Annotated in this window: 87 protein-coding genes and 3 pseudogenes (1 of these 90 running past the window's edge); 27 read left to right on the forward strand and 63 right to left on the reverse strand. The window is 66.3% G+C overall.

What is annotated here, in order from left to right; genetic code table 11:
* Positions 1-53: 53 nt before the first annotated feature.
* Positions 54-2,264, forward strand: a complete 2,211-nt coding sequence (locus IPP28_01135) for a tetratricopeptide repeat protein (protein ID MBL0039658.1) — start codon at positions 54-56, stop codon at positions 2,262-2,264.
* A 6-nt stretch (positions 2,265-2,270) separates the two neighbouring features.
* Here IPP28_01135 and IPP28_01140 read toward each other — a convergent pair whose 3' ends face one another.
* Together IPP28_01140 and IPP28_01145 are read right to left on the reverse strand one after the other, a co-directional pair.
* Positions 2,271-2,936, reverse strand: a complete 666-nt coding sequence (locus tag IPP28_01140; GenBank protein MBL0039659.1) for a ribulose-phosphate 3-epimerase — start codon at positions 2,934-2,936, stop codon at positions 2,271-2,273.
* A gap of 11 nt (positions 2,937-2,947) precedes the next feature.
* Positions 2,948-3,676, reverse strand: coding sequence for a TerB family tellurite resistance protein (locus IPP28_01145; GenBank protein MBL0039660.1), 729 nt, complete (start codon positions 3,674-3,676; stop codon positions 2,948-2,950).
* 87 nt (positions 3,677-3,763) lie between these two features.
* On the opposite strand from IPP28_01145, the gene IPP28_01150 reads away from it, so the two are divergent.
* Positions 3,764-4,687, forward strand: coding sequence for a phosphoribosylaminoimidazolesuccinocarboxamide synthase (locus tag IPP28_01150; GenBank protein ID MBL0039661.1), 924 nt, complete (start codon positions 3,764-3,766; stop codon positions 4,685-4,687).
* Positions 4,687-5,592, forward strand: coding sequence for a DMT family transporter (locus tag IPP28_01155; protein MBL0039662.1), 906 nt, complete (start codon positions 4,687-4,689; stop codon positions 5,590-5,592). Before IPP28_01150 ends, IPP28_01155 begins: the two co-directional genes overlap by 1 nt.
* A 59-nt stretch (positions 5,593-5,651) precedes the next feature.
* Here IPP28_01155 and IPP28_01160 read toward each other — a convergent pair whose 3' ends face one another.
* The 5 genes from IPP28_01160 to IPP28_01180 all read right to left on the reverse strand — a co-directional run bounded on the left by IPP28_01160 (position 5,652) and on the right by IPP28_01180 (position 14,846).
* Complete coding sequence (locus IPP28_01160; GenBank protein ID MBL0039663.1) at positions 5,652-8,144, reverse strand: MMPL family transporter; 2,493 nt, start codon at positions 8,142-8,144, stop codon at positions 5,652-5,654.
* Positions 8,145-8,163: 19 nt separating this feature from the next.
* Entirely contained in the window at positions 8,164-9,297 is a 1,134-nt protein-coding gene (locus tag IPP28_01165) for a hypothetical protein (protein MBL0039664.1), read from the reverse strand.
* Positions 9,298-9,394: 97 nt separating this feature from the next.
* Entirely contained in the window at positions 9,395-10,756 is a 1,362-nt protein-coding gene (locus tag IPP28_01170; protein ID MBL0039665.1) for a DUF1329 domain-containing protein, read from the reverse strand.
* A gap of 13 nt (positions 10,757-10,769) precedes the next feature.
* Positions 10,770-12,626, reverse strand: coding sequence for a DUF1302 domain-containing protein (locus IPP28_01175; GenBank protein ID MBL0039666.1), 1,857 nt, complete (start codon positions 12,624-12,626; stop codon positions 10,770-10,772).
* 27 nt (positions 12,627-12,653) lie between these two features.
* Positions 12,654-14,846 (reverse strand): lipase, encoded by a 2,193-nt coding sequence (locus IPP28_01180; protein ID MBL0039667.1) that lies wholly within the window; start codon positions 14,844-14,846, stop codon positions 12,654-12,656.
* Positions 14,847-14,979: 133 nt separating this feature from the next.
* On the opposite strand from IPP28_01180, the gene IPP28_01185 reads away from it, so the two are divergent.
* A complete protein-coding gene (locus tag IPP28_01185; GenBank protein ID MBL0039668.1) occupies positions 14,980-15,960 on the forward strand; it encodes a glycosyltransferase family 2 protein in 981 nt (326 codons plus the stop codon).
* Here the strand turns inward: IPP28_01185 and IPP28_01190 are convergent, their stop codons facing one another.
* Genes IPP28_01190 through IPP28_01200 form a run of 3 tightly spaced genes read right to left on the reverse strand, consistent with a single transcriptional unit; the run spans position 15,961 to position 18,741 of the window.
* Positions 15,961-16,821, reverse strand: coding sequence for a hypothetical protein (locus IPP28_01190; GenBank protein ID MBL0039669.1), 861 nt, complete (start codon positions 16,819-16,821; stop codon positions 15,961-15,963).
* The gene (locus IPP28_01195) at positions 16,821-17,780 is read right to left on the reverse strand and encodes a response regulator (protein ID MBL0039670.1); all 960 of its coding nucleotides are present in this window, start codon (positions 17,778-17,780) and stop codon (positions 16,821-16,823) included. Before IPP28_01195 ends, IPP28_01190 begins: the two co-directional genes overlap by 1 nt.
* 1 nt (position 17,781) lies before the next feature.
* Positions 17,782-18,741 (reverse strand): hypothetical protein, encoded by a 960-nt coding sequence (locus IPP28_01200; protein MBL0039671.1) that lies wholly within the window; start codon positions 18,739-18,741, stop codon positions 17,782-17,784.
* A gap of 120 nt (positions 18,742-18,861) precedes the next feature.
* On the opposite strand from IPP28_01200, the gene IPP28_01205 reads away from it, so the two are divergent.
* Positions 18,862-20,265 carry an SLC13/DASS family transporter gene (locus IPP28_01205; protein MBL0039672.1) on the forward strand — a complete coding sequence of 468 codons (1,404 nt, stop codon included), beginning with the start codon at positions 18,862-18,864 and terminating at the stop codon, positions 20,263-20,265.
* A gap of 3 nt (positions 20,266-20,268) precedes the next feature.
* On the opposite strand, the gene IPP28_01210 is transcribed toward IPP28_01205, so the two are convergent.
* From IPP28_01210 to IPP28_01220, 3 genes are all read right to left on the reverse strand, one after another.
* The gene (locus tag IPP28_01210; protein ID MBL0039673.1) at positions 20,269-21,219 is read right to left on the reverse strand and encodes a sodium:calcium antiporter; all 951 of its coding nucleotides are present in this window, start codon (positions 21,217-21,219) and stop codon (positions 20,269-20,271) included.
* Positions 21,220-21,333: 114 nt separating this feature from the next.
* The gene (locus IPP28_01215; GenBank protein ID MBL0039674.1) at positions 21,334-23,064 is read right to left on the reverse strand and encodes a hypothetical protein; all 1,731 of its coding nucleotides are present in this window, start codon (positions 23,062-23,064) and stop codon (positions 21,334-21,336) included.
* A gap of 73 nt (positions 23,065-23,137) precedes the next feature.
* A complete protein-coding gene (locus IPP28_01220; protein MBL0039675.1) occupies positions 23,138-25,747 on the reverse strand; it encodes a TonB-dependent receptor in 2,610 nt (869 codons plus the stop codon).
* A gap of 417 nt (positions 25,748-26,164) precedes the next feature.
* On the opposite strand from IPP28_01220, the gene IPP28_01225 reads away from it, so the two are divergent.
* Entirely contained in the window at positions 26,165-27,922 is a 1,758-nt protein-coding gene (locus IPP28_01225; protein MBL0039676.1) for an arginine--tRNA ligase, read from the forward strand.
* Positions 27,922-28,500, forward strand: coding sequence for an SPOR domain-containing protein (locus IPP28_01230; protein ID MBL0039677.1), 579 nt, complete (start codon positions 27,922-27,924; stop codon positions 28,498-28,500). Before IPP28_01225 ends, IPP28_01230 begins: the two co-directional genes overlap by 1 nt.
* 46 nt (positions 28,501-28,546) lie before the next feature.
* On the opposite strand, the gene IPP28_01235 is transcribed toward IPP28_01230, so the two are convergent.
* The 5 genes and pseudogenes from IPP28_01235 to IPP28_01255 form a co-directional block, all read right to left on the reverse strand.
* Complete coding sequence (locus IPP28_01235; GenBank protein ID MBL0039678.1) at positions 28,547-28,954, reverse strand: energy transducer TonB; 408 nt, start codon at positions 28,952-28,954, stop codon at positions 28,547-28,549.
* Positions 28,955-29,060: 106 nt separating this feature from the next.
* Positions 29,061-30,407, reverse strand: a complete 1,347-nt coding sequence (locus tag IPP28_01240) for a PQQ-dependent sugar dehydrogenase (protein ID MBL0039679.1) — start codon at positions 30,405-30,407, stop codon at positions 29,061-29,063.
* Between the two features lie 112 nt (positions 30,408-30,519).
* A pseudogene (locus tag IPP28_01245) lies at positions 30,520-31,383 on the reverse strand (NAD(P)-dependent oxidoreductase).
* A gap of 2 nt (positions 31,384-31,385) precedes the next feature.
* Positions 31,386-33,272, reverse strand: a complete 1,887-nt coding sequence (gene speA, locus IPP28_01250; protein MBL0039680.1) for a biosynthetic arginine decarboxylase — start codon at positions 33,270-33,272, stop codon at positions 31,386-31,388.
* 109 nt (positions 33,273-33,381) lie between these two features.
* The gene (locus IPP28_01255; GenBank protein MBL0039681.1) at positions 33,382-34,197 is read right to left on the reverse strand and encodes a hypothetical protein; all 816 of its coding nucleotides are present in this window, start codon (positions 34,195-34,197) and stop codon (positions 33,382-33,384) included.
* A 184-nt stretch (positions 34,198-34,381) separates the two neighbouring features.
* On the opposite strand from IPP28_01255, the gene speE reads away from it, so the two are divergent.
* Positions 34,382-35,236 carry a polyamine aminopropyltransferase gene (speE, locus tag IPP28_01260; GenBank protein ID MBL0039682.1) on the forward strand — a complete coding sequence of 285 codons (855 nt, stop codon included), beginning with the start codon at positions 34,382-34,384 and terminating at the stop codon, positions 35,234-35,236.
* A gap of 17 nt (positions 35,237-35,253) precedes the next feature.
* Here the strand turns inward: speE and IPP28_01265 are convergent, their stop codons facing one another.
* Both IPP28_01265 and IPP28_01270 read right to left on the reverse strand, forming a co-directional pair.
* Positions 35,254-36,594, reverse strand: a complete 1,341-nt coding sequence (locus IPP28_01265; GenBank protein ID MBL0039683.1) for a hypothetical protein — start codon at positions 36,592-36,594, stop codon at positions 35,254-35,256.
* A complete protein-coding gene (locus IPP28_01270) occupies positions 36,591-36,929 on the reverse strand; it encodes a P-II family nitrogen regulator (GenBank protein ID MBL0039684.1) in 339 nt (112 codons plus the stop codon). Before IPP28_01270 ends, IPP28_01265 begins: the two co-directional genes overlap by 4 nt.
* 166 nt (positions 36,930-37,095) lie before the next feature.
* Here IPP28_01270 and IPP28_01275 point away from each other — a divergent pair, with 166 nt between their 5' ends.
* Together IPP28_01275 and IPP28_01280 are read left to right on the forward strand one after the other, a co-directional pair.
* Positions 37,096-37,347 carry an accessory factor UbiK family protein gene (locus tag IPP28_01275; GenBank protein ID MBL0039685.1) on the forward strand — a complete coding sequence of 84 codons (252 nt, stop codon included), beginning with the start codon at positions 37,096-37,098 and terminating at the stop codon, positions 37,345-37,347.
* 186 nt (positions 37,348-37,533) lie between these two features.
* Positions 37,534-39,047, forward strand: a pseudogene (locus IPP28_01280) (YifB family Mg chelatase-like AAA ATPase).
* Positions 39,048-39,074: 27 nt separating this feature from the next.
* On the opposite strand, the gene IPP28_01285 reads toward IPP28_01280, so the two are convergent.
* Positions 39,075-39,572 carry an acyl-CoA thioesterase gene (locus IPP28_01285; GenBank protein ID MBL0039686.1) on the reverse strand — a complete coding sequence of 166 codons (498 nt, stop codon included), beginning with the start codon at positions 39,570-39,572 and terminating at the stop codon, positions 39,075-39,077.
* Positions 39,573-39,648: 76 nt separating this feature from the next.
* Here IPP28_01285 and IPP28_01290 point away from each other — a divergent pair, with 76 nt between their 5' ends.
* Together IPP28_01290 and IPP28_01295 are read left to right on the forward strand one after the other, a co-directional pair.
* On the forward strand, positions 39,649-40,059 hold the full coding sequence (locus IPP28_01290; GenBank protein ID MBL0039687.1) for a GFA family protein: 411 nt from the start codon (positions 39,649-39,651) through the stop codon (positions 40,057-40,059).
* Entirely contained in the window at positions 40,056-40,826 is a 771-nt protein-coding gene (locus IPP28_01295; protein MBL0039688.1) for a DNRLRE domain-containing protein, read from the forward strand. Before IPP28_01290 ends, IPP28_01295 begins: the two co-directional genes overlap by 4 nt.
* 4 nt (positions 40,827-40,830) lie before the next feature.
* Here IPP28_01295 and IPP28_01300 read toward each other — a convergent pair whose 3' ends face one another.
* The 8 genes from IPP28_01300 to IPP28_01335 form a co-directional block, all read right to left on the reverse strand.
* Positions 40,831-42,453: a hypothetical protein gene (locus IPP28_01300; GenBank protein ID MBL0039689.1), complete on the reverse strand. Its 1,623-nt coding sequence runs from the start codon at positions 42,451-42,453 to the stop codon at positions 40,831-40,833.
* Between the two features lie 15 nt (positions 42,454-42,468).
* On the reverse strand, positions 42,469-42,747 hold the full coding sequence (locus tag IPP28_01305; protein ID MBL0039690.1) for a hypothetical protein: 279 nt from the start codon (positions 42,745-42,747) through the stop codon (positions 42,469-42,471).
* A 1-nt stretch (position 42,748) separates the two neighbouring features.
* A complete protein-coding gene (locus IPP28_01310) occupies positions 42,749-44,470 on the reverse strand; it encodes a tail fiber domain-containing protein (protein ID MBL0039691.1) in 1,722 nt (573 codons plus the stop codon).
* Between the two features lie 111 nt (positions 44,471-44,581).
* Positions 44,582-46,345: an acyl-CoA dehydrogenase family protein gene (locus tag IPP28_01315; GenBank protein ID MBL0039692.1), complete on the reverse strand. Its 1,764-nt coding sequence runs from the start codon at positions 46,343-46,345 to the stop codon at positions 44,582-44,584.
* 57 nt (positions 46,346-46,402) lie between these two features.
* Positions 46,403-47,995 carry a DUF1501 domain-containing protein gene (locus IPP28_01320; protein MBL0039693.1) on the reverse strand — a complete coding sequence of 531 codons (1,593 nt, stop codon included), beginning with the start codon at positions 47,993-47,995 and terminating at the stop codon, positions 46,403-46,405.
* A 7-nt stretch (positions 47,996-48,002) separates the two neighbouring features.
* On the reverse strand, positions 48,003-49,889 hold the full coding sequence (locus tag IPP28_01325) for a DUF1800 domain-containing protein (protein MBL0039694.1): 1,887 nt from the start codon (positions 49,887-49,889) through the stop codon (positions 48,003-48,005).
* 133 nt (positions 49,890-50,022) lie between these two features.
* A complete protein-coding gene (aceA, locus tag IPP28_01330; GenBank protein ID MBL0039695.1) occupies positions 50,023-51,318 on the reverse strand; it encodes an isocitrate lyase in 1,296 nt (431 codons plus the stop codon).
* Between the two features lie 120 nt (positions 51,319-51,438).
* A complete protein-coding gene (locus tag IPP28_01335; GenBank protein MBL0039696.1) occupies positions 51,439-53,028 on the reverse strand; it encodes a malate synthase A in 1,590 nt (529 codons plus the stop codon).
* 190 nt (positions 53,029-53,218) lie between these two features.
* On the opposite strand from IPP28_01335, the gene IPP28_01340 reads away from it, so the two are divergent.
* Positions 53,219-54,208 (forward strand): LysR family transcriptional regulator, encoded by a 990-nt coding sequence (locus IPP28_01340; GenBank protein MBL0039697.1) that lies wholly within the window; start codon positions 53,219-53,221, stop codon positions 54,206-54,208.
* A gap of 166 nt (positions 54,209-54,374) precedes the next feature.
* Here the strand turns inward: IPP28_01340 and bcp are convergent.
* The 3 genes and pseudogenes from bcp to arfB form a co-directional block, all read right to left on the reverse strand.
* A pseudogene (gene bcp, locus IPP28_01345) lies at positions 54,375-54,833 on the reverse strand (thioredoxin-dependent thiol peroxidase).
* 54 nt (positions 54,834-54,887) lie between these two features.
* Positions 54,888-55,481 (reverse strand): 1-acyl-sn-glycerol-3-phosphate acyltransferase, encoded by a 594-nt coding sequence (locus IPP28_01350; GenBank protein ID MBL0039698.1) that lies wholly within the window; start codon positions 55,479-55,481, stop codon positions 54,888-54,890.
* Positions 55,478-55,903 (reverse strand): aminoacyl-tRNA hydrolase, encoded by a 426-nt coding sequence (arfB, locus tag IPP28_01355; GenBank protein ID MBL0039699.1) that lies wholly within the window; start codon positions 55,901-55,903, stop codon positions 55,478-55,480. Before arfB ends, IPP28_01350 begins: the two co-directional genes overlap by 4 nt.
* Positions 55,904-56,003: 100 nt before the next feature.
* Between arfB and IPP28_01360 the strand changes: the two genes are divergently transcribed.
* On the forward strand, positions 56,004-56,789 hold the full coding sequence (locus IPP28_01360; GenBank protein ID MBL0039700.1) for a hypothetical protein: 786 nt from the start codon (positions 56,004-56,006) through the stop codon (positions 56,787-56,789).
* Positions 56,790-56,862: 73 nt separating this feature from the next.
* On the opposite strand, the gene tatC is transcribed toward IPP28_01360, so the two are convergent.
* The 5 genes from tatC to IPP28_01385 form a co-directional block, all read right to left on the reverse strand.
* A complete protein-coding gene (gene tatC, locus IPP28_01365; protein MBL0039701.1) occupies positions 56,863-57,612 on the reverse strand; it encodes a twin-arginine translocase subunit TatC in 750 nt (249 codons plus the stop codon).
* Positions 57,609-57,887, reverse strand: coding sequence for a twin-arginine translocase subunit TatB (gene tatB / locus IPP28_01370; protein ID MBL0039702.1), 279 nt, complete (start codon positions 57,885-57,887; stop codon positions 57,609-57,611). Before tatB ends, tatC begins: the two co-directional genes overlap by 4 nt.
* 11 nt (positions 57,888-57,898) lie before the next feature.
* Positions 57,899-58,114, reverse strand: coding sequence for a Sec-independent protein translocase subunit TatA (gene tatA, locus IPP28_01375; GenBank protein ID MBL0039703.1), 216 nt, complete (start codon positions 58,112-58,114; stop codon positions 57,899-57,901).
* 45 nt (positions 58,115-58,159) lie between these two features.
* On the reverse strand, positions 58,160-58,837 hold the full coding sequence (locus IPP28_01380) for a lipid-binding SYLF domain-containing protein (protein MBL0039704.1): 678 nt from the start codon (positions 58,835-58,837) through the stop codon (positions 58,160-58,162).
* Between the two features lie 86 nt (positions 58,838-58,923).
* The gene (locus IPP28_01385) at positions 58,924-59,823 is read right to left on the reverse strand and encodes a hypothetical protein (GenBank protein ID MBL0039705.1); all 900 of its coding nucleotides are present in this window, start codon (positions 59,821-59,823) and stop codon (positions 58,924-58,926) included.
* 191 nt (positions 59,824-60,014) lie between these two features.
* On the opposite strand from IPP28_01385, the gene hemH reads away from it, so the two are divergent.
* Together hemH and IPP28_01395 are read left to right on the forward strand one after the other, a co-directional pair.
* The gene (gene hemH / locus IPP28_01390; protein MBL0039706.1) at positions 60,015-61,118 is read left to right on the forward strand and encodes a ferrochelatase; all 1,104 of its coding nucleotides are present in this window, start codon (positions 60,015-60,017) and stop codon (positions 61,116-61,118) included.
* Between the two features lie 18 nt (positions 61,119-61,136).
* Complete coding sequence (locus tag IPP28_01395) at positions 61,137-61,964, forward strand: alpha/beta hydrolase (GenBank protein MBL0039707.1); 828 nt, start codon at positions 61,137-61,139, stop codon at positions 61,962-61,964.
* A 3-nt stretch (positions 61,965-61,967) separates the two neighbouring features.
* Here IPP28_01395 and IPP28_01400 read toward each other — a convergent pair whose 3' ends face one another.
* From IPP28_01400 to ttcA, 5 genes are all read right to left on the reverse strand, one after another.
* Positions 61,968-63,020 (reverse strand): DUF2167 domain-containing protein, encoded by a 1,053-nt coding sequence (locus tag IPP28_01400; GenBank protein MBL0039708.1) that lies wholly within the window; start codon positions 63,018-63,020, stop codon positions 61,968-61,970.
* A 9-nt stretch (positions 63,021-63,029) separates the two neighbouring features.
* Entirely contained in the window at positions 63,030-63,575 is a 546-nt protein-coding gene (locus tag IPP28_01405) for a hypothetical protein (protein MBL0039709.1), read from the reverse strand.
* A 76-nt stretch (positions 63,576-63,651) separates the two neighbouring features.
* Complete coding sequence (locus IPP28_01410; protein MBL0039710.1) at positions 63,652-64,419, reverse strand: M48 family metallopeptidase; 768 nt, start codon at positions 64,417-64,419, stop codon at positions 63,652-63,654.
* 30 nt (positions 64,420-64,449) lie between these two features.
* Entirely contained in the window at positions 64,450-65,364 is a 915-nt protein-coding gene (locus IPP28_01415) for a recombination-associated protein RdgC (GenBank protein ID MBL0039711.1), read from the reverse strand.
* Positions 65,365-65,432: 68 nt separating this feature from the next.
* Positions 65,433-66,338 (reverse strand): tRNA 2-thiocytidine(32) synthetase TtcA, encoded by a 906-nt coding sequence (gene ttcA / locus IPP28_01420; GenBank protein MBL0039712.1) that lies wholly within the window; start codon positions 66,336-66,338, stop codon positions 65,433-65,435.
* Between the two features lie 97 nt (positions 66,339-66,435).
* On the opposite strand from ttcA, the gene IPP28_01425 reads away from it, so the two are divergent.
* Positions 66,436-66,645, forward strand: a complete 210-nt coding sequence (locus IPP28_01425) for a DUF465 domain-containing protein (protein MBL0039713.1) — start codon at positions 66,436-66,438, stop codon at positions 66,643-66,645.
* 22 nt (positions 66,646-66,667) lie between these two features.
* On the opposite strand, the gene IPP28_01430 is transcribed toward IPP28_01425, so the two are convergent.
* The 6 genes from IPP28_01430 to IPP28_01455 form a co-directional block, all read right to left on the reverse strand.
* Positions 66,668-68,095 (reverse strand): hypothetical protein, encoded by a 1,428-nt coding sequence (locus tag IPP28_01430; protein ID MBL0039714.1) that lies wholly within the window; start codon positions 68,093-68,095, stop codon positions 66,668-66,670.
* A gap of 70 nt (positions 68,096-68,165) precedes the next feature.
* Positions 68,166-68,735, reverse strand: a complete 570-nt coding sequence (locus IPP28_01435) for a hypothetical protein (protein ID MBL0039715.1) — start codon at positions 68,733-68,735, stop codon at positions 68,166-68,168.
* A gap of 101 nt (positions 68,736-68,836) precedes the next feature.
* Entirely contained in the window at positions 68,837-71,512 is a 2,676-nt protein-coding gene (locus IPP28_01440; protein MBL0039716.1) for a serine/threonine protein kinase, read from the reverse strand.
* Entirely contained in the window at positions 71,509-72,030 is a 522-nt protein-coding gene (locus IPP28_01445) for an RNA polymerase subunit sigma-24 (protein MBL0039717.1), read from the reverse strand. The genes IPP28_01440 and IPP28_01445 overlap by 4 nt, the downstream gene beginning before the upstream one ends.
* Before the next feature lie 9 nt (positions 72,031-72,039).
* Entirely contained in the window at positions 72,040-74,550 is a 2,511-nt protein-coding gene (gene plsB / locus IPP28_01450; GenBank protein MBL0039718.1) for a glycerol-3-phosphate 1-O-acyltransferase PlsB, read from the reverse strand.
* Between the two features lie 31 nt (positions 74,551-74,581).
* Positions 74,582-75,505, reverse strand: a complete 924-nt coding sequence (locus IPP28_01455) for a hypothetical protein (GenBank protein ID MBL0039719.1) — start codon at positions 75,503-75,505, stop codon at positions 74,582-74,584.
* Positions 75,506-75,544: 39 nt separating this feature from the next.
* On the opposite strand from IPP28_01455, the gene IPP28_01460 reads away from it, so the two are divergent.
* On the forward strand, positions 75,545-75,700 hold the full coding sequence (locus IPP28_01460; GenBank protein MBL0039720.1) for a hypothetical protein: 156 nt from the start codon (positions 75,545-75,547) through the stop codon (positions 75,698-75,700).
* A 54-nt stretch (positions 75,701-75,754) separates the two neighbouring features.
* Here the strand turns inward: IPP28_01460 and IPP28_01465 are convergent, their stop codons facing one another.
* On the reverse strand, positions 75,755-76,759 hold the full coding sequence (locus tag IPP28_01465) for an acid phosphatase (protein MBL0039721.1): 1,005 nt from the start codon (positions 76,757-76,759) through the stop codon (positions 75,755-75,757).
* 59 nt (positions 76,760-76,818) lie between these two features.
* Positions 76,819-78,804, reverse strand: a complete 1,986-nt coding sequence (locus IPP28_01470; GenBank protein ID MBL0039722.1) for a UvrD-helicase domain-containing protein — start codon at positions 78,802-78,804, stop codon at positions 76,819-76,821.
* A gap of 87 nt (positions 78,805-78,891) precedes the next feature.
* On the opposite strand from IPP28_01470, the gene IPP28_01475 reads away from it, so the two are divergent.
* Positions 78,892-79,518, forward strand: coding sequence for a thymidine kinase (locus IPP28_01475; GenBank protein ID MBL0039723.1), 627 nt, complete (start codon positions 78,892-78,894; stop codon positions 79,516-79,518).
* Between the two features lie 52 nt (positions 79,519-79,570).
* On the opposite strand, the gene rpoH is transcribed toward IPP28_01475, so the two are convergent.
* Positions 79,571-80,431, reverse strand: coding sequence for an RNA polymerase sigma factor RpoH (gene rpoH, locus IPP28_01480; protein ID MBL0039724.1), 861 nt, complete (start codon positions 80,429-80,431; stop codon positions 79,571-79,573).
* Between the two features lie 359 nt (positions 80,432-80,790).
* On the opposite strand from rpoH, the gene IPP28_01485 reads away from it, so the two are divergent.
* Positions 80,791-83,751: a diguanylate cyclase gene (locus tag IPP28_01485; protein ID MBL0039725.1), complete on the forward strand. Its 2,961-nt coding sequence runs from the start codon at positions 80,791-80,793 to the stop codon at positions 83,749-83,751.
* Between the two features lie 37 nt (positions 83,752-83,788).
* Here the strand turns inward: IPP28_01485 and IPP28_01490 are convergent, their stop codons facing one another.
* Genes IPP28_01490 through IPP28_01505 form a run of 4 tightly spaced genes read right to left on the reverse strand, consistent with a single transcriptional unit; the run spans position 83,789 to position 98,593 of the window.
* Entirely contained in the window at positions 83,789-84,445 is a 657-nt protein-coding gene (locus tag IPP28_01490; protein ID MBL0039726.1) for a hypothetical protein, read from the reverse strand.
* 11 nt (positions 84,446-84,456) lie between these two features.
* Positions 84,457-90,822: a beta keto-acyl synthase gene (locus IPP28_01495; GenBank protein ID MBL0039727.1), complete on the reverse strand. Its 6,366-nt coding sequence runs from the start codon at positions 90,820-90,822 to the stop codon at positions 84,457-84,459.
* 2 nt (positions 90,823-90,824) lie between these two features.
* Positions 90,825-96,944 (reverse strand): SDR family oxidoreductase, encoded by a 6,120-nt coding sequence (locus IPP28_01500; GenBank protein MBL0039728.1) that lies wholly within the window; start codon positions 96,942-96,944, stop codon positions 90,825-90,827.
* Between the two features lie 17 nt (positions 96,945-96,961).
* On the reverse strand, positions 96,962-98,593 hold the full coding sequence (locus IPP28_01505; GenBank protein ID MBL0039729.1) for a PfaD family polyunsaturated fatty acid/polyketide biosynthesis protein: 1,632 nt from the start codon (positions 98,591-98,593) through the stop codon (positions 96,962-96,964).
* On the opposite strand from IPP28_01505, the gene IPP28_01510 reads away from it, so the two are divergent.
* Positions 98,502-99,260, forward strand: a complete 759-nt coding sequence (locus IPP28_01510; GenBank protein ID MBL0039730.1) for a TetR family transcriptional regulator — start codon at positions 98,502-98,504, stop codon at positions 99,258-99,260. The genes IPP28_01505 and IPP28_01510 overlap by 92 nt on opposite strands.
* A gap of 33 nt (positions 99,261-99,293) precedes the next feature.
* Here IPP28_01510 and IPP28_01515 read toward each other — a convergent pair whose 3' ends face one another.
* Positions 99,294-100,301 (reverse strand): TerC family protein, encoded by a 1,008-nt coding sequence (locus IPP28_01515; GenBank protein MBL0039731.1) that lies wholly within the window; start codon positions 100,299-100,301, stop codon positions 99,294-99,296.
* A gap of 348 nt (positions 100,302-100,649) precedes the next feature.
* On the opposite strand from IPP28_01515, the gene IPP28_01520 reads away from it, so the two are divergent.
* Positions 100,650-101,078 (forward strand): hypothetical protein, encoded by a 429-nt coding sequence (locus tag IPP28_01520; protein ID MBL0039732.1) that lies wholly within the window; start codon positions 100,650-100,652, stop codon positions 101,076-101,078.
* Between the two features lie 6 nt (positions 101,079-101,084).
* On the opposite strand, the gene ung is transcribed toward IPP28_01520, so the two are convergent.
* The 7 genes from ung to IPP28_01555 all read right to left on the reverse strand — a co-directional run bounded on the left by ung (position 101,085) and on the right by IPP28_01555 (position 109,621).
* The gene (gene ung, locus IPP28_01525; GenBank protein MBL0039733.1) at positions 101,085-101,792 is read right to left on the reverse strand and encodes a uracil-DNA glycosylase; all 708 of its coding nucleotides are present in this window, start codon (positions 101,790-101,792) and stop codon (positions 101,085-101,087) included.
* Positions 101,789-102,637, reverse strand: a complete 849-nt coding sequence (locus tag IPP28_01530) for a response regulator (protein MBL0039734.1) — start codon at positions 102,635-102,637, stop codon at positions 101,789-101,791. Before IPP28_01530 ends, ung begins: the two co-directional genes overlap by 4 nt.
* Positions 102,638-102,643: 6 nt before the next feature.
* Positions 102,644-103,645 (reverse strand): ABC transporter permease, encoded by a 1,002-nt coding sequence (locus tag IPP28_01535; protein MBL0039735.1) that lies wholly within the window; start codon positions 103,643-103,645, stop codon positions 102,644-102,646.
* The gene (gene ftsE, locus IPP28_01540) at positions 103,642-104,319 is read right to left on the reverse strand and encodes a cell division ATP-binding protein FtsE (GenBank protein ID MBL0039736.1); all 678 of its coding nucleotides are present in this window, start codon (positions 104,317-104,319) and stop codon (positions 103,642-103,644) included. The genes IPP28_01535 and ftsE overlap by 4 nt, the downstream gene beginning before the upstream one ends.
* A complete protein-coding gene (gene gspF / locus IPP28_01545; GenBank protein MBL0039737.1) occupies positions 104,316-105,527 on the reverse strand; it encodes a type II secretion system inner membrane protein GspF in 1,212 nt (403 codons plus the stop codon). The genes ftsE and gspF overlap by 4 nt, the downstream gene beginning before the upstream one ends.
* A 307-nt stretch (positions 105,528-105,834) precedes the next feature.
* Positions 105,835-108,591: a DNA polymerase I gene (polA, locus tag IPP28_01550; protein ID MBL0039738.1), complete on the reverse strand. Its 2,757-nt coding sequence runs from the start codon at positions 108,589-108,591 to the stop codon at positions 105,835-105,837.
* A gap of 22 nt (positions 108,592-108,613) precedes the next feature.
* Entirely contained in the window at positions 108,614-109,621 is a 1,008-nt protein-coding gene (locus tag IPP28_01555) for a diguanylate cyclase (GenBank protein MBL0039739.1), read from the reverse strand.
* 108 nt (positions 109,622-109,729) lie between these two features.
* Between IPP28_01555 and IPP28_01560 the strand changes: the two genes are divergently transcribed.
* The 5 genes in view from IPP28_01560 to IPP28_01580 are tightly spaced (at most 22 nt apart) and all read left to right on the forward strand, a layout consistent with a single transcriptional unit that may run on beyond the window.
* Positions 109,730-113,608, forward strand: a complete 3,879-nt coding sequence (locus tag IPP28_01560; protein ID MBL0039740.1) for a response regulator — start codon at positions 109,730-109,732, stop codon at positions 113,606-113,608.
* A gap of 22 nt (positions 113,609-113,630) precedes the next feature.
* Entirely contained in the window at positions 113,631-113,984 is a 354-nt protein-coding gene (locus IPP28_01565) for a DUF2782 domain-containing protein (protein MBL0039741.1), read from the forward strand.
* A gap of 1 nt (position 113,985) precedes the next feature.
* On the forward strand, positions 113,986-114,429 hold the full coding sequence (locus IPP28_01570) for a GNAT family N-acetyltransferase (protein MBL0039742.1): 444 nt from the start codon (positions 113,986-113,988) through the stop codon (positions 114,427-114,429).
* A 4-nt stretch (positions 114,430-114,433) separates the two neighbouring features.
* A complete protein-coding gene (locus tag IPP28_01575; protein ID MBL0039743.1) occupies positions 114,434-114,976 on the forward strand; it encodes a TRAP transporter small permease subunit in 543 nt (180 codons plus the stop codon).
* Positions 114,977-114,993: 17 nt separating this feature from the next.
* On the forward strand, positions 114,994-115,343 hold the 5' end (the start) of the coding sequence (locus tag IPP28_01580) for a TRAP transporter large permease subunit (GenBank protein MBL0039744.1). The gene runs 1,009 nt beyond the window's last position; the window shows 350 of its 1,359 coding nt (coding positions 1-350); the start codon lies at positions 114,994-114,996; its stop codon lies beyond the right edge, outside the window.

Genomic DNA, 115,343 nt, shown 5'->3' on the forward strand with positions numbered 1-115,343 from the left:
CTGTTACGCTCGCGCGTCCGCGCATCCTGCCGATTCCGAATCGAGTGAGCACCGTGTCGCCCGTCGCATCCGAACAGACCCAGGGCCAACTGGCCATTCCGCTGGCGCAATGGCTGCGCCAACCCGCGCTCGACCTTCGTGCGCGCCTGCGCCTGTTCCTCGCGATCGCCTTGATCGTCGACCGCGCCCATCGCGATCTGGTCGTGTTCGGACACTTGAGCAGCGCGACCATCCTGATCGATGTCGACGGCACGCCGATCCTGCGCGGCGAAGTCGCCGATGCCGTGGCCGCACCCTCGCACCATGCCGCGCCGGAACAATGGTTCGGCGCACCGCCGCGCCCGGCCACCGATCAATACGCACTGGGCCTGATCCTGCACGAACTGCTGACCGGTCGACTGCCGTCGGCGCGGGTCGAAGGACAGTCGGCCCGGGTCGCGGCCGCGGTCACCAGCGAACCGGCGCCGTTGGCCAGCCAGTCGATCAGCCCGGTGAATCCGTGGCCGATCCGCGCCAGCGAGGTGCAGGGCGATCTCGACGCGATCATCGCGCGTGCACTGCAGCGCGAGCCGATGGCCCGCTACGCCTCGGTCGCGGAGTTGATGGCGGATGTCCAGCGCCACCTCGACGGCCGGCCGGTTCTGGCCATCGACGACGCGCCGCACACACGCGGCATGCGGCCGCTGGCGCTGCACCAGCGGCGGTGGTTCGCGAGCCTCGGCGCGCTGGTCGTGGTGCTGGCCGGCGCACTGGTCTTTGCCGTCCTCGAATTGCGCGCGGCCCGACAGGTCAGCGCAGACGCCGAAGCGGCGCGGGCGCGTGTGCAAGCGGTCGACGACACCCTGGTCCTGCTGCTGACGACACCGCGCGACACCACCCGCGGCGCCGATCTGCGCGTGACCGAACTGCTCGACGACACGGCGCGCCAGATCGCCGCCGACGAGACCTTGAGCGGCGATGCCCGCATCGCGCTGCACACCCTGCTGGCGCGCGCGTATGCGTCGTTCGGGCGCGATGAACTCGCGCTCGCCCAAACCGAACTCGGTCTCGCGCAAGTGCGGACCGAAGCACAGGCCACGGCCGGACTGCGCCTGCCCTTGCTGCAAGTGCAGGCGCAAGTCACCGCGTTGCGTTGTCAGCCGGCAGCGGCCGAGCGCGCGATTCACGCCTTGCAGGACGAAGGCGATCGGCTGGGCTCGGCCGCAGCACAGGCGGAAGCCGCCGTCGCCATGGCTCGGCTCGCCGACTGCCGCGACGATTTCCAGGCGCAGGATGACGCGTCGGCGACGGCGATGCGCCTGACCCTGGATCACCCTGAAGCCTTCGACACGCATGCCGCGGCGGTCGAACTGCGTGCCCGCGCGGCGTTCGGTCGGGGCGATCTGGCCGCGGCCGAAAAGATCCTGCGCGATGCACTCGCGCGCTGGCCCGACAAGCAACCTGCACTCGCGGCACGCTGGGCCGTGCTGCGCCATCTGCTGCTGCAGTTGACGGCGGCCCGTGGCGATCTCGCCGGCGCCGAAACCATCGCCCGCGACAATCTCGCGCGGTACCAGCAACGGCATGGCGATACCGCGCACCCCTCATCGATCGCCGCACGCAGTGCGCTCGCGTCGATCCTGTTCGATCGTGGCGAGCTTCAAACGTCGCTCTCCGAAAACGATCGGGCGCTGGCCGATGCCGTCGTCTGGTATGGCGCCGATGCCGAAGCGAGCCTGCTGATCGCCGCGAACCGCGCGAACGTGCTGAAAGGACTCGGACGCTACGACGAGGCCGAGCAGGAATACCGCCGCGTCATCGCCGCGTTCGAACATCTCAAGGACACCCCGGGCAGCACCGAGACGCGATTGATCCACAGTTTCAACCTGCTCGAACTGCTGAACGAGCGTCAGCGTTTCAGCGAAGCGGCGACCTTGGGCGAATCCCTGCTCGCAGAAGCCGAGACCGCGCTCGGACACGATCACATCGTCACCCTGGAGACCCGCGATGCCCTTGGCGTCACGGCGCTCGGTCGCGGCGATGCCAACGCCGCCGAAGCCCTGCATCGCGCCGCCTTCGCCGCCAAGCAGAAAGTGCTCGGCGACGACTCGCCCTACACCGCCACCGCCCGCTACCGCCGCGCGCTCGCGCTCATGAAGCTCGGCCGCAGCGAAGAAGCCCGCGTCGAACTCGACGCCGCCCTCACCACCCGCCGCACCGCACTCGGCCCCGACCACCCGGACACGAAAGCGGCGGAGCGTGCGTTGCGCGATCTCCGCGACTGAGCCGGATCACCCGATCGCCGCGCGCATGGCCGCGATCGTGGTGGCGTAATCGGAAGCGTTGAAGATGGCGGAGCCGGCGACGAAGGTGTCGGCGCCGGCGCGGGCGATGTCGGCGATGTTGTCGGCTTTCACGCCGCCATCGACTTCAAGGCGGATGGTGCGGCCGCTGCGGTCGATGCGTTCGCGCACGGCACGCAGTTTGTCGAGCGCACCGGGGAGGAAACTCTGGCCGCCGAAACCGGGATTGACCGACATGATCAGCACCAGATCGAGCTGGTCGAGGGTGTGGTCGAGGTGATGCAGGGGCGTGGCCGGATTGAACACGAGGCCGGCCTGGCAGCCGTGCGACTTGATCAGCTGGATCGTGCGGTCGACATGCTCGCTCGCTTCCGGATGGAAGCTGATCAGGGTCGCGCCGGCCTGGGCGAACTCCGGCACGATGCGGTCGACCGGCTTGACCATCAGGTGCACGTCGATCGGTGCTTTCACGCCGTGCTTGCGCAGCGCCTCGCAAACCAGCGGGCCGATGGTCAGGTTCGGCACGTAGTGGTTGTCCATCACGTCGAAATGCACCCAGTCGGCGCCGGCCGCGAGCACGGCGTCGACCTCGTCGCCGAGGCGCGCGAAGTTCGCGGACAGGATGGAGGGGGCGATGACGGCGGGCTGGCGCATGACGGTCCTTTTCAGTGCAGGCCGCGCGCGCGCTGGATGCGCTCGTAGGCGGCGTTGAGCGTGCTGGTCTTGTCGCTGGCGGCACGGCGCGCGGCGGCGCTGGCATCGGGCGGCAGACGATCGGGATGATGGCGCGCAACCAGGGCGCGGTAAGCCGCCTTGACGGCATCGTCGCTGGCGTCGGGCGTGATCTGCAGTTCCGCATAGTCGGCCGCGAGCCGTGTCTCGCGTGCGCCGGCACGAAAACTGTCCCAGGTCGGACGTGCGACATTCAGACGTTCGGCGATCGCATCGAGCAGCGTCTGCGACGAGGCATGAGCGTCGACGGCGGCGATGTCGGCCAGCAGCTTCAGCACCATCAGGCGCAGCTCCGGCTGGTCGTGCGTGTAGCTGCGCAGACTGTCGCAAGCTGATTCGTAGCGCCAGGCATCGGCGCGACCGCGGTCGAAGGCCGCGATCGAACGTTTGCGCATCGGCGCATCGAGATCGAGGCGTTCCATCCATGTGGTCGCGGTGGCGATCTCGGCTTCCGAGACGCGGCCGTCGGCCTTGGCCAGCCCGCCGGCGAGCTCAAACAGTGGCTCGGTGAATGCGGCTTTGGGGGCGTCGCGCAACTGCGGGAACAGGCGCTCGAGGAACAGGGCGCCCAGGACCCCGCCGATCACCGGACCCCAGGGCGTGCGCGCGCGGGTGATGATGGTGCCGACCACGGCGCCGACGAAAGCCGGTTTCCAGTTCATGGCGCGGGCGGCGACTCAGCCGGAGGGGATGGCGGCGCAAGGGCAATGCAGTTCATTCGCGCATGATAGCAATCGCGCCGATCTAGAATGCCGGCCTCGCTTCGGAGCCGCGCCGTGTCCTACCGCTCGATGTCGCTGACCCAGATCCCCGGCCTGACCCTGCTTCATCGCGGCAAGGTGCGTGATGTCTACGCACTACCCGGCAATGAACTGCTGATCGTGGCCAGCGACCGCCTCTCCGCCTTCGACGTGATCTTGCCCGACCCGATTCCGGGCAAGGGTGAAATCCTCACGCAACTATCTAATTTCTGGTTCGCGAAGACCGCGGACTGGATGCCGAACCACTTGTCCACGCGCAGTCTGCCGGAGGTGCTGCCTCGCGGTACGCCCGTCGTCGAGTATGAACGCCGCAGCGTCGTCGCGAAGCGCTTGAAGCCGGTGCCGGTCGAAGCCATTGCGCGCGGTTACATCATCGGCTCGGGCTGGAAGGATTATCAGGCCACGGGCCGGATCAGCGGTGTCGAGTTGCCGCCGGGCCTGCAATTGGCCGAACAGCTCCGCGAGCCGATCTTCACGCCCTCGACCAAGGCGGCGGTCGGCGACCACGACGAGAACATCGGTTTCGACGCGCTGGTCGCGAAGGTCGGCGGCGCCATCGCCGAACAGGTGCGGGCGCTGACACTCAAGCTCTACAGCTACGCCGCCGACTACGCGCGCGGGCACGGCATCATCATCGCCGACACCAAGTTCGAGTTCGGCATCGACGAGCAGGGCACGTTGCGGGTCATGGACGAGATCCTGACACCGGACTCGTCGCGCTTCTGGGACGCCTCCGAGTATCGCCCGGGCATCAGCCCGCCCAGCTTCGACAAGCAATTCGTGCGCGACTATCTGGAAACCCTGCACTGGAACAAGAAGGCGCCCGGGCCCATGCTCCCGAAGCGGGTGATCGAAGGCACGCGTGAACGCTATGCCGAGGCACTGAAGCGGTTGTCCGGCATCGCGCTTTGATGCGGACGCCTGCGTTCACGGCACGCGACATCGGCCTGATCGCGATCATCTGCCTCGCCTGGGGCTGCAACTTCCTGACCTCGGCCGCGGCATTGCGTGAATTGCCGCCGTTATTGTTCACGGCCCTGCGCATGGGCGTGCTGGGCCTGGTGCTGCTGCCGTTCATGCGCCGTCCGCCACGCGCGCAGTGGCCGTTGCTGATTGCAGTCGTGGTCTGCAATGTCGTGCTGCATTTCGGCCTGAGTTTCTGGTCGCTCAAGCTGGCCGGAGATCTCGCCTCGCCGGCAATCGTGATGCAGAGCTACGTGCCGATGGCCGTGCTGCTGGCATGGTGGCTGCGCGGAGAGCGCTTCGCCTGGCGCACGGGGCTCGCCATCCTCGTCAGTTTCGCCGGCATCCTGGTGCTCGGTTTCGACCCGATCGTGCTCGACAACCCGCAGTCGCTGAGCCTGATGCTGGTCTCGGCGTTGTTCCTCGCGATCGGGACGGTGCTCATGCGCGGCCTCGCCGGCATCGACGCGTTCTCCATGCAGGCATGGTCGGCCTGGATCGGCCTCGGCCCCTTGCTGGCGTGGAGCGCATGGGTCGAGCCCGATGCGTTCGTGGCCGTCGCACAGGCCGGCTGGATCGCTTGGGGTGGTGTGCTGTGGGCCGCATTGGTCGCCTCCCTGCTCGGGCACACGCTGTTCTTCATGCTGGTGCAGAAACATCCGGTTGCGCAGATCGCGCCCTACCTGCTGATGGCACCGATCGTCGCGATCCTGCTCGGCGTCTTCGTCTGGGGCGACCACCCCGGGCCGCGACTCTGGTTCGGCGGTGCGATGGTGCTGGGCGGCGTGCTCGCGATCGCGCTGCGCACGCTCGCAAAACAGCGCGTCGTGTCGGTGGAGCCGAGCGAGATCTGAAGCGCGCAAAACAAACGGCCCGCCGAAGCGGGCCGTTCCTCGTTCATCGCGATGAGCGATCAGTGCGCTTCGCGCGGGCGCAGCAGCCAGCGGCAAAGTGCGGGCAGAAAGATCATCGCGGCGATCATGTTGACGATGAACATGAAGGTCAGCATCACGCCCATGTCGGCCTGGAACTTCAGGTCGGACCAGATCCACGTCGCCACGCCCGCGGCCAGGGTCAGCGCGGTATAGAAGATCGCGATGCCGGTGGTCTTGAGCGCACCGAAATAGGCTTCGGTGAGCGTGCGTCCGGAATGCATCGACTCGGCCATGCGCGCGTAGATGTAGATGGCGTAGTCGACACCGATGCCGACGCCGAGCGCGACCACGGTCAGCGTATTCACCTTCATGCCGATGCCGAGTTCCACCATCAGCGTGTGCCCGAGCTCGGTCACCAGCACCAGCGGCAGGGTGATGCACAAGGCTGCCAGCGGCGAGCGGAAGCTCAGCAGGCACATCACGAACACCGCCGCGTACAGCAGGTACAGCATCATGTGCTCGACTTCGCGCACCTTGTCGTTGATCGCTGCCATCACGCCGACGTTGCCGGTCGCCAGTCGCAGGTTGGCCTGGTCGGTCCGGTATTCCTCGCCGTTCGCGGCGGCCGCTTCGACCGCCTTGTCGCGATTGACGCGGAAGTTCACGTCATAACTCTTGTTCTCGGTGCGGAAGGCCTCGACCGCCTTGACGACACGGTCGATGGTGGTGGCGCGATGGTCGGTAGTGAAGATCTGCACCGGCATGGCCTTGCATTCCGGGCTGTCGATCAGGCCGGAGTCCGACTCGATCGCCTGCAGGCTCTGCCGCAGCAGGTTGGAATCGCGCGGAATCACGCGCCAGCGCACGTTGCCTTCGTTGTAGCCGGCATAGATCACCTTGGCGATGTTCGGCAGCGTGATGACCTGCTGCACGCCTTCGACATTGCTCATGTGCCAGGCGAAGCGATCGATCAGCGCCATCGCCTTCGGACTTTCGGTGCACGCGAACGGACCACCCTCGGCGATCACGTTGATCATGTCGACGCCGAGCGCGAACTTCTGCGTGATGAGTTTCGCATCGGTGTTGTAGCGGGCCTCCGGCCGCAACTCGGCCACGCCTTCCTGGGCGTCGCCGACCATGACCTTGTCGCCCTGTGCTTCGGCGAAGAACCAGATCGTCGCTCCGATCAGGATGACGACCAGGGCCGGCATCGGCTTGCTGAGCTTCGCCATCACCCGCCACATCGCGTCGAACTTGGTCAGCTGGCGCAGGCGGTACTCACGCTTCTTGTGCAGGTTGCTGAGGTTCGTGTAGCTGAGCAGGACGGGCAGCAGGATCAGGTCGGTCAGGATGGTCAGGGCCACGCCGATGGTCGCCGTGATCGCCAGCTCGCGCACCATGCGGATGTCGATCAGCATGATCGTCGCGAAGCCGATGCAGCCGGCGAGCAGCGCGACCGCCCCCGGGACCAGCAGCATGCGGAAGGACCGGCGTGCCGCTTCCAGCGCCGGCACGGCCTGCGCTTCGCGCTGCCGCAGCTCTTCGATCGTGCCTTCTTCGAGCCCGCCGTAGAAGATCTCGCCACGGAACCGGTTGATCATCTGCTCGCCGTGGCTGACCGCGATCGCGAAGATCAGGAACGGCGTCAGCATGTTCATCGGATCAATGCCGTAGCCCAGCAGCCGCAATGCGCCCAGCATCCAGACGACTGAAATCAGCGCCGCCAGCACGGTGAGCGAAGCCAGCTTGCCGGACATCGAATACAGGAACAGCAGCAACCAGGTGAAGCCGATGGTGAGCAGGAAGAAGTTGATCACCGAGCGCGCGCCGTCGGCGATATCGCCGACCATCTTCGCGAACCCGATCACGTGGATGCTGAGCCCGTCCTTCTCGTATTTCTGCCGGATGGCTTCGAACTGCCCGGCGATCTTCTGGTAGTCGAGCTTGGTGTGGGCGGCACCGCCCTCGGGCACGAGGTCAGCCCAGACCATGGCGCCGGAGAAATCCTTGGCGACGAGACGGCCGACCACGCCGGCCTTGACGATGTTCGACCGGATCGTGGCGAAATCTTCGGGCGTCGGTTCGAAGCCTTCGCTGTTCGGCGTGAACGACGACGGGATGACGTTGCCGCCGGCGAAGCCATCCTCGACGACTTCGACGAAACGCACGTTCGGCGTGAAGATCGAACGCACGCGGGCGTCGTCGACCTCGTCGAGCGAGATCACGTCGTTCGTGACCATTTCCATGGTCTGCATGAACTTCTTGTTGAACATGTTGCCGTTCTTGTCCATCACCGCCACGAGCACGCGGTTGGCACCGCCGAACTCCTGCTCGTAGTCGAGGAACGTCTTCATGAATTCGTGGTCGAGCGGGATCTGCTTCTTGAACCCGGCGTCGACGCGCAACTGTGCCGCGAAGAACAGCATCACCGCGGTCACCAGCGCGAACAGCGCCAGTACCAGCATGCGATTGCCGAAGACGATGTTTTCGAGTGCCCGGCCGAAGGCGCCTTGATTGCTGCTACCGATCATTGCGTTTCTCCGTCACGGCTCAGGGTTGATAGAAGCTGACGCCGGTTTCGCCGACGACCGTGTATTCGCCGGGTCCGAGGACCAGCACCGACGACAGCACGACACCGGCCGGATGCGTGGTGGCCAGGAAAGCATCGCTGTCGCTGCTGCGCGAGAGCACGATGCCGTTGCCGCCGACCAGCACGGTCGAGCCATCGGCACCCATCGCGCCACCCATCAGACTGAGTTCGGTGCCCGTCTCGCGCTTGGTCCAGGTGCTGCCGAGATCGTTCGATTCGTAGACATTGCCGCGCAGGCCGAAGCAAAGGACATGATCGCCGCTGCCGCCGATCACGCCGAACATCGAACCCTCGTAGGGCAACTGGATGCGCTGCCAGGAGCTGCCGCCATCAGTCGAGCGGAACGCGGCGCCGCGCTCCGCGACGATGAACAAATTGCCATTGCCGGTTCGCGCAATGCCGTTGAGATGCGGATCAGTCTCTTCATCGAGATCCAGATCGGCCGCGTTGAAATTCCAGCTCTCGTCGTCGAGCGAGGGCGCGACGGCATCCTGAGCAAGTTCTTCTTCGGTCGGCGCGGCAGCCGTGCCGCGGTTCAGGATGTCGACGTAATTCCAAGACTCGCCGCCATCGTCGGTGCGCAGCAGGGTGGCGTAGGCGCCCACCGCAAAACCATGGTCGACATCGGTGAACAGCACATCCAGCAAGGGCGCGCCGTTGCGCGGATCCGGGTTGTCACGGTCGAACAGCACCACGCGCTTGCGAGCCCAGGTCAGGCCGCCATCGTCCGAGCGCAACACGATGCCATCGTGGCCGACCGCGTAGACGCGCTGTTCGATCGCGGTCACGGCCGTGAGATTGGAGCGGGTCGGCACGTGCTCGATCTGACGCCAGCCGTCGCGGCGCGTTTCACTCACGAGAATGTGGCCGCGTTCACCGACGGCCACGGCACGGTCGCCGGCATCGACGATGTCGAGAATCAGCGACGACGCCACCTTGGGCAACACTTCCGCTTCAAGCACCGACGGGTCGTCGGCCGTCGGCATGCCCGGCGTCATAGCCGCCGGCTCGTCCTGAGCCTGCACACCCAAGCCGCACGCCAGTGCCAGCAAACCCGCGGCGATTCCGCCGATGCGCAATGTGGTCTGTTTCATCGATGAACCCTTGACTGCCTGTCCAAGCCCTTAAAACAAAAGGCCGACCGCCCCGATGATCGGAACGGCCGGCCCGAGCGAGCGCCGTACGGCCCCTTCAGCGAATGCCGCGCTGACGCAACGACTGCGGCGAGAAATTCTCCGGCGCTGTGCGGAAGCCGAAATCGATCGTGGTCTTTTCCTCGTTATCGAGCAGTCCCGAGATATAGCGACCCGATTGCAGGTCGTGGTGCGTCTCGATCGTCGCCCAATAGGTCGGCACTTCGTAGTAGTTGATCGATGGTGCTTCCGAGTAGCGCCACAAGCCGCCACGACCATCGTAATGGTCGATCGCGACGATCTGGTAGCTGTCCTCGTCGAGGTAATAGGTGCGGCGGCTGTTGATGTGGCGCATGCCCTTCTTCAGCGTCGCATCGACCACCCACACGCGATGCAGTTCATAGCGCAGCAAATCCGGATTCAGGTGGCCGGGGCGCACCAGATCCTTCAGCTTCACCGCATTGCTGTGCGCCTTGTAGGCGTTGTAAGGAACGAACATCTCCTTCTTGCCCACCAGCTTCCAGTCGAAGCGGTCCATGGCGCCGTTGAACATGTCGGTCATGTCATTGGTGCGCAGGCCGTCGGTCGCGGTGCCCGGATTGTCATAGGCCACGTTGGGTGCACGACGCACGCGACGCTGTCCCGGGTTGTAGATCCACGCCTGTCGCGGCTGGGCGCTGGCGTTCAGGGTTTCGTGCACGAGCAGCACGTTGCCCGCCAAGCGCGCCGGGGACACCACTTCCTGGAAGAAGTAGAGCAGGATGTTGTTGATGTTTTCGGTGGTCGCACCCTTGCGGTAGTACAGACCCAGGAACTCTTCCTCGATGCGGATCGGCGTGTAGGCGCCGGTCGCGGTCGGCGCGACCTGATTGGCGTAACGCTTGCCGCCGGTGCTCTTGTACTTGAGCTTGTGGTTCCACATCGGCTCGAAGCCGTTCTGCGGCACCGGGAACGGGAAACCGAGCGATGCACCCTGCACACCCTCGCCATTCGCGACCAGCTTCGCCGCCGTCGCGTTCGCGCGGGTGGCGTTGTACACCTCCTGCGAGAACGACGCCGAACGCCGCGTCGGATAGACATTCATCTTGAACGTCTTGTACTTGGCGAACATCGCCATCTGACCCGGCGTGAGCTTGGCCGCGTAGTCCTTCGCGTTCTGCGGGGTGATCGCGAACAACGGCTTGTCGGCCGCGAACGGATCGGGGTGGAACATGCCGGCACGATAACCTGCCGGTGGGCGGGTGATGCCGCCGGTCCACGCAGGAATGGTGCCGTCCTTGTTGCCAGCGGTTTCTGCACCGACCGGGGTCAAGTCCTTGCCGAGGCGAGCCGCCTGATCGGCGGTGACGCCGGCCTGTACCGCGCTGGCCATGGCGAGGGCCGAAGCCGCCGCCAGGATGCCGTTTCGAATCTGTCGCATGGATCTCCCTCCGTCAGAACGAATACTTGACCGTGAACGAGACAAAGTCGCGGTCGTGGATCAGGTTCAGGTGACCGGCGCCGCGGAACTCGGTGTAGCTGAGGTCTGCCGCCCACTGATTCAGGTAGGTCGCTTCAACGCCCACGGTGAGCGACTTGCGGCCTTCCAGGAAGTTGCCGCCCGGACCCGGGGTGATGCCGTTGACGTCATGGTTGAACGCGAGACGCGGCGACATGTTGAACGGAGAACCGAACACGTTGTTGTAGTCGGCTCGGGCCGCAAGGCGATAGCCCCACGAGAAACGCGTCGGGAAGCCGTCGCACTGCGAGACCGGATTGACCAATGCGCCGCCGGTCAGCAGGTCGCCGCCGCAGCCGGTATCGGTGCCGTCACCCTGGTAACGCAACAGGTCCGGCGACGGCAGATCCCAGACTTCGGTGCCGCCGAATTCGGCGACCGTCGCGATCTGCTGCGCGCCCAGCCAGTTGCCCGGACCGAAGGCCTTGGTCAGCGTGAATTGCAGCTGGCTGACTTCATGGCGTTCCCAGCCGCGCACATAGTCGCCCGGACCATATTCGCCAAGCTGGCTGATGAAGCGGTTGCCCGGTGCCGGGATGAAGGGATTCAGCGGGCTCAGCGCCGAGAACAGCAACTCGACGTCGTCGAACTGCAACGGCATGTTGTCGCGATAGGACAACTCGCCCTGCAACGCGATGCCGGTATCGCCGAGCGTGGTATTGAAGCTCATGCCGTACATCCGGATGTCTTCCGGGTATTCGACGATGTTGCGACCGGAATTCGGCAAGGTGCTGGTCACCGCGTAGCCAGAGAGCAGCGGCAGGCGGCTGTGATAGTTCAGGAAGAAGAAGCCGAACTCGGTGTCGTTCAGGGTCGGCGAGAAGTAGCGCAACGCCGCACCGTACTGGCCGTTGTCATCGGCATAATCGTCCGGCAACCGCGGGATCGCCTGCAGGCAGGACGCACGCTCGAGGGCATCGGACGAGAACCGCAGCACGTTGCCGCAGTTCGCGAAATTCGCCGGCTCGTTGGCGCGGCCGAAGCCGAGCATCACGAAGTCTGCGCCGAGGGTGGCGAAGTCATTGGTGCTGAAGTAGGTGCCCATCGGGTCCGGCTCGGTCTGCTCGAACTCGAGCAGGTACAGGGCTTCGACCGACAGATTCTCATTGACCGCAAACGAAGCCTGGATCATGTCGACGGGCAGGAACGCCTCCTTCAATTCGGCACCGGCGACGCGCAACTTGGACACGTCGATCGGGTTCACGACATTGATGCCGTTCTGGATGAAGGTGCTTTCGCCCCAACTCACCGCCTGGCGACCCACTCGAACCGATGTCTCGTGGCCACCGAGATCCATGTTGTGGAAGACGAAGGCATCCAGCAGGGTCAGGCGCGTGCCGACTTTTTCCCGGGCTTCTTCGGTCAGATCGGCGCGGTCGGCGTTTTCCCAATCGTAGAAGTAGCTGGCGCGCGCGAATGCACCCGAGTTCTCCTTGTAATTCAGGGAGAACTCGCTGGTGATCTTGAACGCGTTCGAGAACAGGTCGCCGTCGTCGTAATTGAGGTTACCGTCGTCGCCGTTCACCGAGAAACGGCCGGGTGCGTTGATCTGGTCGGTGATCGGTGTGGCCGCCACGAACGGGTTGATGTTGGCAAGGCCGACCAATTCCTGGTCGCGCTGCTGCAGACGCATCGAAGCGCCGTAGGAAAGCGTGGTGTCGATCGTGCCGTTCCAGTCGCCATGACTGAATTCGATGGCGTGGGCCGGGGCCGCGAATGCGCTGGCGAGCGCCAGCGAGATCGCGGTTCCCAGCGTGCGACGGCGCGCGTGCTTGGCATTGAGGTAGGTCATGGAAGTTCTCTCCGCTTCTGCGTCGTCTTACTGGGTACGGATCACGGACGTGTTCGTGACCTGCACGGCTTGGCCGTCGCTCACGATCATGCTCGCCATCTGTGTCTGCATTTCGACCGTCGCTGCGCCCGATGCGGCCGGGCTGAGCAACGAACCGTGGTCACCGGCGGTGAAGCGCACGGCACCGCGAATGGCCGCAGCCTGCGAAGTGGCCGTCAGCGTGCTCAGGTTGAGCGCGCGGATCAGCGGTTCGGTGCCGGACAAGGGCGCGCCGGTGACCGAGTTCGGAATCACCTGATCGGACAGGACCGCGCCACCACCGACGACTTCGTGCAACAGGATCTTGTCGCCCGAAGCGATCGATCGTGCCGCGAAGTTCAGCGGATCCGCCGAATCGATGGCCTGCTGCGCCGCGCCGAGGAACTGGTCGAAGCTGGGCGTGCCGGCAGTGACGCCGGAAGCCGCCAGGCCGGCGCGGATGCGCGGACCGAAGGTGGCCGAACCGTTCAGCATCTGCGCGATGCCGCCGCCCGGTACCGAGAGCACGGCGGTCGAGACCGTCGGCTCCAGCGCGACGAAGTTGAGGCCGACGATCGAACCCAGCGACTGACCGACGAAGAAGATGCGCGACCCGTCGAAGTCCGGCGTCGCGTCGCCGTCCACCGACATGGTCGGCACGGTCTTGGCGAGCGTGAACAGGTCGGCCACGGCCTGGCGCAGGTTGTCGCGCGAGGTGAGCAGGCTGGTCAGATTGATCGTGTAAGTACCCGATCCGTCGACCACACCGTCCGGGCCTGCGGCGCCGGTGGTGTTGTTGCTGAAGTCGAGGTCGAAGGTACGCTCGTTCGCGATCGCGCCGAACGGCGTGTTCTCGATGTAGAACCCGCTGATGCCCGGATCGATCGACCGGATGCCGTGCAGCGGCTGGTCAATCGCGACGACGGCGAAACCCTGCGCCGCCATCGTGGCGGAAATCGCCAACGCGTCGGCACGATTGCGGGTGATGCCATGCTGGAAGATCACCACCGGCCAACCCGCAGCCGGCTTGGTGCGGCCGGAAGCCGCATTCGGCACCGTCGCGAGTACCGGGATCACCTGCGTCGACTTCGCGACCGGGATTGGATTGGCATAGGTCAGGTTGGTCGAGGTCGGATCGAGGCCGAGCGTATTGAACGGCGCCGTGTAGGCACCGGCACCGGCTTTCCAGTTGCCGGTCAGCGGACCGGTCGGGTTCTGCGCGGTCGGGGCGTCGAGGTAGTACTTCACCGGCATGACACCGATGATGATGTCGGCGACCGGCGGCAAGCCAGCCGCAGCCGTCGTCAGCCCGCTCGGTGCGAGCGTGGCCTGGCTGGCCGTGGTGATCGAGCGCACCGCACTCAACACCGGGGTGATGCTCTGCGTCGTCGCGGTCCAGGTCAGCACGATCTCGCTGCGCGGAATGCCTTGCGAGGCCGCTGCGGCTTCATGCGAATTGGTGATCAGGCGCAACGGTTCCAGCGAGCAGGCACTCGCCACCGGCAGCAGCGGATCGGTCGACTGCGCTGTCGTGGCGCAGGTCGGCCGGCCAGTCTGGCTGACCGGGGTGATCAACGGGCTGGTGCGCTGGGTCAGGAAGTAGGTCTGGTCCGGGGTCGCGTCGTTGCCGGCCGCGTCCTTCACGTCGTCGGTGACCACGGCCATGTAGGAGCTGAGCTCCTCCAGCGCCTTGGTCGGGACGATCGCGATGGTCTTGCCGGTGGCGTCCGAGGGCGCCTGCACCACGGCGAATTCGGTCGCGGCCAGTTCGCGCTGCACGCTCAGGACTTGCCGCGTGGTCGGATTGATCGTGACCTTGAAGACGCGGATCGACTGGCCCGCGACCAGCGTGTTGGCACGCGGCGCGACCGACAGGTTGAAGCGCCAAGGCGCCACCGTGGACCAGCCATCCAGCGCATTGATCGCGCGCACCGGACCATTCGCCGAATTGTTCGGATCGGCCGGGACCGGCAGCGACGCATTCAGCGTCAGGTCGGTCGTGCCCGAGAACGCCAGATCGGTCGGAAACGGCACCGCGCCCGTGGTCGGGTTGAATACGGCGGTGATCACACCGGTTACGAGCGAACCATCGTCGTTGCGCGACACGGGGGCATCCACCGCGCGCGGGCTGTTGCTGCTGCTGCTGCACGCCGCGAGCAGCGCGGACGACAAGGCAGTCGCCAAAATGAGTCGGGCCTGCATGCTTGTTTCCTTCGTCAGGGTCATCGGGAGCGCTTCAAACGCGCGTAGGTATCATAGGTAGAGGCTTCAACCGATTGCAACGCAATTCTCACAATCTTCTTCTGCTGCACTGCAGCACACGAGGCGCTTCTCCTTGAGCACTGAATCCGCACCATCGCGCGACGCGACGCAACGTCTCTGCATCCTCGTTCCGGTGTTCAACGAAGCGCCCGTACTGCGGTTGCTGATGCCCCGTCTCGATGCTGCCCTGGCGACGATCGACGCCGCGGTGAGCGTGCTGTTCATCGACGACGGCAGCACTGATGCAACGCCGCACGAACTCGCCGCCATCGCAAACAATGATGCTCGGGTCAGTGTGCTGCGCTTGACGCGCAACTTCGGCAAGGAGGCGGCGATGACGGCCGGCCTCGACCATGCGAACGCCGATGCGGTGGTGATCCTTGACGCCGATCTGCAGGACCCGCCGGAGGTCATTCGCGAGTTCTGGGCACGATTCGAACAAGGCGCCGACGTCGTCTACGGCGTGCGCATCTCGCGCGCTGGCGAGTCGTGGCTGAAGCGATTCACCGCAGCCACCTTCTATCGCCTGATCGATCGCCTGAGCGACACGCCGATCCCGCGCGACACCGGCGACTTCCGCCTGCTGTCACGGCGCGCCGTCGATGCCCTGAAGCAGGTGCGCGAACGCCATCGCTTCATGAAGGGCCTGTTCGGCTGGGTCGGCTTCACCCAAGTACCGGTGCATTATCACCGCGAACCGCGCGCCGCCGGCACGAGCAAGTTCAATTTCTGGAAGCTGTGGAACTTCGCACTCGAAGGCATCACCTCGTTCTCGACGGTACCGCTGCGCATCGCGACCTGGATCGGACTGCTGACGGCACTGGTCGCCTTCGTCTATGGCGCGGTGATCATCGCCAAGACCCTGATCTACGGTGAACCGGTGCGCGGCTATCCGAGCCTGATGTCGGTGGTGCTGTTTCTCGGCGGCGTGCAACTGGTCGCGCTCGGCATCATCGGTGAATACCTCGGCCGCATGTACGAGGAAAGCAAGCGGCGACCGCTGTACCTGATCGGCGATTCGATCCGCATCGCGACGGTTTCGCGATCCGACTAGCTACTGCGACGCAATCCAGTCCTCGCGCGTCGGCTCGAAGCCACGTGGCACGAGGCCGCAGGCCTGCCACAGCTGGTCCTGTCCGGCGCACTGGTCGGCCACCGAGCGCGCCAGCACTGCGGCCGCCGGGATGCCCGCGGTTGCACCGAGACGCCCCAGCATCGCCAAGACGCTTTTCGGCATCGGCATGCGAAGGACGCGCGCGTCGCAACTGTGCGCCACGCGCACCAGCATTCGTGCGAGCGACAGACATTCTCCGCCACCTGCCGCTGCCACTGTTTGCCCGAGTCCGGAGCGCGGCAACACCGCGATGCACAGTGCGGCGAGGTCATCCGCATGGACGGGCTGGCGCAGGCCCGATGCACCGGACGGAATCACGACGAAACCTCGCTGCGCGGCGTGGCGAGCAAACGGCGTCAGGCTGTGATCCAGCCCCGCGCCCCAGATCAGCGTCGGACGCAGAATCGTGCAGTCGATCGCATGCTCGTGCGCGAACTCGAGCAGGCGCCGCTCGCTGTCCAGCAGCCGCGCCGCGATCTCGCGCTCGGCGGCCAATGGCGATTGCTGCTTGTGCACCACGCTCATCGAGCTCAACGCAACGATGCGCTTCAGCGCGCCGGGGCCGGAACGTGCCAGCCAGTCGACGCAGGCATCGAGCGGCCCGGCACTGATCAGGTGCTCGCAGCCGGGCGCCTCATTGCTGCGCCAAAGATCAAACGTGTGCCAACACAGCCGCTCCGGCGACGACCACGCCGGCACCGATCGCGCACAGGCAACGACATCGCGACCCAGTCGCTGCAGCAGGAAGTATCCGACTTGTCCGCTGGCGCCGAGCAGCCACGGCGCCGAAACGCCCGCCATCAACTGTTGAAGCGCACGAGCTGGACGATGCGCGAGGGCAGATTGCGGATACGTGCCATCAGCGAATCCTGCACCTGCGGGCCGGTCTGCGGCACTGCTGCCGCTGCACTCAGCGCGAAACGCTGGATCGCGCGCGGGTTGCGCTTGAGTTTCCAATAACGGCTGATCGCGGCATCGACGCTCAACCGACACGAGCCCATGCGCACCGGCTTGATCAGCATGCGATAGACCTGACCCTCGTTGATCAGCTCCATCGCGAGTTGCGCGTTCGCGCGTTCGGTGATGACCACGGTCGCGATGTGCGGATGGTGCACCTTCAGGGCCTTGAGCAGCCCGGTCAGGTCACCCGCACTGGTCTCGGTTTCCGAGATCACGACACCGGTTTCATGCTGTTCGAGGATCTGCAGCGCGCGCTCGGCGTTGTTCGCGAAACGCACCTGGTAATGGGACTGCAGGATTTCGCGCAGGCGCTGCTGGGTGACCGGGTCGTCCTCGAGCACGAGCACGCCGACCTGTCCGCGCGCTTCCGCCGCTTCCTGCTCGCTGATCGCATCGACCGTAACCACGGGCGCTTCGCGCGCGATGCGCGCCGCCTCGAACACCAGGATGCGCAGGTCGGCATTGTCCCAGGGCTTGTTGACGTAGCGGAACACCTCGCCTTCGTTGACCGAACCGAGCACGGCCTTGAGGTCGGCATAGCCGGTCAGCAGGATGCGCATCGTCCGCGGCGCCGCCGACTTCAGCTCGCGCAACACGTCGACGCCCTCCATCTGCGGCATGCGCTGGTCGCAGATCACCACGTCCGGATCGAATGCCGCGACCATCGCGACGGCCTGGCGCGGGTCGTTGCACAACTCGACCTGGCAGTCGCGAAACAGTGCCTTGAGCGCACGCGTAATCCGCGCCTCGTCGTCGATGCAGAGCAGGCGCAGGGGTTTGTCGACGAAGATGTCGTCCATGTCATGCCGCCTTGGCCACCGGCTTTTGCGCCAGCGGCAGTTCGACGAAGAAAGTGGTGCCCTTGCCGACCTGGGACTTCACGCGGATCGCGCCACCGTGACCCTGGATGATCTTGTGCACGATCGACAGCCCCAGCCCGGTCCCTTCGCCCACCGGCTTGGTGGTGAAGAACGGATCGAAAATCTTCGGCAACACGTCGTCGGGAATGCCGGTCCCGGTATCTTCGAAACTGACCTCGACGAAGCTCGGCTTGGCGATCGAACGGATCGTCAGCGTGCCGGAGTCGCCCATCGCCTGCGCGGCATTGGTGATCATGTTCAGGAACACCTGATTGATCTGCGAGGGCATGCACTTCACCTTCGGCACGTCGCCGAGTTCCTCGACCACGGTGATGCGGTCGCGCAACTGGTGCCCGGCGATGGTCAGCGCACTGCGCACGCTGTCGTTGAGATCGATGGTGTCCATGCCGTCGCGATCGACGCGCGCGAACCCCTTGAGATTCAGCACCAGTCCACTCATCTGCTTCAGGCCGGTAGCGGAATCCTCGAGCAATTCGCGCGCCTCGTTCAGCGTCGTCGCCTTGGCCAGTTCGATGCGGGCCTTCTGGATCGCCGCCTTGGCGCGGTCGACCATCGACGCATCGAGTGACAGCATCAGGTCGACGCCGGTCATGACCTTGGTCACTGCCGCCTCGTATTCGCTGAGCAGGTCACTGACCACTTCGACATTGCTCTTGACGAAGCCGAGCGGCGTGTTGATCTCGTGCGCGACGCCGGCCACCATCTGCCCGAGCGACGCGAGCTTGGTCGTGTGGATGACTTGTGCCTGCGAAGCCTCGCGCTTCTTGGCCTCGTCCTCGCTGTTCGACATGCTGCCGCGCAATTTGCGCTCACGCAGGAAAAAGAACACGGCTGCCGCGAGAGCGAGCACGGTGGTGATTGCGAGTATTGCCGTCATCATGTCGCAGTGCGTCCCTCGCCGCCGGCCTGCGGCCTGAGGCAGTATAGCGATCGAAATCATTGTCGCCAGCGAGCTTGGCGGCCCTTGTCTCCGCATTCCTTGATCCAGTTGGCCGAATCGATGAACGAAGAAACTGCTGCGACCCCGGCGTCATTGCGCCGCTTGATGCTCTGGCTGGGACCGGCCGCAGGTGCAGCATTGGCCCTGTGGCTGCGTTCGCATGGCGACACCACGGCGCTGGCGGTCACGCTTGGCTGCCTGGTCTGGGTGGCGTTGTGGTGGCTGTTCGAACCGGTGCCGGCCGCCTTCACCGCATTGATTCCGATGAGTGTGCTGCCGATGGCCGGCGTGATCACGCCGAAGCAGGTGGCCGAAGCCTTCGGCAATGAATTGATCCTGCTGCTGATGGGCGGTTTCATGATGGCGGCGGCGCTCGAGCGCAATCATGCGCATCGGCGCCTCGCACTCGGCATGGTTCGTCTGTTCGGCGGTCACAGCGGCCGGCACCTGCTGTGGGGATTCGTGTTCGCGACCGGGCTGGTCAGCATGTGGATCAGCAATACCGCCGCGACGCTGATGATGTTGCCGGTGGCGATGGCCGTGCTTGAGGATTACCGCGACGAGCGCCTGCGCGTGCCGCTGATCCTCGGCATCGCCTATGCCGCCAGTGTCGGCGGCTGGGGCACGCCCATCGGCACGCCGCCGAACCTGGTGTTCATGCAGGTCTACGAGCAGACCACCGGCAGCCGCATGGGCTTCCTCGAATGGATGCGCTTCGGCGTCCCGATCGTGTTGTTGTTCCTGCCACTGCTGGCGCTGTGGCTGGGTCGCCATCTCGGTGGCTCACCGGCGGCGGAAGTGCCGCAGCTCGGACCCTGGCATCGCTCCGAACGTCGCGTGCTGATGGTGTTCGCGCTGATCGTCTTCGCCTGGATTTTTCGCAGCGAACCGTTCGGCGGCTGGACCGGCTACTTCGCGCTGCCCGGCGTCAACGACGCCAGCATCGCCTTGTTCGGCGTGTTCTTGATGGGCGTGATTCCGGACGGTCGCGGCAGCACCTTGCTCGACTGGCCGACTGCGGAGCGCGTGCCCTGGGCGGCACTGGTGCTGTTCGCGGGAGGCATCGCGCTGGCGACAGCGTTCCAGACCAGCGGCCTCGGCGACCGCATTGCCGGCCTGCTTGCGGCGTTGCGCGACTGGCCGGCCTGGCTGTTGATCGTCGGCGTGTGCCTCGGCGTCACCTTGCTGTCGGAGATCGCCAGCAATACCGCGACCGCGGTTCTGCTGATGCCGATCCTTGCCGCCACGGCCACCGCCAGCGGACTCGACCCGGCACTGCTGATGGTGCCGGCGGTGCTGGCCGCGAGCTGCGGCTTCATGCTGCCGGTCGCCACGGCGCCCAATCTGGTCGCGTACGGCACCGGCATGGTGCCGTTGCGGCGGATGATGCGCGAAGGCCTCGTGCTCGACTTGATCGGGGTCGCCGTGTTGTCCGGCGTCTGCATCGTGTTCTTCTGGCGCTGAGGCTCAAAAACGCGGCAGCAGCAACCAGAGCATCCAGCCGATGTAGGCCAGCACCAGCACCAGGCCTTCGCGCCGCGAGACCACGGCATCGCCCCGGATCATCGGGAAGAAGGCGATCGCGAACGCGAGCAGGGCGGGAATCTCGACATGCAGCAGCGACGTCGTCAACGCGATCGGACGACCCAGCGCGATCAGGCCGATGACCAGCAGCAGGTTGACCACGCTCGACGCCACCGCCGAGCCGACCACGACATTGCCATGTCCGCGTGCCGCGGCGACGACCGACGTGGCCAGTTCCGGCAAGGCTGCGCCGAGCGCCAGCACGCTCAGTCCGACCCAGAGTTCATTCATGCGGAAATGTGCGGCGATGTCGACCGCCGCGCCGACGCCGCGCCAGGCGCCGTAGCCGAGCAAGCCGAGTCCGATCACGATGCGCACGAGATTGCGCACGGCTTCGGTCTGGGTGTTCGCGGCGTAAGCCAGTTCCTTGCGCACCGCCTCCGGTTCCTGCACCGAGGCGCGCTTGACCAGCCAGCCGAACGCCGCAGCGGTGAGCAGCAACAGGCTGCCGTCGACCTGGCCCAGGGTGCCGTCCTGACCCATCAGCAGCAGGGCCGCAGTTGCGGCGATCAGGACCGGCAAGGCCACGCCCAACAGGCGAAAGCCGGTCGCGAGCGGCTTGACCAGGGCCGACACCCCGATGATCAGGCCGAGATTCGCGATGCAACTGCCGATCACGGTGCCCACCGCGAGCGCGTCGTGACCGCGCACGATGGCGGCCGTCGCAATCGCCAGTTCCGGCACCGAAGCACCCACCGCGACCACCGCCAACCCGGCGGAAAATCCGCCGACACCGCGACCTTGGGCCAGCCCGGACGCGCCTTTGATAAAGGCGTCGGCGCCGAACATCACCAGCACCAGGCCGAGCACCAGCAAACCGTATGTTTCGAGCATCGTCTCGACCGCAGAACGACAAGGCCGTGCAGGATAGCCGCGGCAGCACGCTCGCGGCAAAAACACGGGGCCGGTTGCCCGGCCCCGTGCGTCACGTCCCTGTCGACGCCCCGATCATTCGAGGGTGCCGTCCATCGTCCAGCCGCGCGCCCAGTCCGTCATCGGTCCGGCAAAGGCACCCTTGAAGCTGGTGCGATCGAAGAAGCTGTCATTCGGCACGGCGACGCCGGTGCCGAGCAGGATCGACGATGCCGACGGGAACCGGCCGCTCAGACCAAGTGCAGCGGCGCTGCCGTCGCTGTTCGCCGCCTGGCCGCGATACCAGGCGCTGACCAGGAAAGGTTCGCTGCCCGAATCTTCGAAGTTGCTCGTGCAACCCAGTGCGGCACCGCTCATCGTCAACACGCCGGTCGCGGTCGGAGTGGGCGCCGTGCCGCTGGCCGTGAAGGTCGCGTTGTCGTTGAAGTTCAGGCATTCCTGGCCGAAACCGGTGGCGACGATGTTGTAGAAATTGCCGCCGGAGCCGCGACGGATACGCACACCCTCGTTGCCGGATGCGACGCCGATCAGGGTCACGTTCGCGACTTTCGGTTGCGTGCGCGGCAGCAAGTCGAACGCATTCGGCTTGTTGTCGGACTCGACGCCGTTCGAATCGCTGGACGCGGTCGCAGTCTGCTTGCAGTAGGCGTACTGGATCTTGCCGGTATAGCCCTCGGCGAAATCGAGGCAATCGTCCTCGACGGCGGTGCCGACGACATGGGTCAAATTCACCGCGCCGCCGAACATCTCGAAGCCATCGTCCTTGCCGGCGTGCACGTGAACATGGTCGATGACCGTGCCACGACCGACCGCGAGCAGGGTCAGCGCATTCAGTTCCTCGTTCTCGCGGATGACCTGACCGGCGTAGCGGATTTGCACGTAGCGCAGCGCACCCGAGGAATCATTGTCGTCATTGCCGCCGAACGTGATGTTCGAATCGGCCTCGAACGCGCAGGGCGTGGCACCGGTGCAGCTGTTGTTGACGGCGTTGCCGGCGAGCACGAGCCCGGCCCAGGAACCCGGCACGTCGGTCGGTCCGGTGAAGATGATCGGCGCCGTGGCCGTGCCTTCGGCGTAGAGCTTCGAACCCGGCTGCACCACGAGATAGTCGATACCCTGGCCAATGCCCTGGATCGTCGTGCCCGGTTCGATCGTCAGCGTGCCCGGGTTGGCGTTGCGACCGCCACCCACGGCGGTCTTGCCGTTGATCAGGTAGGTCGCGTTGTTCGGCAGATGCATGTTGCCGGTGATGGTCGCCGGCAGGATGCAGGCACGCGGCAGGTTCTGCAGTTGCGTGGTGCCGTTCGGACAGGTGGTGAATTCGCTCTGGTAAGCGCAGGACGACGGGGCGCCGCCGGCACGCTCGAGGTCCATGTTGACGTTCTGCAGATTGCTGCCGACACCGGCGGTGAAGTCGAGCTTGACGTGATTGCAGCTGAGGAACTCGACATCGACCTTGCCCACGATGGTGCCGGTCGGTGCGGTGAAGGTGTTGCCGAAGCTGCCGCCACTGAAGCGGTAGACATCGACGCCGGTCTTCTTCACCTCGCGCTGGCTGAACGGCACATTCGCCAGCACCCATGAGGCATTGCCGTTGGCATCGTAGGTATAGAACACGATGCCCATGACGCCGCCGGTCGGCGTGGTCTGGAACCAGTCGAAGTTCACGCCGCGACCGGATTGCGCGGCATTGAAGTAGGTGCCTTCGAACTGTTCATCGACAACAAGTGCGGCATTCGCGCTGGACGCGATCAAGGCAGTGGCGATGGCGAACGCGAGGGCGCGTGCAGAAGTGGCGAGACGCATGGAGTGCTCCGTGGAAGGGTGGGCGCACCTTAGGCAGCCGCGATGGCGGCGCTGTTGCACTCAGGCTGCAGACTTATGACTGTGGACGCCATTCCAGCGTCAGGCCGAGCTCGCGCCCGCGCCGGAATTCGCGGGTGATCTCGTCGCCCTGGGTGAATTCGACCTTCGGATCGAGCAGGTTGCGCAGTCGCAGCTTGAGCGTCCATTCCGGGTCGAACTGCTTGCGCAGGTTCAGGTCGAGGGAATGGAAGTCCTGCTCGTAGATGTCCGGCGCGCCGAACACGCCGACCTGCGAGATGCGTCGGCCGAACACGTTGTACAGCAGGGTCGCTTCGAGACTGTTGTCGGGCTTGCGGTAGCCGAGCTGCAGGTTCGCGACGAAGGGCGACTGACCCTGCATCGGGCGCTGGTCATTGGTCTGGATATCGTTGATGCCACCGAGGTCGATCTCGGAATCGATCCAGGCGTAATTGGCCGCCGTGTAGAAGTTCGTCCAACGCTCGCCGACGAATTCGAGGCCGCGGAAATAGTCGAGCTCGATGCCGCGATTGCTCGCCGAATCGGCATTGGCCAGCGACAGCAGGTTGCCGGTGCCGGGCACCTGGATCTTCTCGATCGGGTCGCTGAAATCCTTGAGGAACAGCGCCGCCGAGAACGATTCGCTGTAGGAGAAGTAATACTCCCAGCGCAGGTCGAGGTTGCGGATCGACGTCGGCTTGAGGTCCGGGTTGCCGATCGTTTCCAGATCCAGCAGCGGGTCGGTGTAGGGCGCTGGCGACAGTTCGCGAAAATCCGGGCGCGACAGCGTCTCGCTGTAGCCGAGTCGCCATTGCGCGGCATCGGAATACAGCCAGGTGAAGGCCGCGCTCGGCAGCAAGTCGCGGGTCGAGATGCTGGACACGATCGGTGTGGCCGACAGGTTGCCCAGCGCATACGTGCTGACCGACTGGTCGTTGGCCTCGTGGCGCAGGCCGAGCGTGAATCGGTAGGCGCTCTTCCAGTTCAGGTCGGCGGCGACAAACAGCGCGTCGAGATCCTGCTCGGCATCGTAATTGTCGGTGCCGCGGGTGATCTCGCGCAGCTGGAAGCCATCGGCACCGATCGTGCCCGGCGTGAACACCTGGTCCGGCGTGGCGCCCGAGATCACGACCGGATCGTTCGCGAGCGCGCCGACGCCGCCGAACTCGAACCGGCGGATCTCCGAATCGCGTTCGCGGCGCAACAGCGCGCCACCGGCGCTGAGGTCGAGATAGGTCTCGTCGGTCAACATCAGCGGCAGCTTGAACGCGAAGCTGAAGTCCCGGCTGTCGTCGGTCAGGTCCGAGAACACGGTCGAATTGCTGTCCGAGCGCCGCGAGAACTGGAATTGCTGGCTGCTGTTGTTGCGGTCATAGCGATAGCTGCGCGTGTTCGGCGATTCGCGCGAGGCCCGGGCCAGCGTGGACTGCCAGTTGAGGCTCAGATCGCGCGCGCCGGGGAAGCGGTGCTCGCCCGCGAACTGCGTCGCCAGCAATTCGTTCTCGATCCATTCCAGGTTGTAGAAGCGCGACACGTCTTCCGGGTCTTCGCTGTAACCCTCCGAGATCTTCGCCTCGTCCTCGCTCGAGCGCAGCAGCATCGTGGTGTTCTTCAGGCGATGGTTCTCGCTGACGTCGGCGCCCAGGGACAGGAAGCTCGACAACTCGGTGTTTTCGCTGGAGCGCGCGACATCGAGACCGCTCGACTGCACCAGCGCGCCATCGCCGAGCACGGCGAAACTGTTGCGAGCCTCATCGACATGGTCGAGCGTGTTCGCGTAGCGCACGGCGCCGAGCACGCCGACCGGGATGTCGCCGAATTTGAAACTGTTGCCGATTGCGCCGCTGAAGCCGCTGTTCGGCTTCAGGTCGCGCGTGCCAACGGCGTAGCCTTGACCGGCCAGCGCTTCGCCGAATCCTTCGAGTTGGGTCGCGGTGAAGCCGTTCGGATTCGTCGGCGAGGCCGGACGCAGGATCGTGCCGTCCGCGATCGCCGTGGCCAATGCATCCGGCATCGCGCGTGCGCCATCGTCGAAGCCGGTCCAGTCGCCGGCACCGCCGTCGTAGCCCAACCCGTCCGCGAAGCTCGCGCCGCTGTCATAACCCAGACCCAGGCCCAGCTTGGCGACAAAGCCGGTCGGCACGCCGCGCGTGCGCAGTTGCACGCTGCCGCCACCGAATTCGCCGGGCATGTCGGCGCTGTAGGACTTCTGGATGACCACGCCTTCCAGCAACTCGGTCGGAAAAAGGTCGAGCGGCACGACACGGCGCGTCGGGTCCGGGCTCGGAATCTGCGCGCCGTTCAACAGCACGCTCGAGTAGCGGTCGCCCAGCCCGCGTACGAACACGTACTTGCCGTCGACCACCGACAGGCCGGTGACGCGCTTCAGGGTGCTTGCCGCATCGGCATCACCGGTGCGCGCGATCTGCTCGGCGCTTACTGCTTCGGTGACGGCGGCCGTGGCGCGACGTTCGTCGGTGTAAAGCTCCTGACCGCCCTCGGTGTAGCTGCCTTCGACTTCGACCCCGGACAATTCGGTGGTTTCGTCGCCGTCGGGCACCGGCTCGGTCGGGGTGTCCTGGGCTTGCAGGGGTGATGCCAGTGCAGTGGCGATCAACAGCGGCAACAAGGCGACCCGGGGTCGCAGCATCGGTTCGGATTTCATCGGGGAGCTTCCGCAAACAGGGAGGGGCGCGCGGGTCCGTTGCGCATGGCGGCGCAAACTAGGTCAGCGCGGTGACCACCCCGTGACGCAAAAGCTGCAGCGATGTTGCAGCGCCACTTACCCACAGATCGCCCGGCCGCGGCGGGTTTACCGGACGAAGTTCATGACGGATTGATAACAATGTTGCATATTGTTGTTTTGTAAACATATTTGTATGAATTCACGGATCCGCTTGCGCCGCGGCTGCGGAGCTGCTCCCGCCCGCGCAGCGATGGCCGCCGGGTTTGACCCACAGAGTTATCCACAGGGCCGAAGGACGCCTGAACCGTGCCCGCGCGCCGCCCGGGATCACGCCTGTCTGCAATCTGGCGTGGCGACTACACTACGCGGCCTTTTTCACTGATCCCGGGCTCTTCCGTGAAACACATCCTGACCGGCCTCGTGCATGGCGCACTGGACCAATTGCGCGCCGATGGCCGCATCGTGCTCGACGCCCTGCCCGAGATCACCTTCGAGCGCACCCGCGCCAAGGAATTCGGCGATTTCGCCTGCAACATCGCGATGCAGCTGGCCAAGCCGCTGGGCCGCAAGCCGCGCGAGATCGCCGAATGGATCGTCGCCACCCTGCCCGCGCATCCTTCGCTGGCGAAAGTCGACATCGCCGGTCCGGGGTTCCTGAATTTCTTCGTGACCAGCGCCACGCTGCAGCAGGTGGTCGCGCGCGTGCTCGACGACGAGCGCTACGGTTTCGCGCCGAAGCACTCGCGCGAATCGGTGCAGGTCGAGTTCGTCTCGGCGAATCCGAACGGTCCGCTGCATGTCGGCCACGGCCGCGGCGCGGCCTACGGCTCGACGCTCGCGAACTTGCTGGAAGCTGGCGGTTACCAGGTCAGCCGCGAGTACTACGTCAACGATGCCGGGCGGCAGATGGACATCCTCGCCATCTCGGTCTGGCTGCGTTATCTCGAACTCGGCGGCGAGACCATCCGCTTCCCGGACAACGGCTACAAGGGCGACTACGTGCGCGGCATCGCCCGCGACCTGCGCCTGGCCGCGGGCAGCGAACTGCACCACCCGATCGCGACCGTGTTCGCCGACATCCCGGCCGACGAAGGCCAGGGCGGCGACAAGGAGCAGCACGTCGATGCGCTGATCGTGCGTGCGCGGCAACTGCTCGGCGACGCGAACTATCGCCGCCTGTTCGAAGCGGGCCTGAAGGCCTGCCTCGACGACATCAAGCAGGACCTCGGCGAGTTCCGCGTCGTCTACGACCAGTGGTTCTCGGAGCGTTCGCTCACGACGAGCGGCGCCGTGCAGCGCGCCATCGACGTGCTCACCGAGAAAGGCCACATGTACGAGAAGGACGGCGCGCTGTGGTTCCGCGCCACCACCTTCGGTGACGAGAAGGATCGTGTCGTGCGCCGCGACAACGGCGCGACCACGTATTTCGCTTCCGACATCGCCTACCTGCTGAACAAGTTCGATCGCGGCTACGACCGCGCGATCTACGTGTTCGGCGCCGACCACCATGGCTACGTCGCGCGCTTGAAGGCGGCGGCGCAGGGGCTCGGCGTGGACCCGGATCGTCTGGAGATCAAGCTGGTCCAGTTCGCGATCCTGTTCGAGGGTGGCGAAAAGGTGCAGATGTCGACGCGTGCCGGCCAGTTCGTCACGCTGCGCGACCTGCGTCGTGAAGTCGGCGTCGATGCCGCGCGTTTCTTCTACGTGATGCGCAGCCACGACCAGCACCTCGACTTCGACCTCGATCTGGCGCGCTCGCAGTCGGTCGACAATCCGGTCTATTACCTGCAGTACACGCATGCGCGCCTCTGCGGCCTGTTCCGCCAGGCCGTAGAGAAATCGTTGCCTTACGACGAAGCCACGGCGCGAGCCTCGCTGGAACTGCTGAGCGAGCCGCAAGCCCAGGCCCTGCTCGAACAGCTCGACCGCTTCCCGGAGGACCTGCGCGGCGCGGTCGAGATCCGCTCGCCGCATCTCGTGGTCGCGGCACTGCGTGAACTCGCGGCGCGTTACAACGCCTTCTACAACGGCCATCACTTCCTGGTCGATGACGCCGCGCAGCGCTGCGCCCGTCTCGCGCTGGCCGCATGCGTGCGCCGCGTGCTCGCGAACGGGCTCGGCATCCTCGGCGTGTCCGCACCGGAGACGATGTGATGGCGAAGCGCGGTTCGCAAGCGACGATGCGTTCGGGCGGTGGTGGCAGCAAGCAGATCCCGTGGTGGATCTGGTTCCTTGGCGGCCTGTTTTGCGGTCTCGGACTGTCGGCGCTGGTGCTGATGAAGCAATGGGCGCCGCAGTTGCGCGATGGTGTCGCAGCAGCCCCGGCACCGGCCGCCCCGACCGACGCACCCGCGCCGGCAGAGGACAAGCCGAAGTACGACTTCTACAGCGTGCTGCCGGAGATGGAAGTGGTGGTGCCGGATGCCGAAGTGAAGTCGGCCGCGAATGCCCCGGCCGCGACGCCCGCGACGCCGAATGCCGGCGGTGCGCAACGCTACATGCTGCAGGCGGGCTCGTTCCGGACCAGCACCGATGCCGATGCGCTCAAGGCCAAGCTGACCCTGATGGGCGTCGGCGCCACGGTCTCGGTGCAAGCCGTGAATGTCAATGGCACCGAATACTTCCGCGTCCGCCTCGGTCCGTTCGCGGACCTGCGCGGCGTCGATGGCGCCAAGCGCACGCTGGAATCGAACGGCATCAGCGCGATCGCGTTGCGCGAGAACGCGCCTTGATTTGATGTGGGAGCTGGTCGCGAGAGTCGCGAGCCGGGGCTCGCTCCTACAGTTGGGCGATGGTTTCGGTCAACGAGTAGGTGACGCTGACCACGGCGACGCCGGCGGAAACGGGCGTGTCGCCGTGCATCGGACAGAAGCGCACCGACTTCGATTTGGCACCGGCGGTCGCGGCGCGGTCCAGCACGCTGGAGCCGCTGCCTTTGACCAGCGCGACGCGTTGCGCCGAGCCCTGATCATCCAGCACCAGCTTCAGGGTCACCGTGCCGTGTTCGCGATTGCGCCGCGCCTGCGCCGGATAGCGCCAAGGGTGCTGCGGATCGACCCGCGACTTGGTCGCGAGCGTGATGCCGGGCTGCGGCGAGTCCGGGCAAGGCACCACGGTGGTCAGGGTTTCAGCGCTGGCTGCGCCGACCAGCAACAGTGCGGTCAGGCCCGCGACGACATGCTTCATCTTCGATCTCCCGGGCCGGACTGCGGCCTGCGGGATCGAAACTAAGCGCGTTCTCCCACAGCGGCAAGACCACTGTCATACGGGTGTCACAGAACTGTGGGCCGGACTATTCGAAGCTGTCTTGGAAGACCGTGTCGGCCCCGGCTGCGCTGCTGAAGCGAAACGTGCCGCTGGACTGCGTCGCGAGATAGAGATTGCCCGCGAGATCTTCACCGAAGCTGATCGGGTTGCCCGCCGCGAGCACCGGCGCCGTCGGTCCCGTCGCCCAGCGTACGGCACTGAAGCCGGATGGTGCGGCTCCATCGGGCTTGCCGAAAAAGATTTCCCTGGAGCAATAGTCGGCGTAGACGATCATGCCGCGAAACTCGATGATCGGGCCGCGATAACGGTATCCGCCGGTAATCGAGCACTTGCCGGACGCGGGCGCGACCGAACCATGGCTGTAGTCGAGAATCGGCAGCACACCGAAGGCGCACGATCCCACGCTGCCGCCGGGAAAACTCTGGCGTCCCTCACAACTGCTCCAGCCCAGATTCTGCGGACCCGCTCCGGCTGCAATCAGATCGACCTCTTCCCAGCTGTTCTGGCCGACGTCACCGACGAGCATGTCGCCAGTCTGACGATCGAAACTGAAACGGAACGGATTGCGCATCCCGGTGTGATAGATCTCGTCGCAGGTGCTGGATGTGCCAACGTGCGGATTGTCGGCGGGAATCCGGTACTGGGCAGTCTGTCCGGTCGTCGTGCCGCACATTTCGGCACTGGCATTCGCTGTGGTGCCGTCGACATCGATGCGCAGGATCTTTCCAAGCAAGGCGTAGTTCGGCGGCGTACCCGGTGCACAGTTCGCCGGGGTGAAGTCCGCAGGCTTGCGCCACAGGCATTGCGCGAAACCGTGCGGATTGTTCTGGGGCCCGCCATCTCCCATGGAAATGTAGAGATATCCGTCCGGGCCGAACTGCAATGCGCCGCCGTTGTGATTCGCGGCCATGTCCCCGATCGTGACCAGCACGCGGCGCGTCAGTGGATCGACGACGTTGGTCGTCGGCGGCGACGCGGTGTATTCCACGGTGAGTTGATCGGCCGAACTGCCGATGTTGCTGCCGCCCGCGGCGCGCGTGTGCTGCACGTAGAAGCGGCCATTGCTGGCAAAGTCCGGATGCAGCGCGATGCCCAGAAGCCCCTGTTCGCTGGCCGTGCTTACCGGGACCGAGAGCAGCGGCGTCGCGTCCACGGTGTCGGTACCGCTGCGGTAGATGTAGATGTTGCCCGTGCGCGAGACCACGAACAGTCGTCCGGTGCCGTCGTTCGGTTGGGCGAATGCGATGGGTTGCGCGACGCCCGGCAGGTTGAGTTGCGTCAAGGCGAGATCGGCCGGCACCGTCTGCGCATTCGCGACAAACGATCCGGTCAGTGCAGCAAGAATCAGGACGATGCGTGCACACGACGACATGGTGTTGCTCCAACTCCGAACCGCAGCGATCTGCCGCAGTAATGACGCAAGTCTAACGAATCTCACAAATTGCAACGTGCGCCGAGTCGCATCACGTCCCTGGACTGCCGCGTCAGCCGCGCCGTTTCAGGCGGATCAGGCCCGAGGTGTCGTCGTCGCCGCGGCCTTCGCTCATCAAGCTGGCGTAGTTCGCCAGCGACAGGTCGACGATGTCGTGGTTCACGCCGGCGGCGATGGCGAGTTCGCGCACGATCTTCAGGTCCTTGTGCAGCAACTGCAGCTTGAAGCCGACCGCAAATTCGTCGCGCAACATGGTCGCGCCGCGCTTGTCCATGAACCAGTTCGCGGCCGCACCAGCGCCGAGCGTCGGCAACAGCTTGTCGGCATCGAGGCCGAGCGCTTCGCCGAGTGCCAGGCCTTCGCAGACGGCTTGCGCGATGCCGGCGACCAGCACCTGGTTCACGGCCTTGGTGTTCTGTCCTTGGCCGACTTCACCCATCAAGGTGATCTTCACCGCGAACGCGTCGATTGCCGGCCGCACGCGCTCCAGCGTCGCCGCATCGCCGCCCGCCATCACGCTGAGCTTGCCGTTCTTCGCGCCTTCGACACCACCCGACACCGGCGCATCGATGAAGTCGGCGCCGACTGCACGCAGGATTCCGGCCACCTGGCGGGCGCTGGTGGACGCAATCGTCGACGTGTCGACCAGCACGAAGCCCGGCTTCGCACGCATCGCCAACGCTTCGGCGAGTGCAAGCACATCGCTGTCCGCGGTGACGCAGCTGACGACGACATCGCAGTGCGCAGCAAGCTCGCCGGCATCAGCGAACGCGCGTACGCCCGCATGCTCGGCGGCGAAGCGCGCCGCTTTCTCGTGGGTACGGTTCGACACGGCAACGAGCAGGCCGAGCCGATGCAGATGCCCGGCCATGGATCCACCCATCGCACCCAGACCGACGAATCCAATCCGAAGCGTGCTCATGCGTGCGGCGTCTCTTCCAGATAAGTGTAGGCGGTGAGCCCGGCTTCGAGATCGGCCGCGATGCGGCGCGCGAATTCACTGTCGATGTTCGCCTGCGCGACCTTGGCCGCGAACGCCGCACGCAGGTCGTCGGCGTCGAAACCGACATAGCCGAGCACGCGGTCGCAACTGTCGCCGCGACGTGCATTCGACAGCGTGAAGCCGGCGCCATCGACGCGCACATCGACGGTGTCGGTGTCGCCGAACAGGTTGTGGATGTCGCCGAGCGTCTCCTGATACGCGCCGACCAGAAAGAAGCCGAGGCGATAGCTCTCTCCCGCGCGCAGCGGATGCAGCGGCAGGCTGGCATCGACACCTTCGGAATCGACGTACTGGTCGATGCGGCCGTCGGAGTCGCAGGTCAGGTCGGCGATCACGCCGTGGCGCGTCGGCTGCTCGTCGAGGCGCTCGATCGGCACGATCGGGAACACCTGGTCGATCGCCCAGATGTCCGGCATCGACTGGAACACCGAGAAGTTGACGAAATACTTGTCGACCAGCTTCTCGTTCAACTCGTCCAGCGTTTCCCGGTGCGAACGTTCGTCCGCCTTGAGCAGGCCGCGCACGCGGTGCGCGATGGCGTAGTAGAGCGCGTCCAGCGCAGCGCGCTCGGCCAGCGCGATCTCGCCATGTGCATACATGGCCTGACCCTCGGCGAGGTAATGCTGCGCTTCCTGGTACAGCTCCAGCGCCGGGCGCGCGTCGAGCGCGGCATGGATCTCGCGCAGGTGACGCATCGGCAAGGGCTCCTTCGCCGCCAGCGCCGGCACGCGGCCTTCCGGTGCGGTCTCGACTTCGCTGACGTTGGCGACCAGCACCGCATGATGCGCGGTCATCGCGCGACCGGCCTCGGTGATCAGATGCGGTGCGCGGATGCCGTGTTCGCGACAGGCGAGGGCGACCGGCTCGACGATCGTCGCGGCATATTGTTCGAGGCCGTAGTTGATCGAGCAGAAGCTGCGCGAACGGGTGCCTTCGTAGTCGACGCCGAGGCCGCCGCCGACATCCATGTAGCGGATGTCGAAGCCGAGCTTGTGCAACTCGACGAAGTAGCGCACCGCCTCGCGCATGCCGCCAGCGATGTCGCGCACGTTCGAGAGCTGCGAGCCCATGTGGAAATGCACCAGCTTGAGTGCATGCCGCAGGCCGGCCGCATCGAGATCGTCGAGCAGTTCGGTGAGTTGTCCCGGCGACAGGCCGAACTTGGCCTTGGCGCCACCGGTGTTCTGCCACTTGCCGGCGCCGATGGTGGCGAGGCGCATGCGCACGCCGAGCAGCGGATCGACGCCGAGGTCGCGCGCTTCCTCGATCACGAGCTTCAGTTCGCTCGGCTTCTCGATGACGATGAACACGTCCAGCCCGAGCTTGCGACCGATCAGTGCGAGGCGGATGTATTCGCGGTCCTTGTAGCCGTTGCAGACGACGATGCCGCCCTTGGACAGCGCCAGCACCGCGATCAGCTCCGGCTTCGAGCCGGCTTCGAGACCGAAGCCTTCGCCGCCGCTCGCCGCGAGTTCGCCGGCGACGCTGTGGTTCTGGTTGACCTTGATCGGGAACACGGCGGTGTAGCCGCCATCGAATTCGGTGTCGCGCATCGCCTTCGCGAACGCCGCCTGCATGCGCGACCGCTTGTGCGACAGGATGTCGTTGAAACGCACCAGCAGCGGCAGTTTCAGGCCCTGCGCTTCGGCCGCAGCCACCACCTCGGGGATCGCCAGCGCTGTGCCCTGGGGACCCTGCGGCTGCACTTCGATGCGACCTTGGGCGTCGACATCGAAGTAACCTTCGCTCCAGTGCGCGATCGAATACGTATGCCGCGCCCGCTCAATCGTCCAGTCGCCCATTGCTGACTCCACAAGCAGCGGCAAACCGGCCGCCCCGGCCCGAGGGGCGCGTAGTGTAGCGATCAGCGTGCGGCGTCGGGTCCGCGGTCGACGCAGGCGTGACGACTGTTCAGGATGCGCGACGTGCCGCCATCAGGCCGAGCGCCAGCATGGCCGCCGCAAGCAGGATCAGACCCTCGCGCGGCAGCATCGGCACCGGCACCTTCGGTCCCGAGGCGCCGCCGGTGGCCGGCGGCAGTGCCGCCGATCCGAAACCGTCGACGTACACGTAACCGGCATGGCCGCCGAGCGAGCAGTCGGCCGCAATCACCGTCAACTCGATGCTCTCGCCGACCGCATCCGCCGGCAGCACTGCGTCGACGTCCTGGAACGGCAGATACTTCCAGCTGCCGCTGCCATTGAGGAAGTTCGCGTCCGGCTGGCCCGAATATGCGATCTTCTCGAACAGGATGCTGTTGTCGGAGACGCGCCGGATCGCGACGTAGAAGTACGGCTGCTGTTCCGGCGAATGGCCGGGGTCGTCCATTACCGGCGCATAGGCAAATCGGATGTGCGGCAGTCCATCGGCCGGATCGATGTCGGCATTGGTTACCTGCACGGTCTGCTTCAGGGTGGTGATCAAGGCGCCGGTGTTTTCATCATTGATCTTCGCGGTGTGCTGACCGATGCGCGCAAGCACGATGTCCGGTGCGTTCGCGTCGGTGATCGCCCCGACCACCGAGGCCGGGCCGGGCGAACTGCCGCTGATCTGGATATTGGCCGCCGTGAACGGTGGCGCGCCAGTCAAACCGGGATTGCTGCCGCCGCCGATCGTCCAGCCCGACAAGTCACCCTGCTCGAAGCCGCCGTTCTGGAACTGTGCATGCGCCAACGGGGCGGATAGGACGGCAAGGACGGTGACGCAGGCAAGACTGAGCGATTTCATCGGAGACTCCGGAACAGGGATGGGCAGCGGACGGACCGCAGGCTGCGCACGATAGGTGGCCAGTCCCATTCCACCCACCCCGCAAACACGGGGGGGCGCCCGATTCAGGGTCGCGACGGCAAAGCACCGGGCGCGTCGCTACAATGCGCGCCCCCTTCGCCCTGCCGGACACGGAGTTCGCCCCATGAGTCTCGATTCGAACTGGTTCTCGGAGCCGCACGAGCTTGCGGGTTCGGCCATCTCGTTCCGCATCAAGCGCAAGCTGGCGGAGGAACAGACGCCGTTCCAGAAGATCGAGATCTACGAAACCACCGATTGGGGCAACCTGATGGTGATCGACGGCTGCGTGATGCTCACGACGCGCGACAACTTCCTCTATCACGAGATGATGTCGCACCCGGTGCTGTTCACGCACACCAGCCCGAAGCGCGTCGTCATCATCGGTGGCGGCGACTGCGGCACGCTGCGCGAAGTGCTCAAACACCGCGAAGTGGAATCAGTCGTGCAATGCGACATCGACGAGCGCGTGACCCGTCTCGCCGAGCAGTACTTCCCCGAACTCTGCGATTCGAACGCCGACCCGCGCGCGAAGCTGATGTTCGACGACGGCATCGCCTACATGAAGAACCTCGACGCCGAATCGATCGACGTCGTGATCGTCGACTCGACCGATCCGATCGGCCCGGCCGAGGGCCTGTTCAACGAGGCCTTCTACCAGAGCTGCCTGCGCGCGCTGCGTCCGGGCGGGATCCTGGTGCAGCAGAGTGAGTCGCCGCTGGTCCACAACGACCTGACCAAGGCCATGCGCAACGCGATGAAGAACGCCGGCTTCGCGCACCTGCGCACGCTGCCGTTCCCGCAGCCCTGTTACCCGACCGGCTGGTGGAGCTGCACGATGGCGCGCAAGCACCTCGACCTGAACACCTTCCGCGAACGCGGCGCCGCGACCAAGCAATTCCCGACGAAGTACTACAACGCCGAGACCCACAAGGGCGCGCTGGCGATGCCGAACTTCCTCGGCGAGTTCCTCGGCGAGTAAGCGGCTTCAAGTCGACGCTACTTCCAGAACGGGATGCGGTAGTCGGATCGCATGCGCTTCCATTCGACTTCGCGCAACGTCGGCTGCCAGTGCAGTTCGACGACATGGCGTCCGCGGGCGAGTTCGGCGATGTCGACCATCGCCATCACGCCGCGCACGCCGGTGTCCGGATCGATATAGACACTGTAGTCGACCTGCTTTGGGGTCACGCCGTCGATCTGCAGATGATGCAATCGTGCGAGGCATTCGAGTCGCGCCGACAGGTCGGCATCGATGAACGTCGCATCTTCGGTATCGTCCGCTGCCGTCGCCGGTGGCACCAGCGCGAGTGCCGGACAGTCGGTGTCAATCGCCTTGCCGTGGCGTCCGGCATCAAACGGCAGGTAGACGCGCATCCACGCGTCCTGAGGCCGCAGCGATTCGATGTAAGGGTCCAGTCGCGCCGCTTGCCCTGCATTGCGCTGGTCGAGGTAGTGGAACGGCTGGACGACCAGGCCCGATCTTGCAACGGGCAGTTGAGCGTAGTCGCCGATCGCCGATCCGGTGCTGCGGGACTTCATCTGCAACACCACGACAAACATCAGTCCGGTCAATGCCGTCAAATAGATCGCGAGCACGCGGACGGTGCCGAGCCGTGTCATCAGCGTATTCATCAGCACGGTGGTCACCGAGGGCGAGACCGTGCTCCGATAGACGCGATACGTCGCGGCGACGATCCTGGCCACGCGATTCGTTGCGGCCAGCTTCGCACCGAACAACTTGTCGATCACGATCGCGATGACGAGCGGACCGAACATCAAGCCGATGACCCATAGCGACCAATTGAAGTCGTGCTGGCCAAACCTGGACTCGGCGATGAAATCGAGCGCAAAGGCCGGGACGGCGATGGCCGCGGTGATCAGTGCACCCATGACCGTGATCGCACCCAGCGCGAAGATCGTGGTCGCCAGGTTGTCGAGTCGATCGATCACTTGGGTCAGGGAGGGCAGCTCAAGCGCGACCCGGCGACCGATCGGGCCGCCGCGCAGCTTGCTGACATCTGGACCGTCCGGATACATCGAACGCACACCGACTGCGGCGATCCAGGCCGCACGCACCAGCAAGTGCAGGATGAAGGTGGCCAACAATGCGTACAGCGCGGCGCCGAGGTACATCATCAACATGCGCGCAAGGAACGCGTAGTCGCTGCCAAGGCGCGCAAACAGGGGCTCGGCGGCCTCATACAAATACGCCGGCGCCTGCATCAACCCGAATACCGTCGCACCCGACAGCAGCAGCTCCATTTCCCAGGTCGGCGTGGTCTTGGCCGGGATGGCGTCCGGCGTGCCAGCGTCCTGCTGCGGATCGGCCGTGCTCACAACGCGTCGCCGTCCAGTTCTCCAGTGCGGATGCGCACGACGCGATCGAGTTGATAGACGAAGATCTTGCCGTCGCCGATCTTGTTCGTGTTCGCCGCCTGCATGATGGCCTCGACGGCGCGATCGCACTGGTCGTCGGGAACTGCGATCTCGACCTTGATCTTGGGCAGGAAATCGACCACGTATTCGGCGCCGCGATAGAGCTCGGTATGGCCCTTCTGGCGTCCGAAGCCTTTCACCTCGGTGACGGTGATGCCGGTCACGCCGAGTTCGGCCAGCGCTTCACGCACGTCGTCTAGCTTGAATGGCTTGATGATGGCCATGATCATCTTCATGCGCGGAACTCCGTTGGACCGCGCGAGCTTAGCGGCAGCGCGGGCGCGACGGCGATGCCCGCGCCATTCCATGCCTTTGCGACATTTCCTAGGCACAATCCGGAAACCGCCCGAGGCGGAGCGCATCGTGCGCCCCCTAATCTGACGGCCATCGAGGAGGCAAACCATGATCAATGTCCGGGCCATCGACGAACTCGCACAGCGTCTCGCGACGCTGGTTCCGCCGGGATTCGACGCCGCGAAGGATGATCTGGCGAAGACCTTCCGCGCCACCCTGCAATCCGGCCTGGAACGGCTGAACCTGGTGACGCGTGAGGAATTCGACGTGCAGCGGCTGGTCCTGCTGCGCAGCCGCGAAAAACTGGAGGCACTGGAGAAGCGCCTTGCCCAGTTCGAAGCGGAACAGCGTTCGCCTTGACCTCGACCGTCAGCGGGCAGCGTCGGCCTCCCCCGGGGCCGTAGGCGGAACGGACTCTGCCGCCCGTGTTGTTTCAACGCCGCATCCTGCGGCGTTTTTTTTCGGAGCGATGAGGCTCATGCCGTACACGACCGTTCGCCACAACACCCAGGGACGCTGCCCGGTCGCGCGGCGCGGGAGGGCGGCATGAGCCTCGCCATCGTGCATGCGCGTGCGGCGCTCGGCGTCGAAGCGCCGCGCGTCAACATCGAGGTGCATCTGTCGGGCGGCTTGCCCGGTACGAATATCGTGGGCTTGCCGGAAGCGGCAGTGCGCGAGAGTCGTGACCGCGTGCGCTCGGCGCTGTTGAACGCGAATTTCGATTGGCCGCAACGCCGGATCACGATCAATCTGGCGCCCGCCGACCTTCCCAAGGAAGGGGCACGCTTCGATCTCGCGATCGCGCTCGGCATTCTCGCGGCCTCCGGCCAGGTGCCGATCGACGTGCTCGACGACTACGAGTTCTACGGCGAACTCGCACTCTCCGGGGAACTGCGCGCGATCCACGGCCTGTTGCCGGCGGTCATCCAGGCGACGCGCAACGGCAAGGCGGTGATCGTGCCCGCGGCCCTGGCCGACGAGGCGGCGCAAGTCCCGGATGCGAGAGTCTTTGCGGCCGACCACCTGCTCGCGGTGTGCGCGCATCTGCGCGGCGACGAGGGACTGTCGCGCTGCGTCGCGACACCGATCGCGCCGACCCTGGCCAGCGTGCCCGATCTCGCCGACGTGATCGGCCAGGCGCATGCGCGGCGTGCGCTCGAAATCGCCGCGACGGGCGGCCACAACCTGCTCTTCATCGGCCCGCCCGGCACCGGCAAGACCATGCTCGCATCGCGCCTGCCCGGCATCCTGCCGCCGATCACGCATGCGGAGGCGATGGAAACGGCAGCGATTGCGTCGCTGTGCGGGCTCGACATCGCCACCGCGTTGTCGCGCCGACCCTTCCGCGCACCGCACCATTCGGCCAGTGCGGTCGCACTGGTCGGGGGCGGCTCGGTGCCGCGTCCGGGCGAAGCGTCCTTGGCTCACCACGGCATTTTGTTCCTGGACGAACTCCCGGAGTTTGATCGGCGCGTGCTCGAATCGATGCGCGAGCCGATCGAGTCCGGGCGAATCCTGATTTCGCGCGCGACCCGCCAGGCCGAATTCCCGCGCGCTTCCAGCTCGTCGCCGCGATGAACCCCTGCCCGTGCGGCTATGCCGGAGATGCATCGGATCGCTGCCGCTGCTCCGCGGACCAGATCGCGCGTTATCGCGGCCGTGTCTCCGGCCCCCTGCTCGATCGCATCGATCTGCATGTGGAAGTGCCGCGCCTGCCGATCAGCGACTGGCGTGATGCCGGACCACGCGAATCCTCGGACACGGTGCGCGCGCGGGTCGTGCAGGCACGCGGCCGCGCCCTCGCACGGGCCCAGGTCTGCAATGCGCAACTCGGTCCGAATGAACTGAAGCAGCATGCCGCACTCGGCGAACACGAGCGCGCGCTGCTGGAGAAAGCGGTCGACCGCCTTGGATTGTCGGCGCGCGCGCATCAGCGCATCCTGCGCGTGGCGCGCACGATTGCCGATCTCGAAGGCACCGAACGCATCGTCGCCGCGCACCTGATGGAAGCGATCGGGTATCGCCGGCTGGATCGACAGGTTGTGACGGCTGCCGCTTGATGCAGCGCGGCGGTTGCCGCTTGCAGATCAGTCGGCGGGTGAATGGAAGCGGGCGAGGAAGCTGCGGCGTTCGGCTTCGATCTGCTTGCGCATCGCCATCATGCGCAGTGCATAAGCCGAAAGCTCGCGTTCTTCGTCGGTACCCGGGGCATAGGCGGGCACGGCGACCGGTTGCCGCGATTCGTCGATCGCGACGAACACCATCAGGCAATGCGTCGTGCGCTCCGCGCGTTCTGCGGTAGCGTCGCGCGCCGCGACATCGACCGCGACATGCATGCTGGTGCTGCCGGTATGCACGATCTGCGCATTCACTTCGACGATCTGGCCGACCTGGATCGGCCGCTCGAACTGGATGCCGCCGACGTAGACGGTGACGCAGTAACGTCCCGACCATCCTGCCGCACAGGCGTAGCCGGCCTGGTCGATCCATTTCATTACCGCGCCCCCATGCACCTTGCCGCCGAAGTTCACGTCGGTGGGCTCGGCGAGGAAGCGGAAGGTCACGTCACGTTGGCTGCCGGACATCGGAAACTCCATTGCGCAAGGCGGGATCAACCGGCACGCTAGCGACTTCCTGCGTGACTGCCAACGGAGTCGTTCGATGCCCTCGCCTGCAACGGCCCAAGGCGGCTGCCTCTGCGGTGCCACGCGCTTCGACTTCGATCTGCCGACGAAGTGGGTCGCGCATTGTCATTGCACGATGTGCCGACGCGCGCATGGTGCGGCCTTCGTCACCTGGGTCGGCGTCGAGGCCACACAGTTCCGCTGGATCTCCGAGGCGCAGCTGCAGTGGTACGCCTCTTCTCCCGGCGCCGAACGCGGCTTTTGCGGCCGCTGCGGTTCACCGATCGCATTCCGGTCCGATCGCTGGCCCGGTGAAATTCATCTCGCCCGAGCCTTGGTCGAGGACGAACTCGATCGTGCGCCGCAGCTGCATGTCTTTCATGACCACCACGTCCCATGGGTCCGCCTTGGCGATGACCTGCCCCGCAAAGGAAGCCTGTCGACATGAAAACGCTGATGCTCGCCTTCGCCGTGATCGTCGCCAGCGGCGCGGCCCGCGCGGACACGTTGATGCTGGAACCGGTTGCGGATGCGACCCTGTTCCAGATCAGTGCCGGTGACCCGGAGACCGCCGACAGCCAGGGCCCGCATCTGTTCGTCGGACGTATCGCCCAAGGACTGCGGCGGCGCGCATTGCTGCGCTTCGATCTCGGCGCATTGCCGGCCGGCGCGATCATCGACAGCGCGCGGCTCGAACTCTCGGTATCGCGGACGATCAGCGGCAGCGTCAACGTGAATCTGCATCGCATGACCTCGGCCTGGACCGAAGGCAGTGCGGACGCCGGCACGCCGGGCGGCCAAGGCACGACACCCGGCACGAACGACCCGACCTGGTCCTCGAGTGCCGCACCCGCCACACCCTGGACGACGCTCGGCGGCGACTTTGCCGCAACCGTCAGTGGTGCCCTCACGCTCGACGCCGAGGGTCGCTACCTCATTCCCGCCAGCGCCGGCATGCTCGACGACCTCGGCCTCTGGATCAACGACGACGGCACCAATTTCGGCTGGGCCCTGGTCAGCGACGAAGCCCAGTCGCCGCCCACCGCCAAGCGACTCGAATCCGCCGAAGCGGGCAACGCCAGCACGCGCCCGTTGCTGGTCATCGACTACCGCCTGCCGCCGCGCGTGCCGGTGCCGGCGCTCGGCGCGGTCGCGACGCTGCTGCTCGTGCTGGGCATAGGGGCGGCGACGCGCTGGACCGCAGGCCGCCGCTGACCCGTCACTGCACCTGCGCCGCCTCCAGCCGCGCGAGGCGGTCGGCCAGCGCCGACAGCTGCGATTTCAGCGTCGCGTTTTCGGCCTCGAGTTTCGCGTTCAAGCCCTGAATCGCGGCCAGCGCCACGCCGTCGGCGTCGACCGTGCCGATCGACTTGCCATCGCCGGCCAGACCAAACGCCGCCTTGAAGTCTTCCGCCATCGGGCCGAGGTGCTTGCCTTCGGTCGAGTGCTTGTATTGCCACGCGCTGATCGGCAACGCCACCAGCTTGTCCAGAACAATCGCCGGATCGATCGGCGCGATCCGTTCCTTGTAATCGCGCGATGACGCATTGGTCCAGACCCCGCCATTGCTGAGTGACGCGGTTCCGCCCGCGCCGCCGGCCACCGCCAGGCGGTTGCTGCCGGTGGTCAGACTGACGGCATTGAAAAGCAGCGTGCCGCTGCCGTCGATGACGTAGGCGAGGTACTCCTTGCCCGAGCGCGTGACCAGTCTCAGATCGAAATCTGCATCACCCGACGTCGAACGCGCCGCCAGGGTCACGTCGTCGTTGGCCGACGCCGGCGTCGAATCATTGAGATGGAACCCGCCATCGGCGCGGATCAGGAATTGATTGGCGCCGCTCGACGTAAAGCCCTGAATGCGCGAATCCGCCCACACAAAGGTGCCTTCGTCGCCGCAGGTGCCGGTCCCGCCGCAAGTGGCAACCACTTCACCCGTGTCGATCGGACCACGCACACGTGCGCCTCGCCCCGCAGCGAAACTGTGGTCGCCATTGGCCTGATTGCTGCGGCCGCCGGGAACCGTCGCGTAGTCGCCCGCGGCGCTGTTGTTGGCACCGCCCGACACGGTGCCGTAGCCGTTATCGGAGCCGCCCGCGACGTTGCCGTAACCGCCGCCGACCACGGTGCCGTAGTCGAACGCGTAATTGCCGTAGCCGCCGGCCACAGTTGAATACTGCGCGTTCACCGGATCGCCGTCGTCATTGCCGACGTGATTGTTGAGGCCACCCGCGACCGTGCCGTAGTGCTCCGACACCGTGTTCGGCGCGGAAGACATCGGGTCGTCCTGGCCACCGCCCAGAATGCTCGCGCCAATCGCGCCGGCGGTGATCGCATTGGTCGATCCGCCGAGCAACACATTGGTGCTGAAGGCGGTCGGCTTCCACAATCGCGCCACGCGTGTGTTCGAGGAGCGCAGATCAAGCGGGACGGCATCGGTATTTCCGAGGAAGTTCGTGCCAGAGACATTGCCGCTGTTGCCGGTAGTGTCCCAGCACACGCCCGCAAGCACGGCCTTGGCATCGAACGATGTCGGTTCACCAAGTGCAACGAAACTGCTGCCGCCTTGACCGACTTCGGTCTTCAGCTTGAGCGTGCCGAATTGCGTGAGATCCAGGCCGAAGTCGACGTCGAGGGCGAACGCTCCGTTCTTCACCTCGACACCGCTGAAAGTGAGCGGATAGGCGAGCGACTTCGCGCCGCCAGCGTCGAGCAGACTCAAGCGGATGTCGTAGCGGCCGTTCGCAGGCACGCCGCCATCATTCAGCGTGCCACGATAGGTCCAGGGCGCGGCCTGGGCAGAAGCGCCGAGCGCGAGAAGGATGCAGAAGGCAATGCGTTTCATCGGGGATGCTCCTGATTATTCGAAGCTGTTCTTGAAGATGTCGGCCGCGGTCGCGCAGACCGCCGTCGTCGATTTCGCGAGGTCGCTGACGGCGAGTCGTGCATCCAGGCTGAAACGATCGCCGCGCTGCGTGTCGTCGCCCTGTTCCAATTCGGCCTTCAGCGTGAATCGACCGTCGCTGCTTTCGACGGCGCCTTCGACCAACCCGCCGTCGCCGCTGAAACGCGACGGTTCACTCGCCAGCACGGATGTCGGCGCGGCGAGCATCGCGATGACCATCGTCATGGCACGCATGTCAGTGCTCCTTCGCCGCTTCGAGTGCCGCAAGGCGTGACGCCAGTAGCTCAAGCCGGGTCTGCAATTGCGCATTCTGCGCGTGCGACTGCTGCAATTCGGCCTCGAGTTTCGCGTTCAATCCCTGGATCGCGACCAGCGCGACACCATCGGCATCAGCGGTACCGATCGACTTGCCATCGCCGGCCAGACCAAACGCGGCCTTGAAGTCTTCGGCCATCGGGCCGAGGTGTGTGCCTTCGGTCGACCCCTTGTACTGCCACTCGCTGATCGGCAAGGCCACGAGCTTGCGCAGCACCGATTCGCCATCGACCGGCGCGATGTTTTCCTTGTAGGTGCGGGACGACGCATTGGTCCACATGCCGCCATGGCTGAGCGACGCGGTGCCGCCCGCACCGCCCCCGACGGACAGCCTGCTGCTGCCGCTGGTCAGGCTGATCGGATTGAACAGCAGCGTCCCGCTGCTGTCGATGACGTAGGCGAGATACTCCTTGCCGCTGCGCGTGACGAGCCGCAGATCGAAGTCGGCATCGCCTGAACCGACTCGGGTGGCCAGGGTCACGTCATCGTTGCCGGAGGCCGGCGTCGAATCATTGAGATGGAAGCCGCCACCGGCACGAATCAGGAATTGATTCGGACCGCTCGTCGTGAATTCATTCAGCGTGGTCGCGTCGGACCAGACGAAGCTGCCCTCGTCGCCATTGGCATCGCCGGAACTGGTCCCGCAGGTGCCGTCGCCTGGTTCGCTGCCCCGGCGAATGGAGGCGCTGGTGCCGAGCGCCAGAGACCGATCACCACCCGCGCAGTTGTTGTAACCACTCCCCGCTGCGCTGTGAATGCCGGTCGCAGAATTGGCCTGGCCGCTGAACACGCCGGAATAGCCGCCGCTCGCGCGATTGAACTCGCCGCCCGCGACGACGGCATGACTTCCCGACGCCACATTGCCCAGGCCGCCGCCGACCGAAGCGTACTGCGCACTTGCACGATTGACTTGGCCGCCGGCCACGGTGGTCGCCTTGGCCGTCACATCGTTGGCATCACCACCGCCAATGGTCCCGAACGTACCCGAGACATAGTTGCCGCCACCGCCTCCGATGCTCCCGTAGTCGGCAACGACGGATTGTGCGCAGGACAGATTGAGCTCGTCGCCGCAGTTCATTGCCGTACTTCCGCCGCCGGCGATGGTCTGGCTGGTGCCGCCGAAGGTGTCCATGCCGTTGGCACTGGAGCCGCCGATGATGTTCGCGGGGTAATCGAAGCGCATGATTTGGGCATTGCCGACTTTCAGGATCAGCTCCTCGCCATCGGTCGTACCAAGAAAGTCCGTCGCATCGTTGGTGCCCGCATTGCCTTGCGTATCCCAGCAGACGCTGCCGAGCGCCGCCTTCGCATCGAACACCCTTGGTTCACCGAGCGGGACGAAGCCGCTGCCGCCTTGCGCGACTTCGGTCTTGAGCTTGAGGGCACCGAACCGGGTCAGGTCCATGCCGAAGTCGACGTCGATCGCGAACGCGCCGTTCTTCACCTCGACACCGCTGACAGTGAGCGGATAGGCGAGCGACTTCGCGCCGCTGGCATCGAACAGGCTCAGCCGAAACTCGTAGCGACCATTGGCAGGTGCACCGCCGTCATTCAGGGTGCCGCGATAGGTCCAGGGTGCAGCCTGCGCCGTGGCGACGGAACACAACAAGGCAAAGGCGATGGAACGTGCAAGCAAACGCATGGCGGACTCCGTGGATCGGGTGGACGGGCCACTGCTGCGTCATCGCCACAGCGCCGTCATCACCCGAAAACGCAGTCCGCCGGCAAAACCGGCAGGTTTTTTACGTCCGGCTCAGATCACGTCCCACGGATAGGCGCCGCGGTCGAGGATGAAGCCGGCCAGGGCCTCGATCTCGCGATCCTCGTTGCGTTCGACACCACGCACGTTGCGGAACATGCGTCGACGCGCCTGCTTGGTGAACACTTCGGCGATCGTCATCGCCTGTTCGGCGGCGGCATCACCGGCCTTGTCGAGCGCATCCGCGCGCGACAAGGTGCACAAGCCGACGAACAGGTCGATGGCGATGTCGGCGGCGCGCTTCTGCTGATGCTGGTAGTCGGCGATGCCCTTGCCGTATTTGCGCAGCAGGACGTCGGAGACCCGTGCCAATTCGACCGTGTACTGCTCGTAGGTCTTGGCCAGCGCCTGCAGGCGGGGATGCATGCGCCGCAGGATGTGGTCGGTGCCGAATCCGGTGGCGTGCGACAGCCGTCGCTGCCCATAACCGCCGAGCACACCGAAGCCCTTGATCGGATTGTTGAAGATGTCACCGATCGCGTGCTTCATCTCGCTCAACGAGGCGCCGACATCCTTCATGCCGGACAGCGCGATGTACAGGCGCAGGATCTCGTTGGTGCCTTCGAAAATCGAGAGGATGCGCGAGTCGCGCTGCACCTTCTCGTAAGGGAACTCCTTCATGAAACCGTTGCCGGCGGCAATCTGCAAGGCCTCGTGTGCATGCCGCTGGATCGCGTCGGACGCGAACACCTTGCTGATCGCGGCTTCCGTGGAATAGTCGGCGCAGCCGGAATCGATGTAATGGGCGACCATCCACACCGTGCTTTCGGCGGCGAAGCAATCGACCGCCATCTGCGCGATCTTTTCCCGGATCAGCCCGAACTCGGCGATCGAGCGCCCGAACTGCTTGCGATCCTTGGCCTGCTGCGTGCTGAGCGCAATCAGCGACTTCATGCCGCCGACGGCACCGCCGCCGAGACCCGTACGGCCATTGTTGAGGATGGCCATCGCGACCTTGAACCCCTTGCCCGGCTCGCCGAGCACGCAGTCCGCCGGCACGCGCACATCGCTGAACGCGACCGTCGTCGTGCTCGACGAGCGAATGCCCATCTTCTGCTCGTGCGGACCATGCGACACGCCGGGCCAGTTCGCCTCGACGATGAACGCGGTCATCTTGCCGTCGGTGTCGTCGGTGCGCGCGAACACCGTGTAGAACTGCGCGATGCCGCCGTTGGTGATCCAGATCTTCTCGCCATTGAGAATCCAGGACCCATCGGGCTCACGCGTCGCCTTGGTGCGCACCGAGGCGGCGTCGGAGCCCGCGCCGGCTTCGGTCAGGCAGAACGCCGCGATCATCTCGCCGCTGGCAAGCTTCGGCAGGTAGCGCGCCTTCTGTTCGTCGTTGCCGAACAGCAGCAGGCCCTTCATGCCGATGGAGCTGTGCGCGCCGATCGTCAGCGACACCGAGGAGTCGTAACGCGAGGTCTGTGACAGCACACGCGCATAGGCGGCGTTGCTGAGTTCCAGCCCGCCATGCGCCTCGGGAATAATCAGCCCGAACAGGCCCATGTCGCGCAACTGATGGATGAACTCGGCCGGTTGCTCGGCCTGTTCGTCCCAATGCCGGAACTGGTCCTTGTAGCTCGACAGGAAGTCGTCGATCGACGTCACCATCATGCCCAGCATCTCGCGATCGCGTTCGCGCATCTGCGGATAAGGGAACAGGTTCTCCTCGACGATTTCGCCAAAGAACAGGTTCTTCGCGACGCTGACATCGGACTTCAACGGACTGTTCGCGACTTGCTTCGGCTCGGCCATGGCGGGCTCCTTGTCGGGAGTCCGAGTGTCTGCCCGAAGCCTGGTGGCCGCAAGTCGCTAAGGCAGGAATCCGAGCGTGTCCGGACTGAAATTCGCCAGGTTCGGGAATACCTGTTCCAGATCGATATCGGGTACGCCCATCCAGCGCGCCAACGTCGCTGCATAGGTGTCGACCGGCGTCGTCGGCAGGAACTGTCCGCGCGAGAAACTGTCGGGGCCGTCGAGCGTCTGGTTCGGGAAGGTGCCGTACATTGCCCGGCCAGCAACCGCACCGCCGAGCGCAAGTTGCACCCCACCCCAGCCATGGTCGGAACCATTGCCATTGCTGGACAACGTGCGCGCGAATTCGCTCATCGTGAACAGGGTCACCTCGTTCGGCAGCGTCGGCACCCCGAGATCGTTGCCGACGTCGATCATCGCCTGGCGGAACCAGGACAACGCCTGATTCAAGCGCGCCATGAGCAGCGGCTGGCCGGTATTCGCCATCTGGGTGTCGTGCGTGTCGAACCCTCCGAGACGGACGAGGTAGATCTGGCGTTCGTGGTTGATGCCGGCACCGGAGCCGGGCCGCGACACCTTGATCATGCGCGCCACCATCCGCAACTGGTCGAGCAGGGTATTCGAGTAGTTGGTGCCGGCCACGGTCACCTGTGCCGATGAATTGGCGGTCGCCGAAGACTGCTGATACACGGTGCCGACTGCTCCGAAATTCGTCAACGCGGTCGACAGCGTGTTGGTCAGGTCCAGCGAGCGGGATGTCAGCTGCGCGTATTCCTTCGAGAACGGGTGGGCATAGGTCTGCGCGAGCATCAGATCCAGCGCCGCCCGCCGCTGCGATTGCAGGCCGCCGGCCGTCGCCGAGTAGTTGGACAGCGCCGTCGCGCCGCTCGTCGACATCTGATACGGATAAACGCCGTCGCCGACCAGGAAGCGCGAACTTCCGGAGATCGAGATGCAGGGCGCCAATGTCGTCAACTGATTGCCCGAAGCGACGCGCGAAGCCACTTCGCCGCCCCATCCATACGGATGGTTGGTGGCGGTGCGGCCCAGGTGCCATTGCGTGGTCTGGTCGCTGTGCGAATACAGCTGCGGCGGCTTCGCCGTCGCGTTGTAGGTGGCCTTCGTGATCGGCCGCACCAGCGTGCCGATGTTCGGGAACAGCGCCACGCGTTGCTGACCGAACAGACTGGCGAGACCCGGGTAGCCCGGATTCACGACACCACCAGGCACCTGCGGAAACGCGTAGTCGAGAAACTGCGGATGCAGGCCAAACGAATTGGCGGCGAACCCATTCGGCGTGATCGGGCGCAAGGCATTGAAGTCGAGCGCGAGACCGGTCGCACTGTTACCCGAAGGCGGATTCGCCGAAGTGTCGTAGACACCACCACGCGCCGTGCGATAGCGGTCATACAGCGACCCGGACCCCAGCGTGCCGTTGTCGCGCGGCACCAGCAGGTTCCACGAGTCGTTGCCGCCATCGAGATAGACGCACACCAGCGCACGGTAATTGCCGAATGCCTTGGACCGGGACGTTGCCGCAAGGGCATTGCCGACGACACCCAGCTGCGGCAGCAGCGCTTGTGCGGAACCGGCGATCAGGGTGGCGCTCAGGCCACGCAGAAAATCACGACGATCATTCGAGCGGCTCATGGTCACCTCAGCGCTGCACGAGAAATTCAGGGGACATCAACGCCAGGTGCACGGTCGACAACACCTTGATGTTGTCGTTCACGCCGGCGAGGCTGAACACGAGGAAATTGCGCAGGGTGGTACGGGTGTCGCTGCTCATCGTGCCGTAGAACAGGCGCACATTGATCTCGTCGAGAAACAGGTTGTATGCATTCGGACCGGTGCTGTTGGCCCCGCTGACCAAGGGCGTCAGGTCGCTGATCACGTGGTAGGCCGACGTCGTCGGCAGGGTGAACGTACCGCTCGACGTGCTGTAGCCGACCCATAGCCGATTCCATTGTTCGTTCGCCGAGGTCATCGCGGTCGTCTCGTTCGCGATCTGGAACTCCGGGGCATAGATGCCGGCGTTGGCGAGTTCGCCCGGTGGCAGGTAATCCGGCTCGTAGAAGTTGAATACCGTCGGTGCGCCAAGTGGCCGTTGCGCGAGACTGTCCTGCGGGTTGCGGATGCCCATCTGGATCTCGCCGTTGACCGCCGCGGGCGCGGTCACGCCGAAGGCACGCCAGGTAGCGGTGAGGCGCAGCAGGGGTTCGCGCAACTTGCCGTAAGGCGCCATCGGATCGGCCGGCGGCACGCGCGCTTCGTCGTCGAGCAGGATCGCGCGAACCACCGCCGCCAGGTCGCCGCGCACGTTGTGGCCATTGTCCTCGAACACGGTCGCCACCCGTTCGATGTAGGCCGGCGACGGATGGCTGGTGACGAAGCGCTGGATCAGCTGGCGCGACACGAAGGGCGCGGTGTTGGGATGGTTGAAGAGGTAGTCGAGCGTCTGGTCGATCTGGCTCAGGCAATAGGCATGGCAACGATTCAGCGCCAGCGGGCGTTGCCCGAGGACCTGTCCCGGATCGAGCGCCGGCAGCCCGGTGTTCGAGGTATGACTGGGGTTTTCGACACCGCAGACATCCGGCGATGCCGCGATCACCGCACCGCCGATGATCGTCTTCGCGCCGTAATCCATGTGCGTCGGAAAGCAGGCCATCGGAAAGTAGCTGGACGGTCCCGAAGTGAAGCCGGTGTAGTCCGGATAGGGTGTTCCCGCGGAGGGTGTGCAATTGGTGTTCGACGGCAGCCCGGTGGTCGGATTCGTGCACGTGTAGGACCAGCCGGTGAAGACGCGCGCGAGCTCGGTGATGTCGTTCTGGGTATAGGTCGGAATCGGATCCGGCCCCGCCAGCACCGGCGAGAAATCGAGATTGCGTTCGATCAGCCCGACCGTGAACAGCTGCATGATCTCGCGCGCGTAATTCTCGTCCGGCGCGCTCGGGCTGGTCGCTGCACCGGGCGTCACCTTGCGGTTGCGCCAATGACTGAGGTAGCGCCCCATCATCGGCGACTTGGTCACTTCTTCCAGCAGCGTGCGGTAGTTGCCGAAGGCGTTGCGGGCGAGGATGTCCCAGTACTCGGACACGCCGAAGTGGTCGCCGCTGAGCGCGTCCGAGCGATCGGAGACCACCAGGATCTGCGACAGCGCGTAAGCCATGCGCTGCCGCAACTGGTCGGGGCCGAAGGCCGCGGTGTGGAACCAGCGGTCCACGCGCTGGCTCTGTCCGATCGCGGGCGGTGCCGGCCGCGCGGCGAGCATGTCGAGATAGGCGCGCGCCGAGGTCGGTGCCGTCGCGATCTGCTGGTCGATCCAGCCGTCGTAACTGTTGCTGCGGAACTGCCCGATCGAGGCGCGACTGGGCCCGAACGTCGCCTGGGTCAGGAAGCGCGCGGCCTCGGCGTCGGTTGCCGGCACGAAGTACTTCGCCTCGAAACCGGCGGTGTGCCCGCCGAAGATGGTGTCGTCGCCGGCATGCGCCTGCAGCGCACTGCCCAGCAACAGCGAAAACGCAAGAGCTCGGAGCAGCGACATCGCAATACCCAATCGGACAGCGGGAGTGCAGATGCTAGCGGCGTCCGGTTTTCACGACGTGACCGGCTGCACAAGACAACCGGCCGGCTGGCGGCGGAGCGGCGGCAGTGCACCGCCCCGGCCAGGTCGCAGGTCAGGCCGCCTTGGGCGCCTCGAACTGCTCTTCCTCGGTCGAGCCATGCAGCGCGGCCAGCGAACTGTGGCCGCCGGCGATCACCTCGTTGATCTTGTCGAAGTAACCGACGCCGACTTCGCGCTGATGCTTGGCCGCGGTGTAGCCAAGCTTCTCGTCGGCGAATTCCTGCTCCTGCAGCTCGACATACGCCGCCATCTGGCGATCCTTGTAGCCGCTCGCGAGTTTCCACATCGAGTGGTTGAGCGCATGGAATCCGGCCAGCGTGATGAACTGGAACTTGTAGCCCATCGCCGCAATGGCCTTTTGGAATTCCGCGATCGTCTTCTCGTCGAGGTTCTTCTTCCAGTTGAAGCTCGGCGAGCAGTTGTAGGCCAGCAGCTTGCCCGGGAACTTCGCGTGGATGGCATCGGCGAACTGCTTCGCTTCGGCCAGGCTCGGGGTCGAGGTCTCGCACCAGATCAGATCCGCATACGGCGCGTAGGCCAAGCCGCGGCTGATCGCCTGGTCCAGGCCGTTGTTGGTCTTGTAGAAGCCTTCGACGGTGCGCTCGCCGGTGCAGAACGGCTTGTCGTTGTCGTCGACGTCGCTGGTGATCAGGGCCGCGCCCATGGCGTCGGTGCGCGCGACGATCACGCTCGGCACGCCGGCGATGTCGGCCGCGAGGCGCGCCGCCACGAGCTTCTGCACCGCTTCCTGGGTCGGCACCAGCACCTTGCCGCCCATGTGGCCGCACTTTTTGGCGCTGGCGAGCTGGTCTTCCCAATGCACGCCCGAGGCACCGGCTTCGATCATGTGCTTCATCAATTCGAAGGCATTCAGCACGCCACCGAAGCCGGCTTCGGCATCAGCCACGATCGGTTGCAGCCAGTCGATGTCGTCACGGCCTTCGGCGTGATGGATCTGGTCCGCGCGCAGCAACGTGTTGTTGATGCGGCGCACGACGTCCGGCACCGAGTCGACCGGATACAGCGACTGGTCGGGATACATCGCACCGGCGGTGTTGGCGTCCGCCGCGACCTGCCAGCCGGACAGATAGATCGCCTTGAGCCCGGCCTTGACCTGCTGCATGGCCTGGTTGCCGGTCATCGCGCCGAGCGCGTTCACGAACGGCTCGGTATGGAGGTAATGCCAGAGCTTCTCGGCGCCGCGCTTGGCGAGCGTGTGCTCGACATGCACGGATCCGCGCAGGCGGACCACGTCTTCGGCGCTGTAGCCGCGCTTGACGCCGGCCCAGCGCGGATTGCTGGCCCAGTCCAGTTTGATTTGTTCGGCAGTGGGGAGCGTGGTCTTCATGGTCTACCTCGGGCCTGTGTCGTCGGGGAGGACGGGGGGGGGGTGGGGCTGGGAGGGGGGTGGGGTTTCGGCGGGCCCTCCCGACCTCCCCCTTGCTTCGCAAAGGGGAGGAGAACGAACTCAGGGCAACAGCTCGTAACAAGGCAGCGTCAGGAACTCGACAAGGTCATCGGCGTGCGTCCATGCCGACAACAGTGCGACGGCTTCGTCGAACATTTGCTCGCCTGGCAGACCCGCGGGATCGACGCGGCTGCGGATCGCCGCGATCGCGGCGTCGAAGGCGGCGAAGTCGAGTGGCGTGCCGTCGTCGAACGTCAGCCCACCGACATGCAGCCACTGCCACAACTGCGCGCGTGAAATCTCCGCGGTGGCGGCGTCTTCCATCAGGTGGTGGATCGGCACGCAGCCAAGGCCGTCGAGCCAGGCTGCGACATAACGCACGCAGACATCGATGTTGTTGAGAAACCCGGTGCGGGTGATGCTGCCGCTGCTTGGGGTGATCAGCGCGTCGCGCGTCACCGTCACGTCGTCGCGGGTCACGTGCAACTGGTTCGGCGTCGCCATGCCGGCGTCGAAGATGCCCTGGGCGATCGGAATCAGGCCCGGATGCGCGACCCAGGTCCCGTCGTGCCCCGCCGACACTTCGCGCTGCTTGTCGGCGCGCACCTTGGCCATCGCGATCTCGTTCGCTTCCGGGTCGCGACTGATCGGAATCTGCGCGGCCATGCCGCCCATCGCGAACGCGCCGCGACGATGACAGACGCGGATCAGCCATTCCGAATACGCTTTCAGGAAAGGCACGGTCATGCCGATCTGGGTGCGCTCGGGCAACACGCGATCACGATGCGCCCGGAAGGTCTTGAGGTAGCTGAAGATGTAGTCCCAGCGCCCGCAGTTCAAACCGACGATGCGGCCGCGCAGCGCGTGCAGGATCTCGTCCATCTCGAACACCGCGGGCAAAGTCTCGATCAGCACCGTCGCCTTGATCGTGCCGATCGGCAGGCCGAGGCGCACTTCGACGAAGGCCATCACCTCGTCCCACAAGGCCGCTTCCCGGTGGCTCTGCAGTTTCGGCAGGTAGAAGAACGGGCCGAGACCCTTCGCGGCCAGCGTGGTCGCGTTGTGCAGGGCGAACAGGGCCAGATCGAACAGCGAACCGCTGATGCGCTGGCCGTCGACCATCACGTGCTTCTCGTCGAGATGCCAACCGCGCGGTCGCACCATCAGCACCGTCTTCGAGTCGGGCTTCAGCGCGTAGTGCTTGCCTTCGGGCGAGGTGTATTCGATCGCACCGGCGACCGCATCGCGCAGGTTCTGCTGGCCCTCGAGCATCGCCTCCCAGACCGGGCTGGACGAATCCTCGAAGTCGGCCATGAACACCTTCGCGCCCGAATTCAGCGCATTGATGATCATCTTGCGGTCGACCGGCCCGGTGATCTCGACGCGGCGGTCGCGGATCGCTTCCGGAATCTCGGCGACGCGCCAGTCGCCGTCGCGGATGGCCTGGGTCTCGGGCAGGAAGTCCGGCAGCTCGCCGGCGTCGAAGCGCGCCTGGCGTTCGCGACGCGCAGCCAGCAGCGCTTGGCGGGTCGGTTCGAAGCGGCGATGCAGTTCCGTCAGCAGTTCGAGTGCCGCGGCGGTCAGCACGGCCGCATGGGCGGCGGTCGCGGACGGCTGTGCGGCAATGGCGGAAGGCGATGCTGCGGACATACGAATTCCTTGGTGGTTCGCGGGTCCGACCGGAATGCCCTCCACATTCCTGCCGATGCACGGACGCTACGCCGGCGGCACTGGTTTGACAAACCGAATGTTTCAATGCGATGTATTAACATCGTCAAATATTTCGCAAGCCTCTGATATGCCAACCCAAAAAAAGAACAAGCGTTCGATTGAGATCCTGATGGAAGCGCCTGCCGCGCCGAAACGGCGACGCCGTCGGGGCGAGGGCGAGACGCGTTTCTACTACAAGGGCAATCGCCTGAAGCAGCTGCGGGCGTTCTGCATGAGCGCCAAGCTGGGCACGTTTTCACGCGCGGCCGAAGCCCTGTTCCTGAGCCAGCCCTCGATCAGCCTGCAGATCGGCGCGCTCGAACGCGAACTCGGGGTGCTGCTGATCGATCGCGGCAGCCGACGCATCCAGCTCACCCGCGAGGGCCAGACCCTGTACGACCTCGCCCTGCCGCTGATCGAGGGGTTCGATGGCATCGACGAGAGCTTTCGCGGCAAGCTGGTCGGCATGGACGCGGGCGAACTGACGATCGCCGCCGGTACCTCGACCATCCAGTACCTGCTGCCGAATCTGGTGCAGGCGTTCCGCGAGCGTTATCCGAAGGTGCGTCTGCACCTGGTCAACGTCACCGGCAACGAAGGCCTGACGATGATGCGCACCGATACCGCCGATTTCGCGGTCGGGTCGATGATCGACGTGCCCAACGATCTGGCCTACGAGGCGGTGTACCACTTCGATCCGATGCTGATCACGCCGCCGAATCATCCGCTGATGCAGAAGACCGACATCCGCCTTGAAGACCTGTCGCCCTACGGCCTGATTCTTCCCGCACGCCGCTTGACCACCTACCGACTCGTCGACCTGATCTTCCAGCAGGCGCGCGTGCCGTATCAGGTCGGCATCGAGGTCGGTGGCTGGGAAGTCATCAAGCAATACGTGTCGATGGGACTCGGCATCTCGATCGTCACCGGCATCTGCCTGCGTCCCGAGGATCGCCTCGAAGTCCGCAACATGCGCGCCTGGTTTCCGCAGCGCAGCTACGGCGTGGTCATGCGCAAGGGCAAATACCTGAGCCCGCAGGCGCGGGCCTTCATCGACCTGATCAAGCCCGGCCTCTTCACCCGCCGCGACTGGTTCGAGTCCGGGCATTCGGAGCGCTGAGTCAGCGCCCCGGCGTTCCGCCTCAACGCTTCTTAGCGGGCTTCTTCGCGGGCAACTTCTTCGCCACGGTCTTCTTTGCCGGCGCAGTCTTGGCCGCAGGCTGCTTGGTCGCGGCTTTCTTCGCAGGCGCGGCTTTCTTCGCCACCGGTTTCGAGGCCGCCGGGGCCGCGCCGGCCAACCAGGCCAGCACTTCCTCGGCATGGGTCTCGGGCTTGACCTTGTCCCAGACCTGTTCGACCTTGCCGTCGGCGTCGATCGCGAAGGTGGCGCGGGCGATGCCCATGTACTTGCGGCCGTACAGCGACTTCTCGACCCAGACGCCGAAGCCATTGATGGCGACATGCTCGGGGTCGGCGATCAGCGGGAAATTGAGCTGGTACTTGCCGACGAACTTGCCGTGCGACTTGGCGTCGTCGGCACTGACGCCATACACACGCACCTTGGACGCATCGAATTTCGGCAAGGCGTCACGGAACGCGCAGGCTTCCTTGGTGCAACCGGGCGTGTCGTCCTTCGGGTAGAAATAGAGCACCGCACGCGCGCCTTTCAGCGTCTTCGGCGATACACGTTCACCGCGGTCAGTGACGAGATCGAAGTTCGGAATGCGGTCGCCTGTCTTCAGCATGTCGGTTCTCCGGAAAACGCCAAGGAAATCACGCGTCACGTCGACGCGACGTCATCACACGCCGCGGTGCTTGCCGATGTAGGGCGCGTACCAGGCACGAATGCGCGCCATGTCGGCCTCCATGTCATCGGTCATCGTGAACATCTCGCCGATGCCGAAGACCTTGTCCGGGTAGTGGATGTAGATGCAGCACACCGGCACGTTGGCCTTGCGGGCGATGTGCCAGAAACCGGACTTCCATTTCTTCACCGCCTTGCGTGTGCCTTCCGGCGCCAGCAGGAACCAGGCGTTCGGATTGCTGCGAAAGCCCTCCACCGTTTCGCCGACGACGCCATGCGCGGCCCGCCGGTCGATCGGAATCGCGCCGAGTGCGCGCAGCAGCAGGCCGAGCGGAAACCAGAAGGCTTCGCGCTTGGCCATGAAGCGGATATCGGCCCCGGCCGCCACCTTGATCAGCAAGCCATAGAGCGCATCCCAGGCCGACGAATGCGGGGCCGCGAGAAACAGGACTTGCGATTCGTTCGGAAACTGCCCGACCAGTCGCCAACCGAGATAGCGCAGCCACACCTTGGCGATCCAGCGCACCACGCGCGGATAACGTTGCGGAGCCTTCGGCGGCAGCGGCTCGACGACCGGCGGGCGCGTCATGCGTCGTGGTCCACGCGACTGCTGCGCACGCGCTTGACGCTGCCGCGCGACTTCTTCGCATCGAGCCGGCGTTCCCTCGAGGCGCGCGTCGGCTTGGTCGCGATGCGCGCCTTCGGCACGATGGTCGCGGCACGGATCAGTTCGGCCAGGCGCTCGCGCGCATCCTCGCGATTGCGTTCCTGGGTACGGAAGCGATTCGCCTGGATGATGACGACGCCGTCTCCGGTGATGCGCCGATCCGATCTCGCGAGCAGGCGCGTACGCACCGTTTCCGGCAACGCCGGCGAAGTGCGCGCGTCGAAGCGCAGTTCGACCGCGGTCGAGACCTTGTTGACGTTCTGACCGCCGGGACCGGAGGCGCGCACGAAGCGTTCCTCGAGTTCGGCGTCGGCGATGTGGATGCGTGCGTTGATGACCAGCATTGGCGGATTCTATCGACAGTACGGCACGATGGCTGCGCCCGCGCGACGCTCGGGCTATGCTCGCCGCTGCGCAACCCGCGCAATCTACGGGGAGTTGGGAATGAGTGGCAGGAAAATCGAAATCGGCGACGTCTTCAACTGGTTCTCGTCGGCCATCCAGCTGGCGCTGAAGAATCCGGGCGTGTTCGTCGTGATGGCCCTGATCTATGCAGTGATTTCGGCCATACCGCTGCTCAACCTGGCGATCATCGTGATCGGTCCGGCCTTGCAGGGCGGTTTCATCTGGGCCGCACGCGAACAGGAAGCCGGGCGCAAGGCCGAGGTCGAGCAGCTGTTCATCGCCTTCCAGCAACCCGGAAAAGCAGGACCGATGATCACCCTGTGCCTGCCGACCGTGGGCCTGATGCTGGTGGCCGGCGTGATTTTCGCGGTGATGATCGGCGGCGCCATCTTCGCGGCGTCGAGCGGCAGTTCCAGCGGCGCCGGCATGGGCTTCGCCGGCATGGCACTCGCAGGCTTGCTGATGATTCCGGCCGCGATCGCGGTGGCGTTCATGACCTACTTCGCGGTGCCGCGCGTGATGCTGGATGGCATTGCGCCGTTCGATGCGATGAAGGAAAGCTTCGCGGTCTGCATGGCCAACCTGGTCTCGATCATCGTCGGCTTCCTCTGCGTCGGCATCGCCTTCTTCATCCTTGCCTTGTTCGTCGGCTGGATCCCGCTGCTCGGCGCACTCGTGCTCGGCATCCTCGGCGCGCTGGTCGGTGGACCTTCGATGTATTTCGCCCATCGTCAGGTGTTCGGCAGCAGCGACGCGGTACAGCCGCCGATGGCACCGCCGGCGCCCATGGATCCGCCTGCACCACCCGCTCCTCCGGCTGCGTAAGCAGCGGCGTCGGCGAGAACGAAAACGGCCCCGATCGGGGCCGTTTTTCATTGCAGCCGATGGTGCCCTTGAATCAGGTCTCTGTCGCTTCGTGTCGCGCCGGCAACCAGCGCGCGGCCAGAATCCCGATCTCGTAGAGAACGCACATCGGGATCGCGAGCAGCAACTGCGACACGATGTCCGGCGGTGTCAGCACCGCGGCGATCACGAAGGCGCCGACGATCACGTACGGGCGCGACTCGCGCAACTGCGGCGGCGTGACCCAGCCGAGCAGCACCAGGATCACCACCGCCACCGGCACCTCGAAACAGAGGCCGAAAGCGAGGAACAGCACCAGCACGAAGTCGAGGTACTGGCTGATGTCGGTCATCACCGCGACACCACTGGGCGCCACCGCCTGCAGGAATCCGAAGACCGCCGGCAGCACCAGAAAATATGCGAATGCGCAGCCGGTGTAGAACAAGGCCACTGCCGATACGAGCAGCGGCACCGCAAGGCGCTTTTCGTGCCGGTACAGACCCGGCGCGACGAACGACCAGGCCTGATACAGCACGTAAGGCATGGCGAGGATCAAGGCCAGGAAGAACGTCAGCTTGAGCGGCGTCAGGAACGGCGATGCCACTTCGATCGCGATCATCTGGGTGCCCGCCGGCATCTTGGCGAGCAAGGGCTGCGCCAACAGCGCGTAGATGCGGTTCGCGAACGGGATGCCGGCGAGGAACAACACGCCGACCGCGACCACGGCCCTGAGCAAGCGCTCTCTCAGTTCGATCAGGTGCGCAAGAAAGGGCAGTTCACCATCGACGTCCGGTGCACCGCTCATGGCTCGTGCGGTTCCCTGGGGGCTTCGAATTCACGCTTCGCCGCGGCCACCGGATCCGCCTTGCGGATGGTCTCTTCGGTCTCGCGCAGGCTGCGCTTCAGTTCATCGGCCGCGATCTCGCGGTCGATCTCGTAGCGCAGATTGGTCCAGCTCGAACGCAGGCGACGCAGCATCGCACCGACCGTGCGCGCAGCCCGCGGCAGGCGCTCCGGGCCGAGCACGATGAGCGCGACCACGGCGATCAACGCCAGTTCGCTGATGCCGACATCGAACATGATTCAGCCGGTCAGGCCGACTTGTCGCGTTCGGACTGGGTCGCCGATTCCGCGGTCTTCTTGTCGGCTTCGAGCTTGGGCGTGTCTTCGCCGTCGGCCAGGCCCTTCTTGAATTCCTTGACTGCGCCGCCGAGGTCGCCGCCGATATTGCGCAGCTTCTTGGTGCCGAAGATCAGCACCACGATCAGCAGCACGACGATCCAATGGCCAATGCTGAAGGAGCCCATGTTCCACCTCGAATGATGAAGACGCCAAGAATAGCGCCGCGTCGCTTACTGTGCCGTGTATTCCTCGATCCGGTCGCGGAAATCGACGACCGCATTCGGCACCGCGCCGACGCCGCCTTCGAAGATGCGGCGCGGCGTGATGTTGCGCCCGTAGGTCGACTGGTTGCTGTCATGGTCGATGGACAGCACGGAACCGTCCAGCGCCACACCGGCGAACAGGCCGCGCGACCGCGAATAGCTGTAGATCTCGGCCTTGAGTTGGGCGTCGGTGGAGGCCTGGGCATTGCGCCCGACCGGACCGGCCGCCACGGCAGCATCGGCACCGAGGGTGAACTTGCCATTGACGATCTGATCGACGCCGCGCTTGGACCGGAAGACCAGCACCACGTCGGTCGATTGAACGCCGGCCTGGAAGCCGATGCTGCCGCCGGTGATCGAAATGAAGCTCGGGTTCGACCAGGTGCCGTCCGGCGACCGCACCGAGATCAGGCCGCGGCCATGACGACCGCCAATCACCAGCCCGGCCTTGACCACATCCGGGATTACCGCGATCGCTTCCGCCTTCTCGATCAAATGGCTGGGCACGCGCTTGTCCGGTACCGCCATGATCTCGGCGAGGACGCGCGCGGCGTTTTGCGCGCGCTCGTCCTCCTTGTCACCGGCCATGACCCACGGTGCCACCAGCAACAGCAAGAGCGGAACGACGGCGAAGCGGTGCGACATGCGCAAGTCCTTTCGTCTGGGAACGGTGTGGAGATTGCCTGGCAATCTGACGCGGCCGCGATGAATCGGCCGTGAGCGGCTTCGCGTTATGCGCGTCGCGGCAGGGCGAGGGCGATCAGGCCGCCCAGCACCAGAGCCAGTGCCAGCAGGATGCGCGCGGCCAAGCCGGTGCTGGGGACCGGCAATTGCGGCAATTGTGATCCGCCGCCGGGTCCACGGCAGCTGGTCATCGGCGTGATCGCCAGCCCTTCCATTTCCGGCAAGGTCGTCGACACGAAGGTCGCGTTGCCACTCACCAGATCGATGCGGACGATGTCGCTGGGACGATTGTCGTCCGGCGGACGATAGTCGAGGATGCCCCAGAGATTGCCCGAGGCGTCGAAGTCGAGGCCGCCGTCGGCGAATACGAGGTCGGCCGCCAAGCCGCCGATCCGGGTGGCGGCGCCGGTCGCGGTATCGATGCGATAGACCCCTTCGTCACCCTGCGAGCCAAGGCCGTACAGGCCATTCGCGTTCGCACCCAGACCCGTGATCTGGAAGCCGAGCGAACCCGCAAGCGTCGCATGACCGCTGGCGGGATCAATCTGCCAAAGCTTTCCGGTCGTGTCTGACGAGGCCCAGAGGCGCCCGTCGCACGTGAACGCGAGGCCGAAATCAAGCGCGTCGAACTGACCGACACCCTGTCCGGTCAACCCGGTATTTCCGGCGCTGCTGCCGATCAGGCTGCCACGACCGGTCTGCTTGTCGATGGTGATCAGGGTCTTGGTCGAATCGACGATGCCGTAGAGCACACCGGTCGGCGACAAGGCCAAGCCTTCGACATCATTGAACCCGGTTTCACCGATCGGCGTGGTCTGGCCGTTGCCGAGATCGATCCGATAGAGCTTGTTGAACGACACCGCGTAGGCAAGCGGCTCCGCGGCCGCAGGCAATGCCACTGCGGCCGATACGGCTAGCACTGCGGCTTGCAGGCTGCGTCGCATCACTCGATCTTCCTTCGCTCGTCGTTGTTCTTATTGGGTAATCGTCAGCTGTCGGGCTGCGACAGCACTTCGAATCTTAGTCAGGTCCCGGCCTGATTCAAAGCCTTGGACGCAGAGTGCTGTGGTTTTTTTGCGACACCCCGCCGGTGGTTAGAAGACATCGGCATCATCACCAGATGTAGTAGAAAGGCGGCATGAATTTCTTGGGTTTGTCGAACTTCGACCACGGCGCGCGCCCGGCCGCAGGCGTGGTTCTGGTCAATCTGGGCACGCCGGACGCGCCCGACACCGCCTCGGTGCGGCGCTATCTGGCCGAATTCCTGGCCGACCCGCGCGTGGTCGAACTGCCGCGCTGGCAGTGGTTGCCGATCCTGCATGGCGTGATCCTGCGCCTGCGGCCGCGTCGGTCGGCCCATGCCTATCGGCAAGTGTGGACCGATGCCGGTTCGCCGCTGATGGTTCACAGCGAACGACTGGCAACGGCAGTCGCCGCGCGCGTCGCCGAGATCGCCGCCGGCCCGGTGCTGGTGCGCAGCGCAATGCGCTACGGACGTCCCGCGCTGGGCACGGTGCTGCGGGAACTGCAGGCGGCGAACGTGCGTCGCCTGCTGATCCTGCCGATGTATCCACAGTATTCGGGCACGACCACGGGTTCGGTGTTCGACGCACTGGCCGATGAATTGAAGCGTTGGCGCTGGGTGCCGGAGACTGCTTTCGTCAGCGACTACCACCGCCATGCCGGCTATCTGGAAGCGATCGCCGAATCGGTGCGCGCGCATTGGGCGGTGCACGGACGGCACCATCTGCTGTTGTCCTTCCATGGCATCCCGAAACGCTATCTGCACGCCGGTGATCCCTATCACTGCCAATGCCATGCGACGGCGCGCAAGGTCGCCGACTTGCTCGGTCTCGGCGAAGGCGACTGGACGCTCGCGTTCCAGTCGCGGGTCGGGCGCGAACCGTGGTTGCGGCCCTACACCGACGAAATCCTTGCGGCGATGCCGGGCCGCGGCATCCGTGCAGTCGATGTGGTCTGCCCCGGCTTCGCGGTCGATTGCCTGGAGACGCTGGAGGAAATCGCGGTCGAGAACCGTGACCGCTTTCGTGCGGCGGGCGGCGAGCACTACGGCTATATCGCGGCGCTGAACGATCGCACTGAACACGTCTCGCTGATCGCGCAACTGATCCGCGAACGCTGCACGCACTGGCCGGAATTCTCGGCCGCGGCGATGCAGGATGAAGCTGCTTCGCGCGCGCTGGTCGTCGAGCGCCAACGCAAACTCTCGGCCAAGGACTGAACCGTGTTCGAGGAATTCATGATCGACACGCCGCCGCTGCAGATCGCGGCGCGGCGCAGCGGCAATTCGAACGGGCCGAAGTTGCTGGCCCTGCATGGCTGGCTCGACAACATCGCCAGCTTCACGCCGATCCTTCCGCATTTCGCCGACCATCATGTCATCGCGATCGACCTGCCCGGGCATGGTCGCAGCTCGCATCGTCCGGCCGGTGCCTGGTACCACTTCATCGATTACTGCACCGACGTGCTCGCGGTCGTCGAAGCCCTGGGCTGGTCGAATTTCTCGCTGCTCGGACATTCCCTCGGCGGCGCGATCGCGAGCGTGCTCAGCGCGGCCCTGGCCGAACGCGTCGATCACTTGTACCTGATCGAATCGCTGGGACCGATCAGCACCGCCGAGTCGAAGCTTCCCGACTTGCTGGCGCAGGCCTTGCGCGACCGCGTCGCCATCGCCGGCAAGCAATTGCGCCGGTTCCCCGATGTCGATGCCGCCGTTGCCGCACGCCGCAGCAATCGCGAGATGCCGTTGAGCGAGGCCAGTGCGCGGCTGCTGGTCGAACGAGGTTTACGTTCGGTCGATGGCGGCTTTGAGTGGAGCAGCGATCCGCGCCTGACCCTGACCAGTGCGATGCGACTGTCCGAGGCGCAGGTCTGCGGCTACCTGGCCGGCATCCGCTGCCCGGTGCGCATGGTCGTGGCTGACCCACCCATGCCCTTCGTCGATATCGCGCACATGCTCGAGCGCACGCGCATCGTGCCCAACCTGCGCCTGGCGCAGCTCGCCGGCACGCACCACCTGCACATGGAGCGGCCGGCGGATGTCGCTGCGGCGTTGTGCAGCGCCTAGGGCTCAGTCCTCGATGCGATGTTCGCTGGCGATCACTTCGCCGAGATCGTAGCCGGCATTGTCGTCCATCGGCCACGTGTAGTCGCCGTATCCCGCACCGCTGACGAACTGCGTCTTCGCCGCCATCAGGCGGACGCTGCGCGTGCACAATTCGCGTGCGCCATCGAACTGTTCGCGCATGCGGAACCAGATCTGTGCTTCCTTGCCAAGCTTGATCGCGTAGCAGTCGAGCAGGAGTTCGGTTTCGCCGGGATAACTCATCTGGTCGACCCAAACGGCACGGTCGTAGGTCGCATCGTAGGTCGGCGCTTCGAGAAACTTCACGAACGAAAAACTCGGTGCACCGCCGGCAAATGCCTTGGCGTTGATCTTCGCGGTCGCCTCGCCCTTGCGATCCTCCAGATCACGATCGTCGGCGCCCGCCGCTTTCACGTGGCCGCGCTGTTCGGCATAGACCTCGACGTACCAGAGCGTGTCGAGCTGGGCGATGTCGACGCGCTCGTGCACCAGCCAGCCAATCACGCCGAGGCCCGGATAATGCTTGGTCCCCGACAATGCCTTGCGCAGCGGTTCCGCTTCGACAAAGCGCCAGTGCTCGGGCACGCTCAGTTCCGCGCCGGTGTCGGACAGCGTCAACTTGCCGCGATGCAACTTCAGCTTGGCGGCACGCTGCGGCCATTGCGCCACCGTCTGCGCCGCATTCGCGGCATCGGCTTCGCTCTGCTTGCGGAAGGCGGCGACCTGCGCCTCATAGGCGGCGGCACCATCGAGTCGCGACTTCTCGGCCGCATACGTCCACAACCAGGTCGCCGCGACCAGGCCGATCAGGGGCAAGGTGATGTCGTATTGCGAGCCCCGATTCTTGTAGACGAAATAGCCGAGCGGCAACAACGCGACGTAGGCCAGCATGCCCTTGCCGGTGACGCTGGCGATGCCGATCCCGACCAGCGGCAGGGCGGCGACCAGCAAGCCGCGCCACAAGGCGAGCTTGGCCGTGATCAGGCCGGCCCAGCCGGCGAGGACAAGCAATACGAGCGTGGCAATCAGCAACAGCATGGGTGCACCTCAGATTCGTTCCAGCGTGGCGATCGCGTTCTTTTTCAGCGTCATCAGCGCCGCGCCGCTGCGCTGCGTCACGTTCAGCTGAACCTCGTTGCCCTTCACGGCTTTCACCTGACCCTGCCAGACGCGGCCGTTGTAGGTCTTGAGCTTGACCCACTGCCCGACCAGCTTGGACAGGTCCTCGAACTGGATCGGTCCGATCGGTGGTCGCGCCGCCTCGGCTGCGGCCGCAACAGCCGCTGCATCGGCGGCGGGATCAACGACGGCCGCCGGTGCGCTCTCCGGCACCGCTGCGGTTGCGGCGGCCGCGTCGGTCATCGGCGTCAGCACCATGTCGGCGCCCGGCACCACCGGCAGGCCGGTCGCCGGATCGATCAGCGGTTGCCCATCCGGCCCGAGACCCTGCAGAGCGAGCGCGTCGATCTCGGTCTGGGTGGGACCATATCGTTCACGCACGATCTGCTCGATGCGCTGCTCGTCCTCGTCCGGCGTCTGCGCGGACACCGCGAACGTCATACCCAGCAGCGGCAGCCACATCCAGATGCGCATGGTCTTTCCCCGATCGATGCCCAGTCGTGACGCAAGGCTAGCGCAGGACGAGGACTGCACGCACGCCGAATCGGTCTCAGTCGATGGCGTCGCCAATCCAGCGCGAAAGTTCGTGCTTCACCGAGTGGCCGTAGCGGTTGAGCCAGTCGCGCTGGGTTTCGAAGTCGGGATCGACCGCGGCGACGCGCGCCCAGAAGCGCGGCCCGTGGTTGCGCACCCACAGGTGCGACATCTCGTGCACGACGACGTATTCCAGTGCCTCGGGCGGCGCCAGCATCAGCGCCAGATCGAGGTTCATGCGGCCGTCGGCGCTGAGGCTGCCCCAGAGCGTGCGCATCGGCTGGAAGCGCAACGCGCTCGGTTGCTTGCCGACCTTGAGCGCAAAGTATGCGGACAGGCGCGCGACCTCGCGCCGCATTTCGCGCAGCAGGAAGGCGCGCATGGTGCGCTGGCTGATCCGCAGCGCATCGTCGTGCTCGAGATCGAGGGCGAAATCGAGCCGGCCCGGCGCGACCGCGATGCGCGGAAAGCGATCGTGCTGCCAGATCACCGGCAACTGCACGCCGCGAAAGGTGAAGGTCTCGGCACGACCCGGCACCGGCGGGGCCAGCTTGCGTCCGGTCAGCTCGAGTTCGCGCAGCTTCTTCTGCAACCAGCCGGCGTGTTCGCGCAGGAAGGCGCGCACCGTCGCGGGATGCGTGCCCTCGGGCGCGGACACGCGCGGGCCACCGGCGCCGATCGTCAGCGACAGCCGGCGCGCGCGCGGATGCGTGGTCGCGCGCACGCGCACGGTGCGCCCGTTCGGCGTTTCCAGTTCAACGATGTCCGACAACGACTGCGCCATGCCGACCTCGCGGAGTCGGCGGCGCCGGCCTCAGAGCGACTGCGGCCGGTGCACGCCGAACGTGGTTTCGATCGCTGCGAGCAGACGCGCCACCTCGCCACTCATCAACACGAAGCGCGCGTCGAGTTCGGCCTTGGCGGAATCGCGGTCACCCTTGTCGAGTTGTTCCACCGCGATGTCGAGCAGCTTGAACTTGCGCACGGTCAGCGTTTCGTCGAGCACGAAGCGCATCCGCTCCTCGAAGGTGAGCGCGAGCTGGGTGACCTGCTTGCCGCTGCTGAGATGCTCGCGCATCTCGTCGGCGCCAAGGTCCTGACGACGACAGCGCACGATGGCGCCATTGTCGGCCGGGTCCTTCAGCTCGCATTCGTCGCCGAGTGCGAATCCTGTCGGGAGCTTACCCTCGATCATCCACTCCGTCATGAGCGCGCGCGGCGACTCTTCGGGCTCCAGTCCGGTCGCGGGAAAGCTGCCGAGCGCGTTGCGCAGCGCCGAAACGAAGCCTTCCGCGGCCTTGCGCGAACTGGTGTCGACCACCACCCAACCCTTTGGAATATCGAGATAGCCGGCGAGGCGGCTCGGCCGCGCCAGCGCCCGCGGCAGCAACTCGGTGAGTGCGTCGTCCTTGAGCTTGCGACGCTCGCGGGCACCCACCGGACGCCCGCGCTGCTTCTCCAGTTCCTCGACTTTCTCGGCAATATGCTGGTTGATGATTGCCGTTGGCAGCAATTTGTCTTCACCGCCGAGCGCCAGCAAGGCCTGTTGGCCGTGCTCGATCGAGAACATGTCCTCGCCGCGACCATACGGTGACACCCAGCCGCGCGTCTGCAGCTCCAGCGGGCCGCAGGGACGCAATGCGTGCTCGGCCAGCTGTTCGTCCAGCTTCTTGAAGCGCTTGTCGATGCCTTCGGGAAAGCGGAAAAGGGTCAGGTTGCGAAAGAACATGTCGTGATACTCCCGAAATACGTCGTTATCGTCGTCGAAAGACGACGATCATGGTGTGATTGATACGGTCAGGCTTCGAGGATGTCGCGCCCGATCGATCGGGTGGCCGGGCGTCCCGCCGGGGCGGGCTCCGATGCTTCGCCCGCCAGCCAGGCGTGGGCGTCGACGGGTGCACCGCGCGCACCGAGCGCGGCAAAGTCGTACAGCTCGCGGTCGGCGAGGTGCGAGGGATGAACCTGGCCCAGGGCGCGAAAGGTGTTCTCGATGCGGCCCGGATGGACGCGCTCCCAATCCGCCAGCATGGCCTTGATCGCCTTGCGCTGCAGCGTCTCCTGCGAGCCGCAGAGGTTGCAGGGCATGATCGGGAACTGCTTGAACGCCGCGTACTCGGCGATGTCGTCCTCGGCGCAATACGCGAGCGGCCGGATGACGACGTGGCGACCGTCGTCGGACTTCAGCTTGGGCGGCATCGCCGACAGTTTCGAATGATGGAACAGATTCAGGAACAAGGTTTCGACGATGTCGTCGCGATGGTGGCCGAGCGCGATCTTGGTGAAGCCGTGCAATGCGGCATGCGTATACAGCGCGCCGCGCCGCAGGCGTGAACACAGGCCGCACATCGTCTTGCCTTCCGGCACCACGCGCTTGACCACCGAGTAGGTGTCCTGCTCCAGGATCGTGAACGGCACGCCGATGCGGCGCAGATGTTCCGGCAGCACCTCGGGCGAGTAGCCCGGCTGTTTCTGGTCCAGATGCACCGCAGCCAACTCGAAGCGCACCGGCGCCTTGGCTTGCAGTTGCAGCAGCAGGTCGAGCAGGGTGTAGCTGTCCTTGCCGCCCGAGAGGCAGACCATGACCTTGTCGCCGTCCTCGATCATCGCGAAGTCGGCAATCGCCTGCCCGACCTGTCGACGCAGGCGCTTGTGCAACTTGTTGAATTCGGATTCGGCTTTGCGGTTCGGTTCGAGGCCCATGGCGCGCCTCCGGAGGGCCGCACAGTTTAGCGGCGCCAATGCATTCCCGCCCGGCCGGAGCGCGGGCTACACTCACCCGTCCCCCGCGCGCGCCGCCATGTCCGAATCGCTCGATCCCGCCTTCATCGCCCGCCGACTGGTCGAACTGCGCACCGAACATCGCGATCTCGACGTCGCCATCGCCAGCCTTGCCGATGACAGCAGTGCCGACGAGATCCAGCTGCGCCGCCTGAAGAAGCGCAAGCTGCGCATCCGCGACATGATCACGTACTACGAGAACAAGCTGATCCCGGACGAACCGGCCTGATCCTTGATCATCGTCGACGCACCTACTCGAAGCTGTTCTTGAAGATGTCGATGGCCGCCGGCTGCGCGTCGGTGCTGGTCAGGCGCGATGCCGTGGCGCTGTAGGGATTGCTCGCCGCGTTCGCCTTGAAGCGACCGCCGACGAGCACGCGCCCGGTCGAGTCGATCGTCGACCGCGCCGGGCGATCGTCTCCAAGATCGCCGAACCCGCCGCTGGCCGACCAGATGTAGACGCTGCTGGACGGCCCCACGATGCCCCAGTTCGCCTTCGCGAACAGCAGCGCATCGAAGCGTTGCGCGAAGAACAGTTCGGCGCCCGGACCCGATACGCCGGTCAGGAGGATGTCGCTTTCGCTGATCGACGGATTTCGCCAGTGCACGCCGCCGATGAACATCTGGCCACCGGCGCCGCCTTGCGTGGTCGTCTCGGCAACCCAATTGCCGGAAGTGTCGAAGCGCTGGATGAAGCCGAGGGTCTCGCCGCTGCCCGGCGTGGTGCCGGCGATCAGCAGGGCGCCGTCTTGGTTGATCGCCATCGCCGCGACCTGGTCGCTGAGCGCCGGCGTGGCACTGCCGTAGAAGATCACGCGCCGACCGTTGTTGATCGCGGTGTAGCTGTCCATGTAGTTGCAACTGTCCGGGCAGAAGCTGGTATCGGCGAGGCCGGCGTCGGTCAAGCGCGCCAACGCGATGCGGGTGACGCTGCGCGCCGCGTCGTAGGCGCCACCGGCGATGGAGATGCGGCCGGCGCTGTCGATGGCGACGGCTCGGGCGTTGTCAAAGCGCATGCTGGCGGCCAGATCGAAATGGGTGACGCGCTTGCCGCTGCCGTTGAAACTGGTGTCGAGTGCACCCGTCGTCGTCAGGCGCGCGGTCCCGAAATCGAAATCCCCGGTGGCAGCACGTTCGACTTCGCCGACCACGACGATGCGGTCTTGATCATCGACTGCAACCGCGTTCGCTGCATCGGAATTGTTGCCGCCAAGATTGAAGGCGATGTCGACCATGCCGTCGCCGCTGAAGCTGTTGTCCGGAAGCCCGGTCGACAGCAGCCGCACGACACGGAAGTCGACGGCGCCTCCGGTCCCGGTCGAGCCGACCACGATGATGCGCCCCTGGCTGTCGATCGTGGCGCCAGCGACGCGAGAGAAGTTCAGGTAGGTGGCCGGATTTGCGCCGACGGTGTACACGCCGGCATCACTGTAGAAGTACGCCCCGAGGGTGTAGGGCCCGACCGGATTGTTGCTGCCGTCGACATCGGAATACGTCAACAGCACAACCGATCCGCCGCCAGGGCGGTACAGATGGGCAACCGTACTCTTGTAGTAGGCGCCCGTGGTGTAGTTGGCGCGACCAGCGTTCGCGAAACCGCTGTCCAGCGCGGTCGGGGCGGCCAGGAGGTCGGGGGCGGCAAGCGTCAGGGCCAGGAGGAGGTACAGGGCGGGCTTCATGTCGTGCTCCGATTGCCGCAGGGGCGGCTCGGTGGGGGAAACGACATGCGCGGCAAAACCCTGACATCGATCAGGGCAGGCGCGACACCACGCTGCGGGCCAGGGCTTCGAAACGTGCATGCACCTCGGCATTCGTCAGGTCGGCCTTGTCGGCGCTGAGGTGCAGCACGGTGTCGCCGCGCAGTACGAGCAACCCGGCGGGCAGATCGACCCACATCGCGGCATCGCCGAGATCGCCGACGGCGGTGCCGCCACGGCTCCATTCGTCGTAGTAGTCACGGGCGCTGGACCAGCGGCTATCGGTCTTCTGCAGACGCTCGCTGGTGACGAACTTGAGCGCGAAGCCGTTGTAGAAATCGTGGCTGTCGAGATAGATGCAGTCGAGGCTGTGCAGCGACGCTTCGTCGATGACATCGCGCTGGTCGATGTGGCCACCGACGACCGCGCTCACCTCGTCGAAGCTCGCGAGTTCACACAGGGGATGCGTGGCGATGCTGGCTTCGGCGGCCGCAGCGACGGCAGTCGCGACGTCGGCGGGCGATGCCGTGGTTGCTGCGGTAGTTGCGTCATCTCCGGTACCACAAGCGGTGAGGGCGAGACAGGACAGGGCGACGAAGGTCAGGCGATGCAGGGTGATCATGCGGGAACTCCGGAAACGGGCGAGGGATCGTGCTGGTGACGGGAAACGTCGTGCGGGGCGCGACCCTGACATGGCCCGCACCCGCACCCTGGACCATCGTCTCACCGGGTCCGGTGGGCGACGACCAGTGCGTGCTCGGCACCCACGGCGTCCTGCAAACTCGCGATGGCCGCCGGCGGCGGCGGCGCAGCGTCGATCCGCGCGCGCCAGAGCAGCAGCAGGCTTGCATCCATGCCGCTGCCGGTGATCGCATCACCGGCCACCGCGATGGCGGTGCTGGCCAGACGCCGCGCGTAGTCCGGATTGGATCGACGCTCGAAGATCTCGGCCAGCATCAGCAAGGCGCGCACCGCATTGCGCCTCGGCAGCGCGCCGGCCTTGGCATTGTTCGACAAGACCTCCAGCACCGCGGCCAGCGTCGCATCGTCCGGATGCTGCTGCAGCGCGAGCACGCGATCGAAGGCCGCGACCGTCGACGCCAAGGGCGGTTGTGCGGCAAGTGCATCGCCGATTCGGTCCAGCTGCGCACGGGCATCCGCGACTTGTCCGGCGTAATAGCGGGTGTCGACGCTCGCGAGTCGTGCCCGCAGGCATTCAATGCTGTCCGCGCCGGTCGCCGCACACATCGAGGCGATTGCCGAATTCGCCAGTCGCACGGCCTCGTCGCCACGCCCGAGCAGCGCCAGCAACTTGGCATGCGACATGTCGCGCGCCGCGCGCGCCGGGGGCGAATCGGTCATCGCGTTGTCCAAATCGACGCGTTCCAATGCCTCCAGGGCACGCAGCAAGTCGCCGCGAACCATGAGTGCATTGGCACGGTTCGCGGCGTTGATGCGTGACGAGATATTGATCGCGACGCCGGCCTCGGACCACACCGAGTCGGCACGATCGGCCAGTTCGATCGCACCATCGAGGTCACCGGCGAGCAGCAGGCTGGTAGCGCCGCTGCCGATCAGGCGGCCACGTTCGAGCGCAGTGCCGTCGGTCGCGCGGAACCCCTGTTCGGCCGCTGCGCGTGCGGCAATCACGGTCGCAGCGAGATCGCCGCGAGCGCGGAACTGCTGAGCGCGCAACATCTGGACTTCGGCCGGCAACATGCCGCCCGCGCGTTGCGTCGGCGTCATCCACGACTCGGCCTGATCGATGCTGGCCGTCGCCTCGTCCAAACGCCCCACACGCACCAGCGCGGTTGCACGAATGATTGCCGCTCTGGCCTGGATACGTTGCGGCGCTTTGGCCAGCATCGGCGCGAGCTGATCGAGCAATTCGAGTGCGCGCTGGTAATCGTCGCGCTGCGCGAACAGGTCCACCAGCGCGAGCTGCAGGGCGCTGTGCATCTCCGGGTCGCCGAACGCACCGAGCAGGTTCGGATCGGCGGCGATTTCCAGCAGCGCCTCGGGCGCGATCGGCGCACCGCTTTCGGTCGCGCGATTGAGCACGGCGACGAAATGTTCGCGCAGGGTCTCCTGACGGCGCGCCTCGTCGAGTGCAGCGTCGCGTTCGCGCTGTGCCGTGAGCGCAGCCTCGTTCGCGCGCATCGACTCGCGTTCAGCGCGGCGTGCCTGTTGCAGGCTGAACATCGTGGCCGCGATCAGGGCCAGGGCGGCGATGCTGGCCGCAGCCACCGCCAGGCGATGGCGACGCAGGAACTTCGAGGAGCGGTACGCGAACGAATCGCCACGCGCTTCGATCGGCAGGCCGGTGAGATGGCGTTCGATGTCGCGCTTCAACGCGGCCGCCGAGGCATAACGGCGCCCCGGATCCCGCTGCAGGCAGGTCAACGTGATGACGTCGAGATCGCCCCGCAGCGCCGCCACCCGGCGCGCATCGGTGTTGGCACGGGCCAGCCGCCGCGACGGCGCCTCGGTCACCGCCGCGTCGTCGCGCGCCGACGGCAATGGTCTTTCGCCGGTCAGCAGTTCATGCAGGATGACGCCCAGCGCATACAGGTCGGTGGCGGTGCTGAGCGCCCCGCCGGCGATCTGTTCCGGCGCGGCATACGCGGGCGTGTAGGCGCGCTGCTCGGTCCCGGTGCGGGTCAGCGCATCGTCGCGACCGTTGCGGTCGATCAGCCGGGCGATGCCGAAGTCGAGCAGCTTCACCTGCCCGGCCGCATCGACCAGGATGTTGGCCGGCTTCAAGTCGCGATGCAGCACCAGGTTCTGGTGTGCGAACTGCACCGCATCGCAGACTTGCATCAGCAAGGCCAGACGCTGAGGCAGCGATGCGCCGGTGCGCGCGACATGGGCCAGCAGCGGCTCGCCTTCGACCAGTTCCATGGCATACCAGGGCTGACCATCATCGGCGACGCCGCCATCGAGCAGGCGCGCGATGTTGCGGTGCTGCAGGCCAACCAGGATCTGCCGTTCGCGCTCGAAACGTCGCGCGGCATTCGGGTCCTCGTGGTCGCCGGTGCGCAGCAGCTTGATCGCCACCGACTGCCGGAACCCGCCTTCCTCGCGTTCGCCGCGGAACACCGCCCCCATGCCGCCGCGCCCGATCAGGTCGGTCAGCAGATACGGGCCCATGCGGCGCCCGATGCGACTGTCCTGCCCGGCCTCGATCCCGGCGACGTGCGCTGCCAACGGCTGGTCCAGCACGCCCGACGCGACGGCATCGGCCGCAAGCAGTTGCTCGACCTCGTGCTTCAGCGCGACATCGTCACCGCACTGCGTCGCCACCCAGGCGTCGCGCGCGGCCGCGGTCACATCGAGGGCGGCGCGCATCAGGCGCAAGGCCTGCAGCCGGCGATCGTGGTCGGCGACAGCGTCCTTCATGGCACCCCGCCCCCCACATTCAGGCGCTCCAGATCGGCGTGGATCATCGCGCGCGCCGCCCGCCAGTCGCGGAACAGGGTGCGTTCGGTCACCTGCAAGACCCGGCTCATCTCCGGAAAACTGAGGCCGCCGTAGAAGTGCAACTCGACGACGCGCGCCAGTCGCGGCTCGGCTTGCTCGAGACGCAGCAGACATTGTTCGAGCGCGAGCACGTCGAGTGCTTCGGTCGCGGCTTCGGGCAGCTTGCGATCAGTCAGGGTTTCCAGGCGCAGGCCGCCGCCGCGCTTGTCGCGACCATGATGGCGCGCGAGATCGACCAGCACCTGGCGCATCGCGCGACTGGCGAGATTGAGCAGGTGCGCCTCGTCGACCACGGCCACTGCGGCCAGTTTGAGATAGGCCTCGTGCACCAGGCCGGTGGTCTGCAAGGTGGCACCCCCGGCCGCGAGCTGACGCCGGGCAATGCGCTTCAGCTCGTCGTACAGTCGCTCGAACAGTTGCGCGGCATCGGCCTCCATCGCGGCCGACTACGCGGACTGCGGCGGCGGCGTGATCTCGCTGCGGTCTTTCGAGCCGGCCAGCTTCAGGATCGAGTGACGCAGTTCGCGGCTGAGGATCAGCTTGGAGTCTTCGGCCATCGCGACGAGGTTGTCGCCGAACGAGAGCTTGGCATTGCCGTCGAGCGACAGCACGCCGCGTTCGCGCATGGTCGCGATGAAGCCCTTGAACAGGGTCTTGTCGAAGAACTCCGGTGCGGCCTGAGTGTGCAGCAGGGACAGGCGTTGCGCCGTCAATTGGCACTGGTTCTCCAGCTCGCCGGTGGACAGCACGCCTGGCCCCGACTTCACCAGCAGCGCGAGCGCGATGTAGTAGCGCTCGAAGGCCTGCAGCAACGAGTTCGCGGTCACGCGCAACTGGTAAGCCTCGTCGGTCTGGCCGACGCGACGACGCAAGACCTTGCCGTCGTCCTCGAGTTCCAGCAATCCCTCGGCCACGAACTGCCCGATCATCGCGTCGATGCGCGCCACCCATTCGTCCTCGGTCCACGGCAGGAACAATTCGCCCTGGATGAAGGGATAGATGAAGCGACCCAGACGCTCGACGGTCGCGCGCTGCAGGCGGCGATTGTTGAGGAAGCAGCACGCCACCCAGGCGGGTGTCGCGAACAGGTGCAGCACGTTGTTGCGGAAATAGCTCAGCAAGACGGCCTGGTCGCCGGTGCTGTGCAGCACGTCGCCGAGCGGATGCTTCACGCGCTGGACCACCCCGAGCTTCTCGCCATAGGCGATGACGCCGGCCGGGTCGAGCTCGGTCATGGTCACGCGATCGGAATACGGCACCGAACCGATCAGGCGCTGGCTCAGCGCGATCTGGCGCTTCAGGTCGTCCTCGGCCATCGCGTGCTTGGGCGTGCCGAGCAGGGCCGCGGACAGCAGGTTGACCGGATTCACGTCGGCGGCACGGTTGATGTTGACGAGAATGCGCTCGGCCAACGCCGATACCGCCCCGCCAAACCATTCCGGCCGTTCGTCCTTGGCGGTCGCGCGCCAGTCGCCGACGGCTTCATCCAGCATCTGGACCAGATAAACCGGTTCGCCGAAGCTCACCGTGACCTTGCCATAGCGTTCGCGCAGCAACTTCAGCGACTTCAGCAGGCCGAAGATCGATTCTTTTTCCTTCGGCTGGCCCGAGAGCTCACCGATGTAGGACTTGCCTTCGAGCACGCGTTCATAGCCGATGTAGACCGGCTGGAACACCACGGGCCGGCGCGATTCGCGCAGGAAACTCTTGACCGTCATCGCCAGCATGCCGGCGCGCGGTTCGAGCAGGCGCCCGGTACGGCTGCGGCCGCCTTCGATGAAGTATTCCATCGACACGCCACGCTGGAACAATTGCGTGACGTATTCCGAGAACACCGCCGAGTACAGCGCATTGGCGCGGAAGCTGCGCCGCAGGAAGAAGGCCCCGCCCTTGCGCAGCAAGGAACCGATGACCGGCAAGTTCAGGTTCACGCCGGCTGCGATGTGCGGCGGCACGATGCCATTCGAATACAGCAGGTAGGACAGCAGCAGGTAGTCGATATGACTGCGGTGGCAGGGCACGTAGATCACTTCGTGGCCCGGCGCCGCCTGCTTCAGCGTGTCGAAATGATGGGTGCGGATGCCGTCGTACAGGCGATTCCAGAACGCGGTCAGCAGGAACGACGCCGAGCGCACCGTCGAATGCGAATAGTCTGCGGCGATTTCCCATGCGAACGAGCGCGCCCGTCCTTCCGCCTGCTCGAGGGTGATGCGTTCCTTGCTGGCCAGCGCCGCGACGGCGTTGCGCACGCCTTCGGCATTCATCGCCGAATCGATCACGGTGCGGCGATGCGACAGGTCGGGCCCGATCACGGCCGCACGCAAGCGCCGGAAATGCGCACGCATGACGCGACTGGCCTTGCGTACGGTGCGCTCGGCGTCCATGCCTTCGGCGACGACATCGCGCAGGCTGACGACCGGACTGAAATGCACGATGGTGTCGCGACCGTTCAGCAGCAGCGACATCAGGCGCCGGAAGCGCCCGACCACGGCCCAGTTCTCCGAGAACAGCACGCGGAACCAGCCGGATTCCCGTTGTGGCGCACGCCCGACGAAGATCGAGACCGGCACCACCTGGATATCGAGATCGGGATTCGCCTGTACCGCCCGAACCACCTGGGCGAGCCCGGCGGAGTGGGTCTTCTGGCGCGGCCGCCGGAACAGCCAGCCCTCGCGCCGCGACAGCGCCAGCACCGAGCGCGACTTCGGCAGATAACCGCCCGGCATCGGTCGCAGGGGCGCCGGCAGGCCTTGTGCCCGGCAGGCCTCCTCCAGGATCACGGCATTGATCGCGCCGTAGCGTTCGAGCAGGTACACGACCGGCTTGTCGCCGGCCATGACCGACCCGGCCGCGGGCGGCTCGGTGCGCAACGCGACCCAGGGCCGGATCAGCACGCCAAGCAGCTTCCAGAACCAGGGGCCGCGCAGCCCGCCGGCTCGATCATCGTGTCCAGGCATGGAAACGGTGTGCATCACTGCAGCAGGCAAATCAGCCTTGCGCAGGCGCTTCAGCGTCGCCCGCCACGGCAGGTTCCGCTTCCACGGCCGGCTCGGCCAGATCCTTCTTCAGACTTTCCAGCGAATCCTTGCCGTACCAGCGGCCGTCCAGCTTGACCATCTCCGACTCGAAGCTGAGCGGTGCCTCGAACATGGTGTAGCTGATCTTGACCTTGGCGCTGTCGCCGGTCTGCGACACCACTTCGGTCTTGGCCGTCGCCAGCACGTCGTCGATCTTGAATCCGTAGGTGCCGAGGATGTCCTTGAGCGCGACGAACAGCACGTCGCCGCGCTTCACCGCCTCGTCGAAACTCAACGCACGCAACTCGTCGATATTGGTCAGCTTGATGTCGCGTGCCGCCTTGCAGACATGACCAATCGCCTGCTTCGCCAGCGCCGGCTCGGCAAACTGCGCCGACTCCGCCCATTTCGCGAACGCGTCGATCGACGCCATCGCCTGGGCCTTCTGGTCGGCGCTGAGGTCTTCGCGCTGCTGTACGCCGGCAGCGAGGATGCCGCGGCCCATGCCGACATACATCGGCATCTGCATCGCCGCGGATTCCTTGAACTTCAGCAGGTCCGGTTCGATCTTGGCGTAGATCGCGTCTTCGGCGCCGTCGGCGGTCAGTTCGGTGATCATTTCCTGAAACTGGGCGCGGTCCTCTTCGCTGGCCGGCTCGGCCATCTTGGCGGTCCACTTGGCACGCACCTGATCGATCATGCTTGGCGGGATCGAGGCCAGGAAGGCACTGGAAAACTGGCCGGCGCGCAGCGCCTCGACCTGGGCCTGCATCGCGGCTTCCGGCGAGGTCGACGCGGCGGCGATCTTGGCGGCTTCCGGCGCGGCCGACTCGTCTTTGCCACAGGCCACCATTCCGAACGCGGCGATCAACATCAGGGGGAGCAGGCGTTTCATCGGCGATCCTTGGAACGGTTGGGGGCGGACATGTTGGGCATGGCGACCGGCATTGGCAAGTCCCGGACGCACAAAAAAAATCAGATGGTTCTTTCGAACCATCTGATCGAACCGGCAGTTGCCGGAGGGGGAAGCTTGGGCGCTATTGTTGGTTATTGTCGTCGTTATTCTGAACAACTGATGGACGAAGAATAACTTGACGCCGCAAGCTAATGCAATACCTTCAATTACACGATGTATACCACTGATTTATTTAGTTTTTTCTTCGATTTTCGGCGGATTGGCCCACCAGTCGACCCCGCGCAAGGCCCGTCCCTTGAGCAAACGGCGGCGTTCCAGCTCGGCGCCATAGGTCTGGCTGACCGCGTCGTTCTGAATGTTGCTGATGGCATCTTCCCAGGAGCCGTACATCGGGTTCGGCAGGATGATCCAGCGCTCGCCCCACCAGCCGGCCTGGGCGTCGACGATCTGGTTGCGCGCGTCGGTCGTGGTGTAGACGCCATCGGCGAAGTCGCCAAGGTTGTCGCCCAGCACGAGCACGACGCGATGGGTCGCGGCCACGGTCTTGCGACGCGCCCCCTTGTCCTTCGGGTTGGCTTCGGCGGAATTGCGCGTGAGCACCTGGGTCGCGCAGTCCTTGAGCGGCAAACCGGCCTGAACCAGGTTGTTGCAGGTCTCCGGCTTCTCGGCATCCTTGCGGTTGGTGATGTAGAAGACCGTGACCCCGGCCGCCTCGGCCTGCTTCAGGAACGCGACCGCGCCGGGCATCGGCACCGCTTCGCGTTGCGCGACCCAGTCGTTCCAGCGCTGGTCGAATTGCTGGTGCGCTTCGGCCGGCGCCAGTGCCGGATCGATCGGGTTCTGGATCAGATCGGCGTTGAACGCCGAACTGTCGAGCACGGTCTCGTCGATATCGGTGATGATGGCCAGCGGCGCGTCTGCGGCCGGCTTGCCCTGCTCGGCTTCCGGCAAGGCGCTGAAGTTCGGGTCGGCCTTCGCGACGGCGAGCGTCCGCGCCGCCTGATTGAAGGCCTGAGTGGCCAGCGCCCGGTTCTCGGCTGCGGTCTGCGACCACAGTACGGCATTCAGGTTGTCGTGCTTCGGGTCCTTCAACGCACCCGGCGGATCGACCCGCGGCACGCCCGCCAGATCGTCGAGTTTGGGTTTGTCCGCACCCGATCGGGTGCCCTGGCTGGCACAGGCGGACAAGGCGGCGATGGCGACGATGGCCACGCCTCGGCTGATGAATCGCATGCAGATCTCCTGTTGATCAGTTCCGGAAGTGTAACGGCAGCCGCCGCCGCGACGGCAGCTCAGCCGGCGCCGCCCAGCATTTCCGCCAGACGCGCCAGGTGCGCCCCGGCGCGTTCGCGCTTTTCGGCGCGATCACGCTCGGGATCGTCGCCCTCGCGGACCACATCGGCGGGGGGAAGTTCGTCCAGGAAGCGGCTCGGCTTCTGTGCCAGCAATTCGCCGTAGCGCTGCTTGTGGGCGGCATGACTGAGCGTCAGGGTTTCCTTGGCGCGGGTGATGGCGACGTAGAACAGGCGCCGCTCCTCGTCGAGCCGGCCCTCGTTGATCGCGCCCTCGTGCGGCAAGGTGCCGTCCTCCACGCCGACCAGCCACACGTGCCGGAATTCCAGACCTTTCGAGGCGTGCAGGGTCGACAGCCGCACCGCATTGCCGGAGTCGTCGCGTTCGAGGTTGCCGAGCAGGGCCAGTTGTGCGGCGAGGTCGCCGAGCGCATCGCGACCCTTGCCGTGCGCCTTCAGGAAGTCGATCAGCTCCTTGAGGTTCTCCATGCGCCGCGCACGTGCCGCCGGATCCTTGACCGTCGAGGCCAGATGTTGCGCATAGCCGGACTCCTGGATCAGCTTCTCGCACAAGGCGGCCGCGTCGATGCTGGCGGCACTGACGCGCCAGCGCCGGATCTGTTCGGCGAAGTTTGCCAATGCCGCCGCCGGTCGCGCGGCGAGTTGCTTCTGGACTTCCAGCGACTCGGCGGCGCGCGCCATCGACAACCCGCGGGCGCCGGCGATCTGTGCCAGCTTTTCCAGCGTGCCGGTACCAATGTCGCGCTTCGGCGTCTGCACGATGCGCAGGAAGGCGCTGTCGTCGTCCGGATTGACCAGCACGCGCAGGTAGGCGAGCAGGTCGCGCACCTCGGCACGATCGAAGAACGCGGTCCCGCCGGACACGTGGTAGGGCACCCGCAGCAGGCGCAGCGCCTGTTCGAACGCGCGCGACTGGAAATTGCCGCGGTACAGGATCGCGAAATCGCTCCAGGGCGTCTTGCGTGTCTGTTGCAGGTGCGCGATCTCGGCGGCGATGCGCTCGGCTTCGTGGGTCTCGTCCTTGCATTGCAGGATGCGCAGGGACTCGCCCTCGCCGTGTGCGCTCCACAGCTTCTTCTCGAACAGGTGCGCGTTATTCGCGATCACCGCGTTCGCCGCGCGCAGGATGCGGCCGCTGCAGCGATAGTTCTGTTCCAGCTTGACCAGCTTCAGGCGCGGATAATCACGCGCCAGCTCGTTGAGGTTTTCCGGATTGGCGCCACGCCAGGCGTAGATCGACTGGTCGTCGTCGCCTACCGCCGTGAAGTGCCCGCGTGCGCCGACGAGGTGCTTGAGCAGGCGGTACTGGGCGCGGTTGGTGTCCTGGTATTCGTCGACCAGCAGGTAGGAGAGTTTCTGCTGCCAGCGCACGCGCACATCCTCGTTCGTGGTGAACAGGCGTTCGGGCAGGAAGATCAGATCATCGAAATCCAGCGCATTGAAGTTGCGCAGTCGGCGCGTGTAGGCGGCATAAAGTTCGGCAGCCTGCAGTTCGCGTGGCGAGCGCGCGGCGGCCAGGGCCTCGTCCGGATCGAGTCCGTTGTCCTTGGCCTTGCCGATCAGGCCACGCAACAAATCGAGCGCGTCCGGCTTCATGCCGGCGGGCGCAAGATCCTTGACCAGCGCGAATGCGTCTTCGGCATCGAGGATCGAGAATCCGCGACGCAAGCCGACGTGCGCGGCTTCCTGCTGCAGGATGCGCAGGCCGAGCGCGTGAAAGGTCGAGACCTGCAGTGATTCGGCGGCGTCGCGCGAGATCAGCTTGCCGACACGCTCGCGCATCTCCTTCGCGGCCTTGTTGGTGAAGGTGATTGCCGCGACCGACTCGGCGCGATGCCCGTTGCGCAACAGGTGCGCGATCTTTTCGGTGATCACGCGGGTCTTGCCGGAGCCTGCGCCGGCAAGCACGAGCAGCGGACCATCGCAATAGGCGACGGCATCACGTTGGGCGGGATTGAGACTCATCGGCACGACCTGAAGCGGCCGCGGATTCTATCCGGCAGCATCCGCGCACGCTGCTAAAATCATCGGCCCGAATCCAAGCATGCAGCGATGGCCAAGCTCTATTTCTACTACTCGGCGATGAATGCCGGAAAGACGACCACGCTGCTGCAGTCGGCGCACAACTATCACGAGCGTGGCATGCGGACCCTGATCCTGACGCCCAAGCTGGACGACCGCTACGGCCGCGGCGTGGTGCAGTCGCGAATCGGACTGAAGGCGAGCGGCGTCATCTTCGAGCGCGACGACGACCTGCTGCAACTGGTGCGCGACGACATCGCCGCGCACGGCCCGCTGCATTGCGTGCTGACCGACGAGTCGCAGTTCATGAGCCGGGCACAGGTCTGGCAATTGACCGAGGTGGTCGACCAATTGAACATTCCGGCCCTGTCCTACGGCCTGCGCACCGATTTCCAGGGCGAGTTGTTCGAAGGCAGCCAGTACCTGCTGGCCTGGGCCGATTCGATCACCGAAATCAAGACCATCTGCCATACCGGCCGCAAGGCGACGATGGTGGTGCGCGTCGACGAACATGGCCGTGCCCTGACCCAGGGCGCGCAGGTCGAGATCGGCGGCAACGAGCGCTACGTCTCGGTCTCGCGCGCCGAATTCAAGCGCGTGTTCCGCGGCGAGGCCGAGATTCCGCTGAAGCAGCCGGAACTGCCGCTCAAGTCCTGAAAACACGAACGGCCCCGAAGGGCCGTCATGGTTCAAACCGTCGCGTCGCGGATCAGGCGACGAACAACGCGCGGATCTTCTTGAACGCGTTCGCTTCGATCTGGCGGATGCGCTCGGCCGACACGCCGTATTCATCGGCGAGTTCCTGCAGCGTCGCCTTGTTGTCGGCCAGCCAGCGGCGATTGACGATGTCGCGCGAACGCTGGTCGAGCTTTTCCATGCCGTCGCGCAGCACATCGACCTGATGGTCGCCCTCGTCCTGCGCGAGCAGGGCTTCGGCCGGACCCACCGTGGCGTCAACCAGAAACGCGACCGGCGACGGACGCGCATGTTCGTCGTCCTCGTTCGCCGGCGCATCGAAGCCGATGTCACGACCATTCAGACGCGCTTCCATTTCGCGCACATCGGACGGATCGACCTTCAGTTCACGCGCGACCGTGTTCACTTCCTCGTTGTTCATCCAGCCCAGGCGCTTTTTCGACTTGCGCAGGTTGAAGAACAGCTTGCGCTGCGCCTTGGTCGTCGCGACCTTGACGATGCGCCAGTTCTTGAGGATGAACTCGTGCATTTCGGCCTTGATCCAGTGCACCGCGAACGACACCAGACGCACGCCCTGATCGGGATCGAAACGCTTCACGGCCTTCATCAGGCCGATGTTGCCTTCCTGGATCAGGTCGGCCATGCCCAGGCCGTAGCCCTGATAGCCGCGCGCGACATGCACGACGAAGCGCAGGTGCGCCATGATCAATTGCTTGGCGGCCGCGGCGTCATTGTCGAGGCGCACGCGCCAGGCCAGATCCTGCTCCTCGGTCGCTTCCAGCATCGGGAAACGGTTGACCGTGCCGATGTAGGCGTCCAGCGAACCCAGGGCGCTGGGAATCGGGAAGTTGCTGGTGATCAATGCTTGGGACATCGCGTCCTCCTTGGGGAGACGAATTTAGCAGTCGGCCTATTGGAGTGCTAATCGGTCCGAAAGTTCAATTTTCAAGTGATTGATTTTCAAGCTGTTGACGATAGGAAACACGATCCGCACGACGCGCTTCGAGTCACCGACCGCTCAAGGATCGCAGTGACTGCGTGAAGAGAAGGAAAGGCCGTTCGCCCGTTGCAGGGGTTTGATGCGGTTGACCCGCGCCTTCACTGCGCCGGGTGCGGCGAGCGCATATCCTTGGCGTTCGCACCCTTGGAAGCCGAACCCTTGCGCAGCCGCCAGCCACCGTTCGATGTTTCCGGCGAACATTCGCCGTGGTGCATCCCGGGATGCTCGACCGCATGAGCGCGCTGCGCACGGCGGCGAAATGGGTCGCCTGGGCGGGATGCTGGTTCGTCCTGTTCGCGTCATCGCCGCTGCGGGCACTGGACACCAGCCGCCCGCTCAATACCTTCACCCTGAGCCACTGGAACAGCGGCAGCGGGCTTGCCCACAACATGGTGATCGCCATCGCGCAAACGCCCGATGGCTATCTGTGGCTGGGCAGTTTCGAGGGTCTTTCGCGCTTCAACGGCTCGGAATTCGTGGTGTTCGATGACCGCACGCTGCCGCTGGCGGAAGCCAATGGCATCCGGGCACTCACCGTCGACAGCGCTGGCCGGCTCTGGGTGAGCAGTGCGCGCTCCGGTTTGCTGGCCTTCGATGCGCAAGGCTGGCAGCACTTCGGCAGTGGCGAGGGCCAGCCGTTCGAGCAGTTGATCGGCGTCGAGACCAGCAGCGACGGGTGGCTGTGGCTGATCGGCGAAGAGAACGGTATCGCCCGCTGGCGACCGGACCGGCCGGCGTTGCAGGTCGATCAGCGCAGCGGCCTGGCCCACGACAATGTCTACGTCACCCTGGCCGACGGACTGGGCGGTGTCTACGTCGGCTCCGCTGCCGGCCTGGATCACGTCACAGCGGCGGGCGAGGTCACGCCCTGGGGTAGCCAGCGTGGCCTGCCGCCGGGACCCGTGCGCAGCCTGCGGCGCGCACCCGACGGGGAAATCGCCGTCACCGTGGCCGGCCGGGTCGGCTGGATCAGCGACGAGGGCTTCCGCCCGCTGACCGGCGATCAGGTTCCGACGTCCGCGCAGCTGCTGCTTTACGACAGCGACGGCAGCTTGCTGATCGGCACCACCGACCAGGGGCTGTGGCGGGCGGGCGCGCATGGCATCGACCAGCTCGACCGTGACCACGGACTGCGCGGCAATCGGGTGGTGTCGTTGTTCGAGGATCGCGAAGGCAGCGTCTGGATCGGCTCCTCGGATGGCCTCTATCAGCTGCGCGACTTGCGCTTCACGACCATCGATCGTCGCCACGACATCGGCGAAGGATATGTCCGCGCGTTGTGGGAGCAACCCGCCGGCGTCCTCTGGATCGGCAGCACCGACGGCCTCTACCGCCGCGACGGCGAGACGGTCACGCGCTTTGGCCGCGACAACGGCTTGCCCAGCGATTCGATCTTGTCATTGGCGCACACCCCGCAGCACGGCCTGCTCGTCGGTACGTTCGGTGCCGGCGTGGCGCGCATCCGTGGTGACCGCGTCGAGCCGGTGCCGGGGACGCAACCCCTTGCGGCGCTGCAGATCCGGGCGCTGTTGGCGCGCGCCGACGCCAGCCTGTGGATCGCCAGCAACAGCGGGCTGTTTCGCCTGGTCGGCGAGCAACTGACGCGATTCGATCGCGCCCAGGGATTGCCGCGCGATTTCGCGATGGCCTTGACCGAAGACCCGCTGGGCCGCCTGTGGGTAGGCACGTCCGGTGGTCTGGCGCGACTGGAAGGCGAGCGCTTCGAAGCCTATGGCAAGGCGCAAGGACTTCATGCCGAAGACGTGTTCAGCATTCACGGGCCGCCGTCGGGCGAACTCTGGATCGGCAGCAATCGCGGACTCAAACGCTACGTCGATGGACGCTTCGAGGACATCGTCGGCGACGATCCCGCCTTCAACCGCAGCCTGTTCCAGATTCTGGAAGATGCGCAGGGCAGCTTCTGGATCAGCAGCAACCGCGGCATCTTCCTGCTGCCCGCGACCGAGATCGCGGCGATCCGGGCGGGACGCAGCGGGCCCGTGCGCGTGCAACGCTTCGACCGCAACGATGGCCTGACCAATGAGCAAGCCAATGGCGCCTCGCAGTCCGCCGGTATCCGCCTCGCCGACGACAGCCTGCGATTCGCGACGGCCGAAGGCGTGGCTGCGATCATGCCGACACGCAACTACCCACGCCGTCCGGTCCAAGTCGACCCGGTGATCGAAGCGATCATCGTGGATGGGACGTCGATGGCCGTGGCCGCGGGCGGGACGCTGGCGGCCGGCATCCGGCGATTGGAGTTCCGCTATGTCGGCTTGACCCTGCTGACCCCCGAACGTGTGCGGTACCGCCATCGACTGATCGGTTTCGATGATCAGTGGGTCGATGCCGGCGGCCAGCGCGTGGCCGGCTACACCAACCTGGCGCCCGGACGCTATCGCTTTGAAGTCGAGGCTCGCATCGGCAGCGTCACCCGGGTGCGGGAGATCGAATTCGCGATCGCGCCGCTGTGGTGGCAACGCCGGGCGGTACAGGCACTGGCGGGCGTCCTGCTGGTGATCTTGGCGGCAGCGATCTGGCGCAAGCGCACGGCGCAGTTGCTGCATCGCAGTCGCGAACTGGAGCGCCTGGTGGCCCTGCGCACGCACGATCTGCAGGCCAAGGCACTGGAGCTGGCGCAGGCCGATCGCGAGAAGGGTGCACTGGTCGTGAAGCTGCGCGACCAGTCCGAAGCGTTCGAGCGCCAGGCGCGCGAAGACTGGCTCACCGGCTTGCCCAATCGACGTGCATTCGAGGAGCGGCTGCAGCAGCAGTTCGCTGCGACACAGGCAACCTCGGGCCGCCTGTCGGTGGCGATTGCCGACATCGACCACTTCAAGGACATCAACGACCGTCATTCGCATGCTGCCGGCGATCGCGTGCTCACCGCCATCGCCGAGGAACTGCGTACCGGTGCCGGCTCGGGCGCGGTGATCGCACGCTGGGGCGGCGAGGAGTTCATGCTGATGTTCCCGGGTTGCGATCGCGCGCAGGCCGTGGCGCGCTGCGAACAGCTTCGTCACGCCATCGCCGCGCGTCGACCGTTCTTCGCCGATGGCGGGCCGGAGGGCGTGACTCTGAGCTTCGGCGTGGCCGAGCGCGACGCCGGGCACGATCGACCGGAGCGTTTGCTGAGCGAGGCCGACCAGCGCCTGTATCAGGCCAAGAACGCGGGCCGCAACTGCGTTCGCTGAGTCGACGCGTCGTCGACATTGCTGGCCGGTCTCGACATCACGTCCGGTCCAGATCCTGCACCTGCCAGCCCTCGTTGGCGAGCACGGGCAAGGGCAGATCCACGTGCCAGGGCACGGCGCTCGTCGCGATACCGAGATGAAAGGCCGAGGTCGACAGCAGATGGACATCGACCTCGGATGCGGGCGCGCGCCGCAAGGCCAAGGCGGCCAGTCGCTCGGGGAGCGCGCTGCCGTGGTCACGCTTGATCCAGGCCTCCTTGGCCACCCAGCGTTGCAGCAAGGTGTCGGTATCGAGCACGCCCTCGGCCTCGCCGATCGCGAGCAGCAAGGGCTCGAAGCGATGCAGGGCGTCGCGCGGACGGCGCTGCTCGAGATCGATGCCGACCGGCTCGTCGGCGCTGGCCACTGCGATCCAGTCGCCGCTGTGACTGAGCGAGAGCAGCGGCACGGATGCGCCGCCGATCACCGCCGGCGGCTGACCGCGTCGTTCCTGCAAGATCCAGTCGGCGGCATCGCCGCCACCGTGTTCGGCCACCACTTCGCGCGCCAGCCAGCGTCCGGCGAGAAACTGGTCGCGCCGCGTGGCCACGTGCAGGCGCGCACAACGTTCGCGTTCGGAAGGCGACAGCCACGTCGCGGTGTCCGCGGGCGCACGCGCCATCACCTCGGCGATGGCCCTGACCCGCAGTCGCATCGCCGCCATGCTCAGGCCGCGCTCGACACGATGCGCACGCCGAGGCCGCTGGCCTCGTAGATGCGCTGGCCATCGACCCAGAGGCTGGCGTCGGCGAAGGCGAATTCGCCACGCTCGTCGCGACCGCGCGACGTGATTTCAATGGTCGTATGCACGGTTCGATGATGCGGCAACACCTGGCCACGATACTTCCAGCCGTGCGTGACAGCGACGGCGACGGTCTCGAAGCGCGGTTCGACCATGCCGGCACCAGCGCCTTGATGCAGCAGAAACGCCTGCAGCGCCTGCAGCATCGCCTCCAGCCCGAGCGAGCCCGGTTGCACCGGGTCCTGGAAGAAATGCGCCTTGAAGAACCATTCGTCCGGATCGACGTCCTTGACCGCGCGCAGCTGGCCGAGGCCGGCGCGGCCGCCCTCGGGCCAGACCCCTTCGATGCGATCGATCATGCGCAGCATCGGACCAGCCAGGCGCAGGGTCGGATGCGCGAAGAACGTGGCCGGCTCGGCGTCGAGATCGATGGTCCCGTTGCCCGCACGCTCCAGCAGTTCACGGTGCGGCGGGGTGATCGGCAATCCGGCCTGGGCGGCGAGCGCGGCCGGCGGAAAGAAGCCGAACACGGTCCGCAATTCGTAGACCGCGCGGCCGTCGAGCGTGCAGTTCACGACGAAGGTTTCGATGATCATGCCGGCGGTCGCCGATACCGCGGTCAGCTCGACTTCGGTGCGCAAGGTACCGGCACCGCCGACGAGCTCCGCCAGCACCCGACCTTCGCCATCGAGATTGCGGAAGCCGAGTTCGCTGTCCACCGTCAGCGCCGAGCCGACGTAACTCGACAACCAGCCGCAGGGCTGCAGCACCGCTTCCAGCAGCACCGCGAACGGCATGCGCCGGCCGCCGTTCTGGTCGAGGTACCAGACCTCGTCCGGCACATCGTATTCGGCAACGACGCGTGCCCCCGGCTGCATCACTCCGATCGGGCCGTGGATCTCGGCGATGCGGCTGATGAAGTGGTACGGCGGACTGGGCAGCCGCGCGACCCGCGTCGGGCCGTCGAAGCGTCGGTACATCGGCCCGAAGGCCTCGGAGGGACGACCCAGCGCGCAGCCGAGCAGGCTCTGTCGATCGAAACGGAACCCGTCGACCACCGGTGCCTGCGCATCGCACCGATCGGGCGCGACATCGCCCTCGACCAGCGGCCAGTCCGGCACCAGCTCGAGGGCGACGCGGCGCGCATGGAAGGCCTTCAGGCCATCGACCGTGCACAGCAGGTCGGCGTACAGCGTCGGGGTCGGCCCGGCGCTGCGTTCCTCGACGAAGACTTCGGTGACCAGCAGCGTCGATCCCGGCGTGACCTGGCCGCGGCACTGCAGCCGATAAGCGAGGTCCGGCACCGGCTGGAAGCGCCAGCCGTCGCGCTTCAGCGTGTAGCCGAGCGCCGCGAGCTGGATCGCCATCGCCTGCAGGCAGGCCTCGAACATCAGCGTGCCCGGCATGCACGGGTCGTTCTTGAAATGGCCGTCGAAGAACCACTGGCCCGGATCGATGTCGAGCTCGGCACGCAGATAGCCGCGTTGCCACGGGCCGCCGTTCGCTTCGAGATGGGTGACGCGATCGAGCAGCAGCATGCGGCCGGCGGCAATGCCCGGCGTGCGCGTATGCGTGGAGGCGAACTCGAAGCCGGGACCAAAGCAAGCGAACGCGTCCCCGGCCGCGTAGGCTTCGAGCTGTTCGCGGGTGAGGGCGTTGCGCGTGCATTCGAGCAGCGGCGGATCGAGGCGCGGCGTGGCGACGATCTCCTGCGTCTCCGGCGTCCACAGGCAACCGGCCGATTCGGCCAGCTCGGCCGCCGTGAAGAAGCCGGCCTGGCCCTTGCGCACCGACAGCTGCTTGCGGGCGCCGTTCATGCAGTCGTAGTGGAAGAACATCAGGCGCACGTCGCCCTGGGCGGCATGACCGTCGAGCGCGATGTCGAAAGCGAGCGTATCGCCGCGCTGCGGCAAGTCGCCGTGATACATCAGCTCGCAGCCGAGCAAGCGGTAGACGCGCTCGCCGCGGTTCAGGGCATCGACACCGAGCCACGAAATCAGCATCAGGTCGGCCTGCCCGGCTTCGATCATCACCCCGGCCGGCATGCGCGCATTGTGCAGATACCAGTCCTGGCTGCCGACATCGGTCTCGGTCCAGATGCGGCCGCGGCCCATGCTCCCGGCCTCGCCTTCGATGCCGGTGACGCGATCGGCCAGCAGCAGCGGCGGCGTCGGCATGCGCACCTGGCGTTCGAAACGATCCTGGCCGAGGAACTTCACGCCGAACAGGTCCGAGATGCGGCCTTCGGCATGGATCCGCAATTGTTCGCGGATGAACGTTGGTCCAGTCGGGCGCGAGGACGGCGGCATGGTCGGAAGTGGCGTCGGCGCCGCCTCGACCGGCGTCGAGATCGCCACTGGCGCCGTTGCGGGCGCGGGGGCCGGCACGCTGAGCACCAGCGGTGCGTTCGAAGCGGCCAGGTTCACCGGCACCGTCACCCGATCGGCACCGAGCAGCAGTGCCTGGGCCTGATGACGCAGGGCGAGGAACTGCTGGTGCGCGTTCGCCTGCAATGCGAGGAATTGCTGGTGCGCCTCGGCCAGCTGCACGAGCTGCTGGCGGCGCGCGGAAAGCACCGAATGCGACGCGATGGCGGCAACGCCGGATGCCACCGCTGCAGGCACGACCGGCGGTGCGACCGGCCGCACCGGGACCGGCGCGGGTCGTGCAGCGGGCACCAGTACCGGCGGCAGCGGCGGAGCGGCCGCCATGATCTGGACATCGGCAGCGGGCGCGCGCGCGATCCGCACCGGCGGCCAATGGGCCGGCAGTCGCAGCGGCCGCTGCGGCACCGGCAATGTTTGCGCTGGCGCGAGCAGGGCTTCCAACCGCGCGTGATCCACGGACACGCCGGCTGCGACCAGGGCGGCGACCGCCGAGAGCGTCGCCTCGATGCCCTGCCCCTTGCGATCGAGGCTGACGATCAAGGCCTCGCGCTCGCCGAGGATGCCGCGAAGGACGCGGGCGAAGCCGCCGCCGGGACCATGTTCGATGAACACGCGGACGCCGTCATTCCAGGCCTGCAGCACGACCGGCCGCAGATCGAGGCAACGATCGGCCTGTTCGAGGATGGCGCGCGCGCAAGTTTCGCTGTCCGGCGCATACGCGCGACCGAAGGCGTTCGAATAGACCCGTCCCGAACTGGGCGCATGGACCTCGCGCCGATGCAGTTGCAGCCAGTCCGGCGCGACCGCTGCCAGTTCCGGCACATGCACCGCGAGCGGGTAATCGAGGCGCAGGCAGCGGGCCGCGCCGATACGGGCGACCGCGATCGCGCACTCGGCCGCGTCGCCGGCGATCAGGCCATCGGCATCGCCATTGATGATCGCGACATGGACATGGGCGAGGTCGGCGATCGCGGCGCGCACCTCGTCGAGCGGCGCAGCCACGGTCCAGCTCGCCCACTGCACCGGTCGCTGCCACTGGGCGGCAATCGTCGCGAACTCGCCGCCGAGCCAGTGCGACACGAGGCGACTGTCGTCCATCGCCGCCATCAAGGCATCCGCATCGCGCCAGACCCCGGCCGCGACCAGCGCATTGGTCTCGCCCGAGGAATAGCCGAGCCAGGCATCGGCGCGCAGGCCGAGGACGCCGGTCGTCAACTCGACATGCAATTGCGACAGCGCCGACGCCCCCCACAACTGCTGGCGCACCGACGGTTCGGTGGCGTCGTCGGCCAATGCCCAGTCGAGCGCGGTCGCGAGCTTGCGGCTGCGCCCGGCGAGCGAGTTCGCGAGTTGCGGCCATTGCATCAGCAGATCCGCACCCATGCCGCGATACGCCGCGCCGGCGCCGGCGAATGCGAACGCGATCTCTCCGCCGATCGGCGTCTCGCGATAGTGCACCGCCTGTCCCGCCGGAGCGCCGTCGCGCAGGTGCGCGAGCGCGCGCTCACGCACCGCTTCGAATTCATCATCACGCGCGACCAGCACCAACCGCGTCGGCCCGACGCCGCCTTCCTGCTTCGCGATCAGCGCGGCGATCACCGCCGCGCGGTCGCGGCCGGCATAGACGTGCAGCCGCGGCCGCAATGCTTCGCCACGTCGCGGTGCAGTCCAGGATTCCTGCAGGACGATCGGCGCATCACCCGCCACCGACAGGCGCAGGCCGCGTGGCGTCGCGCTCAGCCATGGGCGTCCGTCCGGCCGGCGCCGATGATGCAGACACAGGGCCGCGCTCGCGAGCTGCAGCAGTCCCTGCGCGGCACCGGCATCACCGAGACGCACGCGCAGATCGGCGGCAATCGAAGCAGCAGTGTCGCCATCGGACGCGCTGCCGTCGTCCCCGCCGATCACCGCGTAGATGCGATCACCCTCGCGCTCGGCATCGGCCAGACGCTTGATCACCAATGCGACCGAGGCATCGGCCGGATCGACATGGCCGGCCGCGCAGGTGACCGGCTCGCAACACAGATCGACCGCGCCGACCAGGGCCGCATCGATTTCGTCATTCGCCAATGCGCGACAGGCGATGCGCAGCGCCTGCAATCCGGACCCGGCGCCCGCTTGCACGGTGAACGCCGGACCAGCCAGATCGAACTGGGCGCTGAGCCGGTTCGCCGGAATGTTCGGCATGCAGCCGATCACGCCGGCCGCTTCGAGCGCGCCGATCACGCCATCACGTGCCGCCGGTGTGGCCTCGGCGAGACGCCAGCGCGTGCCATAGCGCGCCACTTCGGCATCGGGTTCCATGCCGATCAGCACTGCACTGCGTTCGCGCGGCAAGGTGCCGGCTTCGCACAGGGCTTCGCGCGCCGCCTGCAACATCGCCAGTTGCTGCGGCAGGGTCTGTTCGAGGTCGCGTGGCGGAAAGCGCAGGCCGGCGAGATCGAGGTCGATCGCCGCGATCGCGCCGGCCCCAGAGGTGTCGCGCAACGAGCGCTGCGTCACCAGCGCATCGGTGAACTGCGCGCGGTTCGCCGCCTGCCCGGCGATGCAGCCGAGCGCGGTGATCGCGAACTGCTGCGGCCGCGCCTGCGGCACGTCGCCGTGCACGCCGGGATCGTCCTCGGACAGGATCAGGTGCGCGTTGTTGCCGCCGAAACCGAAGGCCGAAATCGCGGCGATGCGCGGTGTCGCGCTCGGCCAGGGCTCGGCGGCGGTCAGCACGCGGAACGGCGTCTCTGCCAGCGCCGGATTCAGCGGCTCGGCCTGCAGGCTGGGCGGACGCGTCGCCGCGTGCATGGCTTCGATCAGCTTGATGATCCCGGCCGCACCGGCGACGGTGATCAGATGACCCAGGTTCGATTTCAACGAACCGATCGGCAATGCACCGACGCCCGCGAAGACCGCCGCCGTGCTGCGCAGTTCGGTCGCATCGCCGACCGGCGTGCCGGTGGCATGGCATTCGAGCAACGAAACCGCGGTCGGGGCGAGACCGGCCGCATCGTAGGCGGCGCGGATCGCGCGTTGCTGTCCGTGCGCGTCCGGCACGAGCAGGCCACGACCGCGGCCATCGTTCGACAGGCCGATGCCACGGATGAGGGCATGCACGATGTCGCCGTCGCGACGCGCATCATCGAGGCGCTTGAGCGCGAACATCGCGCAGCCTTCGGCCGGCAGCAAGCCATCGGCATCGCGATGGAAGGGCCGCGACTGTCCCGACTTGCTCAACGCATTCAACGCCGAGAAGCCGATGTGCAGGAACAGGTCGTCGGCACGCTGCACCGCGCCGGCCAGCATCAGATCGGCACTGCCCTCATGCAGACGGTCGCAGGCGAGCTTGATCGCATACAAGGAACTGGCGCAGGCGGCGTCGAGCGCATGACAGCCGGCATCGAGCGCGAGCGCCCGGGCCAGCACGTCAGCGGCGCCGCTGCTCATGAACCGGTTGCGCGGGTCGACCCGCGCATCGCGCCGAGACGCCGCGCCCATCCAGACCTGATCGGCGTAAGCCGCCATCTGTTCGCTCGGAAACCCGAGATGACCGAACACGGCACCGATACGGCTGCGGCCCGGCTTCGCCTCGGCCATCGCGGCGCGCGAACAATGCAGCAGCCAATGCACGAGTGGATCGAGACCGTCGAGCTCACGCGCCGGCAGCGCGAATCCCTGCGGATTCCAGATCGCGTCGAAGTCGTCGACGTAGCCGCCACGATCCGACCAGGTCCGATCCGGCTGCACCGCGTCAGGCGGACACAGCGCCTGATCGGGCGCCAATCGCCAGCGCCCTTCCGGCACCCGGCGGATCAAGTCGCGACCATCGCGAACCGCTGCCCACAAGGCCTCGGGGTTCAACGCCCCGGGCAGGACGCAGGCGCGTCCGACGATCGCGATCGGTGCGAAGCGCATGCTCAGGCCGATGCCAGCGCGTGGTTGTGGACACCGATCAGGTCCGCGACACGACGACCTTGCGCATCGACGAAGTAGATGTCCGTCACCACGGCGGCCGGGCCGACCGCGCGCCGATGTGCGGTGGCCGTGATGGCGCCGGCCGCGGGTGGCATCGCGAAATGGCGCACCCGGTCGATCGCGGTCGGCAGATTCGCGCGACCCAGCATGCGCTGGCCGTACAGCACCGCGAGCTGCATGCCGCCATCGAGCGCGGCGACATCGAGCTGCCAGTCCTGCGTCGGCCACGCCGCTGCGTGCACGCCGCGCACGCGCGCCGCCACGCCCTGGTCGGAAATGCCCTGCATCTGTTCGATCAACTCGAACTGGCCGCGGTGAAACAATGCCGACGGATACGGCGCCACGCCGGTCCAGGCGTCGAGCACGAGGTCCGGCGTGTCGTCGCCGACCGGCACCGGCAGCAAGCGCAACTCGGCGCGTGCGCTGTAGCGGGGCCGTCCGGCTTCATCACGCAAGGTCATCTGCAGCAAGGTCGCGTCGTCGCTGCGCAGCGGCTGGGCATCGATGCGGAAGCGGTCGCCGCCGTTCTCGAAGCGATCGAGTCGAATGCCCTTCAGCACCTTCAAGTCATGCAGTGCGGTCAGTGACAGGCCGGGACGGAAGCTGCGCGCGGCGCGCGTCAGCCATTCCGCAACCAGGACCACCGGCACCACGGGTGCGCCGTCGACGGCATGGCCTTCGAGCCAGCCGTGGCTGGCGCGCTGCACCGAGAATTCCAGCGCGTCGACGCGCTGCTCGGCGCCGTCGAACAACAAGGCTTCGGCACGCGGCTCGCCCCCCAGCACGAGTTCGACCCCGTCGCGGCCGGCATCGGCCATTTCGTCGGCGAACATGCGTGCGCCCTGCGCGAGCGGAATCATCGGCACACCGAGTTCGGCGAAACGCGCCTGCAGATGCGGCGACACCATGCCACCCTCCCACGGCCCCCAGCCCAGCGACTTCACGCGCAGGCCGGGACGCCGGCGCGCTTCGGCGGCGGCGACCTTGGCCAACACCTCGTTCGCCATCGCATAGTCGGCCTGTCCGGTATTGCCGCAGCGCGCGGACACCGACGAGAACACGCACAACAGTTTCAGCGGATCGCTCGCAGTCGCTGCGAGCAAAGCTTGCAAGCCGCGCACCTTGGTATCGAACACGTGGCGGAACTGCGCATCGGTCTTCTCGGCGATGCGTTTGTCGGCGAGCACACCGGCCGCGTGCACGACACCACGGATCGGACCCCAGTCGGCCCGCACCTCGGCCAGTGCAGCAGCGAGCGCGACCTGATCCTCGACCGCGACCGCGCAATAACGCGCTGCGCTACCAGCCGCCTGCAATGCAGCCAGCGTCTGCCGGATCTCGCGCTGCGCCAGCACCGCGTGCACGCGCGACAACAGGGCCGCGGGCGCCAGTTGTTCGCCCGCCGCGAGCGCTGCCGAGAACAGCGCGCGCTTCAGGCCGGCCTCGTCAGCGATGCCGCGGCACGCCGCAGGCTCGTCCTGCAACACGGTGCGCCCGAGCAGCACGAATCGCGCCTGAACGCGCCCGGCCCAGGCCTGCAGACACGCTGCAGTGACGCCGCGGGCACCCCCGGACACGACGACGACATCACCGTCGTCGATCACCGGTGCCACGGCATCGGCCTGACGCGCGACACTGCGCAAGGTGAGGCGGCGACCATCGGCCGGCAGCGCGATCTCGACTTCACCGCCGCCGGCGATCAATTCGTCGGCGATCACCTGCGCAACGTGTTGTGGCGTGCGCCCCTGCTGCTGCACGTCGATCGCCTTCACGCTTGCCTGCGGCCATTCGAGCGCAGCCGTCTTGATCAGCGCCGGCATTCCGGACAGCCACTCGCGACCATCCGGCCCGGCGTCGACTCCGAATGTGCCGCCGCTGTCCTGCACGGTCACGAACAAGCCGCCGCCCTGCTGCAGGCGCGGTGCCAAGGCCCGCGCCATGCGGAACGCATCGCGGTTGACCGTCATCGCGTCGTCGGCATCGCGAACCTTGCGCAGGCCGCCGAGGAAGATGCAGGCGGTCGAGGATTCCGGCGGCGCCGACACCGCGAGCGCCTGCACGCCGCGCACACGCAAGGCCTCGGCGAGCAGCGGCGCGATGCTGTCGTCGCCGGTGATGTGCACGCGCAGTCCGGACAACAGGCCCGGCAGGGCGAATCCGGTCGCCGGCGCCGGGATCAGTTCCAGCGCATAACGCCCGAGGGTCGGTGCCGGCAGCGGGAGCCGCGCAGCCTGCGGCTCCGGCGAGGGCGTCGCGACTTCCGCTGCCGTCACGGCCGCCACGGCCGCCAGGTTGCCGCCGAGGTAATCGACGATTTCGCGCAAGGTATGCAGCGCGCTCAGGCGCGCCCGATCGACCTTGGGCAGGGTCGGTGCGCGCTCGTCCACTGCGGCCAGGATCTCGACGCGCTTGATCGAGTCGATGCCGAGATCGCCTTCGAGGTCCATGTCCAGGTTCAGCATGTCGATCGGGTAGCCGGTCTTCTCGGCGACGATGCTCATCAGCAGCGCGGGCAAGTCGACGCCCGGCTGCGGCGCGGGCATCGCGATGGCCGCCGTGACCGGTGCCGCGCCCGAATCCGAGGCTTGAGCGCCGAGGTAGTCGACGATCTCGCGCAAGGTATGCAGCGCGCTCAAGCGCGCCCGATCGACCTTGGGCAGGGTCGGTGCGCGCTCGTCCACCGCGGCCAGGATCTCGACGCGCTTGATCGAGTCGATGCCGAGATCGCCTTCGAGGTCCATGTCCAGGTTCAGCATGTCGATCGGGTAGCCGGTCTTCTCGGCGACGATGCTCATCAGCAGCGCGGGCAAGTCCAAGCCCTGTGGTCGAAGCGGCGACGGAAGCGGCGCAGGGATGGAGGTTTCAGGCTGTGGCTGGGGCATTGACGCTTGCGGGAGGAGCGCAGGCCGCAGCGCCTGCGGCTCCGGCAGCACGTGCGCGACAGCCGGAACACCCGTGCTTTCCGCCACCGGCGGCGCGATACCGCTCAATCCCAGCAGCGCCGACTCGGCGAGCTTCAGATAGGCGGCATGGCTCTCGGCCATCGTGCGCTGGAAGGTGGCGTGTGCCGCAGCGGCTTGTTGCTGGCTTTCCTGGAAAGCGGCAAGCCAGGCCTCACTCGGCGAATTCGGGACGCGCATGTCTTCGGTTCCTGCAAGGGTGTCGGTGGCGGCGAATGTCGACGTGGTCGTGACCACGGCCCGAGGCGGATTCGGCGCCGGAATGTCGTGTGGATTCGCGGGGGGATAAGGCTTGCCATGGTTGCTGCCGCTGATCGACACGGCGAGCTTGGCGACGCTCGCGACGGCCTGCGGTCGGCGCGTATCCGCGAACAGGCGCGCGGCCTGCATCGACACACCCGCAGCCGCGAGACGTGCGAGCCCGATCAGCAGCGATTCGACGCCATCGCGGCCCTTGCGGTCGAGTGCAATGGCCCGGTGCGGTCGCTCGCCGAGGACCGCATCGACCAGACCGCACAACACGCTGCCCGGCCCCACTTCGACGAAGGTACGCACGCCGTCGCCATGCATCGTCTCGATCACGTCGACGAAGCGCACCGGTTGCGCGATCTGCGTCGCCAGTTGCGTCGACATTCCTGCGACGTGGGTGGGGAAGCAGGCGCCGCTGGCATTGCCGTACACCAGCGTCGACAACGGCACGATCGGCTGGGTCGCGAGCGCCTGCGCGAAGGCCGCGCTGCAGGGCGCGACCAGGGGCGAATGGAATGCCGTCGCGACCGGCAAGCGCTTGAACCCGATGCCGTCGCGCTGCAGCGCAGCTTCGAAGGCGGCGATCGCCGCCAGCGCACCCGAGACGACCACCTGATTCGGCGCATTGTGGTTCGCGACGACCAGTTCCGGCGCATGCGCGGCCAGCAGCGCCTTGACGCGATCGATGTCCAGACTCAAGGCCGTCATCGCCCCGCGGGTGGTTGCCGCCGCATCACGCATCAACTCGCCGCGTCGGCGCGCGATCTGCACCGCGGTACGCGCATCGAACGCACCCCCCGCATGCAGTGCCACGACTTCGCCGAAACTGTGCCCGGCCTGCGCATCGGCGCCGATGCCGAGTTCGCGCAACTGCGCGAGCAGGGCGGCGGCATGCGCACCCAGGGCCGGTTGTGCCCACTCGGTGCACGTCAACGTGTCCTGCTGGGTTCGTCGCGTCGCGTCGTCGAACGCCGGGCGCGGGAACATCACCTCATGCAGGCGCGTGTCGCCTTCCATCGCCAGGTCTGCGGTCGCGTCGAACACGCGCCGCGCGGCATCGAACTGCATCGCGATCGCCGCGCCCATGCCGAGGTACTGGCTGCCTTGGCCGGGAAACAGGAACGCGACCTTGCCGGCCTGCGCACCGACGCCGTAACTGCTGCCATCGGGGAGATCGAAGCCCTGGTCCGGTTGGGTCGCGATGCGCGCACGTACCGTCGCGAGTCGTTGCCGCAGGGCCTCGCGGGTGGCGGCGACCACGACGGCGCGATGCGTCGGAGCGCTCACGGCATCGAAGGCGACACGGCTGTCGTGGGCGATGCACGCCAGCGGCGCGTCCCGAGCGACTGCCGCGTCGATCTGCTGCAGCAACTCGGGCACCGTCGCCGCCGCGAACAGGACCAGGTCGCAGGACTGCGTCGCGAGCCGTTCGGCTCTCGCGCCGCTGCCGGTGTATTCCTCCAGCGTGACATGGAAGTTCGAGCCGCCGAAACCAAAGGCGCTGACCGCCGCACGGCGTGGATGATCGCCGGCACGAATCCACGGTCGCGTCTCGGTGTTGAGATAGAACGGGCTGTCGGCGATCGCGAGTTTCGGATTCGGCGCCGCAACCTTGATCGTCGGCGGCAGCACCTTGTGGTGCAGTGCCATCACCGCCTTGAACAGGCCGGCCGCCCCGGCGGCCGCCTTGGTGTGCCCGATCTGGCTCTTGACCGAACCGAGCGCACACCACTGCCGCGCGCGCTGGCCGCCGGCGTCGAAGACCTGGCTCAGGCCCTCGAATTCGGCGATGTCGCCGGCCTTGGTGCCGGTGCCGTGCGCTTCCAGGAGTTCGACGGTCTCCGGCCCGTATCCGGCCGCCGCGTAGGCGCGCGCCAGGGTGCGCGCCTGCCCGGCCGCGACCGGTGCGTAGACCGATTTCGCACGGCCGTCGGAACCGGTGCCGATGCCGCGCAGCACCGCGTAGATGCGGTCGCCGTCGCGTTCGGCATCGTCGAGCCGCTTCAACGCGACCATGCCGAGGCCTTCGCCGAGCATGGTGCCATCGGCCTGATCGCTGAACGGGCGGCAGTCGCCACTCGGCGACAGCGCCGGCGTCTTCGAAAAGCACATGTACATGAAGATGTCGTTCAAGGTGTCGACACCGCCGGCGATGGCCATGTCGCTGTGTCCGAGCACGAGTTCGTTCACCGCCATCGACAACGCGCTGAAGGTCGAAGCGCAGGCGGCATCGGTGACGCAATTGGTGCCACCGAGGTTCAAGCGGTTCGCGATGCGTCCGGCCACGACATTGCCGAGCAGGCCCGGGAAACTCGCTTCCTGCCACGGCACGTACTGCGCGGCGATGCGGTCGCAGGCCGCCTGCACCTCGTCCTCGGGCAGGCCGGTCTCGCGCAAGGCCTTGACCCAGACCGGACGCTGCAGGCGCGAGACCATCGAGAACAGCAGTTCCTGCGCCGACGTCACGCCGAGAATCACCGAGATGCGCGAGCGATCGATGCTCGCGAGCTGGTCACGCGCGGCGTCTTCGAGCACGGCCTGCGCGACGATCAGCGCGAGCAGTTGCGAGGTGTCGGTCGCCGGCAACGTGGCCGGTGGGATGCCGAAGCCGAGCGCGTCGAAGTCGATCGGCGACAGGAAGCCGCCGCGGCGCGCATAGGTCTTGTCCGGCGCCGACGGATCCGGATCGTAGTAGTCGTCGATGCGCCAGTGGCTGGCCGGCACGTCGCCGATCAGGTCGCGCCCGGCCAGGATGTCGTTCCAGAAGCCGGTCGCATCCTGCGAACCCGGGAACAGCGCACTGACGCCGACCACGGCGATGGCCGGCTGACGCGAAGATCGATCGTTGCTCATGGAACCCTCGGTGCGCTTCAGGCCAGCAGGCGCGGTCGGAAATCGAATGCGGCGGCCGGGACCGGCACGCCATAACTGCGAAGTTGCTGGGCACGGGTGACCACGGTCGCGCCTTCGAGCAGGTTCAACGCGACCTGCGCCACCGTGCGTGCCTCGGGCGGATCGAGGACACTGCCCTCGACCCAGCGGTTGAAGGCACCCATCGCCGGTCCGCACCAGATCTGGTAATCGGACTCGCGGTCCTCGACGCCATCGATCGCCCAGCGACTGGCGAGTCCGAGGTAGGAGCGGAACACGAGCGCCATCTGATGCTTGGCATCGCGGTCGCCACGCTCGGCCTGGGCCGGCTCGCGCTTCTGCCAGAACGCACGTGTCGATGCCCAGGCGCTGGCGTAGTCGTTGCGCAGCATCTGCCGCTCGATGCGCTCGCGATCTTCCTGCGGCAGCGCGGCAAAACTCGGATAGGCGCGATACAACTCGTAGAGCTTGCGTGCGCGCGGCGCGAACAGGGTGCCACGCTTCAGCACCTGCACCTCGACACCCATCTCGAACATGTCGGCGGCCGGGGCCATGATCACGTCGGCCATGCCGGCCTTGGCCAACATCGCGCGCGCGCGCGAATGCAGGCCGGCCTCGACGCAAGCCTGGTTCACCGAACCGGTCTGCACATAGGCCGCGCCGAGCGCGAATGCGGCGGCGACACTGGCCGGCGTGCCGAGTCCGCCGGCAGCGCCGACGCGGATGATGCGTCCGTCGCCGCGCTTCGCGACGATCTCGTCGCGCAGGCGCAGGATGGTGGGCAGCAGCGCGCCGAGCGGACGATTGTCGGTATGGCCGCCGGAGTCCGATTCGCAGGTGAGATCGTCGGCGATCGGCACCTGTGCGGCGAGATCGGCTTCGGCCCGGCTGAGCCGGCCGGATTCGACCAGGGCATCGAGGATCTTCGCGGTCGGCGGTTCGAGGAAGCGGCGCGCCACTTCCTCGCGCGAGATCTTGGCGATGACGCGATGGCGGCGCTGGATGCGACCTTCGGCGTCGCGCCACAGGCCGCTCGCGGCATAGCGCACGATGGCCGGCGACATCGCCATGAAGGCGCTCGCCTCGACGCAGCGCACGCCGCGGCGCAAGTACAAGTCGACGATGGCGTCTTCGAGCGCCGGCTCGGCCGGACTGTGGATCAGGTTCGCACCCCAGGGACGCCCGAGCGGATCGAGCGCCGCGGCGATCGTGTCGAGTGCGGCCTCGACCCGCGCCGGGGCCAGACCCGCCGCGCCGAACATCCCGAGCGCACCGATCTTGCCGAGTTCGATCACGAAGGACGTGCTGGCGATGCCGTTCGCCATCGCGCCGCCGATGTACGGATAACGCGTGCCGTGGGTCTCCTGGAAGGAACGGTCGCCCAGCCATTCCGGATACAGCGGCGGCAACAGGCCGAGCAGCGGCCAGGCCGCGGCATTCGGGTTGCTCGCGATGGCGCCGTGGCGGCCCACACCGATGCCACCGTCGTCACGCCGCACGACATAGGCCGGCTCACGCGGGGCATGCGCGGCATCGGCGATGCCGGCCGCGTCGAAGGCCGGCGCGATGGCGCCCGCCGTCCACGACAGCGTGGGCGCCGGGGGCGCGGCGTCGGCGAGCAGGCGGGTCATCGTCACGAAATTGGCACTCGGTGGCACTTTGGGGACTGACAGCTATATCCTCTCGCCGATGAAAAAGCCATCTTCGCTGCTCCGGGAACGGAAAAAAGACGCGACCCGGCGCGCTCTGGTGCGGGCCGCAAACCTGCGATTCCGGAATGTCGGCTTCGCCGCCACGACCCTGGACGAGATTTGCGCCGACGCCGAAGTCAGCCGTCGCACCTTTTTCCGCTACTTCGACAACAAGGAAGCGCTGGCCTTCCCGCATCGGGCGGAACGCCTGGAACGCTTCACCGCGCTCCTCGATGCGCCGCCGCCGGGCGAAAGCCCGATCGCCAGCCTGCGCCGCATCGCCCAGCTGTTCGCCGGCGAACACACCACGAATCGCGAGCAGCTGCTCGCGCAGCAGCGGGTCATCGCCAGTTCGGCCGCCCTGATCGCGGTCGAGAATGAAATCGACCGCGACTGGGAAGACGCCATGTATCGCTGTTTCGTCCGTCGCCTGGGCGGCGGCGATGCCGCCGAGCTGCGCGCCCGCGTGCTCGCCGGCGCTTGCATCGGCGTCATCCGCGCCACGATGCGGCACTGGTTCCAGTCGGGCGGCCGCGCCGATCTCGGCCAACTCGGCCTGCAGGCCCTCGATGCCCTGCACGACCCGTTGCCGACGCCGGCCGATTGAACCGGTCGTCGGCAGGACGCCGTTGCGGCGAGGTCAGGACTGGCCGTGATCGTCGCGCGGATCCTGGCCTGCGGCGAGGCCAGCGCCTTCGCGCCGCGGCCCGAACGGATACATCAGGCTCATGACGATGCTGGTGGCCAGGATCGCCACGACCACACCCAGCGAGACGAAGGCCGGGATCTTGTAGAAGTCGACGATCAGCATCTTGGTGCCGACGAACACCAGCACCAGGGCCAGTCCGTAGGTCAGCAGATGGAACCGGTCCTTCATGTCGGCCAGCAGGAAATACAGCGCGCGCAGGCCGAGGATGGCAAAGATGTTGGCGGTCATCACGATAAACGGGTCTTCGGTGATCGCGTAGATCGCCGGAATCGAATCGACCGCGAAGATCACGTCGGTGATGGCGATCAGGATCACCACCGCGAACAAGGGCGTGAACCAGCGCTTGCCGGCCTCGATGAAGCTGAAGTCCTCGCCACGGAAGCTGTTCGATATCTTCAGGTGCGAACGCATCCAGCGCAGCACCGGGTTCTGCTCCAGGTCCGGCGTCGCATCGGCGAACCACAGCATCTTCACCCCGGTGACCAGCAGGAACAGACCGAACAGGTAGAGGATCCAGTGGAACTTCGCGATCAGCAGCGCGCCGAGCAGGATCATCACCGCGCGCAACACGATGGCGCCGATCACGCCGATGATCAGCACGCGCTTCTGGAATTCGATCGGCACCGCGAAGTAGGTGAAGATCATCAGGAACACGAAGATGTTGTCGACCGACAGCGACTTCTCGATCAGGTAACCGGTCAGGAACTCGCTGGCCTTGGCGTTCGCCAGTTCGCGTCCGCCGCTGCCGTCGAGATACCACCACAAGCCGGCGCAGAAGAGCATGGCGAACGCCACCCAGATCAGCGACCAGCCAAGCGCTTCCTTGACCGAGACCTTGTGCGCACCCTGGGCACGCATGACCACGAGATCGACCACCAACGCGATCACCACGAAGGCGGCGAAGCCCGCCCACATCCACCATTCACCAATCGTCTGCATGCGAACCCCCGAACCTCAGCCACGGAATATCCGTCGTGACGAGACAGGGAACGATGGTTCGACCCGGCCTCCGCACACGGCGGCCGGACACGCGGCGAAGCCGCGCATCCGGAAAGGCCAAGGTCTTGCTCACAGCGCTTGAGCGCTGCCTGCGGGCCGGGAACCATCGGTTCCGTACTGACGACCACCGCAGCGGGAGCTACTCCCCTTGGAGTGTGCCGATCATGACGACTGGCACGGGGTGGAGTATGCCTCGAAACCGTGAGTATTGCGTCAAGAAGCGGTGCGAACGATGGCACAATCCGCTGCATGGACGCGCCCGATTGCCCGGAACGCGCGGAGGACGTCGTGTCGACCCAACGCCTGGAAGGCCCCGGATTCACGATCGATCTTGAAGACCGCGCGGGCTTCCTGCGCGCCATCGTGCACGGCGCCGAAGACACGCTGTCCGTGTCGACCGCGTACTGGGCGCGACTGGGTGACGAATGTCAGCGGCGCGGTGCTCGCGCCATCCTTGTCCTCGAAGATCTGCCGGCATGGCCGAACGCCGGCCCGGAGATTTTCGAAGCCGTCACCGATGCCATGGTCGCTGCGGGCTTCCGCGACATCCGCTGCGCCTTCGTCGACCTGCATGAGGAAGTCGAAGCCAACGAATACGGGATGATCGTCGGTGCCGAAAAGGGCCTCACGATCATGATGTTCTCGAACGAGAGTTACGCCGAACGCTGGCTGCGTTTCGGATCGCCGCAGTCGCCCCAGCGCCGTGGCATCGACTGAGTCGGCCTAGGCGGAAGGCAGCGAGGCCCGAGGTGGCAGGGACCAGTCAATCGGCGCCTGACCATGCGCGACGAGGTGGGCATTCGCCGCCGAGAAGTGGCCGCAGCCGATGAAGCCGCGGTACGCCGACAACGGCGACGGGTGCGGCGCCTTCAGCACGGCATGGCGCCGGGCATCGATGGTCTTGCCCTTGGCCTGGGCGTAACTGCCCCAGAGCAGGAACACCAGCCCCTCGCGTTCCTCGTTCAAACGCGCCACGACCGCATCGGTGAAGCGCTCCCAGCCCTTGCCCTGATGCGAACCGGCGACGCCACGCTCGACCGTCAGTACCGCATTCAGCAGCAATACGCCCTGCCTTGCCCACGGCATCAGCCAGCCATGATCCGGACGCGGCAGGCCGAGATCGCGTCGCTGTTCGGCAAAGATGTTCTCCAGCGACGGCGGCACCGGCACGCCTGGCAACACCGAGAAGCACAAGCCATGCGCCTGTCCCGGGCCGTGATACGGATCCTGCCCCAACACGACGACCTTGACCTGCTCGAAGGGGGTGGCGTCGAGCGCCGCGAAGAGGTGGCCACTGGCCGGAAAAATCGTCTTGCCGGCGCGCTTTTCGGCGACCAGGAATTCGCGCAGCGCCTGCATGTAGGGCGCCTCGAATTCGCCGGCGAGCCGCGCCTTCCAGCCCGGTTCGAGGCGGACGCGATCCGCGCTCACGCGCTGACGGCTTGGGTCTTGCGGAAGCTCTTGCCGACGCGCAGCTGGAACAGCAGCTTGGTGATCAGCAGGCGTTCCTCGACCGGCTTGCTGACCAGGTCGTTCGCGCCGGCGCGCAGCAAGGCCGCCTGATTGGCTGGGTTGTCATCTGCGGTCATCACCAGGATCGGCAACAGGCCCTTGCTGTAGCCGAAGGGGCCACGCGCGTGCTCCAGCAGTTCCTTGCCAGTCAAACCGCCCTTCAGATACACGTCGGTCAGGACCAGATCGAAACCCGGTCCCGTGCCCTGGGCCTGCGCGGTTTCGACCAGCGCCAGCGCATCCTCGACGCTGACCACGTGGGTGACCTTGAGCCCGTATTTCTCAAGCATGCGCCGGGTCGCCAATGCGACCACCTTGCTGTCCTCGACGTAGAGGATCTGGCCGTCCGCCGATGACTGGGCACTGACGTAGCCGCGGATGAACTCGCCGAGCGCGGCGAAACCGAGCGACTTGTCGAAGTAGTCGGTCACGTCTTCCGACATGCCGCGAGTTTCCAGCAATTCGGTCACGCTGCCGGACACGACGACGATCGGAATATAGGCCTGCGGCGTATGTTCGCGGATGTAGCGCGCCAACTCGAAGCCGCCCATGTCGGGCAGGGTGAGTGCCATCGTGACCAGATCGACGACGCCGGATTCAAGGTGTTGCTTGGCCTGGGCCCCGGTCTCGCAACTCATCACGACCGCGTTCGGCAGCTCGCTCTTGAGCACCTGCTCGATCATGCGCCGTGCCACCTTCGAACCGTCGACCACCAGCACGCGCGGCTCGTCGCTCGCAATGTGGGAGGTGAGTACGGCATCCATGGGCGGTCAGTCGGCTCGATCGGAGAGGAGTTGCAGCGTAGCGGCGACCAAGGCGCCAATCCAGCCCAGCACCAGACCGACGGCCAGCGCCACGGCACTGGCGACGGGGTCCGGCGCCGACAGTCGAAAGTCCGCGGCGTAGCTCTCGGCGAGCTCGGCCACCGGGGCACGCACCACACTGTGCACGGTCCACAACAGGGCGATTGCGGCCATCGCACCGAGCACGCCATACAAGGCGCCGCCGTAGAGGAACGGACGCCGCACGTAGGCATCGCTGCCACCAAGCAGAGAGACGATGCTGATCTCCTCGCGCCGCGCCATCACGTCGAGACGGATCGCATTCGCGATCAGCAACATCGCGCCCACGCCGAGCAGGCCCGCGAGCACGTAGACGACCCGCCGCAGCAGCGACAGGATGCGATCCAGTCGCTCGCGCCACGCCGCGTCGTGCTGAACCAGATCCACGCCGGCGACGACTTCGAGGCGCGCTGCAAGTTCGCCTTGATCGTGTCCGTCGGCCGGGGTGACCAAGGCCACCCACGGCAGTGGATTGCGATCCAGCGCCGTTGCAGCCGCTTCGAATCCCGGCAGCTGGCGCAGATCGGCCAAGCCCTGTTCGGGCGTGCGGCGCTGGATGGCGGAGACCCCTTTGACCGCGTGCAGATCGCGCATCGCGGCATCGACCCCGGCACGATCGAGCGTCGGATCGAGGAACACGGTGATATCGCGTTGCTCGTCCAGCGCACCGCCGACCTGGGCGAGATTGCGCACCGCATGATCGAGCAGCAGGGGCAAGGCGAGTGCGAGACCGATCACCAGCACGTTGACCATGCTGCCGATCCGGTGCGCGCCGAACTGCGACAGCGCCGCACGCAAGGCCGCGCGATGCTGCGCGAACCATTGCATGACGCTGGTGCGCTCCAGTCCGCGATTGCGCGCGACGCGGATATTGGCCGGTGGCGACGCGTCCTCGTGGCCGCTCTTGGCCTTGCGACTCCGTCGGCTCATGCGCCTTTCCCCGGACGGAAGTCGTCGATCAGCCGCCCCTTGTCCAGCACCAGCACGCGCTTCTTCATGCGCTGGATCAGGTGCAGGTCATGGGACGCGACGAGGATGGTGGAACCGGTGTGCGCCAATGCGACGAACAGCTGCATGATCTCGCTGGCCAGTTGCGGATCGAGATTGCCGGTGGGCTCGTCGGCGATGATCAGGGCCGGGCGCGCGACGATCGCGCGGGCGATGCCGACGCGCTGCTGCTCGCCGCCGGACAGCATGCTCGGGCGCACCCGTTCACGACCGCCGAGCCCGACCAGATCCAGCGCTGCCCGCACGCGTTTTTGCAGCTCGGCCTGCTCGCAGCCGGCAATCGTCAGCGGCAATGCAACGTTGTCGGCGACACTGCGGTCCTCCAGCAGGCGATAGTCCTGGAACACCAGACCGAGGCGCTGCCGATAGGCGGCAATGCGCGCGCCGCGGGCACGCGCAAGCGGTTCACCGTCGATCGCGATCTGGCCGCGCGTCGGCCGTTCGATCAGGGCGAGCAGCTTGATCAGCGTGCTCTTGCCGGCGCCGGAGTGTCCGGTGACGAAGACCATCTCGCCGGTGCCGATCTCGAAGGCGATGTCGCTGAGCGCGTCGCCGCCATTCGCGTAGCGCTTGCTGACGTTGTCGAACCGGATCATGCGCGACCCACCAGCGAGTTCAGCTCGAAGATCGGCAGCAGGATCGCCAGCACGATCGCCAGCACCACGGCGCCGACCAGCAGGATCACCACCGGACCGAGAATGGCCGCGATGACCGCCAGATGCGTGCGCACTTCGCGCGACTGCTGGGTCGCCGCCGCTTCGAGCATGGTCGCGAGCTGGCCGCTTTTCTCGCCACTGCCGATCAGGCGCAGCGCCACCGGCGGCATCGCCTTGTGCTCGCCGAGCGCACGCGCCAGCGTCGCACCTTCGCGCACGCGCACGGCGGCCTGACGCAGCGCCACCCGCATCGGTTCGCGCCGCACGGTGCCGACCGAGAGCTTGATCGCATCCAGCACCGGCACGCCGGCACCGACCAGCACCGCCAAGGTGCGCGTCGCCCGCGCTGTGTCCATCGCGCGCAGCAGACGACCGAGACCCGGCACACGCAACATCAGCGCATCCATGCGCGCCCGGACCGCATGGCGTTGCAGCGCGCCGAGCGCGAACACGACAAACAGCGCGAACGCGAGACCGAGCCAGAGTCCCCAGGCCGACAGGAAGCGCGACAGCGACACCATCGCCACGGTCAACCAGGGCAGGTCGCGCCCGAGGTTTTCGAAAACGTCGATGACCTTCGGTACCACCGAGGTCATCAGGCCCGTCACCACCGCCGCCGCGACGATCAGCAGCAACAGCGGATAGGCCAGTGCCGTCCAGACTTCACGCTGCAGGCTGTCGCGCTGATCGGCGTATTCGGCCAGGCGATGCAGGGCACCATCGAGATGGCCACTGCTCTCGCCGGCGGTCACGGTGGCGACATACAACTCGTCGAACGACTCCGGGAATTCGGCCAGCGCCGCCGCCAGTGAACGACCTTCGCGCACGCGGCCGCGCAAGGCGGCGACGAGATGGCGCAGTTTCAAGTCATCGGTTTCATCGGCGAGCGCACCCATCGCCTCGTCGATCGGCAGACCGGCACCGAGCAAAGTCGCGAGTTGCTGCGTGAACACCGCCAGCCGCGCCGTACCCAGTCCGCGCCGCGCGACCCCGCCGCTCGCCGCGGCTTCGACTGCGGCCTCGACCGCCACCGGATGCAATCCGCGATCACGCAGCTGCTGGCGCGCGGCGCGCGCGGTGTCGGCATCGACCACGCCACGCTGCTCGCGCCCCGCCGCATCCAGTGCCTGATATTGGAATGCCGCCACGAAAGTCCATCGCACAAAGAACAGCGCGCATTCTGCCTGATCGGCGCTCCGCACTGCAGGCAAAAGAAAGCCCCGGGCGCTTGGGGGCACACCGGGGCCGGGGTCGCAGGCCGAACTGGGGAAGTAAGGGCCTGCTCTGTTCACTCTGGGGAGAAGTGAACGGATCGGATGGGGGATTCGCGATCCGGAAACTATGATCCCGGCACGCGCCGAAAAGTTCGCCTGCTGAAGGTCCCGAATTCAGAATCGATTCAGCGCTGTGTAGACGGCGCGAAATCGATCCGGTTTCACCCGCTTCGTCCCCACATCAATGCGCTTCGTCCCAGTTCGCGCCGGCACCGATGCCGACTTCGAGCGGCACGCGCAAGTCGGCGGCCCCCATCATGCGCTCGCGCAGACCCGCGGTGAGTTCCTCGACCATGGCCGGGCGCACCTCGAAGACGAGTTCATCGTGCACCTGCAGCAGCATGCGCGCGTCGTCGCGGTCACCGAGCCAGGCATCGACCGACAGCATCGCGCGCTTGATCACATCGGCCGCCGTGCCCTGCATCGGCGCATTGATCGCGGCACGCTCGGCGCCGGCGCGCTGCGCGGCATTGCGCGAATGGATCTCGTTGAGATGCAGCCGCCGCCCGAACACGGTCTCGACGTAGCCGTCGCGCTTCGCCTGTTCGCGGATGCGGTCCATGAAGGCGCGCACGCCGGGGTAACGGTTGAAGTAGCGGTTCACGTAGTCCTGCGCTTCGCCACGACCGACGCCGATCTGCTTGGCCAGACCGAACGCGGACATGCCGTACATCAGACCGAAGTTGATGGCCTTCGCGGCGCGGCGCTGGTCGCCGCTCACCTGGTCCGCGTCGACGCCGAACACTTCCGCCGCCGTCGCGCGATGCACGTCGACGCCGTCACGGAACGCACGCAACAGGCCTTCGTCCTCGGACAGGTGCGCCATGATGCGCAGCTCGATCTGCGAATAGTCGGCGGCCAGCAGCACATAGCCCGGCGCCGCGATGAAGGCGGTGCGGATGCGGCGGCCATCCTCGGTGCGGATCGGGATGTTCTGCAGGTTCGGATCGGTCGAGGACAGGCGTCCGGTCTGCGCGATCGCCTGATGGAATGACGTATGCACACGACCAGTGCGCGGATTGATCTGCCCGGGCAACTTCTCGGTATAGGTGTTGGCGAGCTTCGCGGCGCCGCGATAGTCGAGGATCATCCGCGGCAGCTCGTGTTGCTCGGCCAGATCGGTGATCGCGTCCTCGTTGGTCGACGGCTGCCCGGTCGGCGTCTTCGCCAGCACCGGCAATTTCAGCTCCTCGTACAGCACCGCCTGCAATTGCTTGGGCGAATCGAGACTGAAGGCATGCCCGACCAGGTCATGCGCACGCGTGGTGATCTCGTGCATCCGCCGACGCAGCTGCTGGGTCTGTTCGCGCAGGCGCTGCGCGTCGATCAGGATGCCGCGGGCCTCCATCCTCTGCAGCACCGGCACCAGCGGCATCTCGATGTCTTCGTACACGTGCTGCAGCGCCGGCACGGTCGCGAGCCGGGCCTGCAGTACCTCGTGCAGGCGCAGCGTCACGTCGGCGTCTTCGGCGGCATATTCGGTGGCGCGTTCGAGATCGACGTCGGCGAACCCGATCTGCTTCGCACCCTTGCCGGCCACGTCCTCGAACTTGATCGTCGCGTAGCCGAGGTATTTCTGCGCCAGCGAGTCCATGTCATGGCGGGTCGCCGTCGAGTTCCAGACGTAGGACGCCAGCATCGTGTCGTGGCGATAGCCGCGCATCGCGATGCCATGGTTGGCGAGCACGTGCATGTCGTACTTGCCGTGCTGGCCGATCTTCGTGATCGCGTCATCTTCCAGCAGTGGCTGGATCGCGGCCAGTGCGGCCGCGCGATCGAGTTGTTCCGGCACGCCGGGGTAACGATGCGCCAGCGGCACATAGGCCGCCTCGCCACTCTCGACCGCGAACGACAACCCGACGATCTCGGCCTGGTGCGCATCGAGGCTGCTGGTCTCGGTATCGAACGCGAACCGGCCGGCCGCGCGCAATCGTGCCAACCATGCGTCGAAACTTGCCTGATCGCGGATGCAGACATGCCGACCTTTCGCGGCCAGGGCGGGATCGGGCAGCTCGTCGACGGTCGCGACCGGCACCACGACCGCCGCCGGCTTCGCCGCTCGCGCCGCGGGTGCACGATCCACCGCCGCTGCGCCATTCGCTTCGAGGTCCTGCAGCGCGGCACGAAAGCCGTAGCGCAGATACAGATCCCGCAAGGCGTCGAGATCGGGCGCAGACCGGACCAGATCCTGCGGCGCGCGATCGAGCGCCACGTCGAGCTTCACGGTTGCCAGTTCCTGTGACAACGGCAGCCGCTCGACTGCGGCGCGCAGGTTCTCGCCGATCTTGCCGCCGACATCGTTCGCATGCGCGATCACGCCGGCCAGCGAACCGTATTCGGCCAGCCATTTCGCCGCCGTCTTCTCGCCGCATTTGTCGACGCCGGGGATGTTGTCGACCTTGTCGCCCATCAAGGCCAGGAAGTCGACGATCTGGTCGGCGCGCACGCCGAATTTCGCGACCACGCCGGCCGGATCGAGGCGCGAATTGGTCATCGTGTTCACCAGCGTGACCTTGTCGGTCACGAGTTGGGCCAGGTCCTTGTCGCCGGTCGAGACCAGCACCTCGATACCGGCGGCTTCGGCCTGCTTCGAGAGCGTACCGATCACGTCATCGGCCTCGACCCCGGGCACGCGCAGCAACGGCACGCCGAGTGCCTGCACGATCTGCATCAGCGGCTCGATCTGCGCCCGCAGATCCGGTGGCATCGGCGGACGGTTGGCCTTGTAGTCCGGGTAGCGGGCATGGCGGAAATTCTTGCCGCCGGCATCCATCACGAAGGCGAGATAGTCCGGCTTCTGCGTCAGGTGCTGACGCAGCATGTTCACGACCCCGAACAGTGCACCGGTTGGTTCGCCCTGGGCGTTCGACAGCGGCGGCAGCGCGTGAAACGCACGGAACAGATAGGCCGAGCCGTCGATCAGGATCAGTTTGCTCATGGCGGCTCCGGCTGGCTCGGGTTCAAATGCTGGTGCGATTGCGGCCTGCGGCCTTGGCGCGATACAGGGCCTGGTCCGCGGCATCGATCAGGAGTGCGGGCTCGTGCGCCGCTGTCGGTGCCATCACCGCCACGCCGACACTCACGGTCACCACTCGCGCCACATCCGAGCGCGGATGCGGCAGCGCTTCGAATTCGACGCGTGCGCGCAATGCCTCGGCGAGTGCGCGCGCGTCGGTCGCTGCCGGGTCCGGCAGGAGCACGGAGAACTCTTCGCCGCCGTACCGCGCCACCAGTGCCCCGACTGCGCTCGCTTCGGACTCCAGCGCCTGCGCGACGCGCTTCAGGCAATCGTCGCCGGCGAGGTGGCCACTGGCATCGTTGTATTCCTTGAAATGATCGATGTCGATCAGGATCAACGCGATTTCGCGGCGCGACCGCACCGACGCGGTCCAGGCCTCGATCAGGCTGCCATCGAACAGGCGTCGGTTGGCGACACCGGTGAGGCCGTCGCTTTCCGAGAGCTTGCGCAGTCGGGCATTGCCGGCTTCGAGGCGCTGTGTGGCCTCAAGCAACTCGGCGTTGACGCGGCCGAGCTCCGCATTGCGTTCCTCGACCTCGCGCTGCATGCGCGACACCCGGACCTGACTCTCGACCCGCGCGATCACTTCCTCCAGCTGGAACGGCTTGCCGATGTAGTCGGCACCGCCGGCGGCGAATGCCTGCACCTTGTCGATCACGCCGTTCAAGGCCGACAGGAAGATCACCGGCACGGCGCGGGTCGCCGCATCCGCCTTGAGTTGTCGACAGACCTCGTAACCGTCGATGCCCGGCATCGCGATGTCCAGCATGACCAGATCGGGCACGTCGGCGCGCGCCGCCGCCAGGGCGCGGGCACCGCTGTTCGCGACACGGCAGCGATAGCCGTGGCCGCCGAGTATGGCCACCAGCAATTCGATGTTCGCGGGATTGTCGTCGACCACCAGGATGTCCGCCCGGAGGCTACCGATGGGCTCGGCACTCGCTTGCATCGACTCGTTCCCGGGGTACGGATTCAGCTTCCGAGCCTAACACGCAGCAGCATCGCGACCGGCCCGGATGGCGGGCTATGATCGGCCTTCACGCTGAATGGAGCACGCATGGGTGGTCGCTGGACGGTTCGCCTGCTGCTGGCGTTGGCGCTGATCGCAACGACCTGCTGGGCCGTGGCCGCGCCGAACTCGGCGCGCGTCGAGGCGGGACTGCCCTTCCTGCGCAATTATTCGCCGCGCGATTACGCTGCCCATGCCCAGAACTGGACCGTCGTGCAGGATCATCGCGGCGTGATCTACGTCGGCAACAACGACGGCGTGCTCGAGTTCGATGGCGAACGCTGGCGCCTGATCCGCACCGAGAAGCGTACGGTCGTGCGCGCGCTCGCGGTGGCGCCGGACGGTCGCATCTATGTCGGCGCGATGGGCGAGATCGGTCGGCTCGAAGCCGATGCACGGGGCCGCATGCACTACGTGTCCTTGCTCGATCGACTGGCGCCGTCCGATCGCGATTTCGACGACGTGCACCACGTGTTCGTGCACGGCGACGACATCTATTTTGCCAGCTATGCACGATTGATCCGGCTGCGCGGCGATGAGGTGCGCAGCTGGACACCGGGTACCGCCTTCCATCGTGCCTTCATGACCCGCGACCGGCTGTTCATTCGCGAACGCGACCGCGGCCTGATGGAACTGGTCGGCGACGAGCTGCAACGCATGCCCGGCAGCGACGTGCTCGGTGAGCACAGCGTCGACTTCGTCCTGCCCTGGGGAAGCGGTGACGGCCTGCTGGTTGGCAGCCGCGACAGCGGCCTGTACGTGTCCGACGGCGGTCCCTTGCAAGCGCTGTCCAGCGAAGTGAATGCGGCACTGCGCCGCGACCTGCTGTACAGCGGCGTGCAGTTGCCGGATGGCGGCTACGCGTTCGGCACATTCCAGGGCGGCGTCTATTTCCTCGAGGCCGATGCGCGCCTGCGTGGACGCCTCGACAAGTCGCGCGGACTGCAGGACAACACCGTCCTCGCCATGTTCGTCGACCGCCAGGGCGGATTGTGGCTCGCGCTCGACCGTGGTCTGAGCCGTGTTGAAACCGACTTGCCGCTGAGCCGCTTCGACGAGCGCAGCGGCCTCAATGGCGCCGTGCTGTCGCTGCATCGGCATCGCGACGTGCTGCATGCCGGCACCGCACAGGGCGTGTTCCGGCTTCAGGCCGGCACGGATGCCCGCTTCGCCGCGATCGCCGGCCTGCGTGGCCAGACGTTTGCATTTCTCTCGGTCGGTGACGACCTGCTGGTCGGCAACAACGACGGCACCTTCCTGGTCCGCGGCGACCTCGTCACCCAGCTGCAGCGTGGCGTCACCGGCACCACCACCGCCCTGCTCGCCTCGAGGGTCGTGCCCGGCCGTGTCTATGTCGGGCTCTGGGATGGCATCGCCATCCTGCGCCACGAGGGCGGGCAATGGATCGACGCGGGCCGCGTGGCGGACATCGACCTCACCGTGAACTCGATGCTGGAAGAACCCGACGGCCGGCTCTGGGTCGGCACCTGGAATCACGGCGTGGCCCGGCTGCGATTCGAGACCGATGCCGGCGGCCAGGTGCACGTTGCGGAACAGGCACGATACGGCGAAGCGGACGGGCTGCCGCAGCTGCACGACAACTACGTGCAAGACGTCGATGACACGCTGCTGGTCTCCACGCATCACGGCCTGATGCGCTTCGACGCGCACGCACGCCGCTTCGAACCGGACCCCCGCTTCGCCGGGCTGTTCGGCGAGACGCAGCGTTGGGTGGTCTATGGCGTGGGTGGCCGCCAGTCGCAGGCGCTGTGGCTGGCCACGGTGGATGAAACCAGTGGTCTGAAAGAAGCTGGCCTCGCCCGGTCGACCGGCACCGGATGGGCGTGGGCGCCGCAATCCTTGTCCGCGACGGCCGGTGGCTGGATCGAAAAGGTGTTCGCGGAAGACGATGGCATCGTCTGGGCCGGCGGCTCGGATGGCCTGTTCCGACTCGATGCCCGCGTCGGTTCCACCGCGGCGCCCGGGTTTCGCACCTTGCTGCGTCGAGTCTCGACCGGGAACGATGGCGCACCGCTGTACGACGGCAGCGGAACGTTCGCGCCAATCGATCTGCCATTCGCCGCGCACACCCTGCGCTTCGAGTTCTCGGCGCCGCATTTCGACAGCGGCGATGGGCTGGTCTACCAGACACGCCTCGACGGCAACGACCGCGACTGGTCGCCCTGGAGCCGCGAGGATTTCCGCGAATACACCAACCTGCACGAAGGCCGCTATGGCCTGCAGGTGCGGGCGCGGAATCGGGAAGGCACGATCGGCACGACGGAGACGTTCGCATTTCGCGTCCTGCCGCCCTGGTACCGCTCGCCGTGGGCCTACCTCGGTTACCTGGTCGCGGCATTCCTGCTGGTGCAGGCCTTGCTGCGCTGGCGACTGGCCCGGGTCCGCGCCGAGAACCAGGCGCTGGAGCACGTGGTCGCGCAACGCACGCACGAACTGCGCGACAAGAACGCGCAACTGGAAGCCGCGCGCCAAGCCGCCGAGGTCGCGCGGACGCGCGCCGAGGAAGCGAATCGCGCCAAGACCGTGTTCCTCGCCAACATGAGCCACGAGCTGCGCACGCCGTTGAACGCGGTGCTGGGCTTCGCACAACTGATGGATCGTCAACCGAGTCGCTCATCGGATGACCACCGCCATCTCGCGACCATCCTGCGCAGCGGCGAACACCTGCTTGGACTGATCAACGACGTGCTGTCGCTGTCGCGCATCGAGGCCGGCGTGCTGGTACTGGAGGTCGCCAGCTTCGACTTGCGCGCGTTGATCGACAATGTCTGCGAGCTGATGCGCGTGCGCGCCGAAGCGCGAGACCTGTGGCTGCACATCGAGGTTGCGGACTTGCCGAAGGCGGTGAGCGGCGACGCGCGCAAGCTCAGCCAGATCCTGCTGAACCTGCTTGGCAACGCGGTGAAGTTCACCAGCCGCGGCGGCGTCACCCTGCGCGTGCGCTGGCAGGATGGCCGTGCCGAATTCGAGATCGCGGACACCGGCCCGGGCATCGCCGCGCACGAACTCGGTCAGCTGTTCGAACCCTTCGTGCAAACCGAGACCGGCCGCGCCGCGAAGGAGGGCACCGGGCTCGGCCTGGCGTTGTCGCGCGACATGGCGCGACTGATGGGCGGCGACATCGTCGTGCGCAGCGAACCCGGGCATGGCGCCACGTTCACGCTCGGCCTGGCGCTCGCGGAAAGCAGCGACGGCATCGTATCCAGCGAGCGCGGCGACCGCCGGCGGGTCCGTGCGCTCGAACCCGGCCAGCCGATACGCCGCATCCTCGTCGTCGACGACATCGACGACAATCGCACCCTGCTCTGCGGTCTGATTGAAGCGGTCGGCTATGAGGTGCGCCAGGCGGCCAGCGGCGAGGAAGCGTTGACGATGTGGCGTGACTGGCGGCCCGACCTGATCTGGCTCGACAAGCGCATGCCCGGCATGGATGGCACCGAGGTCGCGCGCCGGATCCGTGACGAGGAACGCCGCCTCGGCCGCGATCGCGTCGCGATCCTGGCGCTGTCGGCGAGCGCACTCGAACACCAGCGCGCCGAGATCCTCGCCAGCGGCTGCGACGACTTCCTGTCCAAGCCGTTCCGTGAGGGCATGATCTTCGCGAAGATGGCCGATTACCTCGCCGTGCGCTACCTCTACGATCACGATGCGCCACCTGCGATCGACACGCCGACGCTGGCGGCGCCCGACCCGATTCAACTGGCGCAGCTGCCCGCGAACTGGCTGGTCGCCATGCGGCAGTCGCTCGCGGCCGGCGACCTGCAAGGCGCCCTGAACGGCGTCGCCGCGATCGAAGCGGATCACGCGGAATTGGCCGTGCAACTGCGTGCCCTGCTCGCCGCGTATCGCCTCGATGAACTCGACACCCTGCTTGCCAACGTCTCGTCCGGCGCAACATCAGCCTGAGCGGCGCGATAGACTGACCGGCATGCGTACCTCCCTGCTTCTGCTTGCCCTGATCGTCGCGCTGCCACTGGTCGCGGCGGAAAAAACCAAGGACGTCCCGACCAAGGTTGCGGACGCGCCGACACCCGAGGATCCGCCGCTGCCGGAGAAAGTGCAGCCGCCGGACGAACCGCCGCCGACGGTGTCGATCCGCAACGTCAAGGGTGCCGTGATCGAGGAATACCGGCAGGGCGGTCGCCTCTATATGGTGCGCGTCGTGCCCGAACGTGGCCCGGCCTACACTTATCTCGATACCGACGGCAACGGCCGCCTTGAATACGACGGCGAAGACGGCCCGGTGCGCCCGGTCTACTACACCCTGTACGAGTGGGACTGACATGGCGAAGATCGAAAGCACGGTGACGATTCGCCGGGCGAATTCCATCGGCGCCCTGAAGGCGGCCTTCCCGGTGATGCAGGAATTGCGCAAGCACCTCGACCTCGACGGGTTTCTCGCCGCCGTCGCGACGCAGCGCAAGGAAGGCTACGAAATCGCCGTGCTCTGGGATGGCGATCAGGTCCGCGCCGTGGCCGGCTATCGCCTCATGACCATGCTGGTCTGCGGCCGCACCATGTACGTGGACGACTTCGTGACCTCGAGCGACGTCCGTGACCAGGGCTACGGCAAGCTGCTGTTCGCATGGCTTTACCGCGAAGCCAAGCGCCTGGAATGCGAAGTCCTGCACCTCGATTCCGGCGTGCATCGCCATGGCGCGCACGCGTTCTATCTCGGTCAGCGCATGGCCATCACCAGCCACCATTTCTCGATCGACGTGGGTTGATTCGATGGCGTTCGCGAACACGCTGAGTGCGCGCATTGGCGCGCTGAACGAATGGATCGGGCGCGCGCTGTCGTGGCTGACCTTGTTGCTGGTGCTGCTGGTGTTCGGACTGGTCGCGGCACGCTATCTGTTCGCAACCGGTTCAATCGCGGCACAGGAAGCGACGCTGTGGCTGCACAGCCTGGTGTTTCTGCTCGGCGCGGCGTTCACGCTGAAGCGCGATGCGCATGTGCGCGTCGATCTCGTCTACCAGCGCCTGTCGCCGCGTGGGCGTGCGCTCGCCGATCTGGTCGGCGCCGTCGTGCTGCTGCTGCCGTTCTGCGTGTTCCTGTTCTGGGTCAGCCTCGACTATGTCGGCATGGCCTGGTCGTTGCGCGAGAGTTCGCGCGAGCCCGGCGGCCTGCCCGGTGTCTACCTGCTCAAGACCCTGATCCCGATCGCGGCGGCACTGCTTGGCCTGCAAGGCATCGCCCACGCGATCGACGCATGGACCCGCTGGCGTTCGCCCGACACGATCACCGCGGCGCATGACGAGGCGCGCCTGTGAGCGGCGGTGCCTGGGCGATGCTGATGTTCTTCGGCCTGTGCGCGGCACTCGCGCTCGGCTATCCGGTGGCGATGACCCTGGCCGGCGTTGGCCTGATCTTCGCCGGGATCGGCAGTGCCGTCGGCGCCTTCGATCCGGCCTTCCTGGAAGCGCTGCCGAATCGCGTCTTCGGCACCATGAGCAACGACACTCTGGTGGCGGTGCCGCTGTTCGTGTTCATGGGCGTGATGCTGGAGCGCGCCCGCATCGCCGAACGTCTGCTGCTGACGATGGGCGCGCTTTTCGGTGGCTTGCGCGGCGGGCTCGCGATTTCGGTGATGCTGGTCGGCGCCGTGCTCGCGGCCTCGACCGGCATTGTCGGCGCGAC

The organism is Lysobacterales bacterium (genome assembly GCA_016721845.1).
Classification (GTDB): Bacteria; Pseudomonadota; Gammaproteobacteria; order Xanthomonadales; family Ahniellaceae; genus JADKHK01.

Coding starts and splice junctions, on each gene's coding strand:
- IPP28_01180 (MBL0039667.1), bottom strand. CDS start 14,846: ATGCAGGCCCGACTCATTTTGGCGACTGCCTTGTCGTCCGCGCTGCTC.
- IPP28_01465 (MBL0039721.1), bottom strand. CDS start 76,759: ATGCGATTCATCAGCCGAGGCGTGGCCATCGTCGCCATCGCCGCCTTG.
- IPP28_01460 (MBL0039720.1), top strand. CDS start 75,545: ATGGCGACCGGCATTGGCAAGTCCCGGACGCACAAAAAAAATCAGATG.
- IPP28_01475 (MBL0039723.1), top strand. CDS start 78,892: ATGGCCAAGCTCTATTTCTACTACTCGGCGATGAATGCCGGAAAGACG.
- IPP28_01205 (MBL0039672.1), top strand. CDS start 18,862: ATGAACGAAGAAACTGCTGCGACCCCGGCGTCATTGCGCCGCTTGATG.
- IPP28_01425 (MBL0039713.1), top strand. CDS start 66,436: ATGTCCGAATCGCTCGATCCCGCCTTCATCGCCCGCCGACTGGTCGAA.
- tatC (MBL0039701.1), bottom strand. CDS start 57,612: ATGAGCGGTGCACCGGACGTCGATGGTGAACTGCCCTTTCTTGCGCAC.
- IPP28_01275 (MBL0039685.1), top strand. CDS start 37,096: ATGATCAATGTCCGGGCCATCGACGAACTCGCACAGCGTCTCGCGACG.
- aceA (MBL0039695.1), bottom strand. CDS start 51,318: ATGAAGACCACGCTCCCCACTGCCGAACAAATCAAACTGGACTGGGCC.
- IPP28_01290 (MBL0039687.1), top strand. CDS start 39,649: ATGCCCTCGCCTGCAACGGCCCAAGGCGGCTGCCTCTGCGGTGCCACG.
- IPP28_01200 (MBL0039671.1), bottom strand. CDS start 18,741: ATGATGACGGCAATACTCGCAATCACCACCGTGCTCGCTCTCGCGGCA.
- IPP28_01510 (MBL0039730.1), top strand. CDS start 98,502: ATGCCGGCCGCGTCGAAGGCCGGCGCGATGGCGCCCGCCGTCCACGAC.
- IPP28_01230 (MBL0039677.1), top strand. CDS start 27,922: ATGGCGAAGCGCGGTTCGCAAGCGACGATGCGTTCGGGCGGTGGTGGC.
- IPP28_01145 (MBL0039660.1), bottom strand. CDS start 3,676: ATGAACTGGAAACCGGCTTTCGTCGGCGCCGTGGTCGGCACCATCATC.
- IPP28_01405 (MBL0039709.1), bottom strand. CDS start 63,575: ATGCGCATCTGGATGTGGCTGCCGCTGCTGGGTATGACGTTCGCGGTG.
- IPP28_01515 (MBL0039731.1), bottom strand. CDS start 100,301: ATGCAGACGATTGGTGAATGGTGGATGTGGGCGGGCTTCGCCGCCTTC.
- IPP28_01170 (MBL0039665.1), bottom strand. CDS start 10,756: ATGCGACAGATTCGAAACGGCATCCTGGCGGCGGCTTCGGCCCTCGCC.
- IPP28_01575 (MBL0039743.1), top strand. CDS start 114,434: ATGGCGTTCGCGAACACGCTGAGTGCGCGCATTGGCGCGCTGAACGAA.
- IPP28_01190 (MBL0039669.1), bottom strand. CDS start 16,821: ATGGCGGGCGTTTCGGCGCCGTGGCTGCTCGGCGCCAGCGGACAAGTC.
- IPP28_01350 (MBL0039698.1), bottom strand. CDS start 55,481: ATGACGCGCCCGCCGGTCGTCGAGCCGCTGCCGCCGAAGGCTCCGCAA.
- IPP28_01490 (MBL0039726.1), bottom strand. CDS start 84,445: ATGCGACTGCGGGTCAGGGCCATCGCCGAGGTGATGGCGCGTGCGCCC.
- IPP28_01165 (MBL0039664.1), bottom strand. CDS start 9,297: ATGAAACAGACCACATTGCGCATCGGCGGAATCGCCGCGGGTTTGCTG.
- tatA (MBL0039703.1), bottom strand. CDS start 58,114: ATGGGCTCCTTCAGCATTGGCCATTGGATCGTCGTGCTGCTGATCGTG.
- IPP28_01570 (MBL0039742.1), top strand. CDS start 113,986: ATGGCGAAGATCGAAAGCACGGTGACGATTCGCCGGGCGAATTCCATC.
- IPP28_01380 (MBL0039704.1), bottom strand. CDS start 58,837: ATGTCGCACCGCTTCGCCGTCGTTCCGCTCTTGCTGTTGCTGGTGGCA.
- IPP28_01235 (MBL0039678.1), bottom strand. CDS start 28,954: ATGAAGCATGTCGTCGCGGGCCTGACCGCACTGTTGCTGGTCGGCGCA.
- IPP28_01195 (MBL0039670.1), bottom strand. CDS start 17,780: ATGGACGACATCTTCGTCGACAAACCCCTGCGCCTGCTCTGCATCGAC.
- speA (MBL0039680.1), bottom strand. CDS start 33,272: ATGGGCGACTGGACGATTGAGCGGGCGCGGCATACGTATTCGATCGCG.
- IPP28_01360 (MBL0039700.1), top strand. CDS start 56,004: ATGAGTGGCAGGAAAATCGAAATCGGCGACGTCTTCAACTGGTTCTCG.
- IPP28_01335 (MBL0039696.1), bottom strand. CDS start 53,028: ATGTCCGCAGCATCGCCTTCCGCCATTGCCGCACAGCCGTCCGCGACC.
- IPP28_01140 (MBL0039659.1), bottom strand. CDS start 2,936: ATGCGCCAGCCCGCCGTCATCGCCCCCTCCATCCTGTCCGCGAACTTC.
- IPP28_01310 (MBL0039691.1), bottom strand. CDS start 44,470: ATGCGTTTGCTTGCACGTTCCATCGCCTTTGCCTTGTTGTGTTCCGTC.
- IPP28_01325 (MBL0039694.1), bottom strand. CDS start 49,889: ATGTCGCTGCTCCGAGCTCTTGCGTTTTCGCTGTTGCTGGGCAGTGCG.
- IPP28_01555 (MBL0039739.1), bottom strand. CDS start 109,621: ATGCAAGCGAGTGCCGAGCCCATCGGTAGCCTCCGGGCGGACATCCTG.
- IPP28_01305 (MBL0039690.1), bottom strand. CDS start 42,747: ATGCGTGCCATGACGATGGTCATCGCGATGCTCGCCGCGCCGACATCC.
- IPP28_01395 (MBL0039707.1), top strand. CDS start 61,137: ATGATCGACACGCCGCCGCTGCAGATCGCGGCGCGGCGCAGCGGCAAT.
- IPP28_01285 (MBL0039686.1), bottom strand. CDS start 39,572: ATGTCCGGCAGCCAACGTGACGTGACCTTCCGCTTCCTCGCCGAGCCC.
- IPP28_01435 (MBL0039715.1), bottom strand. CDS start 68,735: ATGATCACCCTGCATCGCCTGACCTTCGTCGCCCTGTCCTGTCTCGCC.
- IPP28_01410 (MBL0039710.1), bottom strand. CDS start 64,419: ATGGCGCAGTCGTTGTCGGACATCGTTGAACTGGAAACGCCGAACGGG.
- IPP28_01240 (MBL0039679.1), bottom strand. CDS start 30,407: ATGTCGTCGTGTGCACGCATCGTCCTGATTCTTGCTGCACTGACCGGA.
- IPP28_01530 (MBL0039734.1), bottom strand. CDS start 102,637: ATGGATGCCGTACTCACCTCCCACATTGCGAGCGACGAGCCGCGCGTG.
- IPP28_01340 (MBL0039697.1), top strand. CDS start 53,219: ATGGAAGCGCCTGCCGCGCCGAAACGGCGACGCCGTCGGGGCGAGGGC.
- IPP28_01560 (MBL0039740.1), top strand. CDS start 109,730: ATGGGTGGTCGCTGGACGGTTCGCCTGCTGCTGGCGTTGGCGCTGATC.
- IPP28_01415 (MBL0039711.1), bottom strand. CDS start 65,364: ATGTTCTTTCGCAACCTGACCCTTTTCCGCTTTCCCGAAGGCATCGAC.
- IPP28_01220 (MBL0039675.1), bottom strand. CDS start 25,747: ATGAAATCCGAACCGATGCTGCGACCCCGGGTCGCCTTGTTGCCGCTG.
- polA (MBL0039738.1), bottom strand. CDS start 108,591: ATGAGCAAACTGATCCTGATCGACGGCTCGGCCTATCTGTTCCGTGCG.
- IPP28_01300 (MBL0039689.1), bottom strand. CDS start 42,453: ATGAAACGCATTGCCTTCTGCATCCTTCTCGCGCTCGGCGCTTCTGCC.
- rpoH (MBL0039724.1), bottom strand. CDS start 80,431: ATGTCCCAAGCATTGATCACCAGCAACTTCCCGATTCCCAGCGCCCTG.
- tatB (MBL0039702.1), bottom strand. CDS start 57,887: ATGTTCGATGTCGGCATCAGCGAACTGGCGTTGATCGCCGTGGTCGCG.
- IPP28_01295 (MBL0039688.1), top strand. CDS start 40,056: ATGAAAACGCTGATGCTCGCCTTCGCCGTGATCGTCGCCAGCGGCGCG.
- IPP28_01215 (MBL0039674.1), bottom strand. CDS start 23,064: ATGCGTCTCGCCACTTCTGCACGCGCCCTCGCGTTCGCCATCGCCACT.
- ttcA (MBL0039712.1), bottom strand. CDS start 66,338: ATGGGCCTCGAACCGAACCGCAAAGCCGAATCCGAATTCAACAAGTTG.
- IPP28_01160 (MBL0039663.1), bottom strand. CDS start 8,144: ATGATCGGTAGCAGCAATCAAGGCGCCTTCGGCCGGGCACTCGAAAAC.
- IPP28_01210 (MBL0039673.1), bottom strand. CDS start 21,219: ATGCTCGAAACATACGGTTTGCTGGTGCTCGGCCTGGTGCTGGTGATG.
- IPP28_01315 (MBL0039692.1), bottom strand. CDS start 46,345: ATGGCCGAGCCGAAGCAAGTCGCGAACAGTCCGTTGAAGTCCGATGTC.
- IPP28_01445 (MBL0039717.1), bottom strand. CDS start 72,030: ATGGAGGCCGATGCCGCGCAACTGTTCGAGCGACTGTACGACGAGCTG.
- IPP28_01150 (MBL0039661.1), top strand. CDS start 3,764: ATGCCGGCCTCGCTTCGGAGCCGCGCCGTGTCCTACCGCTCGATGTCG.
- IPP28_01470 (MBL0039722.1), bottom strand. CDS start 78,804: ATGAGTCTCAATCCCGCCCAACGTGATGCCGTCGCCTATTGCGATGGT.
- IPP28_01485 (MBL0039725.1), top strand. CDS start 80,791: ATGAGCGCGCTGCGCACGGCGGCGAAATGGGTCGCCTGGGCGGGATGC.
- speE (MBL0039682.1), top strand. CDS start 34,382: ATGAGTCTCGATTCGAACTGGTTCTCGGAGCCGCACGAGCTTGCGGGT.
- IPP28_01175 (MBL0039666.1), bottom strand. CDS start 12,626: ATGACCTACCTCAATGCCAAGCACGCGCGCCGTCGCACGCTGGGAACC.
- ftsE (MBL0039736.1), bottom strand. CDS start 104,319: ATGATCCGGTTCGACAACGTCAGCAAGCGCTACGCGAATGGCGGCGAC.
- IPP28_01535 (MBL0039735.1), bottom strand. CDS start 103,645: ATGAGCCGACGGAGTCGCAAGGCCAAGAGCGGCCACGAGGACGCGTCG.
- arfB (MBL0039699.1), bottom strand. CDS start 55,903: ATGCTGGTCATCAACGCACGCATCCACATCGCCGACGCCGAACTCGAG.
- IPP28_01400 (MBL0039708.1), bottom strand. CDS start 63,020: ATGCTGTTGCTGATTGCCACGCTCGTATTGCTTGTCCTCGCCGGCTGG.
- IPP28_01155 (MBL0039662.1), top strand. CDS start 4,687: ATGCGGACGCCTGCGTTCACGGCACGCGACATCGGCCTGATCGCGATC.
- IPP28_01495 (MBL0039727.1), bottom strand. CDS start 90,822: ATGCGCTTCGCACCGATCGCGATCGTCGGACGCGCCTGCGTCCTGCCC.
- IPP28_01500 (MBL0039728.1), bottom strand. CDS start 96,944: ATGAGCAACGATCGATCTTCGCGTCAGCCGGCCATCGCCGTGGTCGGC.
- IPP28_01270 (MBL0039684.1), bottom strand. CDS start 36,929: ATGAAGATGATCATGGCCATCATCAAGCCATTCAAGCTAGACGACGTG.
- hemH (MBL0039706.1), top strand. CDS start 60,015: ATGAATTTCTTGGGTTTGTCGAACTTCGACCACGGCGCGCGCCCGGCC.
- IPP28_01455 (MBL0039719.1), bottom strand. CDS start 75,505: ATGAAACGCCTGCTCCCCCTGATGTTGATCGCCGCGTTCGGAATGGTG.
- plsB (MBL0039718.1), bottom strand. CDS start 74,550: ATGCCTGGACACGATGATCGAGCCGGCGGGCTGCGCGGCCCCTGGTTC.
- IPP28_01255 (MBL0039681.1), bottom strand. CDS start 34,197: ATGAAATCGCTCAGTCTTGCCTGCGTCACCGTCCTTGCCGTCCTATCC.
- IPP28_01565 (MBL0039741.1), top strand. CDS start 113,631: ATGCGTACCTCCCTGCTTCTGCTTGCCCTGATCGTCGCGCTGCCACTG.
- IPP28_01320 (MBL0039693.1), bottom strand. CDS start 47,995: ATGAGCCGCTCGAATGATCGTCGTGATTTTCTGCGTGGCCTGAGCGCC.
- IPP28_01505 (MBL0039729.1), bottom strand. CDS start 98,593: ATGACCCGCCTGCTCGCCGACGCCGCGCCCCCGGCGCCCACGCTGTCG.
- IPP28_01430 (MBL0039714.1), bottom strand. CDS start 68,095: ATGAAGCCCGCCCTGTACCTCCTCCTGGCCCTGACGCTTGCCGCCCCC.
- IPP28_01440 (MBL0039716.1), bottom strand. CDS start 71,512: ATGAAGGACGCTGTCGCCGACCACGATCGCCGGCTGCAGGCCTTGCGC.